This window comes from Afifella aestuarii (genome assembly GCF_004023665.1).
GTDB classification, from domain to species: Bacteria; Pseudomonadota; Alphaproteobacteria; order Rhizobiales; family Afifellaceae; genus Afifella; species Afifella aestuarii.
This window is the reverse complement of record NZ_SAUF01000002.1, coordinates 960,496-1,071,577: the sequence shown is the minus strand read 5'-3', so window position 1 is coordinate 1,071,577 and position 111,082 is coordinate 960,496. Positions and strand designations below refer to the sequence as shown.

General features: G+C 63.4%; 114 protein-coding genes and 1 tRNA gene (2 of these 115 running past the window's edge). 44 read left to right on the top strand and 71 right to left on the bottom strand.

Going from position 1 to position 111,082, the window contains the following annotated elements; translation table 11 throughout:
- Nucleotides 1-142 carry the beginning of a glutamate--tRNA ligase gene (locus EO094_RS13490; RefSeq protein WP_128292926.1) on the bottom strand. Its footprint begins 1,250 nt before the window's first position, so the window shows 142 of its 1,392 coding nt (coding positions 1-142); the start codon lies at nt 140-142; the stop codon falls past the left edge of the window.
- A gap of 78 nt (nt 143-220) precedes the next feature.
- The gene (locus tag EO094_RS13485; RefSeq protein WP_128292923.1) at nt 221-400 is read right to left on the bottom strand and encodes a hypothetical protein; all 180 of its coding nucleotides are present in this window, start codon (nt 398-400) and stop codon (nt 221-223) included.
- A gap of 271 nt (nt 401-671) precedes the next feature.
- On the opposite strand from EO094_RS13485, the gene EO094_RS13480 reads away from it, so the two are divergent.
- Nucleotides 672-1,121, top strand: coding sequence for a hypothetical protein (locus tag EO094_RS13480; RefSeq protein ID WP_128292921.1), 450 nt, complete (start codon nt 672-674; stop codon nt 1,119-1,121).
- A gap of 106 nt (nt 1,122-1,227) precedes the next feature.
- Here the strand turns inward: EO094_RS13480 and EO094_RS13475 are convergent, their stop codons facing one another.
- The 5 genes from EO094_RS13475 to EO094_RS13455 all read right to left on the bottom strand — a co-directional run bounded on the left by EO094_RS13475 (nt 1,228) and on the right by EO094_RS13455 (nt 5,940).
- The gene (locus tag EO094_RS13475; RefSeq protein ID WP_128292918.1) at nt 1,228-1,881 is read right to left on the bottom strand and encodes an AbiU2 domain-containing protein; all 654 of its coding nucleotides are present in this window, start codon (nt 1,879-1,881) and stop codon (nt 1,228-1,230) included.
- A gap of 13 nt (nt 1,882-1,894) precedes the next feature.
- A complete protein-coding gene (locus EO094_RS13470; RefSeq protein ID WP_128292916.1) occupies nt 1,895-3,559 on the bottom strand; it encodes an NAD+ synthase in 1,665 nt (554 codons plus the stop codon).
- A 133-nt stretch (nt 3,560-3,692) separates the two neighbouring features.
- On the bottom strand, nt 3,693-4,130 hold the full coding sequence (locus tag EO094_RS13465) for a diacylglycerol kinase (RefSeq protein WP_164879659.1): 438 nt from the start codon (nt 4,128-4,130) through the stop codon (nt 3,693-3,695).
- 34 nt (nt 4,131-4,164) lie between these two features.
- Nucleotides 4,165-4,557 (bottom strand): GFA family protein, encoded by a 393-nt coding sequence (locus tag EO094_RS13460; RefSeq protein ID WP_128292911.1) that lies wholly within the window; start codon nt 4,555-4,557, stop codon nt 4,165-4,167.
- Entirely contained in the window at nt 4,558-5,940 is a 1,383-nt protein-coding gene (locus EO094_RS13455) for a class II 3-deoxy-7-phosphoheptulonate synthase (RefSeq protein WP_128292908.1), read from the bottom strand. It abuts the gene before it with no gap.
- 192 nt (nt 5,941-6,132) lie between these two features.
- On the opposite strand from EO094_RS13455, the gene EO094_RS13450 reads away from it, so the two are divergent.
- Entirely contained in the window at nt 6,133-7,329 is a 1,197-nt protein-coding gene (locus EO094_RS13450) for a carboxylate-amine ligase (RefSeq protein ID WP_128292905.1), read from the top strand.
- Between the two features lie 141 nt (nt 7,330-7,470).
- On the opposite strand, the gene EO094_RS13445 is transcribed toward EO094_RS13450, so the two are convergent.
- Nucleotides 7,471-7,818: a DUF4440 domain-containing protein gene (locus EO094_RS13445; RefSeq protein WP_092809789.1), complete on the bottom strand. Its 348-nt coding sequence runs from the start codon at nt 7,816-7,818 to the stop codon at nt 7,471-7,473.
- Between the two features lie 104 nt (nt 7,819-7,922).
- On the bottom strand, nt 7,923-8,507 hold the full coding sequence (locus EO094_RS13440) for a gamma-glutamylcyclotransferase family protein (protein WP_128292902.1): 585 nt from the start codon (nt 8,505-8,507) through the stop codon (nt 7,923-7,925).
- A gap of 191 nt (nt 8,508-8,698) precedes the next feature.
- On the opposite strand from EO094_RS13440, the gene EO094_RS13435 reads away from it, so the two are divergent.
- From EO094_RS13435 to EO094_RS13425, 3 genes are all read left to right on the top strand, one after another.
- Entirely contained in the window at nt 8,699-8,959 is a 261-nt protein-coding gene (locus tag EO094_RS13435) for a type II toxin-antitoxin system HicA family toxin (RefSeq protein ID WP_128292899.1), read from the top strand.
- The gene (locus tag EO094_RS13430) at nt 8,956-9,288 is read left to right on the top strand and encodes a type II toxin-antitoxin system HicB family antitoxin (protein WP_128292897.1); all 333 of its coding nucleotides are present in this window, start codon (nt 8,956-8,958) and stop codon (nt 9,286-9,288) included. The genes EO094_RS13435 and EO094_RS13430 overlap by 4 nt, the downstream gene beginning before the upstream one ends.
- Before the next feature lie 108 nt (nt 9,289-9,396).
- The gene (locus tag EO094_RS13425) at nt 9,397-10,611 is read left to right on the top strand and encodes an MFS transporter (protein ID WP_128292894.1); all 1,215 of its coding nucleotides are present in this window, start codon (nt 9,397-9,399) and stop codon (nt 10,609-10,611) included.
- 17 nt (nt 10,612-10,628) lie between these two features.
- Here the strand turns inward: EO094_RS13425 and EO094_RS13420 are convergent, their stop codons facing one another.
- The 4 genes from EO094_RS13420 to rpiA all read right to left on the bottom strand — a co-directional run bounded on the left by EO094_RS13420 (nt 10,629) and on the right by rpiA (nt 14,214).
- A complete protein-coding gene (locus EO094_RS13420; protein WP_246008506.1) occupies nt 10,629-11,222 on the bottom strand; it encodes a tyrosine-protein phosphatase in 594 nt (197 codons plus the stop codon).
- 163 nt (nt 11,223-11,385) lie between these two features.
- Entirely contained in the window at nt 11,386-12,789 is a 1,404-nt protein-coding gene (gene gor, locus EO094_RS13415; RefSeq protein ID WP_128292888.1) for a glutathione-disulfide reductase, read from the bottom strand.
- A 95-nt stretch (nt 12,790-12,884) separates the two neighbouring features.
- Nucleotides 12,885-13,448, bottom strand: coding sequence for a DUF2059 domain-containing protein (locus EO094_RS13410; protein WP_128292885.1), 564 nt, complete (start codon nt 13,446-13,448; stop codon nt 12,885-12,887).
- Between the two features lie 73 nt (nt 13,449-13,521).
- On the bottom strand, nt 13,522-14,214 hold the full coding sequence (rpiA, locus tag EO094_RS13405) for a ribose-5-phosphate isomerase RpiA (RefSeq protein WP_128292883.1): 693 nt from the start codon (nt 14,212-14,214) through the stop codon (nt 13,522-13,524).
- Between the two features lie 201 nt (nt 14,215-14,415).
- Between rpiA and EO094_RS13400 the strand changes: the two genes are divergently transcribed.
- Together EO094_RS13400 and hemB are read left to right on the top strand one after the other, a co-directional pair.
- Nucleotides 14,416-15,204 carry an AraC family transcriptional regulator gene (locus EO094_RS13400; RefSeq protein WP_128292880.1) on the top strand — a complete coding sequence of 263 codons (789 nt, stop codon included), beginning with the start codon at nt 14,416-14,418 and terminating at the stop codon, nt 15,202-15,204.
- A 229-nt stretch (nt 15,205-15,433) separates the two neighbouring features.
- Nucleotides 15,434-16,417, top strand: a complete 984-nt coding sequence (gene hemB / locus EO094_RS13395; RefSeq protein WP_128292878.1) for a porphobilinogen synthase — start codon at nt 15,434-15,436, stop codon at nt 16,415-16,417.
- A 158-nt stretch (nt 16,418-16,575) separates the two neighbouring features.
- Here the strand turns inward: hemB and cowN are convergent, their stop codons facing one another.
- Both cowN and EO094_RS13385 read right to left on the bottom strand, forming a co-directional pair.
- Nucleotides 16,576-16,863 (bottom strand): N(2)-fixation sustaining protein CowN, encoded by a 288-nt coding sequence (cowN, locus tag EO094_RS13390; RefSeq protein ID WP_128292876.1) that lies wholly within the window; start codon nt 16,861-16,863, stop codon nt 16,576-16,578.
- Nucleotides 16,864-16,956: 93 nt separating this feature from the next.
- Nucleotides 16,957-17,580, bottom strand: a complete 624-nt coding sequence (locus EO094_RS13385) for a Crp/Fnr family transcriptional regulator (RefSeq protein ID WP_128292874.1) — start codon at nt 17,578-17,580, stop codon at nt 16,957-16,959.
- Between the two features lie 196 nt (nt 17,581-17,776).
- On the opposite strand from EO094_RS13385, the gene gph (EO094_RS13380) reads away from it, so the two are divergent.
- From gph (EO094_RS13380) to EO094_RS13370, 3 genes are all read left to right on the top strand, one after another.
- On the top strand, nt 17,777-18,469 hold the full coding sequence (gene gph, locus EO094_RS13380; RefSeq protein WP_128292871.1) for a phosphoglycolate phosphatase: 693 nt from the start codon (nt 17,777-17,779) through the stop codon (nt 18,467-18,469).
- A 52-nt stretch (nt 18,470-18,521) separates the two neighbouring features.
- Nucleotides 18,522-18,596, top strand: a tRNA-Val gene (locus EO094_RS13375).
- A gap of 141 nt (nt 18,597-18,737) precedes the next feature.
- Nucleotides 18,738-19,358, top strand: coding sequence for a hypothetical protein (locus EO094_RS13370; RefSeq protein ID WP_128292869.1), 621 nt, complete (start codon nt 18,738-18,740; stop codon nt 19,356-19,358).
- On the opposite strand, the gene purU is transcribed toward EO094_RS13370, so the two are convergent.
- Entirely contained in the window at nt 19,355-20,212 is an 858-nt protein-coding gene (purU, locus tag EO094_RS13365; protein WP_128292866.1) for a formyltetrahydrofolate deformylase, read from the bottom strand. The genes EO094_RS13370 and purU overlap by 4 nt on opposite strands.
- Before the next feature lie 247 nt (nt 20,213-20,459).
- Between purU and EO094_RS13360 the strand changes: the two genes are divergently transcribed.
- On the top strand, nt 20,460-21,062 hold the full coding sequence (locus EO094_RS13360; protein WP_128292863.1) for a L,D-transpeptidase: 603 nt from the start codon (nt 20,460-20,462) through the stop codon (nt 21,060-21,062).
- Nucleotides 21,063-21,191: 129 nt separating this feature from the next.
- Here the strand turns inward: EO094_RS13360 and EO094_RS13355 are convergent, their stop codons facing one another.
- Nucleotides 21,192-21,548: a gamma-butyrobetaine hydroxylase family protein gene (locus EO094_RS13355; RefSeq protein ID WP_128292861.1), complete on the bottom strand. Its 357-nt coding sequence runs from the start codon at nt 21,546-21,548 to the stop codon at nt 21,192-21,194.
- A 156-nt stretch (nt 21,549-21,704) separates the two neighbouring features.
- Here EO094_RS13355 and moaA point away from each other — a divergent pair, with 156 nt between their 5' ends.
- The 3 genes from moaA to EO094_RS13340 all read left to right on the top strand — a co-directional run bounded on the left by moaA (nt 21,705) and on the right by EO094_RS13340 (nt 25,048).
- Entirely contained in the window at nt 21,705-22,766 is a 1,062-nt protein-coding gene (gene moaA / locus EO094_RS13350) for a GTP 3',8-cyclase MoaA (RefSeq protein ID WP_128292858.1), read from the top strand.
- A 69-nt stretch (nt 22,767-22,835) separates the two neighbouring features.
- Nucleotides 22,836-23,756 (top strand): DMT family transporter, encoded by a 921-nt coding sequence (locus EO094_RS13345; RefSeq protein WP_128292856.1) that lies wholly within the window; start codon nt 22,836-22,838, stop codon nt 23,754-23,756.
- 74 nt (nt 23,757-23,830) lie between these two features.
- Complete coding sequence (locus EO094_RS13340) at nt 23,831-25,048, top strand: multidrug effflux MFS transporter (RefSeq protein ID WP_128292854.1); 1,218 nt, start codon at nt 23,831-23,833, stop codon at nt 25,046-25,048.
- Nucleotides 25,049-25,051: 3 nt separating this feature from the next.
- Here the strand turns inward: EO094_RS13340 and apbC are convergent, their stop codons facing one another.
- Nucleotides 25,052-26,260: an iron-sulfur cluster carrier protein ApbC gene (gene apbC, locus EO094_RS13335; protein WP_128292852.1), complete on the bottom strand. Its 1,209-nt coding sequence runs from the start codon at nt 26,258-26,260 to the stop codon at nt 25,052-25,054.
- 282 nt (nt 26,261-26,542) lie between these two features.
- Between apbC and mobA the strand changes: the two genes are divergently transcribed.
- From mobA to EO094_RS13310, 5 genes are all read left to right on the top strand, one after another.
- Nucleotides 26,543-27,220, top strand: coding sequence for a molybdenum cofactor guanylyltransferase MobA (gene mobA, locus EO094_RS13330; RefSeq protein ID WP_128292850.1), 678 nt, complete (start codon nt 26,543-26,545; stop codon nt 27,218-27,220).
- A gap of 11 nt (nt 27,221-27,231) precedes the next feature.
- Nucleotides 27,232-27,747, top strand: a complete 516-nt coding sequence (gene mobB, locus EO094_RS13325; protein WP_128292848.1) for a molybdopterin-guanine dinucleotide biosynthesis protein B — start codon at nt 27,232-27,234, stop codon at nt 27,745-27,747.
- A 196-nt stretch (nt 27,748-27,943) separates the two neighbouring features.
- Nucleotides 27,944-28,717, top strand: coding sequence for an ABC transporter substrate-binding protein (locus EO094_RS13320; protein WP_128292845.1), 774 nt, complete (start codon nt 27,944-27,946; stop codon nt 28,715-28,717).
- Between the two features lie 68 nt (nt 28,718-28,785).
- The gene (locus EO094_RS13315; protein WP_409976979.1) at nt 28,786-29,496 is read left to right on the top strand and encodes an ABC transporter permease; all 711 of its coding nucleotides are present in this window, start codon (nt 28,786-28,788) and stop codon (nt 29,494-29,496) included.
- Between the two features lie 11 nt (nt 29,497-29,507).
- Nucleotides 29,508-30,410, top strand: coding sequence for an ABC transporter permease (locus tag EO094_RS13310; protein ID WP_128293406.1), 903 nt, complete (start codon nt 29,508-29,510; stop codon nt 30,408-30,410).
- A gap of 12 nt (nt 30,411-30,422) precedes the next feature.
- Here EO094_RS13310 and ade read toward each other — a convergent pair whose 3' ends face one another.
- Entirely contained in the window at nt 30,423-32,219 is a 1,797-nt protein-coding gene (gene ade / locus EO094_RS13305; RefSeq protein ID WP_128292842.1) for an adenine deaminase, read from the bottom strand.
- A 149-nt stretch (nt 32,220-32,368) separates the two neighbouring features.
- Here ade and EO094_RS13300 point away from each other — a divergent pair, with 149 nt between their 5' ends.
- On the top strand, nt 32,369-33,271 hold the full coding sequence (locus tag EO094_RS13300; RefSeq protein WP_281275259.1) for an NAD(P)-dependent oxidoreductase: 903 nt from the start codon (nt 32,369-32,371) through the stop codon (nt 33,269-33,271).
- A gap of 71 nt (nt 33,272-33,342) precedes the next feature.
- Here EO094_RS13300 and EO094_RS13295 read toward each other — a convergent pair whose 3' ends face one another.
- The 5 genes from EO094_RS13295 to EO094_RS13275 all read right to left on the bottom strand — a co-directional run bounded on the left by EO094_RS13295 (nt 33,343) and on the right by EO094_RS13275 (nt 36,231).
- On the bottom strand, nt 33,343-33,774 hold the full coding sequence (locus EO094_RS13295; RefSeq protein ID WP_128292836.1) for a hypothetical protein: 432 nt from the start codon (nt 33,772-33,774) through the stop codon (nt 33,343-33,345).
- 9 nt (nt 33,775-33,783) lie between these two features.
- The gene (locus EO094_RS13290; protein WP_128292834.1) at nt 33,784-34,113 is read right to left on the bottom strand and encodes a hypothetical protein; all 330 of its coding nucleotides are present in this window, start codon (nt 34,111-34,113) and stop codon (nt 33,784-33,786) included.
- A 284-nt stretch (nt 34,114-34,397) separates the two neighbouring features.
- Nucleotides 34,398-34,886 carry an Lrp/AsnC family transcriptional regulator gene (locus EO094_RS13285; RefSeq protein WP_128292832.1) on the bottom strand — a complete coding sequence of 163 codons (489 nt, stop codon included), beginning with the start codon at nt 34,884-34,886 and terminating at the stop codon, nt 34,398-34,400.
- A 63-nt stretch (nt 34,887-34,949) separates the two neighbouring features.
- Nucleotides 34,950-35,618 carry a uracil-DNA glycosylase family protein gene (locus EO094_RS13280; RefSeq protein ID WP_246008505.1) on the bottom strand — a complete coding sequence of 223 codons (669 nt, stop codon included), beginning with the start codon at nt 35,616-35,618 and terminating at the stop codon, nt 34,950-34,952.
- Nucleotides 35,619-35,622: 4 nt separating this feature from the next.
- On the bottom strand, nt 35,623-36,231 hold the full coding sequence (locus EO094_RS13275) for a glutathione S-transferase family protein (RefSeq protein WP_128292828.1): 609 nt from the start codon (nt 36,229-36,231) through the stop codon (nt 35,623-35,625).
- Between the two features lie 123 nt (nt 36,232-36,354).
- Here EO094_RS13275 and EO094_RS13270 point away from each other — a divergent pair, with 123 nt between their 5' ends.
- A complete protein-coding gene (locus EO094_RS13270) occupies nt 36,355-37,914 on the top strand; it encodes a sensor histidine kinase (RefSeq protein WP_128292825.1) in 1,560 nt (519 codons plus the stop codon).
- A 69-nt stretch (nt 37,915-37,983) separates the two neighbouring features.
- On the opposite strand, the gene cobT is transcribed toward EO094_RS13270, so the two are convergent.
- Complete coding sequence (gene cobT, locus EO094_RS13265) at nt 37,984-39,030, bottom strand: nicotinate-nucleotide--dimethylbenzimidazole phosphoribosyltransferase (protein ID WP_425455896.1); 1,047 nt, start codon at nt 39,028-39,030, stop codon at nt 37,984-37,986.
- Between the two features lie 165 nt (nt 39,031-39,195).
- Here cobT and cobS point away from each other — a divergent pair, with 165 nt between their 5' ends.
- Both cobS and EO094_RS13255 read left to right on the top strand, forming a co-directional pair.
- Nucleotides 39,196-39,981 carry an adenosylcobinamide-GDP ribazoletransferase gene (gene cobS, locus EO094_RS13260; protein WP_128292821.1) on the top strand — a complete coding sequence of 262 codons (786 nt, stop codon included), beginning with the start codon at nt 39,196-39,198 and terminating at the stop codon, nt 39,979-39,981.
- A 19-nt stretch (nt 39,982-40,000) separates the two neighbouring features.
- On the top strand, nt 40,001-40,651 hold the full coding sequence (locus tag EO094_RS13255) for a retropepsin-like aspartic protease family protein (protein ID WP_128292819.1): 651 nt from the start codon (nt 40,001-40,003) through the stop codon (nt 40,649-40,651).
- Nucleotides 40,652-40,693: 42 nt separating this feature from the next.
- Here EO094_RS13255 and dusA read toward each other — a convergent pair whose 3' ends face one another.
- The 5 genes from dusA to EO094_RS13230 all read right to left on the bottom strand — a co-directional run bounded on the left by dusA (nt 40,694) and on the right by EO094_RS13230 (nt 46,675).
- The gene (gene dusA, locus EO094_RS13250) at nt 40,694-41,656 is read right to left on the bottom strand and encodes a tRNA dihydrouridine(20/20a) synthase DusA (RefSeq protein WP_246008532.1); all 963 of its coding nucleotides are present in this window, start codon (nt 41,654-41,656) and stop codon (nt 40,694-40,696) included.
- A 361-nt stretch (nt 41,657-42,017) separates the two neighbouring features.
- Entirely contained in the window at nt 42,018-43,481 is a 1,464-nt protein-coding gene (locus EO094_RS13245; protein ID WP_128292814.1) for an aldehyde dehydrogenase family protein, read from the bottom strand.
- Between the two features lie 124 nt (nt 43,482-43,605).
- Complete coding sequence (locus EO094_RS13240; protein WP_128292811.1) at nt 43,606-44,457, bottom strand: GNAT family N-acetyltransferase; 852 nt, start codon at nt 44,455-44,457, stop codon at nt 43,606-43,608.
- Between the two features lie 284 nt (nt 44,458-44,741).
- Nucleotides 44,742-46,046 carry an NAD(P)/FAD-dependent oxidoreductase gene (locus EO094_RS13235; protein WP_128292809.1) on the bottom strand — a complete coding sequence of 435 codons (1,305 nt, stop codon included), beginning with the start codon at nt 46,044-46,046 and terminating at the stop codon, nt 44,742-44,744.
- A gap of 23 nt (nt 46,047-46,069) precedes the next feature.
- Nucleotides 46,070-46,675, bottom strand: a complete 606-nt coding sequence (locus EO094_RS13230) for a helix-turn-helix domain-containing protein (RefSeq protein WP_128292807.1) — start codon at nt 46,673-46,675, stop codon at nt 46,070-46,072.
- A 377-nt stretch (nt 46,676-47,052) separates the two neighbouring features.
- On the opposite strand from EO094_RS13230, the gene EO094_RS13225 reads away from it, so the two are divergent.
- The 4 genes from EO094_RS13225 to EO094_RS13210 all read left to right on the top strand — a co-directional run bounded on the left by EO094_RS13225 (nt 47,053) and on the right by EO094_RS13210 (nt 52,241).
- Nucleotides 47,053-48,612, top strand: a complete 1,560-nt coding sequence (locus tag EO094_RS13225; protein ID WP_246008531.1) for an ABC transporter ATP-binding protein — start codon at nt 47,053-47,055, stop codon at nt 48,610-48,612.
- Nucleotides 48,613-48,656: 44 nt separating this feature from the next.
- Nucleotides 48,657-50,315, top strand: coding sequence for a peptide ABC transporter substrate-binding protein (locus tag EO094_RS13220; protein WP_128292802.1), 1,659 nt, complete (start codon nt 48,657-48,659; stop codon nt 50,313-50,315).
- 71 nt (nt 50,316-50,386) lie between these two features.
- Nucleotides 50,387-51,337, top strand: a complete 951-nt coding sequence (locus EO094_RS13215) for an ABC transporter permease (RefSeq protein ID WP_128292789.1) — start codon at nt 50,387-50,389, stop codon at nt 51,335-51,337.
- Nucleotides 51,338-51,353: 16 nt separating this feature from the next.
- The gene (locus EO094_RS13210; RefSeq protein WP_128292786.1) at nt 51,354-52,241 is read left to right on the top strand and encodes an ABC transporter permease; all 888 of its coding nucleotides are present in this window, start codon (nt 51,354-51,356) and stop codon (nt 52,239-52,241) included.
- 101 nt (nt 52,242-52,342) lie between these two features.
- Here the strand turns inward: EO094_RS13210 and EO094_RS13205 are convergent, their stop codons facing one another.
- Nucleotides 52,343-54,487, bottom strand: a complete 2,145-nt coding sequence (locus EO094_RS13205; protein ID WP_164879658.1) for an alpha/beta hydrolase family protein — start codon at nt 54,485-54,487, stop codon at nt 52,343-52,345.
- Nucleotides 54,488-54,690: 203 nt separating this feature from the next.
- Between EO094_RS13205 and EO094_RS13200 the strand changes: the two genes are divergently transcribed.
- The gene (locus EO094_RS13200; protein WP_128292781.1) at nt 54,691-56,067 is read left to right on the top strand and encodes a class I adenylate-forming enzyme family protein; all 1,377 of its coding nucleotides are present in this window, start codon (nt 54,691-54,693) and stop codon (nt 56,065-56,067) included.
- On the opposite strand, the gene EO094_RS13195 is transcribed toward EO094_RS13200, so the two are convergent.
- The 16 genes from EO094_RS13195 to EO094_RS13120 form a co-directional block, all read right to left on the bottom strand.
- Nucleotides 55,996-57,087, bottom strand: coding sequence for a mandelate racemase/muconate lactonizing enzyme family protein (locus tag EO094_RS13195; protein ID WP_128292779.1), 1,092 nt, complete (start codon nt 57,085-57,087; stop codon nt 55,996-55,998). The two genes, EO094_RS13200 and EO094_RS13195, sit on opposite strands and share 72 nt — an antisense overlap.
- A gap of 45 nt (nt 57,088-57,132) precedes the next feature.
- Nucleotides 57,133-57,969, bottom strand: coding sequence for a 1,4-dihydroxy-2-naphthoyl-CoA synthase (gene menB / locus EO094_RS13190; RefSeq protein ID WP_128292776.1), 837 nt, complete (start codon nt 57,967-57,969; stop codon nt 57,133-57,135).
- Nucleotides 57,970-57,980: 11 nt separating this feature from the next.
- Nucleotides 57,981-59,660 carry a 2-succinyl-5-enolpyruvyl-6-hydroxy-3-cyclohexene-1-carboxylic-acid synthase gene (menD, locus tag EO094_RS13185; protein ID WP_164879657.1) on the bottom strand — a complete coding sequence of 560 codons (1,680 nt, stop codon included), beginning with the start codon at nt 59,658-59,660 and terminating at the stop codon, nt 57,981-57,983.
- Nucleotides 59,657-60,982, bottom strand: a complete 1,326-nt coding sequence (locus EO094_RS13180) for an isochorismate synthase (protein ID WP_128292769.1) — start codon at nt 60,980-60,982, stop codon at nt 59,657-59,659. The genes menD and EO094_RS13180 overlap by 4 nt, the downstream gene beginning before the upstream one ends.
- A 129-nt stretch (nt 60,983-61,111) precedes the next feature.
- Nucleotides 61,112-61,849, bottom strand: a complete 738-nt coding sequence (locus EO094_RS13175) for an aspartate/glutamate racemase family protein (RefSeq protein WP_128292766.1) — start codon at nt 61,847-61,849, stop codon at nt 61,112-61,114.
- 71 nt (nt 61,850-61,920) lie between these two features.
- Nucleotides 61,921-62,232 (bottom strand): heme-degrading protein HmuQ, encoded by a 312-nt coding sequence (hmuQ, locus tag EO094_RS13170; RefSeq protein ID WP_128292764.1) that lies wholly within the window; start codon nt 62,230-62,232, stop codon nt 61,921-61,923.
- A gap of 173 nt (nt 62,233-62,405) precedes the next feature.
- Nucleotides 62,406-63,089: a phosphoglycolate phosphatase gene (gene gph, locus EO094_RS13165; protein WP_128292762.1), complete on the bottom strand. Its 684-nt coding sequence runs from the start codon at nt 63,087-63,089 to the stop codon at nt 62,406-62,408.
- Nucleotides 63,089-63,640, bottom strand: a complete 552-nt coding sequence (locus EO094_RS13160) for a thioredoxin family protein (RefSeq protein WP_128292759.1) — start codon at nt 63,638-63,640, stop codon at nt 63,089-63,091. The genes gph (EO094_RS13165) and EO094_RS13160 overlap by 1 nt, the downstream gene beginning before the upstream one ends.
- A gap of 20 nt (nt 63,641-63,660) precedes the next feature.
- On the bottom strand, nt 63,661-64,344 hold the full coding sequence (gene rpe / locus EO094_RS13155; protein WP_128292757.1) for a ribulose-phosphate 3-epimerase: 684 nt from the start codon (nt 64,342-64,344) through the stop codon (nt 63,661-63,663).
- 35 nt (nt 64,345-64,379) lie between these two features.
- Complete coding sequence (gene cbbX / locus EO094_RS13150; protein WP_128292755.1) at nt 64,380-65,339, bottom strand: CbbX protein; 960 nt, start codon at nt 65,337-65,339, stop codon at nt 64,380-64,382.
- Nucleotides 65,340-65,412: 73 nt separating this feature from the next.
- The gene (locus EO094_RS13145; RefSeq protein WP_128292752.1) at nt 65,413-65,829 is read right to left on the bottom strand and encodes a ribulose bisphosphate carboxylase small subunit; all 417 of its coding nucleotides are present in this window, start codon (nt 65,827-65,829) and stop codon (nt 65,413-65,415) included.
- A 33-nt stretch (nt 65,830-65,862) separates the two neighbouring features.
- Nucleotides 65,863-67,320 (bottom strand): form I ribulose bisphosphate carboxylase large subunit, encoded by a 1,458-nt coding sequence (locus tag EO094_RS13140; protein ID WP_128292749.1) that lies wholly within the window; start codon nt 67,318-67,320, stop codon nt 65,863-65,865.
- Between the two features lie 35 nt (nt 67,321-67,355).
- Nucleotides 67,356-68,438, bottom strand: coding sequence for a class II fructose-bisphosphate aldolase (fba, locus tag EO094_RS13135; RefSeq protein WP_128292747.1), 1,083 nt, complete (start codon nt 68,436-68,438; stop codon nt 67,356-67,358).
- The gene (tkt, locus tag EO094_RS13130; protein ID WP_128292745.1) at nt 68,438-70,480 is read right to left on the bottom strand and encodes a transketolase; all 2,043 of its coding nucleotides are present in this window, start codon (nt 70,478-70,480) and stop codon (nt 68,438-68,440) included. Before tkt ends, fba begins: the two co-directional genes overlap by 1 nt.
- A 15-nt stretch (nt 70,481-70,495) precedes the next feature.
- Complete coding sequence (locus EO094_RS13125; protein WP_128292742.1) at nt 70,496-71,371, bottom strand: phosphoribulokinase; 876 nt, start codon at nt 71,369-71,371, stop codon at nt 70,496-70,498.
- A 9-nt stretch (nt 71,372-71,380) separates the two neighbouring features.
- On the bottom strand, nt 71,381-72,433 hold the full coding sequence (locus tag EO094_RS13120) for a class 1 fructose-bisphosphatase (protein ID WP_128292739.1): 1,053 nt from the start codon (nt 72,431-72,433) through the stop codon (nt 71,381-71,383).
- Nucleotides 72,434-72,547: 114 nt separating this feature from the next.
- Between EO094_RS13120 and EO094_RS13115 the strand changes: the two genes are divergently transcribed.
- Nucleotides 72,548-73,498: a LysR substrate-binding domain-containing protein gene (locus tag EO094_RS13115; protein ID WP_246008504.1), complete on the top strand. Its 951-nt coding sequence runs from the start codon at nt 72,548-72,550 to the stop codon at nt 73,496-73,498.
- Nucleotides 73,499-73,505: 7 nt separating this feature from the next.
- Here EO094_RS13115 and ureG read toward each other — a convergent pair whose 3' ends face one another.
- The 9 genes from ureG to EO094_RS13070 all read right to left on the bottom strand — a co-directional run bounded on the left by ureG (nt 73,506) and on the right by EO094_RS13070 (nt 79,338).
- Nucleotides 73,506-74,156, bottom strand: coding sequence for an urease accessory protein UreG (gene ureG / locus EO094_RS13110; RefSeq protein WP_128292736.1), 651 nt, complete (start codon nt 74,154-74,156; stop codon nt 73,506-73,508).
- On the bottom strand, nt 74,153-74,827 hold the full coding sequence (locus EO094_RS13105; protein ID WP_128292732.1) for an urease accessory protein UreF: 675 nt from the start codon (nt 74,825-74,827) through the stop codon (nt 74,153-74,155). Before EO094_RS13105 ends, ureG begins: the two co-directional genes overlap by 4 nt.
- On the bottom strand, nt 74,820-75,101 hold the full coding sequence (locus EO094_RS13100; protein ID WP_128292729.1) for a YrhK family protein: 282 nt from the start codon (nt 75,099-75,101) through the stop codon (nt 74,820-74,822). Before EO094_RS13100 ends, EO094_RS13105 begins: the two co-directional genes overlap by 8 nt.
- 22 nt (nt 75,102-75,123) lie before the next feature.
- On the bottom strand, nt 75,124-75,648 hold the full coding sequence (locus EO094_RS13095) for an urease accessory protein UreE (protein WP_246008503.1): 525 nt from the start codon (nt 75,646-75,648) through the stop codon (nt 75,124-75,126).
- Nucleotides 75,645-76,253, bottom strand: a complete 609-nt coding sequence (locus EO094_RS13090; protein ID WP_128292727.1) for a LysE family translocator — start codon at nt 76,251-76,253, stop codon at nt 75,645-75,647. The genes EO094_RS13095 and EO094_RS13090 overlap by 4 nt, the downstream gene beginning before the upstream one ends.
- A gap of 63 nt (nt 76,254-76,316) precedes the next feature.
- Nucleotides 76,317-76,841 carry a GNAT family N-acetyltransferase gene (locus tag EO094_RS13085; RefSeq protein WP_128292724.1) on the bottom strand — a complete coding sequence of 175 codons (525 nt, stop codon included), beginning with the start codon at nt 76,839-76,841 and terminating at the stop codon, nt 76,317-76,319.
- 22 nt (nt 76,842-76,863) lie between these two features.
- On the bottom strand, nt 76,864-78,576 hold the full coding sequence (gene ureC / locus EO094_RS13080) for an urease subunit alpha (protein WP_128292722.1): 1,713 nt from the start codon (nt 78,574-78,576) through the stop codon (nt 76,864-76,866).
- Nucleotides 78,577-78,578: 2 nt separating this feature from the next.
- Nucleotides 78,579-78,842, bottom strand: a complete 264-nt coding sequence (locus EO094_RS13075; protein ID WP_128292720.1) for an AbrB/MazE/SpoVT family DNA-binding domain-containing protein — start codon at nt 78,840-78,842, stop codon at nt 78,579-78,581.
- A gap of 94 nt (nt 78,843-78,936) precedes the next feature.
- Nucleotides 78,937-79,338 carry a lysozyme inhibitor LprI family protein gene (locus EO094_RS13070; protein ID WP_246008502.1) on the bottom strand — a complete coding sequence of 134 codons (402 nt, stop codon included), beginning with the start codon at nt 79,336-79,338 and terminating at the stop codon, nt 78,937-78,939.
- 193 nt (nt 79,339-79,531) lie between these two features.
- Here EO094_RS13070 and EO094_RS13065 point away from each other — a divergent pair, with 193 nt between their 5' ends.
- A complete protein-coding gene (locus EO094_RS13065) occupies nt 79,532-79,990 on the top strand; it encodes a hypothetical protein (RefSeq protein WP_128292718.1) in 459 nt (152 codons plus the stop codon).
- Between the two features lie 111 nt (nt 79,991-80,101).
- Here EO094_RS13065 and EO094_RS13060 read toward each other — a convergent pair whose 3' ends face one another.
- From EO094_RS13060 to EO094_RS13050, 3 genes are read right to left on the bottom strand one after another with little or no spacing between them, the layout of a single operon-like run.
- Nucleotides 80,102-80,407: an urease subunit beta gene (locus EO094_RS13060; RefSeq protein ID WP_128292716.1), complete on the bottom strand. Its 306-nt coding sequence runs from the start codon at nt 80,405-80,407 to the stop codon at nt 80,102-80,104.
- Nucleotides 80,408-80,454: 47 nt separating this feature from the next.
- On the bottom strand, nt 80,455-80,757 hold the full coding sequence (locus EO094_RS13055; protein ID WP_128292714.1) for an urease subunit gamma: 303 nt from the start codon (nt 80,755-80,757) through the stop codon (nt 80,455-80,457).
- Between the two features lie 9 nt (nt 80,758-80,766).
- On the bottom strand, nt 80,767-81,612 hold the full coding sequence (locus tag EO094_RS13050; RefSeq protein ID WP_128292711.1) for an urease accessory protein UreD: 846 nt from the start codon (nt 81,610-81,612) through the stop codon (nt 80,767-80,769).
- A 107-nt stretch (nt 81,613-81,719) separates the two neighbouring features.
- On the opposite strand from EO094_RS13050, the gene EO094_RS18755 reads away from it, so the two are divergent.
- Both EO094_RS18755 and EO094_RS13040 read left to right on the top strand, forming a co-directional pair.
- Entirely contained in the window at nt 81,720-81,992 is a 273-nt protein-coding gene (locus tag EO094_RS18755; protein ID WP_128292708.1) for a BrnT family toxin, read from the top strand.
- Nucleotides 81,961-82,239 (top strand): helix-turn-helix domain-containing protein, encoded by a 279-nt coding sequence (locus EO094_RS13040; protein ID WP_128292706.1) that lies wholly within the window; start codon nt 81,961-81,963, stop codon nt 82,237-82,239. The genes EO094_RS18755 and EO094_RS13040 overlap by 32 nt, the downstream gene beginning before the upstream one ends.
- Before the next feature lies 1 nt (nt 82,240).
- On the opposite strand, the gene EO094_RS13035 is transcribed toward EO094_RS13040, so the two are convergent.
- From EO094_RS13035 to EO094_RS13010, 6 genes are all read right to left on the bottom strand, one after another.
- Complete coding sequence (locus EO094_RS13035) at nt 82,241-84,100, bottom strand: acetyl-CoA hydrolase/transferase C-terminal domain-containing protein (RefSeq protein ID WP_246008501.1); 1,860 nt, start codon at nt 84,098-84,100, stop codon at nt 82,241-82,243.
- On the bottom strand, nt 84,087-86,204 hold the full coding sequence (locus tag EO094_RS13030; RefSeq protein ID WP_246008500.1) for a 3-hydroxyacyl-CoA dehydrogenase NAD-binding domain-containing protein: 2,118 nt from the start codon (nt 86,202-86,204) through the stop codon (nt 84,087-84,089). Before EO094_RS13030 ends, EO094_RS13035 begins: the two co-directional genes overlap by 14 nt.
- Before the next feature lie 11 nt (nt 86,205-86,215).
- Complete coding sequence (locus EO094_RS13025; protein ID WP_128292700.1) at nt 86,216-87,502, bottom strand: acetyl-CoA C-acetyltransferase; 1,287 nt, start codon at nt 87,500-87,502, stop codon at nt 86,216-86,218.
- Entirely contained in the window at nt 87,502-89,790 is a 2,289-nt protein-coding gene (locus EO094_RS13020) for an acyl-CoA dehydrogenase (protein WP_128292697.1), read from the bottom strand. Before EO094_RS13020 ends, EO094_RS13025 begins: the two co-directional genes overlap by 1 nt.
- Before the next feature lie 117 nt (nt 89,791-89,907).
- The gene (locus tag EO094_RS13015) at nt 89,908-91,230 is read right to left on the bottom strand and encodes a TRAP transporter large permease (protein ID WP_128292695.1); all 1,323 of its coding nucleotides are present in this window, start codon (nt 91,228-91,230) and stop codon (nt 89,908-89,910) included.
- Nucleotides 91,227-91,796, bottom strand: coding sequence for a TRAP transporter small permease (locus EO094_RS13010; RefSeq protein ID WP_246008499.1), 570 nt, complete (start codon nt 91,794-91,796; stop codon nt 91,227-91,229). Before EO094_RS13010 ends, EO094_RS13015 begins: the two co-directional genes overlap by 4 nt.
- 222 nt (nt 91,797-92,018) lie before the next feature.
- Here EO094_RS13010 and EO094_RS13005 point away from each other — a divergent pair, with 222 nt between their 5' ends.
- The 5 genes from EO094_RS13005 (at nt 92,019) to EO094_RS12985 (ending at nt 98,092) form a co-directional block, all read left to right on the top strand.
- Nucleotides 92,019-92,729, top strand: a complete 711-nt coding sequence (locus tag EO094_RS13005; RefSeq protein WP_128292692.1) for a tetratricopeptide repeat protein — start codon at nt 92,019-92,021, stop codon at nt 92,727-92,729.
- Between the two features lie 199 nt (nt 92,730-92,928).
- Nucleotides 92,929-94,188, top strand: a complete 1,260-nt coding sequence (locus EO094_RS13000; RefSeq protein WP_128292690.1) for a sarcosine oxidase subunit beta family protein — start codon at nt 92,929-92,931, stop codon at nt 94,186-94,188.
- A gap of 37 nt (nt 94,189-94,225) precedes the next feature.
- Complete coding sequence (locus tag EO094_RS12995; protein ID WP_128292687.1) at nt 94,226-94,495, top strand: sarcosine oxidase subunit delta; 270 nt, start codon at nt 94,226-94,228, stop codon at nt 94,493-94,495.
- Complete coding sequence (locus EO094_RS12990) at nt 94,495-97,494, top strand: sarcosine oxidase subunit alpha family protein (RefSeq protein ID WP_128292684.1); 3,000 nt, start codon at nt 94,495-94,497, stop codon at nt 97,492-97,494. Before EO094_RS12995 ends, EO094_RS12990 begins: the two co-directional genes overlap by 1 nt.
- Complete coding sequence (locus EO094_RS12985) at nt 97,487-98,092, top strand: aminomethyltransferase family protein (protein WP_128292682.1); 606 nt, start codon at nt 97,487-97,489, stop codon at nt 98,090-98,092. The genes EO094_RS12990 and EO094_RS12985 overlap by 8 nt, the downstream gene beginning before the upstream one ends.
- A gap of 9 nt (nt 98,093-98,101) precedes the next feature.
- On the opposite strand, the gene EO094_RS12980 is transcribed toward EO094_RS12985, so the two are convergent.
- The 3 genes from EO094_RS12980 to EO094_RS12970 form a co-directional block, all read right to left on the bottom strand.
- Nucleotides 98,102-98,767 (bottom strand): DUF4760 domain-containing protein, encoded by a 666-nt coding sequence (locus EO094_RS12980; RefSeq protein WP_128292679.1) that lies wholly within the window; start codon nt 98,765-98,767, stop codon nt 98,102-98,104.
- A gap of 229 nt (nt 98,768-98,996) precedes the next feature.
- Nucleotides 98,997-100,175, bottom strand: a complete 1,179-nt coding sequence (locus EO094_RS12975; protein ID WP_164879656.1) for an iron-containing alcohol dehydrogenase — start codon at nt 100,173-100,175, stop codon at nt 98,997-98,999.
- Nucleotides 100,176-100,470: 295 nt separating this feature from the next.
- Complete coding sequence (locus tag EO094_RS12970) at nt 100,471-102,213, bottom strand: ABC transporter substrate-binding protein (RefSeq protein ID WP_205649911.1); 1,743 nt, start codon at nt 102,211-102,213, stop codon at nt 100,471-100,473.
- Between the two features lie 370 nt (nt 102,214-102,583).
- On the opposite strand from EO094_RS12970, the gene EO094_RS12965 reads away from it, so the two are divergent.
- Complete coding sequence (locus EO094_RS12965; RefSeq protein WP_128292675.1) at nt 102,584-103,198, top strand: YitT family protein; 615 nt, start codon at nt 102,584-102,586, stop codon at nt 103,196-103,198.
- Here the strand turns inward: EO094_RS12965 and EO094_RS12960 are convergent, their stop codons facing one another.
- Together EO094_RS12960 and EO094_RS12955 are read right to left on the bottom strand one after the other, a co-directional pair.
- A complete protein-coding gene (locus EO094_RS12960) occupies nt 103,199-104,299 on the bottom strand; it encodes a ribonuclease T2 family protein (protein ID WP_128292674.1) in 1,101 nt (366 codons plus the stop codon).
- A gap of 155 nt (nt 104,300-104,454) precedes the next feature.
- Nucleotides 104,455-104,934, bottom strand: a complete 480-nt coding sequence (locus EO094_RS12955; protein ID WP_128292672.1) for a DUF992 domain-containing protein — start codon at nt 104,932-104,934, stop codon at nt 104,455-104,457.
- Between the two features lie 183 nt (nt 104,935-105,117).
- Here EO094_RS12955 and bmt point away from each other — a divergent pair, with 183 nt between their 5' ends.
- Complete coding sequence (bmt, locus tag EO094_RS12950) at nt 105,118-106,122, top strand: betaine--homocysteine S-methyltransferase (RefSeq protein WP_128292670.1); 1,005 nt, start codon at nt 105,118-105,120, stop codon at nt 106,120-106,122.
- Nucleotides 106,123-106,231: 109 nt separating this feature from the next.
- Here the strand turns inward: bmt and EO094_RS12945 are convergent, their stop codons facing one another.
- The gene (locus EO094_RS12945; RefSeq protein ID WP_128292669.1) at nt 106,232-106,735 is read right to left on the bottom strand and encodes an invasion associated locus B family protein; all 504 of its coding nucleotides are present in this window, start codon (nt 106,733-106,735) and stop codon (nt 106,232-106,234) included.
- Nucleotides 106,736-107,041: 306 nt separating this feature from the next.
- Here EO094_RS12945 and coxB point away from each other — a divergent pair, with 306 nt between their 5' ends.
- The 5 genes from coxB to EO094_RS12925 form a co-directional block, all read left to right on the top strand.
- On the top strand, nt 107,042-107,965 hold the full coding sequence (coxB, locus tag EO094_RS12940) for a cytochrome c oxidase subunit II (RefSeq protein ID WP_128292668.1): 924 nt from the start codon (nt 107,042-107,044) through the stop codon (nt 107,963-107,965).
- Between the two features lie 36 nt (nt 107,966-108,001).
- Nucleotides 108,002-109,651, top strand: coding sequence for a cytochrome c oxidase subunit I (ctaD, locus tag EO094_RS12935; protein WP_092809604.1), 1,650 nt, complete (start codon nt 108,002-108,004; stop codon nt 109,649-109,651).
- 160 nt (nt 109,652-109,811) lie between these two features.
- Entirely contained in the window at nt 109,812-110,735 is a 924-nt protein-coding gene (locus EO094_RS12930; protein WP_128293390.1) for a heme o synthase, read from the top strand.
- 11 nt (nt 110,736-110,746) lie between these two features.
- A complete protein-coding gene (locus EO094_RS18485; protein ID WP_164879595.1) occupies nt 110,747-110,899 on the top strand; it encodes a hypothetical protein in 153 nt (50 codons plus the stop codon).
- Nucleotides 110,899-111,082: the start of a cytochrome c oxidase assembly protein gene (locus EO094_RS12925; RefSeq protein ID WP_128292667.1), read on the top strand. The gene runs 401 nt beyond the window's last position; only the first 184 of its 585 coding nucleotides appear in the window; the start codon lies at nt 110,899-110,901; the stop codon falls past the right edge of the window. The genes EO094_RS18485 and EO094_RS12925 overlap by 1 nt, the downstream gene beginning before the upstream one ends.

The following is a 111,082-nucleotide window of genomic DNA, read 5'->3' as shown; positions in this document are numbered from 1 at the left end:
CCTCGTCGGTGTCGTCGAAGCGCAGGATGAACTTTCCGCCCTCTTTCTGGGCGAAGAACCAATTGTAGAGCGCAGTGCGGGCGTTGCCGGCATGAATGCGGCCGGTCGGCGACGGCGCGAAACGAACGATCGGAGAAGCCATGGCGAGGGGACTTAGCTTTTCGCCCGCCAAGGCGCAATCGCGACGACAGCTGTTCTGACCTGCAGAGGGCGTGGAAGACTATTCCGCATCCTCGTAGGAACGCTTCGGCCCTTCGATCGCGAGGCGGTCTTCATCCGTCTCGTCGTCATGCTTCGAGCGGCGGCGCGCCTCTTTCATACGTTCGCGGATTTCCAGCATCGCACGGATCCGCTCGACCCGGTCGATCCTGGAGGCCGTCACCTTCATGTCGCCCGACATTTCCGTCTCCTGGTCACGCCGCCCCGACCCTCGAGCTTGGGGCGGAAGGGCGATGACGAAGCAAACGATGCAGGCAAAAGATAGATCTGATCCTGCCGTTGCACTCTAATCGGGGAAGCTTGCGCGAGGCTTGCAGCAACCTCTGAGGAACCACAGCGATCTTGCTTTATCCACGCCCCATTTTGATTTTGAACAATTCAAGATAGCGCGAGTTGTATTCCTTGCGCGAGCATTATCGCGACGACATTTGAGAGCGAGAAGAGATCAGACGATGTGGAGCCGTAGCCTATATCTTGCCGCAGGCCTCCTCGCCGCCACCGCTTCGGCCGCTTTCGCCGATGCGTGCACCGACCCGAGCGCCCCCTGTCCGGTCGACGAGCGTCTCGATATGGCCGGCATCGACAATCCCGCCGAGGCGCGCGACTTCCTGAGCCATTTGCAGGAGGCGACGCGCTCAGACGATCATGACGCGCTCGCCGCCATGATGCGCTACCCGCTGAATGTCTACGGGCCGGACGGTGCCCAGACCTATGCCGATCGCGACGGGTTTCTCGCCGCCTTCGATGACATCTTAACGCCCGACGTGCGTTCGGCGATCGAAGATGCGAGCTACGGCGCGCTCTTCATCCGCGATCAGGGCGCGATGATCGGCAATGGCGAAGTCTGGTTCGACAAGAGCGACGGAAAAATTCTCGTCAAGACGATCAACCCTCCGGACTGACCCGAGGCGAGCCCTCACACCGCGTCGCGCCAGCCATTGACGATCGGATAGCGCCGGTCGCGGCCGAAGCACCAGAGCGAAGAACAAACTCACCAAAAAAAAATAATTAACTCACTTCAATTCCTTCACCTTCAAACCCTTTTGCAAGCACTCGATAATATTCTCGCGCCAATTCACGTTCACGATTCATTTTATCACAAAACTCTGTGTTTCTCCCCTCAACAGCCAAAGACGCACAAGACACCAATAATATCGAATCTTTTAATAAAATTTCAATATCCCCGAACGTAGGAATTATATCATCATTAGAATTATTATTTAAACGATGTGCGATATAACTATTACGGAATTTTCGAATCTTATTGATACGACAATACTCCTCCGACTTTTCTTTTTTGTATGACTCCAAATTATTTAAGTATTTTTCTAATTTATCTCTGCACACAACTGCTTTTTTGATTTCTTCTTCTTTAAATAATTTCTCTAACGTAAAAATTGATGACTTACTATTATCATTATTTTTGCGCTTATCGTTGTCTCGATCATATATACGAGCAATGTCCATTGATATTTTTAATATCATAGAAAATTTTATAGTATTATATACGGATATGGATTTGTGCCTTACATTTCGCGTTAACTTAGGAAATACCTCATTCCCTCCCTCCATGACGGCGTATGAAGAAATTGCTCTGGAAACTTCTTCTCTGAGGTCTTCAGTGATCTGCTCAACGAGCCTCAATTTCGCTTCACTATCCATCCCAAGGTTCCCATCACACCGCGTCGCGCCAGCCGTTGACGATCGGATAGCGCCGGTCGCGGCCGAAGTTCTTGGACGAGATTTTCACGCCGGGCGCTGCCTGCCGCCGTTTGTATTCGGCGATATAAAGAAGCTTCTGCACCCGCTTCACCGTATCGGCCTCGTAGCCCTTCTCGATGAGTTCGGCGGCGCTTTCCTCGCGCTCCACCAGGCCCTGCAGAATGCCGTCGAGGATCTCGTAAGGGGGAAGCGAATCCTGATCCTTCTGCCCCTCGCGCAACTCCGCCGTCGGGGCCTTGTCGATGATGTTCTCCGGAACGACGACGCCCTCAGGCCCGAGAAGCCCCTCGGGGCGGTTGTCATTGCGCCAGCGCGACAGGCGGTAGACCTCGGTCTTGTAGAGATCCTTGATCGGGTTGAAGCCACCGTTCATGTCGCCATAGAGGGTCGCATAGCCGACGGACATTTCCGACTTGTTGCCGGTGGTCACGACCATGGAGCCGAACTTGTTGGAGATCGCCATCAACAGCGTCCCGCGGACGCGTGACTGGATATTCTCTTCCGTCACGTCCGAGGGATGGCCGGCGAAAAGCTTTTCCAGCATCCGGTCGAAGCCCTCGACCGCCTCGGCGATCGGCACGATGTCATAGCGCACGCCGAGCGCCTCGGCGCAGTCCTTGGCGTCCTTGAGGCTCTCCGACGACGTGTAGCGGTAGGGCATCATCACGCAATGCACGCGCTCCGGCCCCAGCGCATCGACGGCAATCGCGGCACAGATCGCAGAATCGATGCCGCCGGAAAGCCCCAGCACCACGCCCGGAAAGCGGTTCTTGGTGACGTAATCCTTGAGGCCCAGAACGGAGGCGCGCCAATCGGCCGTCATCTGGTCCGACAGCCGCGTCATCGGGCCTTCACGGCATGTCCAGCCCGCGTCGCTGCGCTCCCAGACGGTGAGCGCCACTGATTCCTCGAACTGCGGCATCTGGAAAGCGAGCCGACGATCACGCTCGAAGCCGAACGAACCACCATCGAAGACGAGTTCGTCCTGACCGCCGATCTGGTTGAGATAGATCATCGGCAGGCCGGTTTCGACGACGCGCTCCAGCGCCACCTGCATGCGCACGTCCGGCTTGATGCGCTCGTAGGGCGACCCGTTCGGCACGATCAGAAGCTCAGCCCCCGTTTCGGCCAGACATTCCGTCACCTCGTCGGTCCAGATGTCCTCGCAGATCGGCACGCCAAGGCGCACGCCGCGAAAGCCGATGGGGCCGGGCAGCGGTCCCGCATCGAAGACCCGCTTTTCGTCGAAGACAGCATAATTGGGCAGGTCGACCTTATGGCGCAGACCGATCAATTCGCCGCCATCGGCAAGCGCCACAGAATTATGAAGGTTGCCGTTGTCGCGATAGGGAAGCCCGATGAGAATTCCGGGGCCGCCGGCCGCCGTGGCCGCCACGAGTTCATCGAGTGCCTCCAGGCAGGCATCCTGGAAGGCCCGGCGAAGCACCAGGTCCTCCGGTGGATAGCCGGAGAGGAAGAGCTCGCTGTAGACGATGAGATCGGCGCCCGCTTTCGCGGCCTCGCCGTGCGCCTTCAGCGCCTTCTTCAGGTTGCCGGAAACGTCACCCACGATCGGATTGAGCTGCGCAAGGGCGATGCGCAGAGTGTCGGTGGTCATGAAGCCCCTCTCCGTCTGACCCGTGTCAGTTAATCCCGCGGCGCTTCAGCAGCAATGGCTGAAACGGTCGGACGGCCAGGAGCCCGCGAGACGCCGCAGGGGCCGGTCGGAAGCATGACCGAAGTCGGCAGGATCAGTGCAGCCAGCCAAAGCGCTCGATGACGGCAACCGCCCAGATCAGCCCGCCAAGGGAGAGTGCAAAAAATACGGCAGCGGATGCGATGTCCTTGGTCACACGGATCGCCTCGTGATGCTCGGGCGTCACGTGGTTGCACAGGCGCTCGATCGCCGTGTTGAGGAGTTCGACCGTCAGGATGAAGAAGAGCGAGCCGACCATGGCAAGCCAGATCCACGGATTGCTGGCGATGAAGAAGGAGAGCGGCACGCCGATCGCGAGCACGGCCATCTCCTGCTGCACGGCTGCTTCGGTTCCAATCGCATTCTTCAAGCCGCGCATGGAATTCGAGGACGCCGACATGATCCGCTTCAGCCCGCCCTGTCCGGGAAGGGCGGTTTGGCGTTTTCGGTTTCCAGCGACGGAATCGCGGGCCTGTCTCGGCGTCTCGTTCACGGGCATCTCATCTCGGCTATGTCGACTACTCGGCTTAATCGCGACCGTCGAACTGCGGTTCCCCGGGAGCTATCTGGTAATAGTCGCCCTTCTCTGCCACGAAAACATGCGCTTCGGTCTTAAGACCCGTCTCGCCGTCGAGTGCTCCGGCAGAAAAAGCCACGTCTTCACGGCCCGTTCCTTCAAAGAAGAGAAGCGAGCCGCACAATTCGCAGAAGCCACGGCGGGCCTCCGCCGTCGCCTGATACCAGCGCACATATTCCGTACCGACGATTTCCATGTCGGCCTTTCTGGCCGCACTCGTCGCCCAGAAATGCCCCGATTGCTTGCGGCACTGGGTACAGTGACAGGAGACGACCTGGCGCACTTCTCCGGAGACGGAGAAGCGCACCGCGCCGCAGAGGCAGCTGCCGGAAAGTTCGGTCATTCAGGCCGAAGCACGCTGGCGCGCTTCCCGGCTCACCCGATCCTTACGCAACAATTCGGCGATCAGGAAAGCAAGCTCCAGCGCCTGATCGGCGTTGAGACGCGGATCGCAATGCGTGTGGTAGCGGTCGGAGAGATGCTCCACCTCCACCGGACGCGCGCCACCCAGGCATTCGGTCACGTTCTTGCCGGTCATCTCGATATGCACGCCGCCGGCATGGCTTCCTTCCGCCGCGTGAATGGCGAAGAAGCTCTCCACCTCGCCGAGGATCGAGCTGAAGGGGCGCGTCTTGTAGCCATTCGCCGCCTTCACCGTGTTGCCGTGCATCGGGTCGCACGACCACACGACTTTGCGGCCCTCGCGCTCCACCTTGCGGATGAGCTTCGGCAGATACTTGCCGATCTCTTCCGAACCGAAGCGGGTGATGAGGGTGAGCCGGCCCGCCTCATTCGTCGGGTTCAGGATATCGATGAGCCGCAACAGCTCGTCGGCATCGAGCGAGGGACCGCATTTCAAACCGATAGGGTTCTTCACGCCCCGGCAGAATTCGATATGCGCATGATCCGGCCGGCGCGTGCGATCGCCGATCCACAGCATATGGCCCGACGTCGCGTACCAGTCGCCGGAGGTGGAATCGACACGCGTCAGCGCTTGCTCGTAACCCAAGAGCAGCGCCTCGTGGCTGGTGAAGAAATCCGTCTGGCGCAGCGAAGGCGTCGATTCCGCGTCGAGCCCGATCGCGTGCATGAAGCCGAGCGTCTCGCTGATCTGATCGGCGAGCGCCTGGTAGCGGGAGGCCTGCGGGCTGTCCTGAATGAAGCCCAGCATCCATTGGTGCACATGCTCCAGGTTGGCGAAGCCGCCCTGGGCGAAGGCGCGCAGAAGATTGAGCGTCGCGGCCGACTGCCGGTACGCCATTTCAAGGCGCATCGGGTCCGGCTGGCGCACGGAATCCTCAAATTCGATGCCGTTGATGATGTCGCCGCGATAGGTCGGCAGCTCGAGATCGCCCTGCTTTTCCGTCGGTGCGGAGCGCGGCTTGGCGAACTGACCGGCGATGCGGCCGACCTTCACCACCGGCGAGCGCCCGGCGAAGGTCAGAACCACGGCCATCTGCAGGAAGACGCGGAAGAAATCGCGAATGTTGTCGGCGCCGTGTTCGGCAAAGCTCTCGGCGCAATCGCCCCCCTGCAAGAGAAAAGCGCGCCCCTCGGCCACTTCGCCGAGATGCCGCTTCAGCTTGCGGGCTTCGCCTGCAAAAACGAGCGGCGGATAGGCGGCAAGGCGGCCCTCGACACTGGCGAGAAGCTCAGGATCTGGATAATCCGGCACCTGCTCGATCGGCCGGGATCTCCAGCTCGACGGCGTCCACTTCGTTTCCATCGCACCAACTTTCAAAAAGACGGCCCATACGGCCGGAACCCCGGCCCTCGTGACCGGCGGCAGTTCGCCGCAACGCTATCGCCCCTTAGGCCTTGAGCGTCAACCCAAGCGATCGCGACCCGCGACGCCGATACGCGGCATAACGGTTTGGTTGTGCTTGCGCTAAGGCCACCGAGCCCGCACAATCCAAGGATGGATCGCGACGAGCCACGCTTCACCATCGGTATCGAGGAGGAATACCTCCTCGTCGACAAGACAAGTCGCGATTTGTGCGTCGACCCGCCGGCCGAACTTCTTGCCGCCTGCCAGGAAACTCACGGCAATTCGGTGGCGCCGGAATTTCTGCGCTGCCAGATCGAAGTCGGCACGCCCGTCTGCGCCGATCTTCCGGCAGCACGAGCCGCCCTCGCCGAGCTTCGTGGCACGATCGCCGAAGAGGCCGACAAATACGGCCTCGCTCCGATGGCGGCCTCTACGCATCCCTTCGCCAAATGGCGGGACCAGCGCGCCACCGACAAGCCGCGCTATCGCGAAATCGCCGAAAGCCTGCAGGTGGTCGGCCGGCGGCTCATCATCTGCGGCATGCATGTGCATGTGGGCGTCGAGGACGACGAGCTGCGGATGGACCTGCACAATCAGCTCGCCTATTTCCTGCCGCATCTTCTGTGTCTCTCCACCTCCTCGCCGTTCTGGCAGGGGCGCAAGGCGGGGCTCAAATCCTTCCGTCTCACCGTTTTTGATGCTTTGCCGCGTTCCGGCCCGCCGGAGCGTTTCTCATCCTTCGGCGAGTTCGAGCGCTTCGTCTCCGTTCTGACGGGCGCAGGCGTCATCGAGGATGCGACCAAGATCTGGTGGGATCTGCGCCCGTCGGTGCGCTTTCCGACGATCGAGATGCGGATCACCGATGTGTGCACCCGTCTCGACGATGCGATCGCTATCGCCGCCACTTTCCGCTGTCTCGCCCGCATGCTCTGGCGCCTCAGACGCAAGAACCAGCGCTGGCGGCATTATCCGATGGCGCTCGTTGCGGAAAACCGCTGGATCGCGCAGCGCCACGGCGCGGCCGGGGACCTCATCGATTTCGGCCGCGGCGCCGTCGTTCCATTCGTCGACCTCGTCGGCGAACTGATCGATCTCATCGCGGAAGATGCCGACCATTTCGGCTGCACTTCGGAGGTGGAGCGTATCCGCGCCATCGCCTCGGGCGGCACCAGCGCCGACAAGCAGATCGCCACCTATGAAAAGGCGCTGAAAGACGGCGCCAGCGAGGACGAGGCCTTGAAGGCCGTCGTCGACCATCTCGTGGCCGAAACACTCATCGGCTGCCGCCCGGCCCGTCCCGACGACAAGAAACCCGAAATGTCGGTCATGCCGCGACCGCAGCTCTGACCGGCCCCGCACAGTCGGTTTCCAACCGTCTCTGGCCGATTTTCTTGCCTTCCGTGCTTCTTATCAGACCGCCTCCGATGTCCCCTCCTCAAGAGGGTTCGCATCGGAAGCGATCTCTCCTTCAAAACGCGTGTCAGCCCATCACCGCAAAGGCGTCTGCTGGTGCTGCACGAGCTTCCACCTGTGATCGTGGCAGCGATAGGTGGAGCTGCAATAGGCCCGGTACGGCGTGTCACCGTCGCGGTGGCCCTCCGCCTTGTAGGCGAGCACTAACGTATCGGCGTCGGGGCGGGCGATCTTGCAATCAGCGAAGTCGACCGAAGACCAGCGCGGCGCGTGGCGCAGCGCATCGCGTGTTTCCATCGCCGGCATCACGCCCATACCCGGAAACACCATCAGGCATTCGTCGTCCATAAGAGCGTCGAAGGCCTCCGACCCTTCCAGCCAGAAACGTTTCTCGCCGGACCAGACTTTTCCATCGTCCATCATTGGCTATGCCTCCCAGGTTTCGGCCGGCTCTTATGGCCAGCTCTCCGCATCACCTTCTATACAGAAGATCTTCCAAACATAGAAGTTCTTCTATGTGTATAACACTAAAGCGAGATCTTCGTTGCACCGGCGGCGGCAATGGCTTCGTCAACGAGCGCATGTTCGTGCTCGCCCAAAGCAAGTGCACGTGGATAGCGCGGGGCAGCGCGGTCATCGAGGATCGGCACATGCCAATCCGCCGTCGTCTCCAGAAAATGCGCGATCCCCGCCTCGCCGTAGACAGCGTGAAAGCCCGACAGCACCACGTCGAGATAAGACAGCATGATCGGATTGTCGGCGTCGCCCGGCCGTCCGTACTCTTCGTGACCGACATAAAGATGCGGGTCGGGCCAGCCTTCCGGACGCCCTGCAAGCCAGGTCACGGCCTCTTCGGAGGGCGCCACCACGTCATATTGCGCCTCGCGCTGGTCGAGCGCCGGGCGTTCCTGGTGCGGCAAGGCCACGATCGCACCCCAGATCTCGCAGCCCGCATCCGGCACCACCGTCAGCGTACAGCGGCCGCCATAGCTCGAGGTGCCGGAATGGCGCCAGGCCCTTCGCCAGCCGCGGAGCTTGCCGGGCACGGCGACGACATCCGGCGTCAGCGTGGCGGCATTGACGAGCGAGCCGTAGCCGAAACAGGTGAACACAGCGCGGCCTCCTTCTACGAACCAGTCGTTTCCCCGGAGCATATAGGCGCAGGCCCGATCTCGTCTGCCGTCTGGATTTTCCCGCGACAACACTCAACCTTTGAGCGTAATTTCTTCGATCCTCAACCATCGAACCAAAAGGGGGCGATGCCTGCCGAAAGACCTTGAATGATACTGAAAGATGATATCATATGAAGCTTAGTCGAAAACACCAGGGGACGATTGAGGCAATCTTTGCAGAGCCTGTTCAGGCCGGCCTCGCGTGGCGCGACATCGAAGCAGCCCTGCGTGCACTCGGAGCGGAGATCACCGAGGGTCAAGGCTCGCGCGTGCGGGTCGCACTCAACGGCGTTCGTGCGGTCTTTCACAGACCACATCCGCAGAAGGAGACTGACAAGGGAGCCTTGCGTTCGGTTCGGCGTTTTTTGAGCGAGGCAGGAGTCAGGCCATGAACATGATGCATTACAAAGGCTACGAAGCCGTCGTGAACTTCGACGAGGAGGCCGAGACCTTTCATGGCGAGGTCATCAATCTGCGCGACGTTATCACATTCCAGGGCAATTCCGTCGATGAACTCAAGACGGCGCTCGAAGAGTCTGTGGAGGATTACCTCGCCTTCTGTCGGGAGCGCGGAGAAGAGCCTGAACGGCCCTATTCCGGGCAGTTCGTCGTCCGCGCCGAGCCGCGCCTGCATCGCGAGCTCGCTTCGGCGGCAAGGCGTGCTGGTGTCAGCCTCAACAAGCTCGTCACCAGCGTGCTTGAACGCGCCGTCACGGAGTGAACCGGCGCGGCTTTCACCTTGACCTCCCCTGTCGCCCTTGACGCCACCACCTCCCACGGTCTTTGAGCGATAGCTCGCCTGCGCCGCTCGGGCGCTGAAGGACACCTCATGGCCCAATCCGTCGGACGGTGGACGATCCTCGTCTGCCTGTCGCGCGTCTTCCTCTATGCGAGCTTCATGACCGGCGCCGCCTCGATCCCTGTGCTGCAGAGCGCATGGGGAATCTCTGCGACCCGCGCCGGTGCCGTCGTCTCCGCTTTCACGCTCTCCTATTCCGTCTCGCTCTTCCTCTTCGCCTGGGCGTCCGATTATTTCGGCGCCAAACGCATGGTGCAGGTCTCAGCGGTGGCGACAGGCATCACCTCGCTCGCCTTCGGCCTCTTTGCCCGCGACTGGTCGAGCGCGATCGTCCTCTACGGTCTCACCGGGCTCGCCCAGGGCGGCATCTACACGCCGCTCGTCATGGTGTTTTCGGAGATGGCGACGGACCGCCGCCGCGGCACCGCGATGGGCTGGCTCATCGGGTCGACATCCGTCGGTTATGCCTTCTCGCTCGCTCTGACGGGGGCCGCGCTCTCGCTCGGTGGCTGGCAGGTCGCCTTCGTCGTCTGCGGCGCGACGCCGGCCATCGGCGCCGTCCTCATTCTCCTGCTTCTCAGAGAAACGCCGAACACCATCCACCGGCGGACGAAGGGCGAAGGCCTCTTCGACGCCATCTGGCGGGCGCGCGACACCAGGCTCTTGACCGCCGGCTACGTCTTCCATTGCTGGGAACTGCTCGGCGGCTGGGCGTGGATGCCGGCGCTTCTCGCCGCCGCCTTCGCACTCTCCGGCCACGGCATCGGGCTCGCCAGCGGACAGAGCGCCATCCTGATCGCGGCGATGCATCTCCTCGCCTCCGGCGCCACCTTTTCCATGGGCGGGCTGTCGGACCGTCTCGGCCGCAAGAGCGTGCTCGTCGGCATCGCGGCCCTGTCGACCGCGCTCTCCTTTTCCATCGGCTGGCTCGTCGCCGCGCCGCTCGCAATCCTGATCACGCTCGCGATGATGCAGGCGGTGACGTCCATCGCCGATTCCCCGGTGCTGACCGTCGCGCTGACGGAGACGACGACGCCCGGCGTCCTCGGAAAGGTGCTGGCCGTTCGCTCGCTCTTGGGCTTCGGCGCGGGCGCCGTTGCGCCGATGGCCGCCGGCAGCGTGCTCGATCTGGCGCGCGGCCAGGCGCTCTCCCTGCCGACCTCCTGGGGCCTCACCTTCTCGCTTCTCGGCCTAGGCGGCCTCCTGGCCACCTGGAGCGCGGCGCGGCTCAGGCTGCGCGGATAATAGGGCGCGGCCGCCTGTTACGAATCGAGATAGCCGAAGCCCGGCTCCGCCGCCTCGAAGGAAATATCCATGGCGTAGAAGGGCGAAAGCCAGAGCGGCACATGGCCGTACCAGAGCGACAACTGGCTTTCCGCCGCCTCTTCGCCCGCCTTGGCGACGCTTGCGAGATAATAGGCGGAGGCGATGCCGCTGCGGTCGGCGCCGCTCATGCAATGGACGAGCGTCGGTCCGTCCAACCCGGCGAGAAGCGACACGAGTTCGCTCGTCTCTTCACCCGACAGGACGCGTTTTGCCGAGATCCTGTAATCGATGAGGCGAAGCCCGAGGCGGGCCGCTGCCGCCTTTTCCGCCTCGTACCACGGGGCGCCGGGATTGGCGCCGCGCAGGTTCACAATGGTCGTCAGCCCGTAGCGCTGCTTCCATTCCGCCAAAAGCTCCGGCGTTGGCTGCGCCGAGCGATAAAGGCTCCCGGCCTTCACCACATGAAAATTGTCGTTGAGATAGGTGTAGCCGGCGTAACTGCCTGCGCCTCCCAAAAGGAGGACCGAAAGCCCAAGGCAGAAAACCCCCAGGCGCCGCCCCAAGGCGGGCCTCAGGCGAAGTTTCGGCAATCGCGTCATCCCGCCTTCGTCCCCCTGGCAACCGCAATGCAAGCAGTTCGGTTCGCAATCTTCCGCTTCATGCTGCCGTCCATCGATGCCGACGGCGGTCTTATGTCACTTGCCTGAAGCAGAGCTTACGGCGAACGAGGCGGTAGGACGTATCGGCCTGCCCTCACGCCGCCTCGACCACTTCGCCTTTGCGCACCGTGTAGGAGGGCTTGTACATCGTCACGAGTTCTTCCGCCGCGGTCGGATGCACGGCCATGGTGCGGTCGAAATCGGATTTCGTCACGCCCATTTTGACGGAAACACCCAGAAGCTGCGCCATCTCGCCGGCATCCGGGCCGAGCACATGCGCACCCAGGACCTTGTCGGTGTCGGCATCGACGACGAGCTTCATCAGCATGCGTTCGGAGCGGCCCGACAGCGTGTTCTTCAGGGGCCTGAAGACCGACTTGTAAATCGCCAGATTGTCGATATCGCAGCGGGCCTGGTCTTCCGTCATGCCGACGGTGCCGAGCTCCGGCTGCGAGAAGACGGCCGTCGCCACGCTGCCGTAATCGGGTTTGGTCGGGCGCCCGCAGAAGACCGTATCGACGAAGCACATCGCCTCGTGGATGGCGACCGGCGTCAATTGCATGCGGTCGGTCACATCACCGATCGCCCAGACATGATCGACATTGGTCTTCGAATATTCGTCGACGCAGATCGAGCCGCGCTTGTCCTGGCGGATGCCGAGCTTTTCAAGCCCGAGCCCTTCGGTGTTGGGCAGGCGGCCGACGGCGAGCATGATCTGCTCGGCGTCATAACAATCGCCCCCCAGAAAAGTCCCTCGCAGCCAGCCATCGCTCTTTCGCTCGATACGGCCGAGCACGTCCTGGCAGCGGATATGGATCCCTTTGTTCTCGTATTCGGCGTGCAGGAGGCGCCGGAGATCCATGTCGAAGCGTTGCAGGATCTCCTTGCCGCGATAGAGGATCGTCGTCTCCACACCCATGGCGGCAAATATCCCGGCAAATTCCACCGCGATGTAGCCGCCGCCGGCGATCACCACTTTCTCCGGCAGCTTTTCGAGCTCAAAGGCCTCGTCGGAGGTGATGCAGAGCTCATGCCCATGCAGCGCGCGGTGCGGATTGGGCCTGCCGCCCGTTGCGATCAAGATCCGTTCAGCCGAGACAGTGGTGCCGGTGCGTTTCAGCTCGATCTCATGACCGCCGGCGAGAACGGCGCGGTCACTGATCAGTTCGACGCCCGATTTTTCCAGATTGCTGCGATAGACGCCTTCGAGACGAGCGATCTCGCGGTCCTTGTTGGCAAGCAGCGTCGGCCAGTCGAAGCGCGCATTCTCGTAAGACCAGCCGTAACCGACGGCGTCTTCGAAGGCCTCGCCGAATTGCGAGGCGTAGACCAGGAACTTTTTCGGGATGCAGCCGCGGATGACACAGGTGCCGCCGACACGGCTTTCCTCGGCAACAGCGACCCGGGCGCCGGCTTCGGACGCCCGGCGGGCCGCACGGACCCCGCCTGAGCCGGCCCCGATCACGAAAAGGTCGTAGTCGTAGCGCCGCTCAGTCATCGCAGATCCCGTTGTCTTCCTAATGGCGCGGCGAGCGCCCTCGCCGCATCCGCTCACGCGTGCCAGCGCACGCGTGTCGGTTCATGCGTCTCCGCTCACTGCGGATTCGTCTCGCCCTGCAGGCTCTTCGCTTCGTTCTTGGAGATTTCCTGCAGTTTCTGCGTCGAACGGCGCAGCATCTCGTCGCCGATCTCCTTCGCCCAGGCCTGGCTCACCGAAACCTGCGCGCTCAAAAGGCCGACGAGCGTGCCGGTGAATTTCTCGCCCGTATCCGTCTCAAAGAAGGTGAGAAGATCGTTGAGCTCGCCTTCGCTGAAATTGATCGCCCAGATCCGCGCCAGCCGCTTTTCAAGCTCCGCGCGGCGGTCGACCATGTCGAGGGCCACCTGGTCGACGATCTCGATGATGCCGAGCTGCATCTGCGGATTGGAGCGGATGAGCGTCATCTTCGCCTGGTCTGCGACTTCCGGAAGGATCTCATCGAAGCTGCGCGACAGATTGGAGGCCGACAGGACCTTGCGGGCGAGCTCCATCTGCGCATCCGAAGGTTCAGCCGGCGCGCCGGTCGCCGGGGCCGGGTTCGCGTCCTGGGCTGCAGCGGGATAAACCGGGACCACCGCCCCGAGCAGCAGCAGGCAAAGCGCGGAAAGCCGAAACATGAAGAACTCCTGATGTGTGACGGCGCGTTGGATGCCGTCGATAACGGAAAAGCCGGGCGACGTCACGCCCGCATCAAGCGCGGGTGAGCCTCTTCACACCCTCGGGCGTGGCAATCAGCGCCGTCTCGGCCAGGTTGAGAAAGAGCCCGTGCTCCACGACGCCGGGGATCTCCGACAGGCCGCGCGCGAGCGCCTCTGGATCAGGAATGAGGCCAAAAGATGCATCGATGATGACATGGCCTTCGTCGGTTGCAAAAAGCTCTCCACCGCGTGTGCGCCAGGCGAGTTCCGCACTGAGGCCAAGCCTCGAAATCAGCTTTTTAATGGCCCGTTCGCTCGCCTTCTTGCCGAAGCGCACGACCTCGATCGGCAGAGGAAAAGCCCCGAGATGTTCGACATGCTTGCCGGCATCGGCGATGACGAGCATGCGCGCAGAAGCGGAAGCCACGATCTTCTCGCGCAACAGCGCCCCGCCGCCGCCCTTGATCAGGGCAAGCTCCGGGCCGATCTCGTCGGCGCCGTCGACGGTGAGATCGAGACGGTCGATCTCGTCGAGAGAGGTGAGCGCGATCCCCTCGTCCTGCGCCAGTTTGGCCGTCGCCTCCGATGTCGGGACGCCGACGACATTCATGCCGGCGCGAACCTTCTCGCCCAGAAGCTTCACGAACCAGCTCGCCGTCGACCCGGTGCCGAGGCCGAGCTTCATGCCGTCCTCGACAAACTCCAGAGCCGCCTCGGCCGCCTGGCGTTTTAGATCATCTGTCATCGTTGCCCCCGCCTGCCGCTTATCTTCAAAGCGCGTTCAGTCCGCCGCGCCTTCAGTGGATCCTGTTGAGCGACCCGTTTGCGCCAGAGCCTATCGAATGACAACCCACGGCCTCAAGCGGGCTCCCATGACGGGCCTCGTTGAGGACTCCTCGCAGGAGATCGCGCCGAGTTATGGCATCCATGGTAGAAAGCCAGCGACATGACGACCAAGAGCGCAGATCCAATCGAAGATCCGGTTCCCCACCGGGGCATCGTGGGACTGCCGAAAGAGTATCCGGCGGGCTTTCATCTTCCACCCCATATGCATGAGCGCGCCCAATTGATCTACGCGATCGGCGGGGTGATGGAGGTGGCAACCGCCGACGGCCTGTGGCTCCTGCCACCGCAGCGCGCGGTGTGGATGCCGGCTGGCATCACCCATGAGATGCGCGCCCGCGGCAATGTTTCTCTCAGAACCCTCTATGTCGTCGGGGAAGTCTGTCCATTTCCCTTGCCGACGAAGCCGCGGACGATTCGCGTGTCACCCTTGTTGCGCGAGCTGATCCTGCGCGTCGTGCAAATGCCCGAAGACGAGATACCGGACGCACATGCCAGGCGGGTTCTCGATCTCATCCTCTACGAAATCACCTGGGAGGCGGACGGGGTTCTCTATCTGCCGATGCCCCGGGATAAGCGGCTTGCCGCGATCTGCCGCGCACTCATCGACGATCCGGGTGACGTGCGCTCCCTGGAAGAATGGGCCGAGTTCTCCGGCGCCTCTTCCAGAACTCTCGCCCGCCTTTTCAAACGCGAATTCGGAAGCAATTTTCTTTTGTGGCGCAACCAGGTCCGCGCCCTATCCGCCCTCCCGCGCCTTGCGGCAGGGGAAGCCGTCGGGATCGTGGCCGCCGATCTGGGATATGACACGCCGGGCGCATTCGCGAGCATGTTTCGTCAAATCATGGGCGAAAAGCCCAGCCGCTACTTCCACAAGAACGCGGAGATATAGCCAGCCTCTTCCCATGCGTGTCTGACAAGACGTAGCTTTTGTCCAAATCCGCGACGCACGACATCACGCTGCGGCGTAGATGTCGGCCAAGGCGCAACCCACCCGCGCCGCATCTTCGTGGGGCTCCTGCGCTCGGCTGTCCTGCCGGCATCCTACGCAAGACGGCCTCTTCAAGACACACGGCATTGCCACGCGTTCACATCGCTTTCGAGGCAATCTGGAGAGAATTATGACCGCTCTTTTCCCGGCACGGCGACCCCGCAGACTTCGTCATTCTTCGACGTTGAGATCTCTTGTTCGCGAAACCAGCGTCTCGGCCCAAGACCTCATCTACCCGATCCTGGTCGAGGAAGAGATCGAGGAACCGGTCATGATTCCGACCATGCCGGGGATCTCCCGTGTGCCGGAGCGATCTTTCGCGAGGGAAATCAATCGGATCGCAAAGGACGGCGTGAAAGCCGTCATCCTCTTCGGCATCTCCCACCACAAGGATGCCGACGGAAGCGACACCTGGAACCCGCAAGGCCTGATGGCGCGGATGGTGGCCGTTGCCAAACGTGAGGTGCCAGAGCTTGTTGTCATAACGGACAATTGCTTTTGCGAGTACACAGATCACGGACATTGCGGCGTCCATCGTGCCGGCAGTGTCGACAACGATGCGACGCTTGAAAATCTCGGCCGGCAGGCTTTGGTCGCTGTGGAGGCCGGTGCCGATATGGTCGCCCCTTCAGCCATGATGGATGGTCAGGTCGCGGCCATCCGGCGCGCGCTCGACGCAGGCGGGCACACGAACGCGCCCATCATGGCGTATTCTTCGAAATTCGCCTCGGCGTTCTACGGTCCGTTCCGCGCCGCCGCAGGATGCAATCTGAACGGCGACCGCCTCTCCTATCAGATGGACCCCGCCAACGGACGCGAAGCCTTGCTGGAATCTCTGCTCGATGAAGCCGAGGCCGCGGACATGCTTATGGTCAAACCGGGTCTCGCCTATCTCGATGTGCTGACGCGTCTGCGCGAGCGCACGCTTCTGCCTCTCGCCTGCTATCAGGTCGGCGGCGAATACGCGATGATCCGGTTCGCGGCAGATGCCGGCGCCCTCAACGAGGCCGCGAGTGTGCATGAAAGCCTGCTGGCCATGAAACGCGCCGGCGCCGATCTGATCATCAGCTATTACGCCCATCAGGCTGTGAGGGAGGGATGGGTCGGCGCCTGATCGGCGACTCCTTCGCAGGGCGGGAGCAGCGCAAAGCCTTTGAGCGACCGGCGGCTGTATGCCAGCGTTCGGGCACTCGGGGATGATCGCGGCGTCCCGCCTTCGCGTCCTAAGGCACTACAGAGAGACGCTGCGCCCAGACACTTGCCATCGCCCCTTCAGCAGCATTTGTCTTCCAGCTCTGCGAGGAGCGACAGCGCCGCCTCGTCGCCCTCCTCCTCGAAGAAGGCGGAGAGCGCGTTGACCTGGCTGCCGACGAAGTAAAGGCTGTCACGGCCCATCTTCTGGTTCTCGGCGAGCTTTTGCTCAAAGTAGCCGACCCATTGCGAGCTGCTCGTGCGCATCGCCCCCGACAGCATTCCCATCATGGCTTCGGCCTTGGCATCGCAATCGAGCCCCAGAAAACTCACGTAACGGTCGCCGCGATCGGCGGCTTGACTGGCCATCGTCTGCTGATCCTCTCCCCTGGTCTTTCGCGCGAAAGACCGTCCCCATAAGCCGGAGCGACAGATTATGAGGCACGCGCGTCTGCCGCGCTGTCAGCCGGGCGACAGCGCACTCAGTTCTTCAAGCCGTGCCGGCGCGAGGATCAAAAGGTGCTCGCGGCCCTCACGGCTGACGACACCGTCGCGGATGAGCTTGTTGACGAGCGTCGACAGCGTCTGGCGCGAGGTGCCGAGCGCACTTGCCAGAGCTTCGGTGTGGTCGATAAGGCGGATGCGGACATTCTTCTGCCGCGCGCTCTCCAGAAGCAGAAAGCGGGCAAGCCGCGATTCCACCGGACGGAAGGCGAGATCTTCGATCAGATCAAGCGCGCCCGAAAGCACCTGGCCGATATCGCGCAGAGCTTCCACAGCGAGCTCCGGATGGCGGGAGACAAGCGTCAGCATCTCGCGCACCGGCCAGCTCACGATCTCGCAATCTTCCAGCGCCTCCACCCAGGCGCGCGTATGCGTCACATAGATGCCGCCGGGGCGCAGATAGGAGAGCGTCAGCGCCTTGGTCGCGCCGTTGAGGCAGATGCGAGCCATCCCCGTCTTGAGCACAAACAGCCGGTCCGTCTCTGCATCGGGATGAGCAATCGTCTCCCCGGCGCCGTAACGACGCCTGTGACCGTTTTCGAGCCGATCAAGCCAATGCGCGGAAGATGGATGATCGGACACGGACACCTCTTTCTGGCGGTCTTCGCATCACCTCGGCCGGCGGGATACCCATCGGCCGGCCGCGGCTGCTTTCTCAATTCACACCAGCCTCTTCTGGCAGGCAAGCGGCCCGCCTTATCTTGATACCGGCGCGCGCGATGGGACGACCGCCCTTCGCTCGCTTGCACCCGCCTCGCGCCTCGGCTAGCCCAACGCCATGTCCCTCATCGTCTTCGATCTCGACGGCACGCTCGTCGACACCGCCCCCGATCTCCTGGCGACGCTCGACCATATTCTTGGCGGGCACGGCCTGCCCCCTGCCCCGCGCGAGCGGATCATGCCATGCATCTCGCGCGGTGCGCGCGCCATGATCGAAGAGGGTCTGAAGCTCTCCGGGCGCAAGGTGGCGCCGAAAGAACTCGACCGATTGCTGGAGGTCTTCCTCGCCCATTACGAGGAACATATCTGCGTCGAAAGCAGGCCCTTTCCGGGACTTGTGAGCGCGCTCGATACGCTCGAAGCGGAAGGCTGGAGCTTCGCCGTGTGCACCAACAAGCGCGTCGGCATGTCGAAGCTGCTTCTCGATCAGCTCGGGCTTCTGAATAGATTCCAGGCCGTGCTCGGCGCCGATTCGGTGGCCAAGCGCAAACCCGATCCGGCACATCTTCTGGAAACCATCGAAGCTGCGGGCGGCAAGCCCGACGCCGCTTTGATGGTCGGCGATTCGGCAGCCGATATCGCGGCGGCGCGTGCGGCTTTCGTTCCGGTCATCGGTGTGCCTTTCGGCTACACGACGAAACCGATGGCCGAGCTTCGTCCCGACGTCATCATCGACAGCTATTCGCAGCTCACACCCGCACTCGCCGCAAGGCTTCTTGAAACGCGCGGGGGATCGGCAGCCGTGGAATGAGCGCGCCGGCTTGACCGCGGCGCGGCTCCGTGCCAAATCGCTGCTGCGAGTCGGGCGCGTAGCTCAGCGGGAGAGCACTGCCTTCACACGGCAGGGGTCACAGGTTCAATCCCTGTCGCGCCCACCATTTTTCCGGCTCATGACTTTTTCCCAGGCTCTTCGCGAATGATCTCGCAGAGTTCCCATGCTCGCGGAAATTATGGCGCCTAAACGAAGAACCGACATCTCTCTCTAGACGCGTCGCAAGTGCCGCCTAGTTTCGGCGCGCATGTGGTCTTGGATCCAGCAATATTCCGGCGCTTTCTCAGCCATTACGAGCCTGCTCATGCTGCTCGTCTGGTTCGTTTACCTGCAGCTCCTGCTCGTCGCCTACAGGCGCCGCTGGCGCTCGACCGTCCTCATCAATCGCGGCGGAGGCCTCGGCACGGAAGCTCGCTGCCTGATCAGCAATATGAGCGCGGAGGCGATCTACCTGACGAGCCTCATCGCCTTCGTCACCACCGACGACAAGACCTATAGGCAGGAGCTGACGGATCTCCGCGATCTCGGCGACGCGCTCGACGCTGATCCCCGCTCGCGCATGAAGCAGGGGCCGCTGAAAGCCGGCGAATATCTCGACATCGGCACGTTCCACGACCTGATCTTGACGATCGGCGACAATGAGGGACAGGGATCGAACGAGGAGTGGCTCGCCTCGGTCCGATCTCTCGAGCTGACCGCCGTGATCGTCTACGGTGCCGACGATCTCCTCGCAGGGGCACGCCGGACCTTCGAGATCCGGCATACGGACGACGATATCCAGATCTGCCCGACGACCAGCGATTCTCAGCAAATTCGCTCGCGCCGGGAGCGGCGCAAAATCGAGAAGCTGCTGCAGGATTCCCTTTAATCGTAGAAGACCACCGTCTTTCGCCCAGAGATGATGACGCGATCGTCGAGCACGTAGTGCAATGCGCGCGCAAGCACCCGGCGTTCGATGTCACGGCCTTTGGCGATGAGATCGGCGGGCGTGTGGCGATGCGAGATGCGCTCCACGTCCTGCTCGATGATCGGCCCCTCGTCGAGGTCGGGCGTGACGAAATGCGCCGTCGCCCCGATCAGCTTCACGCCGCGCTCATGCGCCTGATGGTACGGTCTGGCGCCCTTGAAGCCCGGCAGGAACGAATGATGGATGTTGATGCAGCGCCCGGCGAGCTTGGTCGACAGCTCGTCTGACAGAACCTGCATATAGCGGGCGAGAACGACGAACTCCGTCTCCGTCTCTTCGATCAGATCCCAGAGTTTCGCCTCCTGTTCGGGCTTCGTCGCGGCCGTCACCGGCAGATGATGAAACGGCACCTCATCGAGCTCCGGCAGCTGCAAGGCCTCGCGCGGATGGTTGGAGACGATGGCGGTGATCTGCATCGGCAATTCGCCGATCCGCCAGCGGTAGAGAAGGTCGGCCAGGCAATGATCGAATTTCGAGACGAGGAGCATGACCTTCGGCTTCACGCTGCGGTCGCGCAGCGTCAGCTCCATTTCGAAGCGCTCGCCGATCTCCGCGAGCTTTTCGCGGAACTCTTCGATGTCGGCCCCTTCCAGCACGGGATTGAAGAGAACCCGCATGAAGAAGTGGCCGGTTTCGGCATCATCGAATTGCTGCGCCTCCAGGATGTTGTAGCCACTGGAGACGAGTGAGGTCGCGACGGCTGCGACGATGCCCGGACGATTGGGGCAGGAGAAGGTGAGAATGAAATCGGCCATGACCTGTCCGTTGGCTCAGCTGAGGTTGCTTTAGCAATCAAATGCGGCAGCGCAAGACGCGCTGTCGGCGGCGCGGTGGGGAAGACTTGCCGACGACGCCCGGGGCCGAGCGTGGCAGGCGAGCCACATACGGTTGCAAAAGCGTCAAGGCGCCGCACCGCGGGCCGCCCGGTGCTTGCCTTTTGAGAGCGATTCGACACAGAGGTTAAAGTGACACATCAACTCGCCAGCCTTTCCGGGGACGGTAATGAGAAAGTTTGGATTACTTGCGACTGCGGTCGCTGTGGCGCTTGTTAGCGCCGTTTCTTTTGCTCCCAACGCCTCGGCGCAGCCGACGGCAAGATTTTTTGATCCCGTTTCCAAGCAATGGCTGAGCTTCGGCCCGGGCTCCCGCCTCCATGGCAAGTCTCCGGTGCAGCGTGAGGTGGTGGATTACACTGGCCCTTACGGCCCGAACACGATCATCGTGGATACCGGCGAGCGCCGCCTCTACTACGTGATGGAAGACGGCAAGGCGCTGAAATACGGCGTCGGCGTCGGCCGCGAGGGTTTCCAGTGGGCCGGCACGCACCGCGTGACGCGCAAGGCGGAGTGGCCGGGCTGGACGCCGCCGCCGGCGATGCGCAAGCGTCAGCCGGGCCTGCCGGCGCATATGGAGGGTGGCCCCAACAATCCGCTCGGTGCCCGCGCGCTCTACATCGGCAACACCTACTATCGCATCCACGGTTCGAACGAGCCCTGGACGATCGGCACGGCGGTCTCCTCGGGCTGCATTCGCATGACCAACGACGACGTCACAGACCTCTACGAACGGGTTAATGTCGGCACGAAGGTGGTCGTGCGCCGCTAGGGCGATTCGACGACACGATTTAGCGACGGCCGGCGCTTGCGCCGGCCGTTTTCGTTTCAAGCTCCATGGGGCGGCGCCTGCGCCGACCGTTTTCGTTCTGAGCTCTGAGAGAAGTCCCACCTGCCCCGTTCAGCGGCGGGAGAGACCGTTTTCGGCCAGCTCTTCCAGATAGCCCGCCCACAGGGAGCCGAAGTCCTGTCCGAGCCGGTAGAGATAGGACCAGGTGAAGATCCCGCTGTTGTGCAGATCGTCGAAATGCAGACGGACGGCGTAATTGCCGATCGGTTCGACTTCGATCACCATCACATCGGCCTTTCCCGAGACGAGCTTGCGCTCGGACGGCGAATGCCCCTGCACCTCGGCGGAGGGTGAAAAGACCCGCAGATACTCCGCCGGCAGCTCGAACGTCTCGCCGCTCTCAAAACTGACGGCCAGCATGTGCCGGTCCTTCTTCAGACGGATTTCGGTCGGCCAGGGTTCCGCCATCATGTCTCCTTCAAGGGGCTCCGGCGCCGCGCTGCCATTTGACGCGGACGGCGGGGCCATTACATTCTTCTCCTATAAGGGCGGGAAACGACTTGCCAGCACCATTTGCCGATCGCAGGCGAAGGGAAGGCAGGCAAACGGAACAATGAGGCGTCAGTGAATTCCATCGTGCAGACATCCGACATCGCGACCGTCACGCCGGTCGACACGGCGTCGGAGACAGCGCCGATGATCGACCCGTTCGGGCGGTCGATCTCCTATCTGCGCGTCTCAGTGACCGACCGCTGCGATTTCCGCTGCGTCTATTGCATGGCCGAGGACATGACCTTCCTGCCCAAGCGGGATCTTCTGTCGCTTGAGGAATTGGAGCGCCTGTGCACCGCCTTTATCGACAAAGGCGTGCGCAAGCTGCGCCTGACCGGCGGGGAGCCTCTCGTGCGCCGCAACATCATGTGGCTGATCGAGGCGCTCGGGCGCCATCTCACCACCGGGCGGATGGAGGAGCTGACCCTGACGACGAACGGTTCACAGCTCGAACGTTACGCGCACGATCTCGCAGCACTCGGCGTGCGCCGGATCAACGTCTCCCTCGACACGCTCGATCACGACAAGTTCAAGGCCATCACACGCTGGGGCGATCTCGGCCGCGTGATGGCGGGCCTCAAGGCGGCGCAGGACGCAGGACTTCAGGTGAAGCTCAACGTCGTCGCGTTGAAAGACGTGAACGAACACGAAATCCCGGAGATGATCCGCTTTGCCCATGGTCAGGGCATGGATCTGACGCTGATCGAGACGATGCCGCTCGGCGAGATCGAAGGCGACCGCACCGACCAATATTTGCCGCTCTCCACCGTCCGTGCGCGACTTTCAGAGCGCTTCACCATGACGGACATCCCCTACAAGACCGGCGGGCCGGCGCGGTACGTCGAGGTCGAGGAGACAGGCGGCAGGCTCGGCTTCATCACCCCGCTCACGCATAATTTCTGCGAGAGCTGCAATCGCGTGCGGGTGACGTGCACGGGCACGCTCTTCATGTGTCTCGGCCAGGAAGATGCGGCCGATCTGCGGGCCCCATTGCGCGCCTCTGAAGGCAATGCGATCCTCGCGCAGGCCATCGACGAAGCGATCACCCGTAAGCCGAAGGGGCACGATTTCGTCATCGATCGCCATCACCGACGTCCGGCGGTTGCACGGCATATGAGCATGACGGGCGGCTGAGCTCTGGTCGCGGCCCAAGAAGCCGCCTAAGCATAAGCTTCGATCAACCCGCCAGAAGCCCGTTTCCCCATGCCGCCTGTGCCTGCCCTGCCGAGCGAAAACCAGCGCGGCATTCTCCTGATGCTCGCAGCGATGGTGACGTTCATCGTCAACGACACGCTGGTGAAGGTTGCGAGCGCCGATCTGCCGACCGGCGAGATCATCTTTCTGCGCGGTCTGATCGTGTCGCCGATCGTCATCGTACTCGCGGTGCGCCGCGGCGCCTTCGCCAATCGCAGTCTGCTTTTCCATAAGACGCTCATCTGGCGCACCCTGGGCGAGGTGGCGGCAGCGGGGCTTTACCTCTCCGCCCTGTTCCGCCTGCCGCTCGCCAACGCTTCGGCGATCCTGCAGGTGGTGCCGCTCGCCACCACGGCGGGAGCTGCGCTCTTTCTCGGCGAAACCGTCGGCCGAAGGCGCTGGACTGCGATCGCGGTCGGCTTCAGCGGGGCGCTCCTCGTCATTCAGCCAGGTCTCGACGGCTTCAACATCTGGTCGCTCGTCGCGCTCCTCAGCGTCTTCGCGGTCGTTCTGCGCGATCTCGCTTCCAAGCAATTGCCGAAAGGCCTGCCCACGCTCGCCGTCACGACGGCCGCCGCAATCTCCGTCGGTCTCTTCGGCGGCTTTCTCATGCTCTTCGAAGAGCCCGTGATGCCCGATGCGGCCGTGCTCGCCACCATCTTCGTCTCCGGACTGTGCACGGTCGCGGGCTACACCCTGATCATCGCCGCGATGCGCACGGGAGACATCTCCGTCGTCGCGCCATTTCGCTATTCGTTCATGATCTGGGCTGTGCTTGCGCAGGTGCTCGTCTTCGGCGCGTGGCCGGGGCCGCTCCTCTTCATCGGCACCGGCATCTTGATTGCGACCGGCATCTACACCTTCTATCGGGAGCGTCAGGTCGGGGCTTCGGAGGCCCGCAAAGCGCTGACGGCACCGCCGGCACGCTGATCGCGCCCCTTCTGCCGGGCGCGGTTGGATGCTATCGGGTCATCCACCCCTCCCCTCGCCTCCGCCGAGATCTTATGCCGTCTTCAATATCCGACGCCCCCGCCCTGTCACCTGAGGGGCGGCGGCCAAGCCTCTTGAGCCTCGTCGTCATTTCGACGCTCAGCCCGTTCGCGATCAACGTCATCGTGCCGTCCATGCCGGCACTGGAGAAGGACTTCCACGCGAGCTTTGCCACCGTGCAGCTCGTTTTGTCCCTGTTTCTCGCCTCCGTTGCGATTTCGCAGATCGTGATCGGGCCGCTGTCGGACCGTTTCGGGCGCCGGCCCGTCCTTCTCTGCGGGCTCAGCATCTTCACCGGCACCAGCGCACTGGCGAGTTTGGCGACCGACATTGAAAGCCTGCTCGCACTGCGCGTCCTGCAGGCGGCCGGCGGCTGCACCGGCATCGTTCTGGCCCGCGCCATCGTGCGCGACCTCTACGATCGGCGCAAAGCCGCAAGCGTCATCGGCTATGTCACGATGGGGCTCGCCATGGCCCCGATGGTGGCACCGCTCTTCGGTGGTCTTCTGCAACAGAGTTTCGGCTGGCGGGCGCAGTTCGTCATGCTGACGGTGTTCGGAGCCTTGGTCCTCGCCCTTGCCTGGCGCGACGTCAGCGAGACGCACCATGCGCGGACCGAGCGGATCGCCTTTGCCACCTTGTTTCGGGATTTCGGCTACCTTCTCAAGGAACCCGCCTTCCTCGTCTACACCGCCGTATCGAGCCTTGCGACGTCGGTCTTCTTCGCCTTTCTGGGCGGCGGCGCCTATGTGGCCGGCACGATCCTCGGGTTGTCTCCGATCGCCTATGGCAGTTGGTTTGCGGTCCTGTCGATTGGCTATGCTTTTGGCAATTTTCTCTCCGGCCGCTTTGCCGAAAAGGTCGGCGTCCGGCGGATGACGCTCGCCGGGTCCAGCCTTCTCCTCATCGCCCAGCTCGTGCTTCTCGCTCTCATCGCAAGCGGCCATCTGAGCGCGCCGGCCCTCTTCCTGCCGATGTGCGTGGGTGGCATTTCCAACGGCCTCGTTCTGCCGAGCACGATCGCCGGCGCCATCAGCGTGCGCCCGGAAATCGCCGGCACGGCAGCCGGGCTTCAGGGCGCGACGCAGATCGGCTCAGGCGCGATCTCTTCGGCGATCGCAGGAGCCGTGCTCGCCGGCGGCATGTCGGCCCTGCCCCTCTCAGCCGTCATGCTGACAGGGGCCGTCGCGGCTTTCACTTTCTCCGTGATCCTGTTTCGGATCGTCCGCTAGCCTCTATTCCACCACCACCCTCGGCGCCTGGCGGACGCCCGCGGCTTTTTCCACGTTGAGACGCTTCACGACGGCATCGGCAATGTGGCGATAGATGCGCGCATGCTCCGATTGCGGTTCGGAGGCAACAATCGGCCGGCCTGAATCGGAGGTTTCGCGGATATCCATGTGCAGCGGCACAGCGCCGAGGAAGGGAACGCCGATGCGTTCCGCCTCGTGTTCGGCTCCGCCATGCCCGAAAATATCGGAGCGCTCGCCGCAATGCGGGCACAGGAAATAGCTCATGTTCTCCACGATACCGAGGACCGGCACGTTCACTTTGTTGAACATGTTGAGGCCCTTGCGGGCATCGATGAGGGCGAGATCCTGCGGCGTCGAGACGATGACGGCACCGGCGAGCGGCACCTGCTGAGCCATGGTGAGCTGCGCGTCGCCGGTTCCGGGAGGCATATCGACGACGAGCACGTCGAGCTCGCCCCAGGCGACCTCGCGCAACATCTGGGTCAAGGCGGACATGACCATCGGCCCGCGCCAGATCATCGGCGTCTCTTCCTCCACGAGGAAGCCCATCGACATGACCTTGAGCCCGTAGCCTTCCATCGGCTTCAGGATGCGCTCCGACACCGATTCCGGCCGTCCCTTGATGCCCATCAAGCGCGGCAATGACGGCCCGTAGATGTCGGCATCGAGAATGCCGACTTCGAGGCCGTTCGCCTTAAGCCCGAGGGCGAGATTGACGGCGGTCGTGGACTTGCCGACGCCACCTTTACCGGACGCGACAGCGATGATCGCCTTGACGCCAGGAACCCCCGCTTTCTGAGGCTGCTGCGGCGCCTGGGCCGGCGCGCGCTGCGGGGCGGATGGTTGGGGGGCGGGTTGCGGCCGTGGCGGAGCGCTGCGGGGGGCCGTATTCTGCGGCATCGCATTCTGGGACATGCCCTGCCCAGGCCGTCTCTCGGCAGTCAGGGCCACCATGGCACGCTCCACCCCCGGCAGATCCGAGAGCACCTTTTCGGCCGCCTGCCGCAGAGGTTCCAGATGCGATGCGGCCTCCGCCGGCACCGTGATCGACACGATCACCTTGCCGTTCGAGATGACGGGATCGGAAACGAGTTTCTGAGTGACGATATCACTTTCGAGGTCGGGGCCTTTGACACGGCGGAGCGCATCGAAGACGACATCTTTCGTAATCGTGGGAGTGGTCTCGGGCATTGCCATCCTTCAACCGCGTCAGCGGTGGTGCTTTTGAGCCGGCGGTTTCGTCCGGCGGGCATGCCGTTGACATATTGCCCCCTCGCCCGAAGTTCAAATGCCACACGCTGCGATCGGCTGAGGAAGACGCCGGATGGCGGCTTCACCTGCCGGGCCACGACAGGTATATAGGTTGAGAGGAAACGAACCGATGGCCGAAAGCCCGTTGCCGAGACGACGCTCCTTCATCACCGGGATACCGGCGCGGAAAAGTCCGCAGCCGAAGCGTTTCTGCGGGGTTTCGTGAGCGAGACGACCGACCAGGATCGTCCTGCCCCGCGCCCGATCACGGGGGTTATTCTTGCTGGTGGCCTGTCCCGCCGGATGGGCAACGACAAGCCGCTCGTGGAGATTGCCGGCCGACCGCTGCTTTCTTACGTGGTGAATGGTCTGCGCCCGCAGGTCGACGAACTCGTCATCAACGCCAATGGCGACGCGTCGCGCTTCAGTGAATTTCTTCTCCCTGTCGTTCCCGACGGCATCGACGGCAATCCGGGGCCTCTCGCCGGTATTCTCGCCGGGATGCGCTGGAGCCAGGTCTTCTGTCCGCAGGCGCGTTTCATGGCGAGCGCAGCGGTCGACACGCCCTTCTTCCCCGGTGATCTCGTCACGCGGCTTTCCGAAGGCTGCGGCCACGACGAAACGACGATCGCCGTTGCGGCCTCGTTCAACGGCGTGCATCCCGTCTTCGGATTGTGGCCGATCGCGCTTGCCGACGATCTCGAGGAATGGCTGAAGAAGGCGAAATCGAGCAAGGTTCTCGACTTCGCCGACAATTACGTGCGTCTCAACGTGCCCTTCGACCATCTGGAAGCCGACGGCCGTCAGATCGACCCCTTCTTCAACGTCAACACGCCGGAGGACGCGGCCGAGGCACATGCGATGCTCGAGGCGCTCAATCGAACTCAGGCCGCCGAATAGCCCGCCCGCGGATGGCGCCCCCGGTCTTCGGCATCACCGGCTGGAAGAATTCCGGCAAGACGACGCTCGTCGCCCGCCTCGTCAGCGCGTTTTCAGAGCGCGGCCTCATCGTCTCCACGGTCAAGCACGCCCACCACGCCTTCGACATCGATCATCCCGGAACCGATTCGTTCCGGCATCGCGAGGCGGGGGCACGCGAGGTTCTCCTCGTGTCCGATCACCGTTGGGCGCTGATGCATGAGCTCGGCGAAGAGGCGGAGCCCCCCGTCGAGGAGATGCTGTCGCGTCTGTCGCCCTGCGACCTCATCCTCATCGAAGGCTACAAGAAGGCACCTCACCCGAAGCTCGAAGTGCGCCGCCGGGACGGACGGCCCGGGCAGGCGCTCAGCGACAGCGATCCGTCGATCCTCGCAATCGCATCAGATTATCCGGTGGCGAACGCGAAGCTTCCGGTCTTCCATCTCGACGAAGTTGCAAAAATTGCCGATTTCATCGCCGGGCACCTGTCGCTCGATGCCGCCAAATGAGGCAGTCTGCGCCTTTCGCGCCCTCTGCCGGCTATGCCAGGAGGCGCAGAATCGGCCAAACCTGCATTGCCTGTGATCAAGTCTCCTTGCCGCAGGCACGGCGCTTGCTAAAGAGTTGCACAGGCTCAAAGTTTGGGCCGATTATAGGTCCAGCGGCCGTCCCAGGCCGCATCCAACAAGAAATTCGGGAGACAGCATGAGCTTGTTCAAAAAACTGGCGGCTGCAACGGTCCTCGCGGTCTTCGCCACGGGCGCAGCGCAGGCCCAGGAAACGTTGCGCATCGGCACGGAGGGCGCCTACCCCCCGTTCAGCGAAATCACGGCTGACGGTAAGCTCGTCGGCTTCGATATCGACATCGCCAATGCGCTCTGCGACGAGATGAAGGTGAAGTGCGAGTTCATCTCGCAGGATTGGGACGGCATCATTCCCGCCCTTCTCGCCGGCAAGTACGACGCCATCGTCGCCTCCATGTCGATCACGGAGGAGCGCAAGGAGAAGGTCGACTTCACCGACAAATATTACGACACGCCGCAGGCGATCGTCGTGCCGAAGGATTCCGACATCACGGAAGCGACCGCCGAATCGATGGCGGACAGAAGCGTCGGTGCCCAGAGCTCCACGACGCACTCGCAATATGCGGAACAGATCTTCCCGGATTCTGACATCCGCCTCTATCCCTCGGCCGACGAATACAAGCTCGATCTGGCGAGCGGACGTCTCGATGCAGCCCTCGACGACGTGATCGTTCTGTCGGAATGGGTCGACAGCGAAGACGGCTCCTGCTGCAAGATCCTGACGACTCTGCCGGGCGATCCGAAAATCTACGGGCCGGGCATCGGCATCGCAGTGCGCAAGGGTGACGACGAGTTGCGCGAGAAGCTCAACGCCGCCATCAAGGCGATCCGCGAGAACGGCACCTACAAGAAAATCAACGACAAGTACTTCGACTTCGACGTCTATGGCGGATAAGTCGGGGTGTATGATGCATCGGATGGGGCTTTTGAGCCCCATCCTTCTGCCGCGCCAGGGATGACGGGCTGATGGAGTTTTTGGACCTCCTGTCGTTTGGAGGCGGCGGCTGGGGCGATGATCTTGCGGCCGGGCTTGCGGTCACGGTCGCGTTGGCGCTGACGACGCTGCCGATCGGGCTCGTGCTCGGATTTCTGCTTGCGCTCGCCAAGGACAGCGACGATCCCGGCCTCATCCGGGCGGCGACGATCTTCACGACGATCTTCCGCGGGCTGCCGGAGCTTCTGACGCTGTTCATCATCTATTACGGCGGACAGATCGCACTGCAGAAGCTCTTCCGGCTTCTCTTCGACACCTATGTCGAGTTTTCGTCTTTCACGGCGGGCGTGATCGCGCTGTCGCTCGTCTTCGCATCCTTCGCGAGCGAGGTCTTTCTGTCCGCCTTTCGCGGCATTCAGAAGGGCCAGTATGAGGGGGCGTATGCACTCGGCCTGAGGCCGACGACGACGATGCGTCTCGTCATCCTGCCACAGCTCATCCGGCTCGCTTTGCCGGGGCTTTCGAACCTCTGGCTGATCTTGTTGAAGGATACGAGCCTCGTCTCCGTCATCGCCCTCAACGATCTTCTGCGCAACACCAACGTCGCCGTTGGCGTGACCAAACAACCGTTCTTCTTCTATTTCGTCGCCTGCATGATCTATCTGGTGCTGTCCATCATTTCGTCCTTCGGCATCAACGGCATCGACCGCTGGTCGAGGCGCGGCGAGGCGACGAAATGACGATGCGCGAGATGAGCGCCAATCAGGCCGCCAACCCGGCATATGTGTCCGACCGGATTCTTCCGGCGGAGCCTCCGCCCGCATCCGTCCGGCATTGGAGCAAGGCGCGCATCGCCGGCATCGTCTTGATGACGCTGTGGGCCGCGATCGCCCTCGCGCTGGTCGTCTTCTTCATCAGCGCCTGGAATCCGGAACTTCTGACGCGCTACGGGCCAAAGCTCCTCGACGGCCTCCTCGTCACGGTGGAGCTCGTCGTCTTGTCGGTCGCGATCGGCGCGGTTCTGGCCGGCATCGTCGCGGCAGGTCGGCTTTCGAAGAACCGGTGGACGCGCGGGCTGGCTTTTGCCTTTGTGTATTTCTTTCGGGGAACACCGCTGCTTGCCCAGACCTTCCTCGTCTATTATGGCGCCGGGCAGTTTCGCGAGGTGTTCGAAGCGGCAGGGCTGTGGTGGTTCTTCCGCGACGCCTTCAATTGCGCCGCCCTCACCTTCACGCTCAACACCGCCGCCTATCAGGCCGAGATTTATGCCGGGGCCATCCGCGGCATCTCCGTCGGGCAGTGGGAAGGAGCCCGCGCACTCGGGCTCTCGCCTGTCGTCATCTTCTTCAAGGTGGTCGCCCCGCAGGCGCTGATCACGGCTTTACGGCCGCTCGGCAACGAGATCATCTTCATGATCAAGGGCTCTGCGATCGCTTCCGTCATCACCGTCTATGATCTCCTGGGCGAGACGCGGCTTGCCTTTTCCCGCTCCTTCGATTTCCAGGTCTATCTCTGGGCCGCCGGGCTCTATCTCGTCGTCGTGGAAGCGCTCCGGCGCGTCTGGGATGCGGCCGAACGGCGGCTGACGCGGCATCTCAAGCCGGCGCAGGACAGCTCCGGCCAGCAGGTGGTGGCGGAACAGATCGGCGCGTAAGCCGCTAAAGCCTCAGACGAAAAGCTCGGTCTGTTCGAACTTGGTCACGTCGATCAGGCCCTTGTCGGAGATCCTGAGCTCCGGGATGACGACGAGCGCGAGCAGCGAATGCTGCATGAAGGCGTTGTTGAGACGGCAGCCGCAGCTTTGCATGGCAGCGCCCATCCGTGCGGCCTTGGCGGCGACAGCTTCCGCGCGCTCCTCCGAAAGGAGGCCCGCGATCTTGAGCTCGACCAGCGCCAGTTCCTCGCCTTCGGAGATCACCACGACGCCGCCGCCGACTTCGCCCAGGCGGTTCGCCGCCATCGCCATATCGGCCCGATCGGTGCCGACGACGATCATCTGGTGGCTGTCATGGGCGACGGTGGAGGCGATGGCGCAGCGTCGGTTGTAGCCAAATCCGGAGACAAACGCGTTCTGAACGGCCCCTGTGCCGCGATGGCGCTCCACAAGGGCAAGATGGGCGACATCGTTGGTCATATCGGCTTCAACCAACCCATCGACGACGCTCAGCTCACGCTGAAGAGCCTTCGTCGGCGCCTGGTTCTCGATGACACCGACGACGTGAACGCCGACACGGTCCTTTCCCTTGGGCGCGGGCACGGCGAAATCGTCCGCCGTCAGCTTGCGGCCCAGGCGGACTGTGTTCTTCGCCTCTTCCGGATAGCCGTAGAGCGGGATATCGGCGACGAGCGCACCCTTCTCGGCGAGCAGGCGGCCGCGGCCATAGACGGCATCGATTTTGAGTGATGGCAGGTCCGACACCAGAAGGAGATCGGCGCGGCGCCCCGGCGCGATGGAGCCGAGCTCGCGTTCCAGGCCGAAATGCTCTGCCGTGTTGAGCGTCGCCATCTGGATCGCCGTCACCGGCTTCAGCCCCTGGGCGATGGCGTGCCGCACGACGCGGTTCATATGCCCGTCATGCACGAGCGTGCCGGAATGACAATCGTCCGTGCACAGAACGAAGAAGCGCGGGTCGAGCCCCTTTTCGGTGACGGCCTTGATCTGAGCGGCGACATCGTACCAGGCGGAGCCGAGGCGCAGCATTGCGCGCATGCCCTGGCGCACGCGCGCAATCGCATCCTCCATGCGGGTGCCTTCATGATCGTCGGCCGGACCGCCCGCCGCATAGGCATGAAAATCCACTCCGAGATCGGGAGAGGCGTAATGGCCGCCGACGGTCTTGCCGGCCGACACCGACGCAATGATCTCGCCCAGCATCCGCTCGTTGCCCGCGGCGACGCCCGGAAAGTTCATCACCTCGCCAAGACCAATGATGCCCGGCCAGGACATCGCCTCGGCGACCTCCTCCGGCCCGAGCTCGGCGCCTGCCGTCTCGAGCCCCGGCGCGGAAGGCACGCAGCTCGGCACTTCGACGAAAACGTTGACCGGCGCCGTCAGCGCTTCGTCATGCATGAGACGAACCCCGTCGAGACCGAGCACGTTGGCGATCTCATGAGGATCGACGAACATCGACGTCGTGCCGTGGGGAACGACAGCACGCACAAATTCCGTCACCGTCACCATGCCGCTTTCGACATGCATATGGGCGTCGCACAGGCCCGGCACGAGATAGCGACCCCTGGCCTCCACCACCTCGGTCTTCTCGCCGATCGTGTGGGAGGCATCCGGCCCGCAATAGGCGAAGCGCCCCGCGGTGATGGCGAGATCGGTGTTTTCGACAATCTCGCCGGAATGGACGTTCACCCAGCGGCCACCGCGGATGACGAGATCGGCCGGCGTGCGCCCTGCGGCCACATCGACGAGGCGCGGCGCCACCTTTTGCCAGGACGGGAAAGGATCAGTCATTGTCACCTCCAAACGGCCGCGCGGCGCCGACAGCCGGCAAAAGCCTGACCAAGCAGCTGGTCAAAGACTTGGGATACGTCGCTTACCAGGGCATGTTGGAAGAGCTCTGCCCCTGACAAGGCCTTTTTGATTGTCTAGAACCATGAGCAATCGCCGCGCAAAGCAAAAGGGAACGGAACATGGCGAAAGTTGCATTCATCGGCCTCGGCGTGATGGGATACCCGATGGCCGGGCATCTCGCCCATCGAGGCCATAAGGTTACCGTCTACAACCGCACGCAGGACAAAGCGGAGAAGTGGGTCGCCGAACACGGTGGCCGACATGCCCCGACGCCCGAGCATGCCGCTGAGGGCGCGGAATTCGTTTTCTGCTGTGTCGGCAACGACGAGGATCTCAGATCCGTTACGCTCGGCCGCGGCGGCGCTTTCAAGGGAATTGCGCCCGGGGCGATCTTCATCGACAACACGACGGCGAGTGCGGAAATCGCCCGAGAGCTGGCGCATGAAGCGCATGCACACCGCTTCTGCTTCCTGGATGCGCCTGTTTCCGGCGGCCAGGCCGGCGCCGAAAAGGGACAGCTGACAGTGATGGTCGGCGGTGAGCCCAAGGTCTTCGAGAAGGCTCGCCCGGTCATCGAATGCTACGCCAAGATGGTCGGATTGATGGGGCCGGTCGGCTCCGGCCAGCTCACCAAAATGGTCAACCAGATCTGCATCGCCGGCCTCGTCCAGGGGCTCTCCGAAGGCATCAACTTCGCACAGAAGGCGGGCCTCGACGTGGAGAAGGTGGTCGACGTCATCTCCAAGGGCGCGGCGCAGAGCTGGCAGATGGAGAACCGCTGGAAGACGATGACCGAGGATCATTACGATCACGGTTTCGCGGTCGATTGGATGCGCAAAGACCTCGCCATCTGCCTCGACGAGGCGAAAACCAACGGCGCACTTCTGCCGGTGACGGCGCTCGTCGACCAGTTCTACGGCGAGGTACAGGCGATGGGCGGCAAGCGCTGGGACACGTCGAGCCTGATGAAAAGGCTGCAGCGCTTCAAGTGAGGCCGTCATCCTGGCCGCATGAATCTTGAAAGGGCGATGGCCTCGGCCGTCGCCCATTTCAAAGGCTCTTCTCAGGCCAGTTCCGGCTCCGCAAGCTCCGCGATCGTCCCCTGCCGCTCAGGCATATACGTCGCGATCTGCGGGCAGCGCCGACACGCCGCCTCACCTTCCTGCGCAAACCATCGGCAGGCACGGCGTATCACGCAGGCTGGCAGCGCATCGACGACCGGGGAGAGCCCTCCGACGATGCGCCTGGCCAGACGGCAGTCGCTGCCGTCAAAATGGCGACACCTCGCTTCCTCGCAACGTGCGGCAAACCGCAGAACCTGCGTCGGCGGGAGCGGTGCCGTCTGCTCCAGCAGGTCCTTCGTCACGGGAAGATGCGCATTCAAATAGGCCGTGCGTGCCACGCCCTCTTGGGAGAGCTGCACGCCGATGACTTCGGCCTCCGGCATCTGCGGCTGAGCGCTTGGACAAAGCGCGGGACGCCCGTTCTTTTCCATCACAGATACTCACATCTCGAGGGTGATGACTTCCGGCCCAGGCCAGAAGCCGACCGTGATGCCGCCATCGCCGATGACCATCGCGGCGTGCGCCTTACCGAAGGCTCCCTCAAACCGGCTGCCGACCGTCGAAGCGATCTTGCCGATCTCCGCGAACTCGCGCCCCTTCAAGATATCGTCTCGCAGAATAAAGCCGATGATCCCCGGCCCCGGCACGAGAGCGACCTTGAAATCTGCTTCCGCGAGATTGCGGCTCTCTTTGAGAGCTTCGGCGACGGCTTCGTTCAGCTTGCCTGAGAGATCGCGGACAGAGATCGATTTTGCACGTTTGACGGCCATGTCTCATCCTCCCTGGGGATGCACGCGCCTGCGCGTTCCTGCAGAATTCGCAGAACACGTAAATTTCTATTTTGTTTTTTTGGACTGCACGGATGCCGGGCTCGGCCGCAGAATGTAATCTGCGGCCAGCACAAATTCTCCGCGCCACCCAATACTTATAGCACGCGCAATTTACACGTGCAATTGAGAAGAGATAGGTGCGTTCTCAAGTCTCAATAAGAGATAATGCTGCTCTGCACAATAAATCTCTTTGCCATCTCCAGCGCAGGCCAAGCAGGTGCGTGCTATCCCTTCGTCTTCTGCGGCGGGTCGAGCTGCATGAAGTTGAGCGGCAGGGCCGTCGTGTCCTTGATCCTCTCCATGGCAAAGGCGGAGGAGACGTCGGTGATGTCGATCTTGGAGACGAGGCGCTTGTAGAAGGCGTCATAGGCGGCGATGTCCGGTACGACAACCTTGATGAGGTAATCGACCTGCCCGCTCATGCGGTAAAATTCCACCACTTCTGGCATGTCCGAGATGATCTTGGCAAAGCGGAGAAGCCAGTCTTCGTTGTGCTGATTGGTTGTCACGAAGACGAAGACGGTGACATGCGCATTGACCGATTTCGGGTCGAGGACCGCCACCCGCTTCTTGATGACGCCGTCTTCTTCCATCTTCTGGATGCGCCGCCAGGCCGGCGTCGTCGACAGGCCGACACGCCGAGCGATCTCGGCGACGGGAAGCGTCACATCCTCCTGCAGGACAGTCAGGATCATGCGGTCAATGCGGTCCATTCAGGCCTCGGGCGAATTTTGCGTCGTTAGACCATTGTTGGCGCGCACGAGGCAAGCGCTGCGTCACTTGCCGTCTTTCTCTCCACTCTGCGGCTCGATAAGCTCGCGCACGCGCCCCCGCAAAAACGGCAGAACCTCTTCGCGAAAGAACGGATGACGCTTCAGCCAGGCGTTGTTGCGCCAGGAAGGGTGCGGGAGCGGCAGGACGGGCGGCGGACCCGACTGCGCGACAACATCCCGCCAGTCAGTGACGGTCTCCGTCAGCGTGCGACGGCGGAGCGGGCCGAGATGCCAGGCGATGGCGTACTGGCCGATCGCCAGAACGAGTTCCAGCTGCGGCATCGAAGCGAAGACTTCTTCGCGCCAGGAGGGCGCACATTCGCGCCGGGGCGGCAGGTCGCCGCCCTTTTCGTCCTGACCCGGGAAACAGAAACCCATCGGCACGATGGCGATCTTCGAGACGTCGTAGAATTCTTCTCGCGTGACGCCCAGCCAGTCGCGCAGGCGCTCGCCGGAGGGATCGTTGAACGGCGTCGTCGTGGCATGCGCGAGCGTGCCCGCCGCCTGGCTCGCAATGCACAAGCGCGCCGTGGAGGAAATCCTCAAAATCGGATTCGGCTCGTGCGGCAACGGCGCCGCGAACGGCCGCTCCACGCAGATACGGCAAAAGCGGATGCGTGCGGCGAGCGCCTCCGCCGTTTCAGGCGTCTCGTTGGAAGGCGTTTCAGCCACGCGATCAGGCAGACGCGCTCGGGCGGGCCTTGAGACGCGCATGCCAATCGCGCAGAGAGGCAAAATCTTCTGGAATGTCCACCTTCGCAGGCTTCATGAAGTCGAAAGTGACAAGCGCAGTGATATCGGCAACGGAAAAGCCGTCACCGGCGATGAACTCGCGCGTCTGCATCTCGCGGTCGAGGAAGGTGAAAAGCTCCGGCAGCCGCTCGCGGCAGGCCGCCGCCCATTCCGGCACCTGGTTTTCGAGTTCCGCCATCGCGGGGTGTGAGTGGCGGAAGATCGCGGCCACGAGCGCATAGAGATCGAGCTCGATGCGGCGGTTCCACATTTCCACCTGCGCCTGCTGCAAAGCGGTCTTTCCGAAAAGCGCCGGGTCAGGATGCAGCGCCTCGAAATAGCGGCAGATCGCCATCGTTTCCGAAAGCGCGGTGCCATCATCAAGGACAAGAACCGGCAATCGGCGCATCGGGTTGAGGCGAAGAAAATCGAGCGAATAATGCTCCTTCTTGCCAATATCGACGGGCTCGAGAGGTATTTCGAGGCCCTTCTCGGCCAGGAAAATCCGCACCCGGCGTGGGTTCGGCGCGCGTCCGCCATCGAGTAACTTCACTCTCACCTCCGCTCCGGCCGGTTTACCCGGACCACGGCCTTACGGCCTCTTAACCATCTTCACTCGCCCGATCTTAACCGCGCTCCACTACGAAAAAGCGGGAAAAGAGTTGGGGAAGAACCCATGGTGGATGTGGCACAGGCGACGATTTTGCAGGCTTCGCCCGACGAGTCCCGTGCCGCACGCCGCAATATGATCACCCGCGCGCTGGTGCGCAACGTCACGACGGAGAGCGGGCCGAGCGAAGCGCTTTTCCACTTCGAGCAGGAGATGGCGGATCAATACGCCAGGAACCGCATCTCCTTCGCGCCGATCGTGCTTGGCCTCATCCTCGTCCTGACCGTGATGATGGGCTTCATCGGCAATCCGCTATGGGCCGCCTCGTGGGGCGCGGGGGTGCTCGTCCTGCATCTTGCGGCGACCGTCGTCTGCCGCCGCTATGCGGCACTTGCCCCCAATCAGCGCTCGCTGGTCGACTGGAAGAACCGCTTCGTGGTGGTGGAAGCGCTCTATGGTCTCGGCTGGGCCGTGTTTCCTTTCCTGTTTCCGATGGCGGGTGCTGCCGACACGCTGATCGGCATCGACGTGGTGCGCTTTGCGACCGTCATCGTCTTTATGTCGTTGAGTGCCCTCGTCGCAGCCCCCTTGCCGGCGGCGTCCGTCGCCAGCACGCTGCCGATCGCCATCGGCCTCGGTGCGGCGCATATGGTGTCGCCGAGCCTCATCGACATGATGGTGGCCTTCTGCGCGCTCGGTGCGGAGGCGATGCTTCTCTACCTGACAGGCCAGCTCAACGAGCAGTACGCGCAGAGCCTGGTGCTGCGCGCGGAAAAGGACGCCGTTCTCGCCGAGCTCGAACAGGGCAAGGCCGTCTCCGACGAGGCCAGGCGCCGGGCCGAAGCAGCCAATATGGCAAAATCGCAGTTTCTGGCGACGATGAGCCATGAGCTCAGAACGCCGCTCAACGCCATCCTCGGCTTCTCCGAAGTGATGCGCAACGAGATGCTCGGCCCGATCGAGAACGATGCCTACAAGGACTATCTCAACGACATCTACAATTCCGGCCAGCATCTCCTGAAGCTGATCAACGAGATCCTAGACCTCTCCCGCATCGAGGCGGGCAAGCGGGAATTGCGCGAGGAGCTCCTTTCTCTCGTCAGCATCGCGCAGGATGCCAAAGGGCTGCTCGACCTCAAGGCGCGGCAGAAGAACATAAAGGTGTCGGAAGCGTTCGAGGAGCACATGCCGAAGATCGTCGTCGACGAGCAGGCAATCCGGCAGGTGACACTCAACCTTCTTGCCAATGCGCTCAAATTCACCCCGGCCGGGGGTGAGGTGGCCCTCAAGGTCGGCCGTACCGAGGGCGGCGGCCAGTATATCTCCGTGCGCGACAACGGCCCGGGCATTCCCGCCGACGAACTGCCGATCGTCCTCTCAGCTTTCGGCCAGAGCTCGATCTCGATCAAGAATGCCGAACAGGGGACCGGCCTCGGAATTCCCATCGTCCAGGCGCTGATCCACCTTCACGGGGGCCACTTCATCCTGCGCAGCAAGGTCGGCGTCGGTACCGAGGCCATCGCCATCCTGCCAGCGAAGCGTGTCGTTTCGTCATTCACCGACGACAACCGCACCTGGGCCTTGATGCGGGCACGCAAACCCGCGCAGCTGCGCAAGGCGAGCTGAACGGAAACGGCATAAGAGCATCGCCATCAGAGACGGCGATGCTCTCTCTTAAATCTCAGATGACGAAGCTCAGCCGCCGGCGCGATCGACGTTGACGCCCTCACCCGACACGCCAGCCTCGCCGAAAGTCGCCATGTTGGAGTGGGTGTAGGCGGCAGCGCGGACGATGGCCGCGGCAATCGCCGCACCCGTGCCTTCGCCGAGCCGCATGCCGAGATCGAGAAGCGGCGCGCCGCCCATCGCTTCGACGGCCTGACGGTGCGCCTTCTCTGCCGAGCGATGCGCGAAGATGCAGTGATCGGTGGCGCCCGGCGCCATCTTGTGGACCACGGCAACCGCCGCGCTCGTGACGAAGCCGTCGACCACCACCGGGATGCGCTGCATGCGCGCTGCCAGAACGGCGCCCACCATGGCGGCGAGTTCGCGGCCGCCGACGCGCTTCAGAATGACGAGCGGATCGGTTTCACCCTTCACTCTCTCGCAGGCGAGCCTGACCGCCTCGATCTTCGCTTCCAGGACCGCGCCCGTCGAACCGGAGCCGTAGCCCACCCATTCCTCCGGCTCGCCGCCGAAAAGCGCGCAGAAGAGCGCCGAAGCAACCGTGGTATTGCCGACGCCCATCTCTCCGAGGCAGAGAAGATCGATGCCCTCGATCGCCTCCATGCCGTAGGCGATGGTGGCCGCGCAGTCGCGCTCGCTCAGCGCATCCTTCTCCGCGATATCGCCCGTCGGCAGTTCAAGCGCGAGCTCAAAGACCTTAAGGCCGACATTGAAGGAGGTGCAGAGCTGGTTGATCGAGGCACCGCCAGCGCGGAAATTCGCCACCATCTGCTGCGTGACATCGGCCGGATAGGGCGCGACACCGCGAGCCGCAACCCCGTGATTGCCGGCGAAAACGGCAACCATCGGGCGCTCAATGACGGGCTTTTCCTGTCCCTGCCAGCCGGCCAGCCAGATGGCAATCTGCTCCAGGCGGCCAAGGCTTCCGGGAGGCTTCGTCAAACGCCCCTGGCGGGCGCGGGCCGCGGCAAGAGCCTCGGCATCGGGAGCCGGAAGGCTCTTCACGAGGTCACGAAAATCGTCGAACGGCGCAGCGCGTGTGCCGGCATCACGGATGGACAATGGGATTCTCACTTCTTTTGGGAGCCATTGGGGAGGAAAGGTCCACTTTACAGCCGCTTAAAGCGACGATCAAAGGAGCGCAATGCGTCAGCCCGCCCTGTTTCAACGCCCCCCTCGCCGGCCTAATGGTAGCCAGGTTTTATCCTGCCGGAGGCTCGCATGAGCTCGCTCGCCCAACACTTCACCCGCCTGCCGCAGGACCTTCGCGCCTGCCTCGCCTTCCTGTCCCGCCTGCCGATCCGGGCCAAGCCCGAGCCGAGCGAAGAACGCCCGCTTTCGGTCTCCTCCGCCTGCCTGCCGCTCGCGGGGATGCTGATCGCGCTCACCCCTGCGGTCATCTTATCGCTCATAATCTCCTTCGGCGGCTCGACGGTGCTCGCAGCCGCCGTGGCGCTCGGCGCGATGGCGCTGATCACCGGCGGGCTGCACGAAGACGGCCTCGGCGATACGGCCGACGGATTCGGCGGCGGCAAGACGCGCGAACAGCGGCTTGAGATCATGCATGACAGCCGCATCGGCACATACGCGCTCCTCGCTCTCCTCTTCACCGTGATCATCAAGGTGGTCGCGCTTGGCGAGATCTCGCAGAGCGTGGGCGTCGGCGCCTTTTCCATCATCTGCGTCGCGGCCCTTTCGCGCGCCCTCGCCTACACGCATTGGACGAGCCTCCCGCCGGCCCGCACGGACGGTGTCGCGAGCTGGGCCGGATGGCCGAAGACCGCCGATCTCGGCTTCGCAGTTCTCCTGAGCGTACCCGCGATCCTCATACTCATCGTCATGTTCCCGTTCACCGGCATCCTCGCCATCATTCTGGCGACGCTCGGCGTCTTCGCCTTCAGCGCCATGGCGCGGCGGCTGATCGGCGGGCATACCGGCGACACGATCGGCGCCTCGGAACAGATTGCAGCCACAATCCTGTTCGCAACTCTGGCACTCGGGGCCTGAAATCCCCATTTGGGGGCTCATGCTCGACCAATCGTTCATCATCCTCGGTTCCGGCGACGCGGAATGGCCCCGCGTCGTCTACCTTATTGGCGTCCTGATCCTCGTCGTCGGTGGTCTCGCCGCCTATCGCGGGCGCCTCGGCACGGCCGCGAAGCACGCTCTCATCTGGGTCGCCCTCGTCGTCGGCCTGGTCGTGGTCTATGCCTATCGCGAGCCTTTGACGCGCTTTGCCGGACCGGTGATCGATGTTTTGGCACCCGGGCGCATGACGGTGAGCGTCGACGACAGCGGGCGACAGGTGCTCAATGTCGGCCGCAGCTCCAACGGGCATTTCAAGCTCACCGCGGATGTCGACGGCCATGAGCTCGACTTCCTGGTCGATACAGGCGCTTCGAGCCTCGTTCTGACCTATGAGGACGCCGCACGGGCCGGCATCGACGTGACGGCCCTGCGTTTCGACCGGATGGTGGAGACGGCGAACGGCATCACGCTGCAGGCGCGCGCCGAAATCCACACGCTCAAGATCGGCCCCCTCACCTTGAACAACGTCCCGGCCGGCGTGGCGCAGGAAGGCCAGCTCTTCTCCAACCTTCTCGGCATGAACGTGCTCAACCGCTTCGCCTCATGGCGGGTGGAGAACGGCGAACTCATCATCACGCCGCAAAGCTGAATCACACCACAGAGCTGATCAAGCTCCGCTCGCGCTCGTTACTCAGGCGGCGAGACTTTCAAGCCCGCCAGCTTCCGCGAGACCTGCGAGCGCCTTTTCGATGACCTCCGGCCCGGCACCGGCCTTCACGCCTTCGACGGTCAGAATGCGCCGCCAGATGCGCGCGCCCGGCCGCCCGTGAAAGAGGCCGATCATTGGCTTCGTCACCGCCGCCATACGCCCGCCCGCAGCGCAATGCGCCTCCGCATAGGCGCACATCCGCCGCGCTGCGGCGATGAGATCGGGCGCTGGCGCCTCCTCCCCATAAATCTCGCGGTCGACGCCGCCAAGAAGACCCGGATCCTGATAGGCCGCGCGGCCGAGCATGACACCGTCGACCGTCTCAAGATGCGCCTTTGCCGCCGCAAGGTCCGTGATGCCGCCGTTGATGCCGATGAAACGATCCGGCCAGCGCGTCTTCAACCGATAGACGCGGTCGTAATCGAGCGGTGGCACGTCGCGATTTTCCTTCGGCGACAGCCCCTGAAGCCAGGCCTTGCGCGCATGCACCCAGAGCGCGTCGGCTCCCGCCGCAAAGGCCAGATCGGCGAGCGCATCGAGCGCCGTCTCGATATCCTGATCGTCGACGCCCAGACGGCATTTCACGGTGACCGGAAGATCAACGGCCGCCTTCATTGCGGCAACGCCACGCCCGACGATTTCCGGCTCGCGCATCAGACAGGCGCCGAACGTGCCCGATTGCACGCGGTCGGAGGGACAGCCGACATTGAGATTGATTTCGTCATAGCCGAAATCGGCACCGATGCGCGCCGCCTCGGCGAGCTTCGCCGCATCGCTGCCGCCGAGCTGCAGGGCGACGGGATGCTCCTCGGCATCGAAACCGAGCAGCCGGTCGCGATCGCCATGAATGAGGGCATCGGCGGTCAGCATCTCCGTATAGAGAAGCCCCCGCCGCGTCAGCCCGCGATGGAAATAGCGGCAGTGCCGATCGGTCCAGTCGATCATCGGCGCAACGGCGAATTTATGCAGATATTCAGTCACTTCATTTCCAACTGAGAGTCCCGCCGCGATTGGACGGACAGGCGCTGAACGCCGCCATCCAAGGATTTGGGAGACCATCACCTCGCCTGGGTGATCGCGCATCCGCAGAGCACAATGAAACGATTTTGTGGCTCTCTTCAATGCCGTGCCTTGATTCAGCAAGGGAGGCGGCCGCCGATCTGACCGCGTCGCGGCAAAGGTCCTTCGCAGCGCATCGATCGAATGGACGCCGTCGCGGCCGTTGAATCAGCATCTCCACGCGAACGGGCATCCCCGCGGCGAAACGGGGACGCTCAAGGATGCGCGCGGATCTCAGAGGCGGATCTCAGAGATCGATCAGGACCGATTTCGTGCGCCGGTTGGCGAGGAATGCCTCGCGTCCCAGGTCTTTGCCGAGGCCGGAGGCCTTCCACCCGCCCGTCGGCAGGATGTGATCGCGGGAGCGGCCATAGCGGTTGACCCAGACCGTGCCGGCTTCGAGACGCCGGGTCATCCGCAGGGCCCGCGACAGATCGCGGGTGAAAAGCCCGGAACTCAGACCATAGGTCGGGTGACGCGCCATCGTTGCCGCTTCGTCTTCGCTGCCGAAAGACTGCAGCGACAAGACCGGCCCGAACACCTCCTCGCGCATCACGGGGGAGTCTTCTGGTGCATCCGTCACCAGGGTCGGCTGAAAGAAGCTGCCCGCGCGATCGAACCGCGCCCCGCCGCAGACGATCTCCGCGCCGGCTTTGCGAGAGGTGTCCAGAATCCCGCTGATCCTCGAGAGCTGACCTTCGGAGATGATCGGCGGGAAGGTCGTCGTCTCGTCCCATGTCGGGCCGGGGCGAACGGCACTCATCAGTGAGACGATGCGCTCGCCAAGTTCCTGAGCCACCGAGGCCTCTGCGAGAACGCGCGAGCCGGCGACACAGCCCTGCCCGGCATTGCTCAGGATTGTGCGGGTGATGCACCGTGCCGCGAGCTCGATGTCGGCATCGGCGAAGACGACCTGGGGCGATTTCCCGCCGAGCTCCAACGTCACCGGCTTGATGCCGTTGCGGGCCGCATTTTCCATCACGGCGACGCCTGCCCGTGTCGATCCCGTAAACGAGACCTTGGCGATGTCCGGATGCGCCACCAGCGCCTCGCCGGTGGTTGCGCCATCGCCGAGCACCACATTGAAGAGCCCGGCCGGAAGCCCGGCCCGAACCGCGAGCTCTGCCAGATAGAGCGTCGAAAACGGCGTCATTTCAGACGGTTTGAGCACCACGGCATTGCCCGCCGCCAATGCCGGCCCGAGCTTCCATCCGGCGAGCGCGATCGGCACATTCCAGGCCGTGATGGCGCCGACGACGCCATAAGGTTCAGATGCGATAAAGCCCATCTGCCCGTCCGATGTCGGCACCAGCGCGTCGCATTCCTTGTCGGCGAATTCGGCGAAGAAGCGGATCTGTTCGGCCGCCACCACCACGTCGCCCGTCGTCGCCTCGGCAATCGGTCGCGATGAGGCGACCGCTTCCAGCCGGGCCAGGGTCGTCGCCTCCGCCTCGATCAAGTCCGCCCAGGCATGCAAAACGCGGACCCGGTCACGCGGTGCGCAGCCCGCCCATCCCGAGCTCTCCAGCGCCGCCTTCGCCGAGGCGACGGCCCGGTCCACGGTCTGCGCGTCCGCGAGCGGGACGGAGGCCAGCTTGCGCCCGTCAGAGGGGGCAAAAACCTCGATCGCGTCCGGGCCCTGAAGATAGGCGCCGTCGATGAAGTGGCCCCGGGGCAGCTCGAGGGTGTCGGGATCGAAGCTGAGTGTCATGAGGTCGTTCCTGTTTCACTGAGAGAAGGTCGGCGGCGTTGATCAGGTGTGCGGCAGCGCAGGGCCGAGAGCCGCGCCGGCACGCCTCCGGCGTCGACTGTGCGCTCGGGCATGCGATCAAGCCTCAGCAGAGCGCCTGACTTGCGAGGGTGTAGACCTTGGCAGGACCGGTCTGCCGGGTCGGGGCGGCTCCCGGCCGCGTCATGGCGAGCCCGGTCGAGACCCGCTCAAGGCCGGCTTCTGCCGCAATCGCAGCCAGGCGGTCTCCCGCGGCAGTCAGGTCGAAACGCAGAAAAGTCCCAGCTGTGCGCGCGATGCCGGCCCGAAGAAGCCCCTCAGCCGTCGCATCGTCGCGCGCCACCAGCGGGCCGATCAGCATGCCGCGCCCAAACTTGCGGAGCGCCACATATCCCTGAAGCACGCTCCCGTCACGCTGCACCCATATATCCCCATCGCGCAGCAACAACGCCAGCAGCGCGCGACGGTTCATTCCGATCGCCTCCAGATCCAAGGCCGCCAGCACGTCCAGATCGTCCGAACCCGCCTTCTCGACCCTGTCGGGCGCCTCCACCCTCACGGCCGTACCGCCGTACTGGGTGATCATGCCGGTCGCGGCGAAGCCCAGCTTTTCATAGAGCGGGCGGCCGGCCTCGGTCGCGGTCAGACGACATTCTCTGTGCCCCGCCGCATCGAGCGCCGCCTGCATCAACCGCCGGCCGAGCCCGATTCCGCGGACCGAAGGATCGACGATGATCATGTTGCAGGTACCAGCCGCCTCCCCGTAGGGAACGAAGTTGGCGGTCCCGACCAATTGCCCGTTCAACACGGCGCCCCGGCCCTTGCCGAGTTCCAGGAGGTGCCCCCAGTCTTCGGGTCGATGCAGCCAGTTTTCCTGCACCGAAAGGCGGTGTGCGTGGGGGATATGTTCGGGCGTCAGGTCGATCAGTTCGACACGGGCCCCAGCCGTGGCATTCATTGGGATCTCCTTGTTGCGGACCACGCCTCACGCGCGACAAGAGCGGCGCGACCGTCGGTCAGTCCGCAGGATGAGAAGCGCGGCTCCTTCACCCTCCGGCGATCTGCGCCGTTGCGAAGTGCGAGCGAATGCCTCTCGACAGCTTCGGCGGTTGTTCGCACGCGATCGGCTGAGATCGTTTCAATTCAGAAAGACTGCCGGCGGCCTCCAGAACGGAGGTGTGTGACGGCAGTCGTTCCGCAATTCGTCACCTCGACGGAGCGAGAGGGAACGCCTGTCCCGTTTCAGCGCGTGGCGCGCGCCAGAGCCAGCCGATCACGCAGGCGATAGCCCTGGATGACAGCGGGAAGGAAATAAGGCTTGCCGTTGTAGAAGGGTATGGCCGCCGGGGGGCGGAACTCGAAGGCGGTGCGGGCCTGATCGTCTCCGAGCAGCTTGTGCGCGGCGCGGGTTCCAAGCCAGGGCGCCCACACGACACCAGAGCCACAGAAACCGGTGGCATAGGTCACGCCCTCGCGCTCGAAAAGGCGCGGAACCATGTCCCAGTTCATGGCGACATGGCCATACCAGCTGTGACTGAGGCCGACATTCTTCAGCTCCGGGAAGATCCGCAGCAAGCCCTGGCAGATATTCTCCGTAGGCCCTGTTTCGTCAGTGCCCGTAGAGGCATCGCGCCCGCCCAGAAGAATGCGCGTACCGTCCGGCGTCGGCCGGAAATAGTGCCCCAGGATCAGCCCTTCGCTGTACATCATCCGGCTCGGCATCAACCGGTCCATCACCTCGATGGGCAGCGGATCTGTCACGATGATCCGGCTGCGAACCGGGATCAGACGACGCCGCAACCACGGATCGGAGCCATCGGTGTAGCCGTTGGTGCAGACGAGAACCTGGCGGGCAGAGACGGTGCCCGCTGAGGTCTCGACGGAGAATTCGGCGCCGTCGCGACGAACGCCCTTCACCTCAGTCCCGGAATGCACGGCGGCACCGGCCTCCAGTGCGAGGCGTAAAATCTCTGCGGCGAGTTTCGCCGGGTGCACCCCGCCGATGTCCATGCGCACATGGCCGCCGCGATAGAAATCACTGCCGATATAGCGGGATTGCTCGGCCTGCGGCACGGCAAAGGCTTCTATTCCAAGCCGCTTGTGCAGCGTCTCTGCAGTGCGCGCACCGGCTTCATATTGCTCCCTTCCGATGGCGCCACCAAACTTGCCCACCGGCTGAAAATCGCAATCGAGCTTTTCGGTGCGAATGAAGTCGTAGAGGAATTCCCGCGCCGTCTTGCCTTCGGCTTCGATGGCAAGCGCGCGGTCTTCACCAAAGCGGCGAGAGAGCTCGTCGAAGCTCGGCCGAATGTTGCCGCTCGTAATGCCCCCGTTGCGCGAAGAGGCGCCCTCGCCCGGCATCATCTTGTCCACGACGACGACAGATCGTCCTGCACGGGCCAGGATCACCGCGGCGGTCAGCCCCGCAAAGCCGGCCCCGACGATCAGAACGTCGGTCTTTTGCGGCAGGGACTGCGCAGGCAGCGGCCGAACGGGAGCGGCAACCCACCAATAAGGGCTGTTCTGAATTTGAGCAGTTTTCGACATTGGCCTATCTCTGAAGGATGGTTTTACAAATGGCGATCGAACTGAACGGCGCCGATGATCCAGAGCACTGCAGCCGGCTCGGAGCTCACATTGCTCAAGCTATGAGGAAGCATCCCGTCGAAGGCGAAACTATCGCCATGTGAAAGAGCGACGTTCTTGCCGTCGACAGTCAGGATAACCTCTCCGTCGAGGACGAGACCGCCCTTTTCGGCAGGATAACTGAGCGCCCACCCACCCGATTCCGCGCCGGCATCGATGTGAATGATCATCAGCTGCAGGTGCGGCTTATCCGTCGGCGTCAGCAATTCCTTCTGCAAATCCCCGAGGTCTATGATCGGGCGATTGTCCGCGCGCCGGACAAAGTCGGGATCTCCCGCATGCTCCGTCTCGGATGCAGGCTTGGCGAAGAGCTCCTGAAACGAGACGTTCAGCGCCCGCCGCAAAGATGTGAGCAAGCGCACCGAGGGATTGGCGAGGCCGCGTTCGACCTGGCTGATCATGCCGACGGAAACGCCTGACGCCTCGGCGAGCGCCTTCAGGGACATTCCCTTCTGCTTGCGCAAAAGGCGCAAAGTGGCCCCAACATGTTCCTCGGCATGCTCGACGCTAAAGTTGGACTTCTGATCCATAGACGGCTCCCTTCCGGCAAGCGTGTGTCAGCAGAAGGCCGGGTTCAGCAATGCCTGACGGCGTCCTTGCAATTTGCACACTGCACGCAAAATTTTGAAACTTCAATCGGAAATGCCTCATTTCCACCGACGCCTGAAAAATAGCCAAAATACGTTTTTACTATATATATCAAATTATTAAGTGGGTCCGATAGAAGCAAATGGCCCCGCCGATCGGTGGCCAATCATCAAAATTCTTGCGGCTAATTTCAATATATGCTCACCTGCGTCAAGCATGGCAGGAGGAGCGTTTCGTGACAATCGAGCCTAACCCGCGCCCGCTCGGCCAGGACGCCGCGCTTTCGGTCAGAAACCTGACATTGAACCTTCCCAAAGGGATGGAGCGCTCCTACGCGGTCTCGCAGATCTCGTTTGATCTCGTGCCAGGCAAAATTCTCTGCATCATCGGGGAGTCGGGGTCAGGAAAATCGATCACCGCGAACGCCATCATGGGGCTCCTTCCCTTCAGCATTCGCATCGGTGAAGGCAGCATCTACGTGGGCACCACGGAGATTCAGTCCATGAATCCTGCGGCGCTTCGCGACATGCGCGGGCGGAAGGTGTCCATGATCTTCCAGGACCCGCTCTCGGCGCTCAATCCTCTGATGACGGTCGGCGATCAGATCGTCGAAGTCATGTCCGCGCACGGGGTCGGCACCAAGGCCGAACGCAAATCCCGCGCTGTCGAGCTTTTGAAAGAAGTCGGACTGCCCGAGCCTGAGACGATGTACCGGCAATACCCGTTCCGGCTGTCCGGCGGTCAGCGGCAACGCGTCATGATCGCCATGGCGCTCGCGCTCGAACCCGGCATCTTGATCGCGGACGAACCGACGACCGCGCTGGATGTCACCACCCAGGCGCAAATCCTGGCGCTTATCAAAGACATCCAGCACCGCAAGAATATGAGTGTCGTGTTCATCACCCACGATTTCGGCGTGGTGGCCGAGATCGCCGACAACGTGGTGGTGATGGAAAAGGGCAAGATCGTCGAGCAGGGCGATGCGGATACGGTCCTCAAGACGCCCTCCCATCCCTATACCAAGCGCCTGATCGCCGCGGTTCCGCACATCATCGGGCAGGACCGCACGCCTCATGTCGCCCGCAGCGACACGCCCATTCTGAAAGTTCGCGACCTCGTCAAGACCTATCGCAGCGGGAGCCGGATGTTCGGCACCGAGCGCGTCGTCAAGGCGGTCCAGGGCGCGAGCTTCGATCTCCTGCCGGGGCGCACGCTTGGCGTTGTCGGAGAAAGCGGTTCGGGCAAGTCCTCGATGGGGCGCCTTCTGGTCAAACTGGCCGAAAGCGACGGCGGCGAGATCTTTTTCGAGGGCACGGATATCGCTCCGATGTCCGAGGCCGAGTTCCGCCCGCTGCGTCCGCGGATCCAGATGATCTTTCAGGATCCCTTCGCCTCCCTCAACCCGCGCTCGACCATCGGCCAGATCCTGACCGTCGGTCCGTGCGCGCATGGCATGTCGTTCTCAGATGCAAAGGCCGAGGCGCTCGCCTTGCTCACCGAGGTCGGTCTCGATCCTGGAGCTTTCGATCGCTACCCGCACGAATTCTCCGGCGGCCAGCGTCAGCGTGTCGGCATCGCCCGGGCGCTGATGTTCAAACCACGCCTCCTCGTCGCCGATGAATCGGTCTCGGCACTGGACGTGTCCATCCAGGCACAGATCCTCGAACTGCTTGACCGGATCCAGCGGGAGACCGGCGTCTCGATGGTGTTCATCACCCACGACCTGCGCGTCGCCTCGCAGATCAGTGACGAAATTGCCGTCATGCAGAAGGGTCGCATCGTCGAGATGGGACCGCCCTCGCAGATCTTTCTCAATCCCCAAAGCGACTACACGCGAGAGCTGGTGGCAGCAATTCCAGGGGAAAAGGCGGCCGCCTGAAGCCGCCGACCCACCAACCCGTTCATTTCGAGAGGGAAGAGTCGATGACCGAGAAGAAAAGCATAACTTTGACCCGGCGCGGTGCGCTCGGACTTATGGGCGCCGCCGGCGCCACGCTGATGGCCCCCAATCTGCTCGGCAAGCCGGCCTTTGCGCAGACCGAGGGCTCCCCGGAGGGCCGGGTGATCGTGGGCCTCGTGCAGGAACCCACCGTCTTCAACCCGTTGATGGTCAAAATCGAAGTCGACGACGGCGTGCACTTCTCGGTCTTCGACGCCTTGTTCCGCTTCACGCCTGAAGGCGAGGTCGTGCCCAATCTCGCAACCGAGGTGCCCACCCAGGCCAACGGCGGCATTTCCGAGGATGGCACCGAATGGCGCATCAAGCTGCGTGACGACGTGAAATGGCACGACGGCAAGCCATTTACGGCCGAAGATGTGAAATTCACGCTCGAGCTGATCGTGAATCCGGATTTCCGCGCCTGGCGCACGGCCGGGCACTCGCTTTTGCGTGACATCACCGTGGTCTCTCCGACGGAGCTGACCTGGCGGATGGAAGAGCCGTTTTCGCCCTACCTGTCCTTCCTGACGGAAACCTTCATCGTTCCCAAGCATGCCTTCGAAGGCGTCGAGGACCCCAACAGCGCCCCCTTCAACCAGAGCCCGATCGGCACCGGCGCATTCAAATGGGACCGTCGTCTCGCCGGCGACCGGGTCGAACTGCTCGCCAATGCCGACTATCACGGCGAAGGACCCTACCTCGAACAGCTGGTTTTCAAGTACATCCCGGACATCACCGTTCACTTCACGCAGTTCCGCAGCGGCGACATCGACCTTTTGGGCCGGATGTACATCACGCCGGACAATTACGAAGAAGCCAAGACCCTCCCCGATCGCACGCTGGTGCTGCAACCGGCTCCGTCGATTGAATCGATCGCGCTCAACCTGGAGCGCCCTCAATTCAAGGAACTCGCGGTGCGCGAGGCCCTTTACGCGGCCATCGACAAGCAAGCGATCATCGACGCGATCTACTACGGCGTGCATGATCCGGTCGAAAGCTATGTGCCGCGCAACTCCTACTACTATTATCCGGACCTGCCGCTGCACGAATACTCGCCCGACAAAGCCAATGCGCTTCTCGACGAAGCCGGCTGGAAACGCGGCGCCGGCGGTATCCGCGAAAAGGATGGCGTGCGGCTTTCCTTCAAGAACTCGACCACCTCCGGCAACCATCTGCGTGAACAGATGCAGCAATTCGTCCAGCAAATGCTGCAACAGGTCGGCGTCGAGATGACGATTGAAAACATGCCGGCTGCCGTCATGTGGGGCGATTTCTGGATGCAATCGCGCTTCGACACGGCGGTCGTCGGCACGACCTACCTGATCGGCTCGGACCCGGACGTCACCAACCGTTTCCATTCGAGCGCGATCACCGCACAGGGCGGCTCCGGCTCAAACAACGTGCAGATCAAGAACGCCCGCATCGACGAGCTTCTGGAAAAAGGCACGCGCATCTTCGACCCGGTCGAGCGCAAGGTCATCTACGACGAGGTGCAAAAGATCGTCCGTCACGAGCTGCCGTTCCTGCCGCTCTTTGCCGAGAACTTCATCCACGGACGCAAGTCCGGGATCGAAGGCTTCGAGCCCAACGGCAACACCCGCACGGAATCCTGGAACGCCGCCAGCTGGTATTGGGTCAGCTGACCTCTCCGGCGCCCGCCGCCGCCTCTGCGGCGGCGGGCCTGACGCCCACGTCGTATTACCGAGACCGCTGAATGCTCCCATTTCTGCTCAATCGCCTGTGGCAAAGCCTTATTCTCCTGATCATCGTGTCGATCATCGGCTTCACGATCCTCAACCTCATCCCGGGGGGACCGCTGTCGCAGTATGCGCTTGATCCGGGCATGACCGCTGCCGATCTGGAGCGTCTCAAAGAGCAGATGGGACTGAACCGGCCGCTTCCGATCCAGTATCTGGACTGGGCCTGGCGGATGCTCCACGGCGATTGGGGCACGTCCTACCGTGACGGCGCACCGGTGACCGAAGTGATCGGGCGCCATATCTTCGCGACCTTCATTCTGATGGGTTCGTCGATGGCCATTTCCATCGCCATCGGCACCTGGATCGGGATCCGCGGGGCGACCCACCGATATTCCCTCTTCGACTATACGGCCACGGTCGGCGCCATGGTGGCGCTGTCGATCCCGACCTTCTGGTTCGGACTGGTCTCGATCTACATTTTCTCCTTGAAGCTCGGCTGGTTTCCCGCCGGGAACATGTACACGATCGGCAACGAGACGGTTCTGGGCTATCTGCATCATCTGGTCCTGCCCAGCCTCGTCCTGTCGCTCGTGCATGTCGCCGTATGGAGCCGCTACATGCGGACGGCGACGCTCGACGTCATCCATCAGGACTTCGTCAAGACCGCCCGCGCCAAGGGCGTCCGCGAAAAACGTGTGCTGATGAAGCATGTCGTCGGCAATGCCCTGCTGCCGATGATCACGCTCGCCGGAATGCAGCTGCCGCAGCTTCTGAGCGGCGCACTGGTGACGGAGACCGTCTTCACCTGGCCCGGGATGGGACGGCTGTTCCTCGATAGCCTGAGCTACAGCGATTATCCGGTCGTGATGGGACTGCTGATGCTTTCGGCCATCCTGACGCTGCTCGGCAATCTGATCGCCGATATCGTCGTGTCGATGGTCGACCCGCGCATCCGTCTTGCCTGACCCAAAGGAGAGCGACATGACCGCACTCTCGGCCACCCCTCATTCCCGACGACGCGAACGCTGGTGGCGAAGCCGAACCGCCAGGCGCTTCATGCAGCACAAGCTGGCGCTGGCGGGTGCGGTGATCATCGTGGCGCTCGCGCTGGCCTGCATCTTTGGGCCTTGGCTGCTGCCGTACGATTCGCTGCAGATCGACATCCGCGCGCGCTTTTCCCCACCCTTCAGCGGCAATCATTATCTCGGAACCGACCCCCTCGGGCGCGATCTTGCGGCGCGTCTGCTGGAGGCCGGGCGAATCTCCCTTCTGGTGGGGCTGTTCGCGATGCTTCTGTCCACCTTCGTCGGCGCTCTCGTCGGTGTGGTCGCCGGCTATCGCGGTGGGTGGATCGGCTCCGTGCTCATGCGTCTGGTCGATGCCTTCCTGGCGTTCCCCTCGATCTTCCTCGTGCTCGCCCTGGCTGCGGTCCTCAAACCCAGCCCCGCCGTGATCACGGTGATCATCGCACTCACCAGCTGGATGGAAGTCTCGCGCATCGTCGAGGCCGAAGTGCGCTCGCTCCGGGAACGCGAGTTCGTCCTGGCGGGCAAGATGCTCGGCCTCAGCGGCAGCCACATGATGTTCCGCGAGGTGCTGCCGAATGCGATGGGGCCGATCATCGTCGCCGCGACCCTGACCGTGGCTCGCGCGATCCTGACGGAGGCTTATGTCAGCTTTCTCGGGTATGGCATCCAGCCGCCACTGCCGAGCTGGGGCAACATGCTGAACGGCGCACAGCAATATCTGGAAACGGCGCCCTGGCTCGCAATCGTTCCCGGCATCGCGATCACACTGGCCGTCACCGGCTTCAACTTCATCGGAGACGGCCTGCGCGACGCCCTGGATGTGCGTGCCGAGGGGGGATGACGGGAAGGCGGCCATGCCGCGGCATGGCTTGCCCGATTCGAGATGCATGGCCGCGCGGGACTGTCGACGCGCGGCCGAACTTTATTGAACAGGGGGAGGCCTCAGGCGTAGAGATCGAGGTCGAACGTCTCCATCGTCTGGCCGACAAAGACGACGCTGCCGCCGCCCGACAAGGCGAGGATGAGATCGCCATCGTCGTTTTCCGAGGCGGTCGCCGTCTGTCCCTCGAGATCGACTGCGTCGCCCTCGTCCTGATCGAAGTCGACGACGATATCGGCGCCGCTACCCTCCCCAAAAACGAAGACGTCGCTGCCCGAGCCTCCATAAAGGATATCGGCACCGGCACCGCCGGTGAGCGTGTCGGCGCCCTCTCCCGCATAAAGCGTGTCGTTGCCGTCACCACCGTCGAGCTGGTCATTGCCCCCGCCCGCACCGATGACATCGTTGCCGGCGCCACCATAGGCCTTGTCCGAGCCCGCGCCCGCCCAGATCTCGTCGTCACCATCGCCGCCATAGACGCTGTCGTCGCCGAGGCCGCCGAAGGCGAGATCCCTGCCCGAACCGCCGCCGATCTCGTCGGCCCCGCTGCCGCCGAAAAGGGTGTCGTCGCCGCTGCCGCTCCACAAGGTGTCGTCCCCGTCGCCGCCACCGAGCTTATCATTGGCGGTTCCGCCATAGACGAGATCGCTGCCGGTGCCGCCGTAGAGTGTGTCGGCGCCCGCGCCACCCGCCATGGTGTCGTCGCCAGCGCCACCGAAGACGAGATCGAGCCCGTCCTCGGCGTTCACATCGTCGTCCGCGTCGCCGCCATAGACCGTATCGTCGCCGGCGCCCGAGGCGATGATATCGCGGCCGGACGATCCCGACACGTCGCCCATGACGACATCGTCACCAGAGCCTGCGTTGAGGCGATCATCACCGGCACCGCCGGTGAGAAAATCGTCACCGCTGCCGGTCGTGATCGTGTCGCTGCCATCAAGTCCCATGATGAAGATATCGTCGGTGGCAGAGGCGTAATTGCCTTCGTCGTCGATCGGCACGTTCCAGCCGTTCACCTGATTGTCGTCGGAGACGTCGTCGAGGCGTTCGTTGGTGCCATTCAATGTGATGTAGCGGTCGTAATCGAGCGTCGGCGCCACGGGGGCCACCAGTGCGAACTCGCCTTCGACGAGCTCATAGAAACTCGCATAATGCTCGGCGAGAAAGTTCGTATCGAAGGATTTCGAGATCGCGTACTGGTCGATCAGGGGCGCATCGAACTGGACGCGGTTGCCCTCGAAGTGGATCTGATCGCCAAGGGTCGCGACGGCCGCTGCGGTGATCGGCGCCTGGGTCGGATCCTGAAACAGATGCTCGCCCGCATCATAGGCGCCCGGATTGCGCACGATATCTTCCGAATGGTCGAGTTGCGAATACCAGTCCGGCGTATTGAACGAGACCGAAACCCCGTCGATATCCACGATCGACGTGTCGTAATCGCCCATCAATGTGAGCGCAATCGGATCGACGCCGGCTGAGGCGAGCGCCACGACTTCAAGCTCCACACCGTCGACGGCGGCAAAGCGCGCCCCGTCATAGATGGTGAAGAGGTCCGCCACGGTGCCGCCGAGGCTGTGGCCTGAGACCACGACCTTGGTCACGTCGTTGGCCGGATCCTCGACATATTCCAGCGCCCGATCGATGAACGCCCGCAGCTGCTCGTAGTAGCGCGCCTGGCCGATGCCGGTGCCGGCCTCTCCATCGGCGAAGATGCCGTCCGCATCGGTGCCGCGGAATGTCAGATAGAGCGTGTTGCCGGCATCGTTTTCCTTGATCGCCGCGAGCGCGACGGCCCCTGCCTGCGTGAAGACGCTTTCATCACCGTCCTCGTCCACGCGGTAATTGTTGCGGTAGAGGTCACCGGCATAGGTGTAGTTCTGATCGTAACCGTCGCTCGTTTCGCTGGCGCCGATGTCACCCGCATTAAAGCCGAGTTCTGAGGAGGACAGCGTCTTGAAGCCGAACTGCGCCAGATAAAGATCATAGCGGTCATAGACATTGAGGTCCGACCGCAAGCCGACGTCATCAGGATCTCGGTTGGCGCTGTAATCGGCGAGATATTCATCGGGAAGCGCGTCGGCTCCTCCGTAGATCGCACGATTGAGCAGAACGACGTCGCCCAGGACATCGACGGCGCCCTTGGACAGGTCTCCTGCCGAAGATGTCAGCGCAGCAGAAACCGAAGTTTCATTTCCCGTCTCCCACACCAGCCCCATCCTCATACCCCACTGACGTCATCGATGAGGTTTGATCTTAGGCGGGGGCAGATGACGAAAGAAAGACGGAAAGATGAGCTGCCTGTGTATCCGCGACCGAGCGAAAGAGGCGGCTTCAGCCGGAACCGCATCGCTGCGTCCATGCGCGCCGGCGATCCCTCTTTCCGATGGCGCGATTGCTGCCATAAGGGGGCATGTCTTTTTTCCTCGCCTCAGAGCTTGCGGCCTTTACGCCGGGCGATGCCCGTCTCTTGAGAGAGGCAGGCACCGAGCCGGGGCGGCCGATCGTGGCGCTGACCGCCTCGGCTGAGATCCTGGCGCGGCTTGCCTTCGCCGCCCCGCATCTGCCGGCGCCGCTCTTTCCGATCGATCCGGCGCTGCCGCAGGCGGTCGTCGCCGATCTCATCGCCCAATCGGGGTCCGGGCTTGTCGTCGGGGAACAGCCGATCGAAGGCACGGCATGTCTTTTGGCTGATGCCTTTCCAGCCGCTTCCGAGATCGCGGCGCCCTCCCCCTCCCGCCGATGGGTAGCGCCTTCCGGCATCGCGCTTCTCGTCGCCACCTCCGGCAGCACGGGCCGGCCGAAGGCCGTGATGCTGTCGGGCGCCAATCTTGAAGCCGCAGCGCGCGCGGGCGCGACCATGGCGCCGCTTCAGAAGGGCGACCTCTGGCTCGCCTGCCTGCCGCTTTTCCATATCGGTGGGTTTTCCATCCTGGTGCGCACCGCACTCGCCGACGCGGAGGCGCTGATTGCGGAAAAATTCGAGGCTGCTGCCATCCTTAATGCTTTGCGCGAAAGACCGGTCACGCATCTCTCATTGGTGCCGGCGATGCTCGCGCGTCTTCTCGATGCCGACGAAGAGAATGCACCGACAAGCCTGCGGCATGTGCTGATCGGCGGGGCGGCACTGTCGCCGGAGCTTGCGGAGCGGGCAGCGTCTCGCGACTGGCCGATCCAGCCCACCTACGGGATGAGCGAAACGGCTTCGCAGCTTGCCACCCTCCCTGCCCTGCCACGGCCCTGGCGGGCTGGCTTCGTCGGGAAACCGCTGGGCGAAACCGAGGTCGCGCTCGATCCTTCGGGACGCTTGAAGCTGCGCGGGCCGAACGTCATGGCGGGCTATGCCAATCCGACGCTTACCCCGGGCGACGGGCTTTCGGGCGACTGGTTCATCACGGCCGATCTGGCCGAGATCGACGAAACGGGTGCAATCACCATCCTTGGGCGCGCCGACGACGTCATCGTCACCGGCGGCAAGAAGGTCATGCCGCAAAGCGTGGAAGTGCTGCTTGCCAAGGCTCCGGGGATTGAGACCGTGGCCGTCACCGGGCGCTCGGATCCGATCTGGGGCGAGATCGTCACCGCGATCTATGCCGGCCCGGGCGACGAAGCGGCGCTGCTTTCCTGGTGCCGCGATCATATCGAAGGCGCGCTCCGCCCGCGCGCGGTCGTGCGGGTTGCGGCACTGCCGCTGCTTGCGAGCGGCAAGCCCGACCGTTCAGCTCTGAAGCGCCTCGCCGCCTGGCAGGTGGTCGAACGGAGTAAGGCCGAGGCCCGGACGCTCCGGTAGCCGGATCACACCCTTCTCGATCGGCGGCGGCGCAGCGACGTCTTCGGCAAGCCAGGCGAGCGTACCGAGGCCGTGCGCGAGCCCCTGCCCCGCCGGCAGAGCGGCGGCGAGATGGGCGGCCGCCATGACGCCGACGGTGGAATCGACGACCGAGGTCAGAACGAGCTCCACGCCGGCCCGTTGCGCGCGACGGGCGAGATCAAGCGTTGAAGCCATGCCGCCGATCCGTGCCGGCTTGACGACGAGACGGCGGACGGCGCGCGCATCAAGCAGCGCATCCACCCCCAGCACCGGGACGGATTCATCGGCGGCAAGCGGAAACGGCAGCTCCGCCTGCAGGGATGCGAGCGCCTCCGGCGTCGGCCCTGCAAGCGGCTCCTCGACACCATCGACGCGCAGGCCGTCCATCGCCGCGAGCGCATTCAGGACCCGGCGCGCATCGGCCTTCTCCCAGGCACGGTTGGCGTCGAAGCGGAAGGACAGAGCCTTGCCGCTCACCTCGACCACCTCTTTCAAGGCGGCAACCTCGCGCTCTACGGGATCGACACCGAGCTTGATCTTGGCGACGGCAAAACCCGCCTCGGCGGCTCTCACCGCGCGGCCGGCGCAGCCTTCGTCGAGGCGACCGAGAGCGGCGTTCACGGGCACGTCAGCCGCCGAAGTCTCGCGCAGAAGCCGGTGCAGCGGCAGGCCGCGCTTCTTTGCGCAGAGATCGAGACAGGCGGTCTCGACGGCCCAGCGCACCTGCGGCTGAGCGATGCGCGCGACGAGATCACCCGCGAGCGGGTCGACATCCTCGCCCGGAAGCGTCCGCAGAACCTCGTCGAGCGCGCGAAAGGTCTCGGCATGGCCTTTCTCGCCCGAACTCGGCAGCGGCGCACAATCACCGAAGCCGACGAAGCCATCCGAGGCGAGCATGACGAGGCGGCCATACCGCGTCGTCATCGTCGCGCTTGCCGCAACCCAGGGCCGGGCGAGCCTCAGCGCATAAGGCCGAGACGAGGCTTCCTCGATGCGCATTCGGACCCGTCCGGCGGGAGGTTCAAGCGTGGCGATCTGGCCGCCTCAGGGGCGCGGCGGAAAGCGCGAAAAGTCCGGGGCGCGCTTTTCGTTGAAGGCGTTGCGTCCCTCCTGGCCTTCATCGGTCATATAGAAGAGCGCGGTCGCATTGCCGGCAAGCTCCTGCACGCCCGACAGCCCGTCGGTGTCGGCGTTGAAGCCGGCCTTCAGGACGCGAAGGGCCGTCGGCGACAGGCGCAGCATCTCGCGGCACCAGGAGACGGTCTCCTCCTCCAGCCGGTCGAGCGGCACGACGGTGTTGACCATGCCCATGTCGAGCGCCTGTTGCGCATCGTATTGGCGGCAGAGGAACCAGATCTCCTTGGCCTTCTTCAGCCCCACCGTGCGTGCCATCAGCCCTGCGCCGAGACCCGCATCGAAGGAGCCGACGCGCGGGCCGGTCTGGCCGAAGCGGGCATTGTCGGCGGCGATCGTCAGGTCGCAGACGAGCTGCAGGACATTGCCGCCGCCGATCGCATAGCCCGCCACCATGGCAACCACGGGCTTCGGCAAGGTGCGGATCATGCGCTGCAGGTCGAGAGCGTTCAGATGGTGGACGCCCGCCTGGTCCTTGTAGCCGCCATCGTCGCCGCGGATTTTCTGGTCGCCGCCGGCGCAGAAGGCGTCCGGCCCGGCGCCGCACAGGATGATGACGCCGACTTCCTGATCGAGACGCGCAAGATGCAGCGCCGTCATGATCTCTTCCAGCGTCTCCGGCCGAAAGGCGTTGCGCACATGCGGACGGTTGATGGTGATCTTGGCGATCCCGTCGGCCTTGTCGAAAAGGATGTCGGTGAAATCCTGCCCCGGCACCGTCTGCCAGGCGATCTTTGCGTCACTCATCGCGTTTGTCCTTAGGTCACGGGCGCCGCAGCGGCGGCGAAGAAAGTCTTGAAACGGGCGAGGCTCTTCTCGCGCACGATGGTGGCGCGGATCACCGTCGTTCCGGGCCGGTCGAGCGCCGCATTGACGGCCGCCATCGCCTCGTCGAGGCCATCGACATCCTGAGCGGCAAGGCCGAAAGCGCGCGCGGCCGCCACATGATCGAGCGATTGCGGCGTCAGCCAGCCGGTCTCGAATTCCGGCAGATCCGCCTGCGCAAGATGGTCGAAGATACCGCCGCCACCATTGTCGAGAAGCAGGATCGCGAGCGGCAGGTCGCGCCCGAGCGCGAGCGCACCGAGATCGTGCAGGAAGGCGAGATCGCCGACGACCGCAACGCAGTTCTCGGAGATGGCGGAAATGCCGAAGGCCGTCGAGAGATTGCCGTCGATGCCGCTGACGCCGCGATTGCCGTAAACCCGCAGCTTCGATGAGCTGCGGCCGGCAAGCCAGTCCGCGGCCCGCACGGCGAGCGAATTGCCGAGGAAGATCGCGGTCGACGGCGGCACAGCGCGCACGAGCCGGCGCATCAGAGCACCTTCAAAGACGCGGTCGCCGTCGCAAACGGCATCCGCCGCGCGCACGGCCTCGCCGTCGAGGGCAACGATTTCAGCGCGCCATTCCGGCGGCCCGGCGGGAGCATCGAGCCCCGCGCAGATGAGCGCCACATCGGCAGTGACGACGTGGCTCGCCGTTCCTGCGGGATCGGCAAACCGCGGCGTCTCGGAGATGACGATCTGGGGTTTCGTGTGCGCTTTCTCCATCCAGGTGGAGACAGCTTTAGAGACGGGCGTGCCGCCGAAACGCAGGATCCAATCAGGCATCGGCGCAGAGCGCGCCACCTGATCGGGATGGGCGAGGATTTCCGGTTCCTGCGTACCGAAGCGCAGACCGGAAAGAACGTCGGCGAAAACCGGCGCGTCGAGCCGCCGCGCCAGGTCGAGGATCGCGCGGCGCGCGGCATCGCTCAGAGCTTCGCTGCCGCAGACGATGGCCCCGCGCCCCTTGCCGATGATGCCGGAGATGCGCTTGAGGGTTTCGCCCGTCGGCTGCAAATGCGCTGGGAGCGTCAGCGGGATCGGTGCTCCGACCGTTTCCTCCAAGCCGATGGAGGCTGACGGGACCAGCGGTTCGCGCAACGGCACATTGATGTGGACCGGCCCTGGGAGCGGGCCACGGCTCGCCGCCACCATCCGCGCAACGAAATTGGCGAGCCAGCCGGTCTCGGCCTCGGCCGGCGGCAGCTGGAAAAACTTGCGCACATGCGTGCTGAAGAGCCCAGCCTGCTCCATCGTCTGATTGGCACCGCAATCCTGCAGTTCCGGCGGGCGATCGGAGGACAGAAGGATGAGCGGCACGCGGGCCATATCGGCCTCGACGACGGCCGGCAGCCAATTGGCGATCGCCGAGCCGGATGTCGCCGCAAGCGCCACCGGCTCTCCGGAGGCCTTGGCGAGACCGAGCGCGAAAAAGGCAGCTGAGCGCTCGTCGACCACCATGCGCACGCCGATTTCGGGATGGCGCAGGGCGGCAAGCGTCAGCGGCGTGGAGCGTGAGCCCGGAGAGGCGACAAGCCGGCGCACGCCGGCCGCTGCAAGTCCGGATGCAAGGGCCGCAGCCCAGTGAAATGTCTGTTCGGCGGGTCCGTTCATTTGTCTGCGAAGAGGTCCAACATGGTGGCAAGCTTCATTTCCGTCTCCATCCATTCCGCCGCCGGGTCCGACTGCGCCATGATGCCGGCACCGGCCCACAGGCTCGCCTCGCGCCCGGCAAAGAAAGCCGTGCGCAAAACGACGGCCGCCTCCCCGTCTCCGTCCGCGTCGACCCAGCCGGCAACGCCTGAATAAAGCCCGTCGCGCTCCTCGCCCAGCTCCTTCAGCCAAGCAATGGCCGTTTCGCGAGGAAATCCCGAAACGGCCGGGGTCGGGTGAAGCCGTTCCGCCACGTCGAGAAGTCCGACACCCGGCTTCAGCCGCCCGGACAAGGGCGTCCACAGATGCGTGACGCGCGACAGATGCATAAAGCCCGGAGCCGACGGTCGCTCAAGCGTCTCGCAGAAATCCTCAAGGTCGGCTGCAATCGCATCGACGACGATGGCGTGCTCCCTGCGCTCCTTGGCGGAAGCAAAAAGCGCCGCCTCGGCGGCATCATCGGCCGGTGCCTCTCCGGCATGGCGGGCCGTGCCGGCGAGCCCGTCGCTCAAGATGTCCCGGCCCTTCTTCACAGCCAGGCGTTCCGGGCTTGCGGCAACGACATGGCCGCCGCCATGCGGCAGCGAGAAGACGTTCGATCCCGCATTCGCGGCCGCGAGGCGGTCGACCAGCCGATTGGGATCGACCGGTTCGGCAAGCCTCAGCGCCAGACGGCGGGCAAGAACCGCCTTGTCGAAGCGGCCGTCGCGGATCGCAGCACTCGTTTCGGCGACACGTGTCTTCCAGGTCGCCTCGTCCGGCGAGGCCTGTGAGCGTTCGATGCGGGCCTCGCCGACCGGCTCGGCCTGAGAAAGGATGGCGGCCGCGAGCCCGAGCCAGTCGCTGGCGATCTCCTGCAACGCGCGTCCGTCATGGGCAGCGGACAAGACCACGTTCCAGGCCGTTCCCTCACGACGAAACAAAACCCGCGGCACGAAGAAGGACAGATCCTGCGTGGCCGTCGCTGGCGGCAGCGTGAAGAAAGCGAGTGGCGATGCGGAGCCATCGCCGATGCGGCGCCAGACACCTTCTTCCGACAACAGGCGGTCGAGTTCGTCACGCGAACCCTCGACCGCTTTTCCGGCGGCATAGAAGGCCCGGCCCGTCGGCGGAGACACCCAGCGACAATCACCCGAAAGCCCCTGACAGCGTGCCTCGGCGCTTTCCGGCAAGGCGATCGCAAGACTGACGAGTTCGCCCGGCGCAAGCGTCGCCAACGTCTCGCCGGAGGCCGCGATCGCCCGTTCCAGGAAACCGGATATGCCGTGGAGATTAGCGTTCATGAGAGATGATTGCGCAGGCGCTGTCGGGCTCTTGTGCTGAAGAGGCAAAGAAAGACGCACCGCCTTGCCGGAACCTTGCCGACCCGGCCGATCGACCTGCAGCCGTCCCCCTTGTTCAGCCTCTCCCGTTCACACCGCCTCTAGCGCGTTTGTGAGCGCATAGTCCACGGCCGCCTCGCAATGCAGCCGCGTCGTATTGAACATCGGAAAGTCCGGGCGATCCTTCTGATCGATCAAAAGAAAGATCTCCGTGCAGCCGAGGATCAGGCCTTCTGCCCCTTCTTCGCGCGCGAGCCTTTCGGCAATCTCCAGATAACGGGCCTTCGATTGCGGGCGGAGCACGTCCTTGACGAGTTCGTCGAAGATGATGCGATCGATCTCGGCGCGCTCGTCCGCATTCGGGACGACGATCTCCAGCCCGAATTTTTCCTCGTAGCGACGGCGGGCGTAATCCATCTCCATGATCGGCCTGGTGCCGAAAAGGGCAACGCGCTTCAGCCCGGCCTTGCGGGTCGCCTCGCCCGTCGGATCGACGATGTGGATGTAATCGATGTCGCGGGAGGCGAGGATCGCCTCCATCGGCTTATGCAAAGTGTTGGAGACGCCGACGATGACGTCAGCGCCCGCGGCAATCAGCGCATCCACCTTCTTCGCCATATAGGCCTCCAGCGAGGCCCAATCGTCGGCATGCAGAAAGGCTTCGATATTGCCGAAATTCATGCCGACGATCACCGTCTCGGCGATGTCCCAACCGCCGAGACGCGCATTCACGATCTCGTTGAGAAAGCGATAGTAATGGCCGGTGGCGATGTTGCTGGAACCGCCCAGAACACCGATCGTTTTTTGAGCGAGCGGTCGTGTCGTCACGCTACTTCCTCTCTTGCCTGTCCCGTTGGGCCATAGCAGAGGCCGTGCGGCTCGCCCACCCGATGCGGCAATCAGCGAACGTCTTCGAGGACCTCGAAACCTTCGAACTGCGGATGCTCGATGTAGAGGGGCTTGCGCTCGCCGGCGCCCGCATGGGCATTGCGGAAATGCTCAGACTTCGTCCAGTTCTCGAAATCCTCGTAAGAGCGCCAGACCGTGTGCGAGGCATAAAGCACGTGATCGTCGCGCTGTGGCCCCTTGAGGAGATGGAATTCGACGAAACCCGGCACCTTCGACAGCTGCGAATCTCGGCTGCGCCAGACCTCGGCAAAATCCTCGGCCGCTTCCGGCTTCACCTTGAAGCGGTTCATGGCGATGTACATTTTTCGCTGCTCCTATGGGATTGGTCCGGCCGATCGGGCTCGACCGAAAAGATGAGAACGATTTTCATCTTATAGCGGAAAGCCGTTGTGGCGCCAGGGGCGGCGCCGATCACAAGGCGGTTTTCGTCCCCATTCTCTCTCCGTCGGCGAGCCTTGCCGAGACACCTTTGCGCTCAGGCGGCGGTGCGCATCATGCGAATGGCTTCGACGATCTCGGAGAGGGAATCGATCACCTGATCGGCCCCGAGCTCTTCCGGCGGCAGCTTGGTGTAACCGTAGCTCATGACGAGGACCGGCAGGCCCGCCGCCCGCGCAGCCCCCACATCGGCGGGGCTGTCGCCGACCATCAGCGCGTCGTCGGCGCTGATCCCAAGCTGCTGCAGCGCCGCCAGGAGAACGGCCGGCTCCGGCTTTTTCGGCAGGCCGCTGTCGCCGCCGATGACGGCGCCGAAACGTTCGGCAACGCCGAGGCCTTCCAGAATGAGACGCGTCGCCGCGCCGGGCTTGTTGGTGACGACGGCGAGCGCGATGCCGCTTTCCTCAAGGCCCGCCAATGTTTCCACGGCGGTCGGGAAAAGCACGGTCTTCTCGGTCGCCCGCGGCTCGTAAAGCGCCAGGAAGCGGGCAACCAGGCCCTCGAGCTCGACCTTGTCGAGCGTGCGCCCCCGCGCCTCAAAACCACGCTCGACGAGCTTTTCGACGCCGTCGCCCACCATCTTGCGGACATTGTCCTCGTTGACGGCGGGAAGCCCCTCTTCGACGAGGAGATCGTTCAAGGCATCGGTGAGGTCGGGAACGGAATCGACGAGTGTGCCGTCGAGATCGAAAATGATGGCCTTCGGCCAGGAGGAGGCCATCAAGCGGCCTTCCATTTGATCGAGCAGCCCATCGAGGGGATCTGTTCCCTCGGCCCTTCGCCGGTCTGAGCCACCTTTTTCATCGCCTCGAAAAGCTCGCGCGGCGCATCCGGTGCAGCCTCTTTCCGGGACGCGTCGAGCCGACCGCGAAACTGCAGCTCCAGGTTCTTGTTGAAGCCGAAGAAATCCGGCGTGCAGACGGCATCCCAGGCGCGCGCCACCGACTGGTCTTCGTCATGCAGATAGGGAAAGAAAAAGCCGTGCTCTTCGGCGAATGCCTGCATGTTATCGAAGGAATCGTCGGGATAGGCCTCTGCATCGTTGGAGCAGATGGCGACCGTCTTGATGCCGTAGGCCTCAAGCTCCCTGGCGTCGCGCACGAAACGATCGATCACGGCCTTCACATAGGGGCAGTGATTGCAGATGAAGGCGACGAGCGTACCGTTCTCGCCCGCGCAATCGGCGAGCGAATGGGTCTTGCCGTCGGTCCCCTTGAGGGTGAAATCCTTCGCCTTCCAGCCGAAATCGCAGATCGCGGCGGTTGCAGCCATGAAGCTCTCCTTGTCTCGTCTCAGGCGGCCGCCTTCAGCGCCCCTTCCGCTGCCGTACGGATGGCAGCGATATTCTGACGATATGTTTCTTCGCTGCCGCCTTTAAAGACCGCGGAGCCCGCAACAAGCACATCAGCACCGGCTGCGGCAAGCGCAGGCGCGGTCTCCGGCGACACGCCGCCGTCGATCTCGATGCGGATGTCGCGGTCGCCGATCATCTCCTTGACGCGGCGGGTCTTCTCGATGATCGCCGGGATGAAGGCCTGGCCGCCGAAGCCCGGATTGACGCTCATCAAAAGAATGAGGTCGAGCCGGTCGAGGACGTATTCGAGCGTCGTTTCCGGCGTCGAAGGGTTGAGCGAGACACCGGCCTTCTTGCCGAGCCCGCGGATCGCCTGCAGCGAGCGGTCGAGATGCGGCCCGGCCTCCTGATGCACGGTGATGTAATCGCAGCCCGCCTGGGCGAAGGCTTCGAGGAAGGGATCCGCCGGCTCGATCATCAAATGGCAGTCGAAGACTTTCTGCGATGAGCCGCGCAGCGCCTTGATGATCGGCGGGCCGAATGTGATGTTGGGCACGAAATGGCCGTCCATCACGTCGAGATGGATCCAATCGGCACCGGCGCGGTCGACTGCGGCAACTTCCTCGCCGAGCCTGGCGAAATCGGCGGAAAGGATCGACGGCGCGATCAGGATGTCGTTCATGGCGGCTCTCCCTGTCCCGTGCGGGGTTATCTCGCTCACGCCCTTTCTTCGGCGCGTTCGGCATCGGTTGGAATGGAAAACACCCGGCTGACATTGATGTCTTCGGGCGAAATCAGCTTCAGGTCTTCCGCCGTCACCGGGCCGTTGGCGGCCTCGAAGAGACGGTTCGCCTGGCGCAGGCGAGCGCGGTCGAGCGCGTTTCGAACCGAGCGGGCATTGGCGAAATGCGGCTGCTGACGGCGCCGGTCGATGTAGCGGATGAGCGTTTCGCGCGCATCGGGCGACAATTCGTAGTTCTGCTCGTTCAGCATCATCTCGGCGATCCTGAGGAGCTCCTCGTTGTTGTAATCGGGAAAATCGATGTGATGGGCGATGCGCGAGCGGAAGCCCGGATTGCTCTCGAAGAACTTGTCCATCTTGTCGGCGTAGCCGGCCAGAATGACGACCAGATCCTCGCGCTGGTTCTCCATCACCTGGAGGAGGATCTCGATCGATTCCTGACCGTAATCGCGCTCGTTTTCCGGGCGGTAGAGGTAATAGGCCTCGTCGATGAAGAGGACGCCACCCATCGCCTTCTTCAGCACTTCCTTCGTCTTCGGCGCGGTGTGGCCGATGTATTGGCCGACGAGATCGTCGCGCGTGACGGAGACGAGATGGCCCTTGCGGATATAGCCGAGCCGGTGAAGGAGGCTCGCCATTTTGAGCGCCACCGTCGTCTTGCCGGTGCCGGGATTGCCCGTGAAGCTCATATGCAGGGTCGGTGCCTCATAAGCGAGGCCGAGCTGCTTGCGGGCGCGCTCCACCAGGAGAAGCGCCGCCGTTTCGCGAATGCGCTTCTTGACAGGCGCGAGGCCCACGAGGGTCTCATCGAGCTCACGCAGGACGTCGCCGACGCCCGATTCCTCGAATTCGCGCTGCAGATCCACCGAGGTGACCGGCGCGGCGGTCTCCGCCTCAGCGGGATTGGCATTCTCGGGTTTCACCTGATCGTTCATCGCAGCATCCGCTCTCAAACCGCTGTTGGCGCCGCGCCCGAGGCGCGACGCCGATTTCTCGATATGCGATCGCTTAGTAGCGCGCGCCTTCCGGCTTGTCGGACGCGTAGGCCTTGGTCGTGTAGCGCGTCATACGGCCTGCATCTTCCTGCCGCTCCAGGCGGAAGCCCGGCTCTTCGGCAGGCCGGTTGACGATGAAGGAGATCTTCACCGATTCCCAACCGTGCGAAGCGTCGAAGCCCGACAGACGGATGTAACGGTCGCCGTAGACCTTACGGCAGTCATTGAGCTCCATCATCACGGCCGCGGCATCCTCGATGTCGAACATCGGGTGGCCCCACATGTCCCAATAGGTGTTGCGGGGATGCGGGTCGTCGGTGAACTCGATGTTCACCGCCCAGCCATTGTCGATGCAGTACTGCACCTGCTTGGTGATCTGCTCGTCGGTCAAATCGGGCAGAAACGAAAAGGTGCCCTGGGTAATGCGCATGGATGCGTTCTCCAATTAGTCTCGGTTCGGGCTTTAGGCGGCAGTCGCCGTCGGCACGAAGTCCGGCGTGTCGGTGGAGGCGTAGTTGAAGGTGACATCCTTCCAGGTCTCGAGCGCCTGCTGCAGCGGCTGGCAGGTCTTGGCCGCAGTCTGCAGGATTTCCGGACCTTCGTTGACGATGTCACGGCCTTCGTTGCGGGCGAGAACCATGGCTTCGAGCGCCACGCGGTTCGCCGTCGCGCCGGCTGCGATACCCATCGGATGGCCGATCGTGCCGCCGCCGAACTGCATCACGCAATCCTCGCCGAGAAGGTCGAGAAGCTGGTGCATCTGGCCGGCATGAATGCCGCCGGAAGCGACCGGCATCAGCTTGTTGAGCGAGGCCCAATCCTGGTCGAAGAAGATGCCGTTCTGCAGCGCCTGCGGATTAAACTCCTCGCGGCAGATGTCGTAATAGCCCTTCGTCGTCGCCGGATCGCCCTCGAGCTTGCCGACGACCGTGCCGGCATGGATGTGGTCGACGCCGGCAAGGCGCATCCACTTGGCGATGACGCGGAAGGAGACGCCGTGCGTCTTCTGGCGCGTATAGGTCGAATGGCCGGCACGATGGAGGTGCAAGATCATGTCGTTCTTGCGCGCCCATTTGGCCATGGACTGGATCGCCGTATAGCCGATGACGAGGTCGATCATGACGATGCAGGAGCCGAGATCCTTGGCGAACTCGGCACGCTCGTACATGTCTTCCATGGTGGCGGCGGTGATGTTGAGGTACGTCCCCTTCACTTCGCCGGTCGCCGCCTGCGCCTTGTTGACCGCTTCCATGCAATAGAGGAAGCGCTCACGCCAATGCATGAAGGGCTGCGAGTTGATGTTCTCGTCGTCCTTGGTGAAGTCGAGACCGCCTTTCAGCGCCTCGTAGACGACGCGGCCGTAATTGCGGCCGGAGAGGCCGAGCTTCGGCTTCACGGTGGCACCGAGCAGCGGACGGCCGAACTTGTCGAGACGTTCACGCTCCACGACGATGCCCGTCGCCGGACCCTGGAAGGTCTTCACATAGGCGACCGGCAGCCGCATGTCTTCCAGACGCAGGCCCTTCAAGGGCTTGAAACCGAAGACGTTGCCGATGATCGACGCCGTCAGGTTGGCGATCGAGCCACCCTCGAAGAGGTCGAGATCATAGGCGATGTAGGCGAAATACTGGCCTTCGGCGCCCGGCACCGGATCGACGCGATAGCATTTGGCGCGGTATTTCTCCGCCGCCGTCAGACGGTCGGTCCACACCACGGTCCAGGTCGCAGTCGAGCTCTCACCGGCAACGGCTGCGGAAGCTTCGATCGGATCGACACCGTCCTGCGGGATCACCCGGAAGACACAGATGATGTCGGTGTCCTTCGGCTCGTAATCGGGCTCCCAATAGCCCATCTTCTTGTATTCCATGACGCCGGACTTGTAGCGGTCCTTGCCGGTGACGGTCTTGGCTTCCGTATCCATCCCACTCCTCGCTTTCTCTCGTTGAAGCTGGCCGATTACTCGGCAGCCAGGGCCATGTCGGTCTTCGGATCAAGCGCGCCGCTCTGGTAGCGCTTGGCCATCTCCTCGAGCGGGATGACCTTGATCTTGGAGGCGTTTCCGGCAGTGCCGAACCGTTCGAAACGATCGCGGCAGAGCTCGCGCATGGCCTCCATTGCCGGCTTGTTGAATTTGCGCGGATCGAATTCCGCCGGGTTTTCCTGCGCGATCTTGCGGTACTGCCCGGTCATCGCCATGCGGCAGTCCGTGTCGATGTTGACCTTGCGGACGCCGTGGCGGATGCCGCGCTCGATCTCTTCCACCGGCACACCGTAGGTCTGCGGCATCGCCCCGCCATAGGCGTTGATGATGTCCTGCAATTCCTGCGGCACGGACGACGAGCCGTGCATGACGAGATGCGTGTTCGGCAGGCGGCGATTGATCTCCTCGATCACATGCATCGCCAGAATCTCGCCGTCCGGCTTGCGGGTGAATTTGTAGGCGCCGTGGCTCGTGCCCATGGCGATCGCCAGCGCGTCCACCTTCGTCGCCTTGACGAATTCCACCGCCTGATCCGGATTGGTCAGAAGCTGCTCCTGGGAGAGCTTGCCTTCCGCGCCATGACCGTCCTCGGCCTCGCCTTCGCCCGTTTCGAGCGATCCGAGCACGCCGAGTTCGCCTTCCACCGAGGCGCCGACCCAATGCGCCATCTGCGCCACGCGGCTCGTGATGGCGACATTGTACTCATAGGAGGCCGGCGTCTTGGCATCGGCCTCGAGGGAGCCGTCCATCATCACGGAGGTAAAGCCGTGCTGGATGGCCGTCAGGCAGGTGCCCTCGTTGTTGCCGTGGTCCTGATGGATGCAGATCGGGATGTTCGGATAGATCTCGACCAGGGCTTCCATCATCTTCGCGAGCATGATGTCGTTGGCATAGGCGCGGGCACCGCGGCTCGCCTGGATGATGACCGGCGCGTCGACGGACGAGGCCGCCTCCAGGATCGCCAGAGCCTGTTCCATGTTGTTGATGTTGAATGCGGGAACGCCGTAGCCGTTCTCGGCAGCGTGATCCAAAAGCTGACGCAGCGTGATGCGGGCCATTATTCGCTTTCCTTGCCAAGGTTGATGAAGGTCCGGGCCGCATCGACGATGGCGTCCGGGGTGATGCCGAAATGCTCGTAGAGCTCTTGATAGGGGCCGCTCGCGCCAAAGCCCTGCATGCCGATGAAGATACCGTCCGGGCCGAGCCAGCGGTCCCAGCCATCGCGCACTGCAGCTTCGACGCCGATCCGCGGCGCCGTGCCCAGAACCTTGGTCTGATAGGCCCGGTCCTGGGTCTTGAAGATATCGAAGCAGGGCGCTGAGACGACGGCGGCGGCGATGCCGTCGGCCGCAAGCTTCTCCGCCGCTTCGACCGCGATCGGCACTTCAGAGCCGGTGGCGATCAGGGTCACGTCGCGGTCGCCCTCCGGTTCACGGAGCACGTAGGCGCCCTTCGCCGAAAGGTTCTCCGAGACGTGCTCGGTGCGCAGCGTCGGCAGGCCCTGACGTGTCAGGCACAAAACCGAAGGGCCCGAGGCGTTTTCGATGGCGCACTGCCAGGCTTCCGCCGCTTCCACGGCATCGGCCGGACGGAAAACGTTGAGGTTCGGCATGGCGCGCAGAGATTCCAGATGCTCGACCGGCTGGTGCGTCGGGCCATCCTCGCCGAGGCCAATGGAATCGTGGGTCATCACGTGGATGACGCGCACGCCCATCAGCGCCGCAAGACGGATCGCCGGGCGCGAATAATCGGCGAAAACCAGGAACGTCCCGCCGAAGGGAATGAAACCGCCGTGCAGCGACATGCCGTTCATCGCGGCCGCCATGCCGTGCTCGCGCACCCCGTAATGCATGTAGTTGCCGCTGAAATCGTCAGCCGTGACCGGCTGCTGCGCCGCAACGCGCGTGCCGTTGGAACCGGTGAGATCGGCCGAACCTCCGATCAGTGACGGCAACAGCGGCACCAGCTCTTCCAAAACCTTCTGCGAAGATTGCCGCGTGGCAAGCTTCGGCTTCTCGGAAGAAAAGCGCTCCTTGATCGTCTCGATCGCGTCGCGCAACTCGTTGCCCGTGAAGTCGAGCTCGAGCGCGGCATGGAAGGCGTCGCGACGCTCTTTCGGAGCCTCCGCCAGGCGCTTCTTCCAATCATCATGCAGCGCGGTTCCGCGCTTTCCGGTCTCGCGCCAATCCTTCAGAACCTCTTCAGGGATGACGAAAGGCTCGTGCGTCCAGCCAAGCGCCTCGCGCACCGCCGCAACCTCTTCGGTGCCGAGCGGCGAACCGTGCACACCATGGGTGCCCTGCTTGTTGGGGGCACCCCAGCCGATGATCGTGCGGCAGGCGATCAGCGAAGGACGATCGGTCTGGCGCTCGGCCTCGATGGCGGCCTCGACCGCCGCCATGTCGTGGCCGTCGACGCGGCGCACCGACCAGCCGGCCGCCTCAAAGCGCTTCAGCTGGTCGACGGAGGTCGCGAGCGATGTCGGCCCGTCGATGGAGATCTGGTTGTCGTCGAAGAGGACGATCAGCTTCCGCAGTTTCAGATGACCGGCGAGATCGATCGCCTCGTGGCTGACGCCTTCCATGAGGCAGCCATCACCGGCGATTGCATAGGTGTAATGGTCGACGATCTCGTCACCGAAACGCGCCGCCATCAGCCGTTCGGCGATCGCCATGCCGACCGAGGCCCCAAGGCCCTGGCCAAGCGGACCGGTCGTCACCTCGACACCCGCCAGATGGCCGTATTCCGGGTGACCCGCGGTGCGTGCGCCGAGCTGGCGGAAATTCCGCAACTGGTCGATCGTCGCTTCCGGATATCCGGTCAGGTAAAGCAGCGAGTAGAGCAGCATCGAGCCATGGCCGGTCGACAGCACGAAGCGGTCGCGGTCGGGCCAGGCGGCGTCCTGCGGGTCGAAGCGCATGAACTTGCTGAAGAGGACGGTCGCCACATCGGCCATGCCCATGGGCATGCCCGGATGTCCCGACTTCGCCTTCTCCACCGCGTCCATAGAGAGCGCGCGGATGGCATTTGCCATCGGCTTGAGATCAGCGGCCTCAGCGTTCGTCGAAGCGGCCAGTACGGTCGTCTGCAAAGGGGCCATCAAGAAACCTTTCGTTTAAGAGACGCGGCGCTTTCGCTCGATGAGCTGCAAAATCAGCGGCGTCAAAATCAGCTGCATGGCGATGTCGAGCTTGCCTCCAGGGACCACGATCGAGTTCGCCCGCGACATGAAGCTATCGTGGATCATCGACAGCAAATACGAAAAATCGATGCCGCGTGGATCCGCGAAGCGGATCACCACCATGGATTCGTCTGCTGTCGGAATCCACCGTGCCACGAAGGGGTTAGAGGTGTCGACGATCGGCACGCGCTGAAAATTGATGGTCGTCTCGGTAAACTGCGGGCAGATGTAATGCACGTAGTCGGGCATCCGGCGCAGGATCGTGTCGGTGACCGCTTCCGTCGTGTAGCCGCGCGTGGAACGATCGCGGTGGATCTTCTGAATCCACTCCAGATTGATGACCGGCACGACACCGATCTTCAGGTCCGGATACTGGGCGATGTTGCAATCGTCCGTGACGACGGCCCCGTGCAGCCCCTCATAGAAGAGAAGATCGGATTCGGCCGGGAACGGCTCCCAGTCGGTAAACTCGCCCGGCGGGCAGCCGTAGCATTTGGCCTCGTCGTCATCGTGCACGTAATGACGGGTCTTGCCGGTGCCTTTGCGGCCGTATTCCTCGAACATCTCCTCCAGCTCGCAGAGGAGGTTCGCTTCCGGGCTGAAATGGCTGAAGGAGTAATCACCATCCGCCTTGTGACGCTCGGTCTCTTCGCGCATCTCCACGCGGTTGTAGCGGTGATAGGCGTCGCCTTCGATGAAGACGGCGTTGACCCCTTCACGACGGAAAATCTGCTCGAAGGTCCGGCGCACGGATGTGGTGCCCGCGCCGGACGAACCTGTGACTGAAATGATTGGGTGCTTTGCTGACATGTCCTGGCCTCAAACGCGAAACAGGCCGCGGTGGGTAAACAAAGGCGCGCGTTCGCCGATCAGGCTCGGCGCCTCGTGGTAACGAAGGATGCGCTCCACTTCCTTCTTCGAACCGAAGATCAAAGGCGTGCGCTGGTGCAGGCCCGTGGGGACCTGATCGAGAATCGGAAAGCCGCCATCGGTGGCAAGGCCGCCGGCCTGCTCGATCAGCATGGCGATCGGATTGGCCTCGTAGACGAGCCTCAGCCTGCCGTCGCCGTAGCCACGGCGATTGTCGCGCGGGTAAAGAAACACGCCGCCACGCGCGATGATCCGGTAGGTATCGGCCACGAGCGACGCGATCCAGCGCATGTTGAAATCGCGAGCGCGCGGACCCGCAGAGCCCTGCAGGCAGTCATCGATATAGATGCGCACGGCTTCGTCCCAATGCCGGTAGTTCGACATGTTGATGGCGAACTCATTGGTGTTGGGAGAAATCAGCACCCCATCGAGGATCTGCTGATAGCCGCCGATGCGGTGCGAATAGACGAAGACATGGGTGCCCTCGCCCACCGTCAGCACCATGGCGAGCTGCGGGCCATAAATGAAGAAACCCGCGGCCAGCTGATTGCGCCCCGGCTGGGCGAAATCCGTGCCGACACCATCGGCCGCATTCGGCGCATGCGGCAGGATCGAAAAGATCGTGCCGATGGAGACGTTCGTGTCGATGTTGGATGAACCGTCGAGCGGATCGGTCGCGACGGCGAGAACGCCTTCGGGGTTGAGAAGGATCGGCGAGCCGATCTCTTCCGACGCATAGGCGGCGACGGGGGCTTCCCGCATCTCGGCAAGCACGATCTCATCAGCGCGCACATCCAGAAAGCGCTGCCGATCGCCATCGGCATTGGTGGAACCGCGCGCGGCGCCAATGTCGCCTCCGAGCTGACCCTGAGATACGACATCACGAATCTGTCGCGAAGCGCGGGCGAGAGCCCGGACCGTTTCCACCACCGCAAGACGCTGCGGATCTTCTGTGCTGCTATATGCTCTGAGAAAAGCCTCGAGCGTGCTCAGGCCGGCCATATGCTGCCCTCCCCCCTGACCGAGGTTTCCCTGTCGGTCTTGATTGGGTGTGAGATACACCCTGGGGTTACTAAGTAAATTTAATTCTTGTAAGGCGCACAGTTAGGAATTCTAATGAGTGACATGGACTGGCTCACCCTTCGGCAGCTGCGCGCCGTCACAGAAATTGCACGACACGGAACAATTGCGAGTGCCGCCAAGGCCTTGGGACTGACGGGTCCAGCTGTCACTCTGACGCTGAAACAGATCGAATCCGCGCTGGGTCTGCCGCTTTTCGACCGCACCGCTCATGGCATGCGACTGACTGACGCTGGCGAGGCGGTGCGTAACACTGCGGCCGAAGTGGAACGCTCGATCTTCCGGCTCGCCGACACCATCAACGAGGTCAAGGGACTCGGCACCGGCGCGGTGCATGTGGGCGTCGTCTCGACGGCCAAATACTATGCCCCGGCCCTCGTCGTCGGCTTCAAGCGCGAACATCCGATGATCGACGTGCGGCTGACCGTCGGCAACCGGCAAGAGGTGGTGCAGGCACTCACCGATTTCGATGTCGATTGCGCCATCATGGGCCGTCCGCCCAAGACCGTGCCGGTGGAGGCGGCGGTGTTCGGCGACCATCCCCTCATCATGATCGCCTCGCCCGCCCACCGGCTGGCAGGCCAGATCGATCTCAGCCGCAACGAGCTCTCCGGCGAGACCCTGCTCGTGCGCGAGCCAGGCTCCGGCACGCGCACATCGATGGAAATCTATCTCGGGGATCTTCTTGCCGATCCGTCCATCCATTTCGTGGAGTTCGGCAGCAACGAGACGATCAAACAGGCCGTCATTGCGGGGCTCGGGATCGCCTTTTTGTCGGCGCACACCGTCGCCGTGGAGATCGCCGCCGGCCGCCTGATGGCACTCGATATGGATGGTCTGCCGATCCGCCGACAATGGTTCGTCGTGCGCCGCGGCGACAAATCCGTCTCCCCGGGGGCCCGCGCCTTCCTGCAATTCGTCGTGCATTCCGGCACGCAATTCCTGCCGCATTTTCCGAAGCTCTACGAAGAGGCAAGCGGCGACTAACAAGGCGTTAGCCCGGCAGCCCGCCCGTCCTTGCCAGGAAGTCGACGATCTGATCGACGCCTTCGTTGCGGGAAAGATCGGTGAAGACGAAAGGTCTTCCCTCGCGCACCCGCTCCGCATCGCGGGCCATCACATCGAGGTCCGCACCGACATAGGGGGCGAGATCGGTCTTGTTGATGATCAGAAGGTCGGACCGCGTGATGGCGGGCCCGCCCTTGCGCGGGATCTTTTCACCTTCCGCGACGCTGATCACGTAAAGCGTCAAATCGGCGAGATCGGGCGAGAAGGTCGCCGCCAGATTGTCGCCGCCAGATTCGATGAAGACGAGATCGAGATCCGGATGGCGGGCGTTGAGATCGGCGATGGCAGCAAGGTTGATCGATGCATCCTCGCGGATCGCCGTATGCGGGCAACCGCCCGTCTCCACCCCGACGATGCGATCTTCCGGCAGAGCCTGCAGCCGGTTTAGGATGAGCGCGTCTTCCTTCGTATAGATGTCGTTGGTGACAACGGCGAGCGAATGGCGCTCCCGCATCGCCTTGCAGAGCTTTTCGGCAAGCGTCGTCTTGCCGGAGCCCACCGGCCCGCCGATGCCGACGCGAAGGGGGCCGTGCGGAGAACGCTGCCTTGCGGGAGCAGGCTCGGCGGTGATCGTCATGAGCGGAACAACCTCGTCTCCTGCACCTCGTGCTGCATCGACGCGATATCGGAGAAAAACGTCGCGCTGCCAAGCTCGGCGAGATCTGCGGCAGCCGCCCAGGCGGCAGTTTCCAGAACGTCCTCGCGCAGCGCAGTGACAACCGCCAACGCATCCTTCTGACCGATCGGAACGCTCCTTTGCGCTGCTGAACAGAGATTGACGATGGCAGCCTGCAGGAAGCTCGCAACGGCGGTCACAAGTCCAATATCGAGATCAGCGGCGGCCGCCCCGATCGCAACCGGCCAGGGCCTAGCCGGGCCGCCCGTCGCCTCGGCGAAGGCACGCCCCTGCGCCATCGTTTCGAGATGCCTCTCCTGCGAAGGCGCCAGAGCCTCGGCAAGCTCGGCTATCTCGGCGAGCTCCTGTTCATCTCCGACCGAACGCACGCGAACGGCTGCTGCGAAGAGCAGAGCATCAGCACGAAACGAGCCGCAGAGCAGAAGAGCGTCGAGCCATGCCTTCAGGCTTTCGCGGTCATGCACCCAGCCGGCGGCGACAGCACGCTCGAGCCCATGCGAATAGGCGAACGCCCCGACCGGGAATGCAGGAGACAGCCAATACTGGAGCGTCACCAGAGCAGCGGCCGCATTTTCGCTGCCGCTTTCGACCTCGCTCGCGCCCTCAGCCATGCGCCGCCTTGTCGAGATCGTCAAAGTCTCCGAGCGCGAGATAATGCAGCTCCCGCACGATGCGGATCGTCGGCTTCATGGCAAAACAGATGGACCCGATGAGAAAGCACCAGATCGCCGGCGTTTCCAATTCCGGGTAGAAGAAAAGCCAGGAGCCGACGATGAAAAGCAGGGCTGCGCTCACATCCACAGTCGTGAAGGCGATTTCGTAGAGCGCGTAGAGAGTGCGGTGACGCTCGCTCTTCGTATTGTTCTTAGGGTCGAAGAAAGCCATTCTGCCTCGGAGTCCGTGCTGTTCATCCTGGCCCATGAGAATGGGGCAGCTCCGTGCCATGACCATGCCCGGGATGGTGCGTATTGCCATAAGCGCCACCTTCCGGATCGAAAGCCTCCTCCACTTCGAAAATTTCTCCGCCGAGCCTGCGGATCATCTCGGCGAGCACGTGATCGCGGCGGATGAGAAGACGCCCTTCCTGAAGGGCGGCGGGCGTATGGCGGTTGCCGAGATGCCAGGCGAGCCGCAAAAGCGTGGTTCGGTCGGGCGCGCGCACCTCCAGCAGCGGCTCAGGCTTTGCCCGCACGGCGATACGACGTCCGTCTTCCAGAACCAGGCGGTCGCCCTCCCGCAGCAGCCGCGCTTCGGGAAGGTCGAGCAGAAAGGTCAGCCCGGTTTCCGTCGTCATCACCAGACGGCGGCGGTGGCGCTCATCCGAGGTGAGACACACGGTTTCGGTCATCCCTTCCGAGGGCGAACCTGCCTCTTCGACGGCGGTGGCGCGCGGCCAGGTCTGCGGGCTGCCGGACATCTGTTCGCTGGTCATCGGCTCGACACCGCCATCGAACCACCCGAGACGATCAGCGCCGAGCCGACGAAACGATTGAGCCAGACGAAGATGCGCTCCGAGCGCAGCAGACCTTTGAGGAGCGCGCCGGCGGCGACATAGAGCGCGACCGCCACGACCTCCATGACGAGAAAGGCGCCGCCGAGCCGCGCAAGCTGCGACCACGCCGGAAAAGCCGGATCGATGAACTGCGGGAAGAAAGCAGTAAAAACCGCGATCGCCTTCGGATTGGTGATGGCGATGGTGAAGTCGCGGCGCATCAGCGTCTTCAGGCTGACCGAGGACGGGTCAACCCGCGCCAGATGCCGCGCATGGCGCAGAATCCTGACGCCGACATAGATGAGATAGGCGGCGCCCAGGAGCTTGATGACGACGAACGCCTCAGCGGAAGCGGACAGGATCGCGCCAAGCCCCGCAACGGTGACACCAATCAAAATAGCGAAAGCCGGCATGCGGCCGAGGCCCCCCAGAAGAGCGTAGAGCGGCCCGACCTTCGCGGCATTGGCAAAGGCCAGCATGTTGTTGGGCCCGGGCGCGCAATTCACGGCAAAGCAGGCGGGAATGAAAAGGCTCCAGGCGATCATCGCAAAGCTCTCAGGGCGTTTCAGATGAAACCCTAGAGAAAAATGCGGCGCTGCGGAAGGAAGTCAGGCTTGTTCGGGAACGGCAGCCGAGAAGGCGCGATCTGGCCGTGGAGGGTCGACCGGCTTCGTCATGGTGATGCTGGTCGGACGGTCATAGCCGTCATGGGCCGTTTCACCCACCTTCACGAAGCCGAGGCGGGCGAAGGTGGCGTGGTTCTCGGAGAGCTCGACGCGCGTCTGCAACTTGAGGACCAATCGACCGTTCGCCCGCGCCCGCTCTTCAGCGAGAGCAAAAAGCCGTCGCGCCAGCCCCGCCCCGCGAAAGGCCGGATCGACGGCGACCTTGCCGATATAAAGGCAGTCCGGCTCGAGCCTGAGAAAGGCGCAGCCGACGATGCGCCCATCCTCTTCGGCCAGAAGCAGCGTCTCACTTCCGGCCTTTTCAGCAAGCTCCGCCGGCCCCATGCGCAGAAGCGACGACGGCGGATCGATGCGCGCCGCCATATAGGCGAAGCAATCCATCAAGAGACGATGAAGTTCGTCCCAGCGGTCGAAGGCCGGATCGGCTTGGCGGAAGCTCACGACCATAGCGACTCGCCTCCAAAAGCGATCAAAACAGAAAATACCGCTGCGCCATCGGCAGAACATCGGCCGGTTCGCAAGTGAGGAGGTCGCCGTTGGCGCGCACCTCGTAGGTTTCCGGATCGACCGCGATCTCCGGCGTCGCGTCGTTCAAGAGCATCGAGGCCTTGGAGATGCCGCCGCGGGTGTTTTTGACCGGAACGAGTTCCTTCGCCACGCCGAGCCGCGCCGCAAGGCCATCGTCGATCGCCGCCTTGGAGACGAAGGTGACGGAGGAATTGGTCAGCGCCTTGCCATAGGCGCCGAACATCGGGCGGTAATGCACCGGCTGCGGCGTCGGGATGGAGGCGTTCGGATCGCCCATCGGCGCGGCCGCGATCGAGCCGCCGATCAGCACCATGAAGGGCTTCACGCCGAAAAACGCCGGATCCCACAAAACGAGATCGGCGCGCTTGCCCGCTTCCACCGAGCCGATTTCGTCGGCCATTCCGTGCGCAATCGCGGGATTGATCGTCACTTTCGCGATGTAGCGGCGCACACGGAAATTGTCGTTGTCGCCCCTCTCCTCGGGAAGGCGGCCGCGCTGCACCTTCATCTTGTGCGCCGTCTGCCAGGTACGGATCAGGACCTCGCCGACGCGTCCCATCGCCTGGCTGTCGGAGGCGATGATGGAGAAGGCACCCATGTCATGCAGGATGTCTTCCGCGGCGATCGTCTCCTTGCGGATGCGGCTTTCGGCGAAGGCCACGTCTTCGGGAATGTTGGAATCGAGGTGATGGCAGACCATGAGCATGTCGAGATGCTCGTCGATCGTGTTCCGCGTATAGGGTCTGGTGGGATTGGTGGAGGACGGCAGGACGTTCGCCAGGCCGCAGACCTTGATGATGTCCGGCGCATGGCCACCACCCGCCCCTTCGGTGTGGAAGGCATGGATGGTGCGATCCTTGAAGGCGGCGATCGTGTTCTCCACGAAACCGGATTCATTCAGCGTGTCGGTGTGGATCATCACCTGCACATCGTAATCGTCAGCGACAGACAGACAGCAATCGATGGCGCCCGGCGTCGTCCCCCAATCCTCGTGCAGCTTCAGCGCGCAGGCGCCGCCCTTCACCATCTCCTCGAGCGCAGCCGGCAGCGAGGCATTGCCCTTGCCGGCAAAACCGATGTTCATGGGAAAGGCGTCTGCCGCCTCGATCATCCGCGCCATGTGCCAGGGGCCCGGCGTGCAGGTGGTCGCGAGCGTTCCATGCGCCGGGCCGGTGCCGCCACCGAGCATCGTCGTGACGCCCGACATCAGCGCCTCTTCGATCTGCTGCGGGCAGATGAAATGGATATGGCTGTCGAAGCCGCCGGCGGTCACGATCTTGCCTTCGCCCGCGATCGCCTCGGTTCCCGGGCCGATGATGATGTCGACGCCTGGCTGCGTATCGGGATTGCCGGCCTTGCCGATCGCCGCGATGCGCCCGTCTTTCAACCCGATATCGGCCTTGTAGATACCGGTGTGGTCGACGATCAGTGCATTGGTGATGACCGTGTCGACGGCGCCATCCGCCCGCGCATGCTGGCTCTGGCCCATGCCGTCGCGAATGACTTTGCCGCCTCCGAATTTCACCTCCTCGCCATAGATGGTGAAATCCTTCTCCACCTCGATGACGAGATCGGTATCGGCAAGGCGAACCTTGTCTCCGGTGGTGGGGCCGAACATGTCGGCATAGGCGGCACGGGAAATTGTGGCGGGCATGGTCAGCTTTCCACTTTGGCAAATCGAGACGCGCCGACAGCCAAGTTCACCGCTTTTCGGACCTCCTCGGAAGTCTTTGGAGCATTTGGCCAATGCAGCATGGCGCGGCCCGCGCCACGACGCAGCTTGCGCACCCTTACGCGCATACGGCCATCGAGACCTTCGTAGAAAACGAGCTCGTCACCCTTCTCGATGCCCATCTCCTCCCGGATCGAGTTCGGGATGGTGATCTGGCCCTTGCCGGAAACCTTTGCTGCGGCACCCATGAACAGCTCCGAAACAGCGCACTGCCTTACATATAGCCGACCAGCTTACATTTCGCATATCTGCCGACCGCGTCCACTTTCGCCGACTTGCCGCCTATTTGTCTCCCAACAGTGCCAGAAGCTGATCGGTCCGCTCGCGCGTCAGGTCGGCCTTGCAGGACGTGACAAGAAGCGGCTCCATGGTGCCGCCACGCGCAGCGAAGCCGACAGAGGCACAATGCGCATCACGGAAGACGATCCAGGTGCGCTGTGCTTCAAGGAGCGCCTCTTCCGCGCCCTTCAGATCATCCGAAAGCTCGGCGTCCAGCGCACGGTAATACTCCAGAACCTTCGGCCACGCTTCGTTGAGAGCGGCGTCCGCCTCTTCGAATGTCTGCGCTGCGCAGGCATTCATCTCTGCCTGCGTCTGCGGATCGGCGCATTCGGCCGCCCACGCCACACTCGGCAGGGTCAGAAGGACGACAAGGGCGGCCATGAACATATCGGATCGCGCCATCAAACAATTTCTCCACTTGCCGCACTTCCACGGCTTCGAAACATCATGAAAGAGAAGATGGCACAGCCGCAGGCACCGCGAAATGGTCCCTGAATGATCACATTTTCGGCCCCTCGAAACGCAGACTGGCGGAGCTTCCGACGCGCCCGCCGCATGGCGGGCCTGTCCCAACTCTGATGAAGAGGAAAGACCGATGCGAAAGATCGTTTCAACAGCAGCCGCGGCCGCTTTCGCCCTCCCGCTTCTGGCACCCGCCGCCTTCGCGCAAGATGCAGGCACGCCCGCGGCCAAACCGGACCAGACGCAGGCCGCCCAGCCGGCAGCGCCGGGAGAACAGGGCCGCACGCCGATTACCGTCGACAGCGTCGTCGCTTCGGTCGCCGATTCCGGCAACGCCGCCGATGCCATCTCGGACACCGACATCAAGCAGGTCGGCGTCGTGACCATCGATGAACGTGCCGGCGCGGATGCGGCTGCACGCGTCGATCAGGCCGTGGCCGACAACCAGGACAAGGTGACGGAGTTGCGCGACACCCTCTCGCACCATCAGCAGCTCGGACCGCGGCTTCGCGAGGGTGGGCTCGATGTGACGAAAGTGGTCGCCGCGCAGATGATGCCCTCGGGCGACCTTCTGCTGTTTGTACGCAGCTGACGGGAGCATAAAAGGGCGCGGCCGCCTGAGCGACCGTGCCCTCTTCCATGCAATTCGCTCCGGCGGTGATTATCGACTGCGGTACGTCAGCAGCCCAATATCCGGTCGCGCTTACAGCGCACCCATGACCTTCTGATTGAAGCCGTACACTTTGCGGGCGCCAGGAAGCGGCACGAGCGTCACCTCGCGCCTCTGGCCCGGCTCGAAACGCACGGCCGTGCCCGCCGCAATATCGAGGCGCATGCCGCGGGCTTTCTCGCGGTCGAAAGCCAGGGCTTCGTTCGTTTCATAGAAGTGGTAGTGCGAGCCCACCTGAACGGGGCGGTCGCCCGTATTGGCGACCTCCAGGCCGACGGTCTCGCAACCTTCATTGAGAACGATGTCGCCCGCCGCCGGAATGACCTCTCCAGGGATCATGGCACCAATACCTCTCTTCTCGCGGAAATCCTTCTCCCGCCCCGTGTTCAACGCACCGGCTGGTGGACCGTGACGAGCTTGGTCCCATCCGGAAACGTCGCCTCCACCTGAACGTCGTGGATCATCTCCGCCACGCCGTCCATCACCTGATCGCGGGTGACGACATGGGCGCCTGCCTCCATGAGATCGGCAACGGCGCGTCCGTCGCGCGCACCTTCGACCACGAAATCCGTGATCAGGGCGATCGCCTCGGGATGGTTGAGCTTGACGCCCCGCTGAAGCCGCTTTCGGGCGACTTCAGCCGCCATGGCAACAAGCAGTTTGTCCTTTTCGCGCGGGGTGAGCTGCATGATCCTATCTCAAAGCGTCCAGATTTTGGGCAGCGGACAATCCGCTAATAGAATTCTGAGTGCGGGCACAAGGTGGCGCCGCAGCGCAAGACCGTCTTCTGCCACCAGCCTAGCAAGTATTTTGCCATTGAAGGCGCTCGCCCCGCCTCCGGGTCCGAGTGCTGCGCGCAAATGATCGACGAGAGGCTCGCAATCCTCCGCCACGAGGACAAGGCTCGCAAAAGCACTACCGCCGGCCAGTGTCGCCCGCGCGCTGTCAAGCTCCGCGAGATCGCCGCGGAGGGCGAGTTCGTCGGCATGGATGAGACGTCCCGACCGGCGCACGCGCCAGCTTTCCCGCAGATCGGCCCGCGTCACGCGTTCGCCCATGGCGCGGCGCCCAAGAAGTGTCGATTCCAGCGCGAGAAGCCGGGCACCATCGCCGAACTCGGCCGTGATGCGGCGATGACAGGCCGCGCCCTCAAACGCGATCGTCTCCTGCGGCAGCCAGTAGAGGGTCGCGCCTGCCGCGAGATCGAGATGCACGTCGATTTCGGCAACCCCGCCCGCCGCGCGGTAAAGCCGCTCGCAGGCGGGTGTCATCACAACCGCCGTCGTCGCCTCGCCCATCTCGACGGTGACGGAAAACCGGTCACCACCGGTCAGACCGCCCGCGGTATTGATGACGACAGCTTCGGGCGGCATGCCCGCCGGCACGTGCGGCAGGCGCCACTTCACAGACCCCTGGTGGAACAGCCGGTCGAGACGGGTCACCCCGCCGTCGCGCTTGAAAGCAATCCGCGCCTCCGCCTCGACGCGCTGGAGGCGCGCAGGCGCGGTGGCTCTGTCACTCGTATCGACGCTCGTTCGAAGCATCCCGCCCTCTTCCGCATCCGACCATCGACGAGAATGATGAGCGAGTCGAGAGCGCCCGCCACGCTTCAAATCTGTATTTCTACTGAATTTCGGTATATGCTCTTTTCATGACCGACAGGTTCGATCCCGCCAAGGATGTTTGCAACCGGGAGCGCCACGGTCTGCCGCTGATCTTCGGCGACATGATCATGGAGGATGAGGACCTTCTTATCCTTCCATCGATACGCCCAAAGGATGGCGAGGAACGCTTCAAGGCCATCGGCTGCGTCGGCGAAAAGATTTACACGGCCATATTCGTCTGGCGGGACGGGCAGCCGCGTTTCATCTCCGTCAGAAGGAGCAACAAAGGTGAAGAAAGATCGTATCGTTCTGCCCTCTGACTCGAACGATCCCGAGGACTTCGATGTCTCGGCCGAAGCCCTGGAGCGCGGGCAGAAAGCGCGTATCGTGCGCAAGGCACGCACCCAGCTCGGCCTCACCCAGGCCGAGTTCGCCAAGCGGTTTCATGTTCCGCTCGGGACTCTTCGGGACTGGGAGCAGGCGCGAGTCACACCGCCGGACTTTGCGATCGCCTATGTTCGCGTGATCATGCGCAATCCGGAGCTGGTTGCCACCGCCGTGGCGTAAATCAGCTGCGCCTGAGTGCGCCCAGAACGAGGGCGGCGAGCGCCGTCTCTTTGAGGCTCTTCGGTTTGGCGAGCCCCATGCGATCGAGAGCCGCCTTTTCGGCGGGGCTCGTCTCGCCGGCTCCCCAGCCCTCCCGGAACGTGCGGGCGAGCTCGAGCCAGGCCCCCTGCTGCCGTTTCAGGAGGGACAAGGCGGGCAGAAGCGTCTGTTCGGCTTCGGTGAAATCGGTCCCGAGCGGGAAGCGCGGCAAATGTCCCGCATGGCGGAAGGGCGAGAGAGCCGAAACGATGCGCTGCGGCGTGTTCTCCGCCGAGGAAAGCTTGAAATCGCGCTCGATTTTGCCGGCCTTGCGAGCACGCTTCACGAGCCCATCCTGAAAACGGCTGTCGGTGATCGCCAGCATGGCGGCGACGGTGTCGCGGTCGCTGCGCCCTTTCAGCTCGGCGATCCCGTATTCGGTGATGACGACATCCTTCAAATGCCGCGGCACGGTCGTATGGCCGTAAGTCCAGACGATGTTGGAACGCGGCGCCCCCTTGGCCATCCGCGCAGCCCGGAGCGCCATGATGGAGCGCGCGCCTTTGAGCGCAAAAGCCTGGGCAACGAAATTGTACTGGCCGCCGACACCCGAGACGACCCGGCCATCCTCCAGCTGGTCGGAGACGACGGCTCCGAGGAGCGTCGCCATCATGGCGTTGTTGACGAAGCGGGCGTCGCGGCGGTCGCGGCGCTTCTGCTCTTCGTCACCGTAGAGATCGTTGACGAAGGAGATCTCGCGCATGGAGAGCTTCGCCCGCTCCCCCTCCGGCAGCGCCTTCAAGCGGTCGTAAAAACTCTGCGGCCCGAGAAAGAACCCGGCATGCAGGACGGCGCCATCCTCGGCCGGCCGCTTCAAGATGCCGGCCTCGAAGAGATCGAGGAAGCCGTCGACGAACATTTCCGAAGCGGCATAAAGGCCTTCGCGAAACGGTTCGCAATGGCGTTCACGCCCCGCAGGCGTCGGCCCGAGCGCGTCGAGCGCGGCGCGGAAGACCTCCGGGTGGCGATGACGCAGGATGAGCGCATGGGTGAGCGCGTCGCCGATCGAGCCGATGCCGATCTGCAGCGTCCCGCCATCCGGCACCAGGCTCGCCGCATGCAGTCCGATGGCGTAATCCGCGAGCGAAACGGGCGGTTTCGGTGTGACGAAGAGGGGGTAATCTCCGCCTTCGAGAACAAAATCGAACTCTTCCGGCGCCAGTTCGGCCGCGCCCGGCATGAAGGGGAGCTCGTTGTTCACCTCGCCAACAAGGGCGAGCTTTTCACCGGCGGCGCGCCGCGCCCGGATCGTCGACAGGATGTCGAGCGTCACATCGGTATTGCCGGAGATGCTGTAACGCGCGCTCTCCGCCTCACCTTCGCGCGCTACCATCTGGCCGACGACATTGACGCCGCGCTCCAGAAGATAGCCGACGGCGTGGGTGTAATTGGCGGAGATGTAAGTCTGCTGCGCGTGCGGGCTCGACAGGTACTTGCCCGCGAGGAAAAAGAACTCATTGACCTCGATATTCGGCGGCAGCGTGCCCGCCCGCATTGGCCGCGCATAGGCAAGGCGCGGCACGCCTGTATAGAGCCGCTCGGCGAGCGGTCCCATGAACCGCTTCTCGATCTCCGACGAGCCGGAGGGCGGCTGCAGCGTCAGCGCGGTGAAAATCGTCAGGCGGATCGAGCGATCGGCTTCGGCCCGCCTGTAAAGCGCATTGGCAAAAAGGTTCGCCTTGCCGAGGCCGAGCGGCAGGCCGAGAACGATGTCCCGGCCTACATGCTCAATAACCCTTTCGGCGAGAGCGTCTGCGTCCGAGGAAACCTCAGGCGGCCGCACGCTGTTCCTGTCGGAGTTTTGTCCAGCCGTCGTCCGGCTTGAAGCGATCGCCATATTTTTCGGCCAGCTTGTCGAGCGCCGCCACAACATCGTCCACGCCACGAGCGCGGGCGTAATGGAGCGGTCCGCCCCTGAAAGGAGCAAAGCCCGTACCGAAAATCATGGCGCCGTCAAGGACATCCTCGTCCTCCACGACGTTCTCACGCAGACATGCCGCACATGTGTTGAGGATCGGCAGGACCAGACGATCCTGGAGATCCGCCGGCGGGATGGCCTCGTGCTTCTTGCCGCGCTGCGGCTTTCCGTCCTTGTCGTAGGAATAGAGCCCCTTGCCGGTCTTGCGGCCAAGCTCGCCCTTTTCGACCTTGTCCTTCAGCCATTGGGGCGCCTCGGGAATCGGCACCGGCAGGCGGTTGCGCAACTCGTCGGCGACGGCGAGGCCGACATCGAGGCCGATATTGTCCATGAGCTCCACCGGGCCCATCGGCATGCCGAAATCCTTCGCGGCCTCATCGATCACCTCCTTGTCGACGCCTTCGTCGAGCAGGAGCATGGCTTCCAGGAGATACGGGGTCAGAGCCCGATTGACGAGGAAGCCCGGCGAGGACTTCACCGGCGCCGGCAGGCGGTCGATCGAGGTGACGTAGGACATCGCGGCCGAAAGCGTCTCGTCCGACAGGCGGTCGTGTTTCACCACCTCGACGAGCTGCATCTTCGACACCGGGTTGAAGAAGTGGATGCCGACGAACCGGGAGGGATCTTTCAGGTCCGCCCGCAAATCCTCGAGCGGGATCGACGAGGTGTTGGTGGCGATGATCGCACCGGGCTTCATGCCCTCTTCGAGACCCGCGTAGATCTTCTTCTTCAGGTCGAGCTTTTCCGGCACCGCTTCGATGACGAGATCCGCGCCCTTGAGCCCGTAGCCGTTCGGGTCAGGAATGAGTCGGTCCCAGGCGTCGCGCGCCTTGACGCTGTCTTTGAGCGTCTTTTCCATCATCTTCCAGGCGGGCTTCATCGCCTTGGCGATCGGCTTGATGGCGAGGTCAGCGAGCGTCGCCCGCATGCCGCTGCGGGCCGACCAGGCGGCGATCTCGCCGCCCATCGTGCCGGCGCCGACCACGTGCACATGGCTGATATCGCTCTTCTTCGGCGCGAGACCCTTCATCTTCTCACGCAGGAAGAAGACGCGGATGAGGCTTTGCGCCGTATCCGTGACGAGAAGATCCGCAAAGGATTTGATCTCGCCTTCGCGCATATTGTCGGCGTCGCCGCCGGACGTCTCCCACAGATCGATGAGCGCGTAGGGCGCCGGATAATGCTCCTTGCGCAGCCGTTCCTCGACCTTCGACCGCATGCGGTTGGAGGCAAAACGACGCCCCGGGCCGCTGCTCAATGCCTTATCCTTCAGCCCCTCATGGGCGGCAGAATGAAGCTCGCCCTTGGCGACCGCCGCAACGGCCGCCGCCACATGGCGTTCTTCCGTCGCAAGATCGACGAGCCCCAGACGCTTTGCCGAACGGGCCGATTTGTTGCGGCCCGTCAGCATCATGGTCATCGCCTCGGTCGGATCGATGAGCTCGGTGGAGCGGAAGGTGCCGCCAAGGCCCGGATGCAGGCCGAGCATCACCTCCGGAAAGCCGAGCTTCGCCTCGCCGACCGCAACGCGGCGCTTGCAGGCAAGCGCGATTTCGAGCCCGCCGCCGAGGCAATTGCCGTGAATGACGGCGACCGTCGGATACGATACCTCTGCGAGCCGATCGACGACCTTGTGGGCGCGCCTCAGCGCCGCCTCCACCTCTTCCGCCTTCGTCAGATTGCGGAACATGTTGATGTCGGCGCCGACGATGAAGCCGGATTTCTTCGCCGAGCGGATGACGAGCGCCTTTGGCGGATCGGCCTCGAGCTCCGTCAGAATGGTGTCGAGTTCCGTCAGCATCGCCTCGTCGACGACATTGACGGAGCGGCCGGGCATGTCGAGGAGAAGCCATTCGACATTGTCGGCGTCACGGCCGCGCTTCCACATTTTGTCGGCGGGCGCCATCTTCAGATCGACGGGCCCGGTTTCCATAAGGCGCGGCGACAGCGCGCTTAGCATGCGTCCCATGTCTTCCGTCCTCACATTACGCGTTCGATGAGCATGGCGCCGCCCTGGCCGCCGCCGATGCATTCGGTTGCAATTCCGCGGCTCTTGCCGGTGCGCTTCAAGGCGTTGGCGAGATGCAGCACGATGCGGTTGCCGCTGGTGCCGACCGGATGGCCGAGACTGATGGCACCGCCGTCGATGTTGAGCTTGTCGCGTTCGATACGCCCGAGCGGATGGTCGAGGCCGAGAACGTCGCGGCAGACGGTTTCGTCTTCCCAGGCGGCGAGACAGGCGAGAACCTGCGCCGCGAAAGCTTCGTTCAGCTCCCACAGATCGACATTGTCGAGACCCATGTCATGGCGCTGCATGAGCCTCGTCGACGACACGACGGGCCCGAGCCCCATGATGGCGGGATCGAGCGCCCCCCACTCGGAATCGACGATTTTCGCAATCGGCTTCAGACCCCATTTCTCCACCGCCCGTTCGGAGGCGAGAATGACCCAGCAGGCACCATCGGTGATCTGCGAGGCATTGCCGGGCGTCACCTTGCCGAAAGGCCGCTCGAAGGCAGGCTTCAGTTTGGCGAGTTTTTCCACCGAGCTGTCAGGGCGCACACCGTCGTCGTGATCATAGGCGATGCCGTCGCGATCGAAGGCCGGTGTCACCTCGTCGGCGAGCCAGCCTTCATTCTGTGCCCGGGCGAGCCGGTGATGGCTCTCCGTCGCGTATTCGTCGGCCTGTTCGCGGCTGATGTCGAAGATCTGCGCCAGGATCTCCGCGGTCTGACCCATATTGAGTTCCGTGATCGGATCGGTCAGGCCGCGCTCCAAGCCGATCTGCGGCTTGAAATCGCCCGGGCGGAACGAGGTCGTCTTGCCGAGCCGGTCCCAGATCGACTTCGAGGAATTGAACTCGCCGAGCCATTCCACCGCATCGCGTTTCAGGATCATCGGCGAATGGCTGAGCGCCTCCGTGCCGCCGGCCAGGATCATGTCGCGGGTGCCGTCCTGGATATAGCGGAAGGCCGTGTCGATCGACTGCATGCCGGAGCCGCAATTGATCTGCACGGTGAAGGCCGGCATCTCGTCGCCCATATCGAGACGAAGGGCTGCGACACGCGCCGGGTTCATCTCGTCGGCAATGACGTTGACGCAGCCCAGGATGACCTCGTCGAATTCCTTCGGCGAGAAAGGCTGGCGCATGAGCAATGGCCGCCCCGCCTGCACGGCGAGGTCGACGGGCGTGAACGGCCCGGGCTTTCCCCGGGCTTTGATGAACGGGGTTCGGGCGCCGTCCACCAGATAAACTGGCTGGGTCATTAAGCGGTCCGTTTCAGGTCGTGAACGTTGCTGGCAGCGGCGGACGGCGCGTTGTCACGCTCGTCCGGCAATGCACTGCCGTGGGTGAAGGCTTCGCCGGGGAAGGCATCGACGGCGATCACCAGATCGGCCGCGGCCTCGGCTTCCTTGAGGCGGCTCGCCTCTGCCTCGGAGATGAGGCCCTTCTTCGCGGCTTCGTCGGGGTTCCTCACCTTGGCTTCGCGCAGCTTGCGACGCAGCGGCTCCACCTCGACAACGAGCTTGAAGGCCCGCTCCAGATGCGAGATCGCCGCGTCCGGCTGTCCCTCGCCGAGATAGAGCCCGGAGGTCAGGCGCTCACGCGTCTCCGACGGCTCGAGCAGAATTTCCGCACAGGTCTGGGCGAGCTTGTCGGACGGGCCGGAGCGGCGGGCACCGAACGGGAAGAGCATGAATTTTGCGAGCCACGCCGCCGGTCGCGACGGCAGATTGTCGAGAAGCTCGGCAAAGGCCGTGCCAATCGCTTTGGTGCCGCGCGCGAAGGTGTAATCGACGAGCGGCCGGTCGGCTGCGGGTTTTCCGTCGACCTCGAAGCGCTTCAACGTCGCCGACAGGAGATAGAGCTCCGACAGGATATCGCCGAGGCGGGCGGACAGGCGCTCCTTGCGTTTCAGCGAACCGCCAAGGGTGAGAAGCGCCAGATCGCTGACGACCGCAAAGGCGGCCGAGTAGCGCGACAGCTGACGATAATGGACGGCGAGATCGCCCGCCTCCTCCGGCGCCGGCGCGAAGCGGCCAAACGTCCAGCCGCGGCCCATCGCACGGAAGGCGTTCTTGATGGCATGACCGACATGGCCCCAGAAGGCCTCGTCGAATTCGCGAATGCCCTTGTCGCGGTCGGTTTCCGACAGCGCCATCATCTCCTTCAAGATGAAGGGATGGGCGCGGATCGCTCCCTGACCGTAGATCATCAGATTGCGGGTGAGGATGTTCGCACCCTCCACCGTGATGCCGACCGGCACGGCGCGATAGAGATTGCCGAGATAGTTCTTCGGCCCATCGATCACCGCCTTGCCGGAATGGATGTCATAGGCGTCGTTGACGGATTCGCGCATGCGATAGGTCGCATGCGCCTTCATGATCGCGGCGATGACGCCCGATTTGTAGCCCTGGTCGAGCGAGGCGCAGGTCATGCGGCGCGCCGCGTCGAGCTGATAGGCGGTGCCGGCGAGCTGGGCGAGATGCTCCTGCACGCCCTCGAACTTGCCGACCGGCAGATTGAACTGGTGGCGGATCCTGGAATAGGCGCCGGTGGTGCGCGCGGCAAACGATGCCGCGGCCGACGAGAGCGAGGGAAGCGAGATGCCGCGGCCGGCGGCCAGCGCCGACATCAGCATCTTCCAGCCTTTGCCGATCTGTTCCTCGCCGCCGATGATCGCAGACAAAGGAACGAAGACGTCCTCGCCGTGGACCGGACCGTTCTGGAAGAAAGTCATCGCCGGAATATGCCGCTCGCCGCGCGTCACGCCCGGCGTCTCGGCCGGAATGAGGGCGACGGTGATGCCAAGATCCTCCTTCTTGCCGAGGAGATGGTCGGGGTCCTTCATCTTGAAGGCGAGGCCGATCACCGTCGCGATCGGCGACAGCGTGATGTAGCGCTTGGAAAAGTTGAGGCGGATGCCGAGCACCTCTTCGCCGTTGTGCATGCCCCGTGTGACGACGCCGGTATCGGTCATGGCGGCAGCATCGGACCCGGCATCCGGGCTCGTCAGGCCGAAGCAGGGAATTTCTTCGCCACGGGCCAGGCGCGGGAGCCAGTAATCGCGCTGCTCCTTGGTGCCGAACTGCATCAAAAGCTCGCCCGGTCCGAGCGAATTCGGGACCATGATGGAAACGGCCCCCGTCACGCTCGCGGTCGAGACTTTGCGGATCACCTCCGAATGGGCGAAGGCGGAGAAGCCGAGCCCCCCATATTCCTTCGGAATGATCATGCCGAAGAAACGCTTCTCGCGGATGAAGTCCCAGACCTCCTGCGGCAGGTCATGGAGCTTCCAGTTGATGTGCCAGTCGTCGAGCTTCTCGCAGAGCTCGGCCACTGGCCCATCGAGGAAGGCCTGTTCCTCCTCCGTCAGCGTCGCCGGTGGCGTGGCGAGCAATCTTTCCCAGTCCGGCGTTCCGGTGAAGAGTTCGGCGTCCCACCAGACATTTCCGGCCTCGATGGCTTCGCGCTCCGTCTCCGACATGGGCGGCAGGATGTTGCGCGCCCAGCCGAAGAGCGGGCGAGTGATGAAACGGGCGCGAAAAGACATGTCTTGCTCCTCAATGCATGCGGTGCAAACGCGGCCGGACCGACCGGGTTGCAAGCCCCGCGAATTCGGGCATCGCGCGGCGGCGCCCCCTCCCACATATGGTTGTCGTTTTTCGTCTCAATAGAGAATTCGAAGCATAACGAGGGTGATCGAAGGGAAGGCAACTAAAATTATTATGCGCAAAATGTCGCTGGCGACAAAGGGGATGACGCCACGGAAAGTGGCGCTCATCGGAACATCTTGTGACAACGAGTTGATCACGAAGAGGTTCATCCCAACCGGCGGCGTAATCAGCCCGACCTCTACGACGATCAAGACTAAGATACCGAACCAGATAGCGAATTCCTCTGGCCCGAGACCGAAATCGAGACCACTCACGAGCGGAAAGAAGATCGGGATGGTGAGGAGGATCATCGACAGCGAATCCATCACGCATCCGAAAGCGAGATAGCAAAGCAGGATCGCGGCAAGCACCGTCCACGGATCGAGGCCTGCCTCCATCACGCTTTGCGCGAGTTCCTGCGGCAGCTGCGAGAAGGCGAGGAAGGTGTTGAAGACGGCCGCGCCGAAAACGATGAAGAAGATCATGGCGGTGGCGACCGCCGTCTCTAGCAGCGCGTCGATCAGGGCGCGAGGCCCGAGGGCACCGTTCGCGAGCGCAATGAGGCCGGTGCCCAGAGCGCCGACAGCCGCCCCTTCCGTCGGCGTGAAAATGCCGAGATAGATGCCGCCGATGACGGCAATGAAAACGACAAGGACCGGCCAGACGGCGATGAGAGCGGCGATCCTCTCCTCCCGATCGGCCTTGTCGCGACGCCCGGCCGCGTTCGGCCGCAGGCGCACATAGACTGCGATCGCCAGCATATAGCCGAGTGCCGCCAAGAGCCCCGGCAGGACGGCGGCGAGAAAGAGCTTGGCGATGTTCTGCTCCGTCAGGATGGCATAGATCACCAGGATGACAGAGGGCGGAATGAGGATGCCGAGCGTGCCGCCCGCGGCGAGGCAGCCGGTCGAAAGCGCCCCCGAATAGCCGAAGCGGCGCATCTCCGGGATCGCCACCTTGGCCATGGTGGCGGCCGTCGCAAGGGACGAGCCGCAGATCGCCCCGAAACCGGCACAGGCGCCGACGGCGGCCATGGCGACGCCGCCCTTGCGGTGGCCGAGCAGCGCGGCCGCCGCATCGAAGAGCTGCCGCGACATGCCTCCGCGCGTCGCGAACTGCCCCATCAGGAGAAAGAGCGGCACGATCGACAGCGAATAGCTCGAAAAGCTCTCATAGGTGAGCGATTTGAGCTGCGCCAGAAGCGGCGTCCAGGAGCCGTTGACGAGAACGTTGCCGACGAGACCGACGACGAGCATCGCAAGGCCGATCGGCATGCGCAGGAAAATGAAAAGCAGGAGGACGGCGAAAGACCAGCCGCCAAGCGCCACATCGCTCACTCGCCGGACTCCGTGCCGCGCGGGCGCAGACCCGCCTGTTCGCCTGTCGTCAGCGTCTCGTTCAAGGCGCGCCAGACGGTGTAGGCCGAGGCGACGGCGAACATCCAGGCGCCGGCGAGAGAGGCCGCATAGGGCCACCAGATCGGGAATTGCAGGATGAAGGTCGTCTCCGGGTAGAGCCTCTTGTCCTGCATGCCGAGACCAAGGCGCCAGGCGAGAAGACAGGCGATCGCCGTCATGACGAGATTGGACGCAAGCGCACAAGCCGCCATGCCGCGCGGACCGAATCGCTCCGCCAGAAGGTCGACGGTGACGTGGCCACGGCGAAACTGGCACCAGGGAAGGAAGGAAAAGACGGCGAAGGCCACGCCCGCTTCCACGAGCTCGAAATCGCCCGGGACCGGACCGAGCCCCAAAGGCACCAGCGCGCGGCCGGCGATGGAGAGAACGGTCATCACCGTCAAAACGACGAGGACGAGACCGCCGAGAATGGCAAGAGCAGCACAGACCCCACCGACGAGGCGGCCGACGCGCGCTTCGGCTTCGGGAAAAATCCCTCCGCTCACGATGTCGTCATGCCTTTCCTCTCCCCGGCGGCGCTTTGTGGTCGCTTGCGCGCGACCATGCCATCCTGGCTCGCAAGCCGGAAGAGGCGGAGGACGGTTTTCAAGCCTTGTTGAGCGTATGGTTTGCGCGGATTGCGGCGAGGCGCTGGTCAGCCCCGGCATCAGGCCTAACTATTCCACCAACGAGGCCAATCCGTGCGCCTTGGCGCGCAGAAGGACACGATGCCGATTGCCTTGCCGGCGATAACCGTCTCCGCAGCTCCGGCTCCGCTCGCTTGCGACAGGCGCCGGGGTATGGCGCGCGCCGGCAACCTCCTCTTCTCCTTGGCACTTACCCTTCTCGCGCTTCTCTTCCTTTCGAACCCGAGCCGCGCCGCCGGCATGGACGACGACACCAGCCGGCATCTTTCCGCCTCCGAGCGGAGGACGGAACTCTCCCGTCTCTACGATGAGCTCAAAGGCGCCCGGAGCGAAACGGAAGGCCGGCGCATCGAGAACCTGATCTGGCAGGCCTGGATGGTCGGCCCGACCGCAGAGATTTCGCAGATGATGCAGGAGGCGCTCACCGCCCGCCGCGTCGCCGATTACGACAAGGCAACGGCGATCCTCGATGACGTGATCGCCCGGGCGCCCGATTACGCCGAGGCCTGGAATCAGCGCGCCACCTTGCGCTTTCTCGAAGGTGATCTCGACGGCTCGCTCGAGGACATCGACCGCGTCATGGAGCTCGAGCCCAAGCACTTCGCGGCACTCTCCGGACGCGGCCTCATCCTCCTGCACCAGGGGCGCACGCGGCTTGCCCACAAAGCGTTGCGCGAAGCCGTCGCCATCAATCCCTGGCTCAAAGAGCGGGCGCTGCTTCCCGCGACGCCCGATGGCGACGCGCCCGCAGACGAGGAGGAGGAAGACGCCGCGGGCGGCCGCGACATCTGAGTTTTCCCCCATCGCCCACAACTTCCGCAAGTTCCTCAACGCCCGACGAAAACCCGGGTCGGCGCTGGCCGGGCGGCAATCTGTCGGTGGAGAAAACCGCTCCCGGCGCTTTCGAAACGCGGCCGATTGAGTCAAAGCTTTAACCTTGTTGGAGGGGGCTCTCTCCGAAAGCGTGCGGCAACAGCCCGGATCAATGGCGATGGCGGAATATTCGGCCCTGCGGGTCCTGACCCAGGGCATTACGGGAAATCGCGGCTGGCGTCCGGCGTGGAGCAAGGCGGAGCCGAAGCCACGCTACGACGCCATCATCGTCGGTGGCGGTGGCCATGGTCTTGCCACGGCCTTCTATCTCGCCAAGAACCACAAGCTCACCAATATCGCCGTCGTCGAGCGGGGCTGGATCGGCCAGGGCAATGTCGGGCGCAACCAGACCATCGTGCGCTCCAATTACCTCCTGCCGGAAAACCATCGCTTCTACGAATGGAGCCTGAAATTGTGGGAGGGCCTGTCGCAGGAGCTCAACTACAATGTCATGTTCTCGCAGCGCGGCGTCCTCAATCTCGCGCATTCGCCCGAACAGTTCGACCGTCTTGCAGAGCGCGGCAATGCGCTCAAACTCGCCGGCATCGATGCAGAGCTCGTTTCCCGCGAAGGCGTCTCGCGGCTCTGCCCCGGCCTCGACATTTCGCCGGGCGCCCGCTTTCCGGTTATCGGCGGGCTTCTGCAAAAGCGCGGCGGCACCGCTCGCCACGACGCCGTCGCCTGGGGCTATGCCCGCGCCGCCGACCGGCTCGGCGTCGATATCATCGAGAACACGCCCGTCACCGGCTTCATCAAGGAGGCGGGCAAGGTCGTCGGCGTGGAGACACCGCGCGGGCAGATCAAGGCCACCAAGGTCGGCGTCTCCGTCGCCGGCATGACATCCGACGTGATGCGGCTTGCCGGCGTCGACAATCTGCCGATCGAAAGCCATCTTCTTCAGGCCTTCGTCACCGAGCCGGTGAAGCCGCTCATCCACACGGTCGTCGCCTATGGCTGCGGGAACATGTATGTCACGCAATCCGACAAGGGCGGCCTCGTCTTCGGCGGCGGTCTCGATCTCTACAATTCCTACGCCCAGCGCGGCAATCTGCCGGCCGTCCACGAGATGACGGAGCAGCTTCTGGCGCTCTTCCCGAATGTCTCGCGCCTCAAGCTCCTGCGTTCCTGGGGCGGCATCATGGACATGTCGATGGACGGCAGCCCGATCATCGACAAGGGGCCCCTGCCCGGCCTCTACCTCGATTGCGGCTGGTGCTACGGCGGTTTCAAGGCGACACCCGCAGCCGGCTGGTGTTTTGCCCATACGATCGCCAATGACGAGCCGCACCCGCTCAACGCCGCCTATCGCCTCGACCGCTTCAAGGACGGCCGGGTGCTGGACGAGGCCGGCGTCGGCCCAACCCCGAGATTGCATTGATGCGCCGCCCTCTCTCAACGCGGCGCGGGAGCGTGCCATGCTGATCCCATGTCCCGTCTGCGGGCTGCGCGATGTCGGCGAATTCACCTATTGGGGCGATGCGGGCGTGAAGCGCCCGTCGCACCGGGAAAAAGAAGCCGGACCGTGGATTCCCTACGTCTATGAGCGCAAGAATTTGCGCGGCGAGCACAAGGAAATCTGGCAGCACGAACATGGCTGCCGGCAGTTCCTGATCGCCACGCGCAACACCGAGACGCATGAAGTGCTGGACACCAAACTCGCCGGCCCGTTCGGGGGAGACGAGTGATGGCGGGCTTTCGCACAGACACATTCGGCACGCGCATCGACCGCGACCAGCCGCTTCGCTTCACCTTCGACGGCAAGCCGGTGGAGGCGTTTTCCGGCGACACGATCGCGTCCGCACTTCTCGCCTCCGGCCGCACAATCGTGGCGCGCTCGTTCAAATATCATCGCCCGCGCGGCGTCTTCGCTGCTGGCAGTGAAGAGCCGAACGCGCTGGTGACGACTGGCACGGGCGGCGAGACGGAGCCCAATGTGCAGGCGACGACCCGGCTCGTCTCCGATGGGCTCGTCGTTACTGGGCAGAACGCCTACCCTTCAGTCGATCGCGATGTCGGCGCCATCAACCAGGTCCTCGCCCCCTTCTTCGGCGCCGGCTTCTACTACAAGACCTTCATGGGGCCGATGAAGCGCTCCTGGATGTGGTACGAGCCGTCGATCCGCGCCGCCGCGGGCATGGGACGCGCGAGCCTGTCACCCGACCCGGCGCGCTACGAACGTGCCAATGCCTTTGCCGATCTCCTCGTCGTCGGTGGCGGTCCGGCCGGGCTTGCCGCGGCGCTGACGGCGGGACGGGTCGGCGCCCGGGTCCTCATCGCCGATGAAGGGCATGTGCTCGGCGGCGCAATCGATCTCGACGACGCACGCATCAACGGCACGGCGGCGATCGACTGGGCGAAGGAAGCGGCCGACGAGCTCGACGCCATGCCCAATGTGCGCGTTCTGCGGCAGACCGCTGTCTGGGGCTATTACGACGCCAACGTTCTCGCAGCCTTTGAGGACTGCAGCGCCAGCGGGCTCACGCGGGCGCGCCACTGGCGGCTGCAGGCCCGGCAGGTGGTGCTCGCCACGGGCTCTTACGAACGTCCGATCGTCTTTGCCGGCAACGACCGGCCGGGCGTGATGCTCGTCTCCGCCGCGCTCGCCTATGCACGCCGCTTCGGCGTCATGGTCGGCCGACAGGCGGTTCTCTTCTGCAACAACGATCAGGCGTGGCTCAATGCGGCCGCCCTTGCCGAAGAGGGGCTGCAGATCACAGCCATCGTCGATCCGCGCGAGGACTTGCCGGCTGAACTGACAGAGCCGCTCGAACAGGCGGGCGCGCGCCTCCTCACCGGCCGTGTCGTCATCGCGGCTCAGGGCAAGAAGGCCGTCGAGAAGGCGGTCGTGATGGCGGCCGACGGCAGCGGCGAGACGACTACGCTCGAATGCGACACGCTGCTTGTCTCCGGCGGCAGCAACCCCGTCATCAATCTCGCAAGCCAGGCCGGCGGCGCCCCCACCTGGAACGCAGACATCGCCGCCTTCGTACCCGGCACACAGCGCGAAGCCTGGGTGCCCGCCGGCGCGATGATCGGCGCGGCGCGGCTCGGCGAAGTTCTGAAACAGGGCGCGGTCGCGGGCCAGGCCTCCTGCGAACTCCTCGGCCTGCGCTGCCCGCTCCCCTCCTTCAAGGTGGACAGCCGCGGCGGCAATCTGCGGGCCTCGGTGGAAGATGGCGGGCTCAAATCCCTGTTTGAGGTGAAAGCCCCGGCAGGTCGCCGGTTCGGCAAATTCGACAAGGCCTTCGTCGACCTCCAGCACGATGTCACCGCAGAGGATATCCGGCTTGCCGCGCGCGAGGGTTTTGAGAGCCCGGAACATGTGAAGCGCTACACCACGCTCGGCATGGCGAACGATCAGGGCAAGACATCGAACGTCACCGGCCTCGCCATTCTGGCGGAGGCCCGCGAGGTGCCGATGTCCGAGGCCGGCACGACGCGCTTCCGCCCGCCTTTCGTCCCCGTGCCGCTCGGCACGCTCGCCGGACGCGCCCGCGGCGCACAGATGCGCCCGGTGCGCCGTTCACCGCTGCATGCCACGCATGTCACGGCCGGAGCGCCGATGGCAGCCTCGGGCTTGTGGATGGAACCCCGCGCCTATCCGAGGCCCGGCGAAGCCGCGGAGAAGGCCGCATTGCGCGAGGCCGCGCATGTGCGCGAAGCCGTCGGCATCGCCGATATCTCCTCCACGGGCAAAATCGATGTCGCGGGCCCCGATGCGGCGGCCTTCCTCGACCGCCTCTACACCAACCTCTTCTCCAATCTGACGACCGGGCAGACGCGTTATGGCGTCATGCTGCGCGAGGATGGGCTGATCTTCGCCGACGGCACCGCCTTGCGTCTCTCCAAGGACCATTTCCTGCTCACCACTCAGGCCGCGAAGGCGGAGATGGTGGTGACGCATCTGGAATATCTTCTCGCCATCGCCTGGCCGGATCTGCGCGTCACCGTGACGTCCGTCACCGAGCAATATGCCGGCATCGCCGTCTCCGGCCCGAAATCGCGCACGCTCGTCAGCCGCATCGTCGAAGGCCGGGATATGGACAATCGGGCCTTCCCGTACCGGGACGTGCATCGTGCCACCGTCACCGGCCTTCCCGTCGTCGTGGCGCGGCTCTCCTCATCCGGGGAAGACGGCTACGAGATCTATATCGGCGGAGATCACGGCGTCTTCCTGTGGAAGCGTCTTCTGGAGACGGGAAAGGATCTCGGCGTCCTGCCCTATGGCATTGAAGCGACAGATATTCTGCGCATCGAGAAGGGCTATCCCGGCGCGGCGGAATTCGACGGGCGGCGCAGCCTTGAAGATTTCGGTATGGAAAAAATCCTGTCGAAGAAGAAGAACTGCGTCGGCCGGCCGCTCGCCTTGCGCGAGGCCCTGACCTCGCAAGACCGCCTTCAGCTCGTCGGCCTCCTGGCGCTCGACGGCGCGACCGTTCAGGCCGGCGCGCATCTCGTCAAAGGCGAAAGTGCGGAAAAGCCCGGCGAGTCCGAAGGCCACGTCACTTCGGCGACCTACAGCCCGGCCATGAAGAGCCATATCGCGCTGGCGCTTCTGCGCGGCGGACGGGAGCGGCACGAAGAGGTTCTCTACGCCGCCGATCCCCTGCGCGGGACACATAACCGGGTGCGGGTCGTGGACCCGCAATTCTACGATCCCGACGGGAGCCGCCCCAATGGCTGAGGAAACGAACACCGCCAAAAAGCCCGCGTCGATCGAAAGACAATCGGCGCTTCACGCCTTGGCACGCGGCAAGCCGGCGACGTCTGCGGCCCTCACGCTCACCGAATTTCGCCCGGCGGTCATCGTGCAGATGCAGGCCTGGCTTTCCAGCGCGATCGACTTCGCCAACGCGTTGTCGGAGGTGACGGAGCTGCCGATGCCCGACAACGGCATGTTCGTCGACAATGCCCATGGCATGCTGGTCTCACTGGGCGTCGGCCGGCTGATGCTGTTGAGCGATACCGACGGCATCGCCGATCAGCTCAAGAAGGCGATCGGCCGATCCGGCACGCTGACCGATCTCAGCCACGGCTTCAGCATCGTGCGTCTGGCAGGAGCGCCTGCGGCAAGCCTCCTCGCCCACGGCATCGCGCTCGATTTCGACACCCTGCCGCCGGGCGGTGCCGCCCAGACCAAGATGGCCGCGTTCGACGTCCTCGTGCTGCGCCAGGCGGACGATTGCTTCGACATCGCGGTGGCGCGCAGCTACGGCGAGGCGATGGTCGAATGGCTCGTCGATGCCGGCAAGGCCTGGGAGCTCACACTCAGCGGGAAGTGACCGCGAATTTCATTCCCGACCCGAGACCGGGTGAGGCGAAACAGGGAGCGGCCACCGCCCAAGAAGCTGGTCAACTCCAATCAATGCGCGGGGCCGTTCAACATTTTCATAGGGGGAATTCGGCTTCGGCGGGGAATTCCGAAAGACAGAGATTATAGGCGCTGCAATTGCATGAAAGCGATGCAATGGCTCGCGGTAATAGTCGCGAACTATGCCCTCGTTGACCGCACCGTTGCGCGTCGCGATCTCCATGACTTCGAAGAAGTTACCCGCCCTCAGTATAGCGAGTAAGAGACCCTCGTCGATCATCCCTTTCGCCTCGCTCCCCGCAAGAGCGTTCGGCGAGGCCTTGGTCTCTATCATCTGCCTTACGAGGCGTATGGCCTCCGCCTCCGTCACGTTCACGTGCATGCGACCAAACTCGCCGACACGCGCGAGGGCAGCATGCAGCTTATCGTTCTCACTATGCTCCTTGAGAAAATCAAACGCGCGGTCGCGCGCTTCAGAATGGAGCTTCACTGCTGAATTGAAAAGAAAGCCGGCCACAGCCGAAAACAGTGAGACTGGCACACCCACATCGACCAACGAAAGTTCGGAGGTGCTGGCCAGAAAGAGTGCAGCAAGGGCCATTAAAACAAAAACCCCGCACGCCACCAAGAGCGCATGCGGGGTCATGACGTTAGGTCCAAACAAGTTAGCGTCGGGCGCGCCCAATTGGACACGCCGCGCAACCCGTATCAAAGACCGTGAAAACCGTCGCGTGACATCACTGCACCTTTGCAAAAACGATCGCGAATGCATCTTCGCAACGCCCTTTATTAGGGATCTCCGTACCTCAATTCAAGATATTATCTGGCCGGAGCGCCTTCCGATCAGTGTCTTCCGCATGCGATGGTAGCGCACATTAAGCAGCGTTTCTGGCCTCTTTTTGCAGCACCCGCGCCGCGAGCTGCGGCAGGTCGCGATCACCGATGAAGCGGGTGTTCGCCTCCAACATCGGGGCATTTTCCTCCGCACCCATGCGCGCAACAAGCGCTTCGACGGAAATGCCGGACAAAGCCGGCGGGTCGAGCGACAAGCCGATCTCGGCGCAAAGGGCACGAAAGGCCGGCGCAAAGGCCTCAGGCTTTCGTTCGCTCCCCATGGCCTCCGCCACCGCCGCAAAACCCTCCGGGTTTCCTTCCACCGCCCAATCCGCAGTCGCCGCCATGCCGATGGCGACCGCAAGGCCATGCGGGATCGGCGCAAGGGTGCCCAGCGCATAGCCGATATTGTGGGCTAGCCCGGTTCCCGTCTTCTCGATCGCGATCCCAGCTAGGGCCGCTCCCTGCATCATGCCGGCGCGGGCCGCGAGATTGTCGGGCTCGCTCATCACGACGGGCAGGTTCTCGCAAAGGAGCCAGATGGCAGAGAGCGCAGCCGCCTGGCTTTCGCGGCTCGCCCTCCGGCCGGTCGCCGCTTCCACCGCATGCACCAGGGCATCGATGCCGGTGGTGGCCGTCGGAAGCCCCGGAAGCGTGCAGACAAGTTCGGGATCGAGAAGCACGAGCGCGGGCATCAGCTCCGGCGCGCGGTACCAGTAATTGGTGCCGTCATCGGCCAGAAGATCGGCCGTCGCGGTGAACTCGGCACCACTGCCGGAGGTGGTCGGCATGGCAATCATAGGAATGGCCTTGGCGGCAAACGGCATCTCCGCCATGCGGTAGCGCGTTACCTCGCCCGGATTGGCGAGCATCGCCGCGGTGATCTTGCCGAGATCGATCGCCGAGCCGCCGCCAAGCGCGATAACGAGCTTCGTCCAATCGCCGGACCCGGCGGCAACGGCCTCGGCCACCTGAGCTTCCATCGGCTCGCCGGAGACGTCGTCGTAAATCGCCAGCTGATGACCGGCGCCCAAGAGCGCCTCTTCGAGGCAGAGAATATGGCCGTGCGGACGCAGGCCGGAATCGGCGACCAGCAGGACGTTCGCAGCCTCGCCGACGAGCGCCGACACGTCCTGCGCGATCCGCGTCGCACGTCCCGGGCCGAAGACGACCGGAATGTCAGCAAAATCGGCGACCTGATTCATCGTGGTTCCCAGCATTGGTGCCCCTCCCATCGTCGTCTGATGCGACATTCTGGCAGGATAGCATTGCAATCCTCATTTCGGGAGCATCGATGCGGCCCTCACGCCGCGCTGCTGCAGGTTCACGGCGGGAACGGCGTCCGGCTGCCCGTTCAAACCCTTCGAAGGCGGCCGCATAGCGCAGATTGCCACCGCAGGCACCGCGGCATTCGATGCCGAGATACGCCGTCAGCGCATGGCAGATCTCACCAAGCCTGAGAGAGGGAGACGCGACCCGAGGCGAGCGGGGCCCGCAGGCCGCCGCCTCAGGGCCTCAATGCTCGATCCAGACCTTGTTGAACTGATGGTACTGGCTCGGATGCGCGGGGTAGCCGTGCACTTTCTTGGAGGAGATCGTGTAGACCGGGCGGAAGATCGGCTGGACCATCACTGCATCGTCCTGAAGGATCTTCTCCACCTTCTCCATGGCGGCCTTGCGCTTCTGCGCATCCAAAATCGTTTCCGCCTCGTCGAGCGCGGCATCGAATTCCGGATTGGAATAATGCGTCTCGTTCCAGGGCACACCGGTTCGGTAGCCGAGCGACAGAGCCATGGTGCCGAGCGGACGGTGCGTCCATTGCGTCGCGCCGAAGGGCGTATCCTTCCAGATCTCCCAGTATTTCGCCGTCGCCATGATGTTGATGTTCAAGGTGATGCCGGCTTCCTTCACCTGATCGCGAACGATCTCGCAGACCGTCTGCTGCCAGGGGCCGTCGGTCTTGCCGCAAGCCACCGTGACTTCGAGGTTCTCCTGCCCCGCCTCGGCGAGGAGAGCTTTCGCAGCCTCGACGTCGCGCTCGAGCTTCGGCAGCGGGAAGTATTCCGGATGGATCGGTGAGACATGGTGGTTCCAGCCGACATCGCCGCTCTCGGGAAAAACCTGAGGAAGCATCGCGGCATTGTCACAGGCTTTGACGAACGCCTGCCGCACCCTTTTGTCGGTCCACGGCTCCTGATCGATCTGGAAGCGCAGGCAGAGCGTTTGCGCTGTGCGGGTCGAAAGAATATTCCCGTCGAGCGCCTGGGCGAGCTCCATCTGCTCGACGCCGAATTCAAAGATCGCGTCGATGTCGCCGGATGCAAACGACGTGAGCTGGGTGTCTTCCGGAACGTCATAATAGTGGATCTCGTCGAGAAACACCGCTCCACCCCAGTACTGGAACGGCTCCTCGTCGATCTCGCGCACGCGCTTCAGGATGCAGCGCTGGCCGACGACAAGCTCGGCCAGAGCAAACGGACCGGTGCCGATCGGATTGTCCGAAAAGGGTGCCTTAAAGCTCGGATGCACGATGGCCGTCGGATAATTGTACATATCCTCCGGGAAGGAGAGCACGGGCCGGGACAGCCTGAAACGGATGGTGTGGTCGTCGACCACCTCGACGGCATCCTCGCGCAGCCTCTTCACAAGCTTTGGCGCTGCATCCTCGTCCTCATCCGTGTCATCGTCGGATTCCACCTCCTCGAGCATCGCTGCGATCGAGGCGAGGCCGAGATTGGAGGAGCCGAGCGCCGGATCACACCAGCGCTCGACGTTGAAGCGGATGTGGTCGGCGACGAGCTCCTCGCCGTTGTGCCAGCGAACCCCGCGACGGATGTAAAACGTCCATTCGGTCAGATCGTCGGAGGCTTCCCAGCTTTCCGCCAGCATCGGGTGGGTGACGTTGTCCGGCGTCGTGTAGGTCAGATATTCGAGAATATGCCGGGTCTGGTTGGATGCCTCCGTCCAGGCATAGGTGGCCGGATCGTCCATTTTCTGGACCTGCATGCCGACCTTGATGATGCCGCCTTCCTGCGGGTCGTCGTCCGGATTCTGAAAAGGCACGTTGCCGATCGTCTGCGCATAGACCGGGGTGGGCAGGCCCGCCATGGCGTAAGCGGCGGCGGCCGACATTCCCGTCAAGGCGGCGATGCGGATGAAGGAGCGACGGCTCAGGCGCCCGCGCGCCATCAGCTCCTGCGCTTCCAAAGCCTTGGGGTGGGGCCGCATCTCGGTCTCACGCGTCATGACAATGCTCACTCTCTCTCCGCCGTAGCGGCACATATCCTTCGGGCGACGACGCCCGGCAAAGGCTCGCGGGCGGCAACCGGCCGGCCCAACGCTCAGAAGTCTTCCTGGACAGCAAATTTAGCATGGCTGTGACGGGAATCACCTAGCTCGTCATGAGAGCCGGCAAGTTACGAGCAAGGCACGGCCGCAATGGGGCGTTTCGACACGAAAGGTTCTTGCCCCCTTCACGCATCACGTCTAGCGCAAAAACCTGCATCCTTGCCCCGCGGCGGACGGGCAACTCGTACCGGAAAAGGCAGCAGCGGGTCGGCACGTCACTTGCTTGACCGAGAGGACCCGACCACCCTCCTCCGTCTCGAAACACGGCTTAGCACCTCACATGACCGATCAGCCTCCCGCCCATAAGCACCGGCTCTACGAAGATGTTCTGGCACTTCTCATCGGCACGCTGCTCGTGGCGCTCGGCCTTTCGATCTATTCGACGGCAACGCTTCTGACGGGATCCACCGCAGGCATCTCGCTCCTCATCCAGTATGCGACGGGGATTCCGTTCCCGATCGCCTTCTTCGTGGTCAACCTGCCGTTTTATGCGCTCTCCATCGGGCGCATGGGCTGGCGCTTCACCATCGCCACCTTCATCGCAGTCGGCCTCGTCTCCTTGTTTGCGCGCCTGACACCGCAATGGATCGGGCTTGGCGAGATCAACTCGTTTTACGCCGCCATCATGGGGGGCATTCTCATCGGCATGGGGCTTCTGGCGCTCTTCCGCCACCGCGCAGGGCTCGGCGGCGTCAACATCCTATCGGTCTATCTGCAGGACAATTACGGGCTGCGGGCGGGCTATGTGCAGCTCGCCATCGACGCGACGATCATGGTCATCGCGCTCTTCGTCGTCGATGCCGATCGCGTGCTTCTCTCGCTCCTCGGCGCCGCCGTGCTCAACTTCATACTCGCCATCAACCACCGGCCCGGGCGGTATGTCGGCGTGAGCTGATCATTCAACTTTGACGACCAGGCCGCTCGCACAGCTTTCTTCCCGGTTCGAGTTCGCTGCCGGCGGAGCCGCGTCGATCAGCTTTGCGAGATCCGGCCTCTCATCAATGTGACCCTTGAGGGAGATCCACAATTCGGTGATGTCGCCGGTCGCCTCATCGCAGCGCACGATGACGCGCTGGCCTGCCCCCTCGCCGAACGAGCTGTCGAAGGCGTCTTCGATCTGCTCGCGGGAGAGCCTTTTGCCGGCATTTCGGGCAAACAGCTCCCAGACCCGCGAATTGTTGAGCTGCGCCATCAGCAAGAGGGATTCGCCATAATATTCGTTGGGGTCGGAATCCCAGTCGTCGCCCGTCACGTCGTCCTCGTAACAGGTGCCATGCTTGCTCCATTCATGGCGATGCAGCCCCGATTGAACGCCCGGCATGATCACGGCCAGGGCCGCCAGGAGATCTGGATCGAGCTCGATCGTCTCCGCCGGAGGTCGGTTCTGCGTGCAGGCGACGGCAGGACCCGGATCGCAATAGCAGGGATAGATCGCCTTGTCGGAGAGATCGTCGGGCCACAGGCCGTGCAGAGAGAAATGCAGGGCATCGAAGCGCCCAGGCCGCAGAAGCAGGCATTCCGGCTTGTCGTGCCCTGCCTCGGTCTTGCAAAAGCCAGGCTGCCAGGAGGCGGCCAACACGTATCCAAGACTGTCGGGAGCAAAGCCGCTTTGCGCCTGCTCGGCCGTCTCGTTTCCCGCGGTCGTGTCCTTTGCGGTCTCGGTCCCGTCTTGAGAAGGTCGAGGCTCGCCGACAAGAGCCGTCTCGGGCGCGAAAACTCCGCAATCCATTGGCACCCAGCGCGCCTCGCTCTCCGGCGCCCCCGGCACCTCGACGCGGTAATGCGTCCCCGGCGTATCGTTGCGCGCGAGCATTTTGTAGGCGCGCATGATCTCGAGCCGGACCCCGCCCGGATTGTCGCTCGTCTTTTTCTGCGTTGCCTCGCAGGCGTTCAGGGCGATGAAATATCCCTCAAGATCGACCTGCTGGGCGAGTGCCGGCCGGCCCATACCCAGGCCAAGGCCCAGGAGCGCAAAAAGCATGACGATTTTCCGCATGGTCCGTCCTCGGCGCGTCTCATCTCGGCCACCGCCACAGCATAGGACGTGGGAGATGTCAGCCCCGTGAAGCGTCGCAGCAGACATGACGAGGCCGCCGGGGAGCGACCCCAGCGGCCTCGAAAAAGCAGTGCGCAGAAACAATGCGCGGAAGATTACTGAATGAGCGGCCGCAACGTGAACGACTGGAACCCGACTGCGAGGTTCAGGCCCTTCTGTGCCTGGACGCTGACGGGCTGCAGGGTGATGCTCTTCTCAGAGCCGCCGACCAGAACATTGGCGCCAACGCCGCCGCCGACCGTCGCCTCGGCGCCGACACCCGCATAATCACCGGCGAGCGCGCCTTGCGTGTAGTTGTAGCCCGTCGGGGCGAAAACGAGCCATTTGATGAAGCTCTCCTGGGTGACGCCAACGTCGAGCCCAAACTTCTTCACCGTGCCGGCATAGGTCTCCTTCTGGCTGCCATCCGTCGGCGTATAGGCGCAGGTGAGATTCTTGGTCGAGCCGATGATGAAACCACCGCCGCCTTCAACGACGCAATCGAGCGAACCGATTTCCACGCCATCCTGCGCGAGAGCGGCCGTCGGCATGGCGAGACCAGCAGCGATCGCCAGCGTTGTCAGAATCTTCTTCATTGGTGAAATCTCCTTGAGATACGGCACCGCCGGAGGGCGCCCGTCGCTGCGCCAACGCAGCCCAGCGCGCACCGTTCCAGAGCGATTTGAGACCCAACGCGGGATCAAATATGGCGGAGCGCCCCTTGCCGGCGGCGGGCGGAGGTGTTTCATGCGGTCCGCAAAGCAAGCGTGAGATCGAAGATGGCGAAACTGCAAGAGCTTCTTGCCCGCAAAGACGTCCTCATGGCGGACGGCGCGACCGGCACAAACCTCTTTCAGATGGGGCTGACGGCCGGCGATCCGCCGGAATTGTGGAACGCGGACCATCCCGACCGGATCCGCAAGCTGCATGACGGCTTCCTCGGCGCGGGCTCCGACATCATCCTCACCAATACTTTCGGCGCCAATCGCTTCCGGATGAAGCTGCACAACGCCCAGGACCGCGTCTTCGAGCTCAACAAGCTGGCGGCCGAGATCGCGCGCGAAGCCGCCGACGCGACGGGCCGCGAGATCGTCGTCGCGGGCTCGATGGGGCCGACCGGCGAGCTCTTCACCCCGCTCGGCGAGCTGACGATGGAAGCGGCGATCGAAGCCTTCACCGAGCAGGCGAAGGGGCTGAAGGCCGGCGGCGCCGATATCTGCTGGATCGAGACGATGTCATCCGTGGAAGAAATCCGCGCTGCGGCCGAGGGCGCCATCAACGCCGGCATGCCCTACACGGCGACGGCAAGCTTCGACACGGCTGGTCGCACCATGATGGGGCTGAAGCCCGAAGATCTCGCGAAAGTCTTCGACGGCCTGTCACAGGCGCCGGAGGCTTTCGGAGCCAATTGCGGCGTCGGAGCCTCTGACCTTCTCGTCTCCGTTCTCGCCATGGAGGCCCAGAAGAACGGCTTCACGGTGATTGCCAAGGCGAATTGCGGCATCCCGCAGGTGAAGGGCGACCATGTGCATTATTCCGGCACGCCGGAGTTGATGGCGAGCTACACCCATCTCGCCATGGATGCCGGCGCGCGCATTGTCGGCGGCTGCTGCGGCACCACGCCGGAGCATCTCATCGCGATCCGCACGGCCATCGACAGCCACAATCGCGGCGAGCGGCCGGACCGCGCCCATATCGAAGAGTTGATCGGTCCGCTGGTTGCTCCGCCGCGCGAGGAAGGCGGCGAAGGCCGGAAACGCACGGGTCGGCGCGAACGCGCCTGACATCGCTCCGCACTCGGGTCAAATAAAAAGAGGCGTCGTTTGCAGCGACGCCTCAATCTCCGTTTGAGCCCCCCGCACCTGTCGGCAGCCTCCGGAAAACCCAAGATCTTCAGGGAAGTTCGGCGTAGCCGTCCTTGAAGCCAGCAAGCGCGATCGGAATGCCGATCCCCTCCTCCGGCGTCTGAAAGATGATGAACGTCGCGTTCTTGCCGTTCTCCATCTTTTTCAACAGATCATCGTCCATGATGACCTCGGCCACGCAGCCATTGGGCAGGCAGCGCACGAAACCGGCAGAGCCCAGATCATCGTCATCGATCCTGAGGCCGAGACCTCGCGGCAGCAGAACGCCGAGCGGCGCCAGAACGCGCAGGATGCGCGCCTGCTTGTCGGCGGTCTTCAAGACGATCACCGTGAGGCCGACATTCGGCCGGTCTTCGGCGGTGACGAACTGCATCACGACGCATTGCTCGTTCTGCGCGCCGGGAGGGGTGTCGCAACGCACCTCCCAGTCACCATGCTTGGATTTGACGGTGCCCTGGGCTTCGGCCGCGGCCGGAAGCAAGACGGCAGCGCCAAGAATAAGGGCGGACAGCAGGAAAGCGGGAAAGCGCAACTGAGATCAACCTTCTCAAGGTGGCGGGCCCCGACCGCCGGTTCCGAATCGGGATTGAGCGGTACCAGACCGCCGATGGCCATTCAAGAAATGGCTGCGCGCAGCATCGCCCCTTGAGTGGCAAGCCAAAATGCCGCACATGATGGCGAAAATGCCGCAGATGCGCGGAAGTTGGCCTCTTCTGCATTGATGGAGTTTAGGTCTGCTCCAAACAAACCTTGCAGCAAAGGCCGTTTCTTGCACTGGCTGGTGAACGGACCCCGCCTAGATGGTCTTTCTGTGGCGGAGAAAGATGAAGAGGTGTTCATGAGAGCTCTGGCTCGAACTTTCGGCGCGTTGTCGGGGCTTTTCGCCCTCGGTTCCCAAGCGCTGGCGCAGCCGGTCGACAGCGGACCATTCAATTGGCAGGTCAATCTTCAGGAAGCCGCGAGTGAAGTCGCACAATATGTCGACTGGTTCGCCTGGTATACGCTCGCCATCATGCTGGCGGTCTGCGTCTTCGTCTTCGGGCTGATGGCCTGGTGCGCCGTCCGCTTCAACGCCAAGCGCAATCCCGAGCCCGCCCGCTTCGCGCATAACACCACGGTCGAAGTTTTATGGACCGTCCTGCCGGTCCTCATCCTCGTTTTGATCGCCGTGCCGTCCTTCCGACTGCTCTACGGCCAGTTCGACCCTTCCAAGATCTACTCCGAATACAATCCTGAGACGGACAAGTTTCTCACCGTCAAAGTCACCGGCCACCAATGGTATTGGGGCTACGAATACGGCATCGACGACGACAGCAAGTCGAACGGCATCACCGACGAGATCAGCTTTCAGGCCTTCATGATCCCCGATGAGGATCTGCCGGAGAACGGTGTGCGCAACCTCTCCGTCGACAATCCCGTGGTGGTGCCTGTCGACACTTTTGTGCGCGTGCAGGTCACCTCGGCCGACGTCATCCATTCCTTCGCCATGCCGCCCTTCGGCATCAAGATCGATGCGGTGCCGGGACGCCTCAACGAGACCTACTTCAAGGCCAACCGCGAAGGCCTCTTCTACGGCCAGTGCTCGGAACTCTGCGGCAAGGATCACGCCTTCATGCCGATCGCCATGCGCGTCGTCTCGAAGGATCAATTCCAGCAATGGGCGAGTCAGGCTGTGGATGACATCGAGGGGGCCAACCAGTCTCTCGCCCAGGCGATCCAGCAGGAAAAGCAGAACAACGACGACAAGGTGGCGCTGCGCTGAGGCGCGCCCGCGAACCAATTAGAGGACACGACCCCTATGGCGAACGCTGCTGCGGTACATGAGGCGCACGACCATCCAACCGGATGGAAACGCTACGTCTATTCCACCAATCACAAAGACATCGGCACGATGTATCTGATCTTCGCCATCATGGCGGGGATCATCGGCGGCGGCCTCTCCGTCGTCATGCGCATGGAGCTGCAGGAGCCGGGCATCCAGATCTTCCACGGTCTCGCCCAGATGGTCTACGGCTACGATGCGGGCGCCGCCCTCGACGGCGGCAAGCAGATGTACAACGTCTTCACCACCGCTCACGGCCTGATCATGATCTTCTTCATGGTCATGCCGGCGATGATCGGCGGCTACGGCAACTGGTTCGTGCCGATCATGATCGGGGCGCCGGACATGGCCTTCCCGCGGATGAACAACATCTCCTTCTGGCTTCTGCCGCCGGCCTTCATCCTCTTGCTCATCTCCATGTTCGTGCCGGGAAATCCGGGCGGCTACGGCGCCGGTCAGGGCTGGACCATCTACCCGCCCTTCTCCACCTACGGCTCGCCGGGACCGGCCATGGACTTCGCCATTCTGGCGCTCCACATCGCCGGCATTTCGTCGATCCTCGGCGCCATCAACTTCATCACCACCATCTTCAACATGCGCGCTCCGGGCATGACGCTGCACAAGATGCCGCTGTTTGCCTGGTCGGTGCTGGTGACCGCCTTCCTTCTGCTTCTGTCGCTGCCGGTGCTTGCGGGCGCCATCACCATGCTTCTGACGGACCGCAATTTCGGCACCACCTTCTTCGACCCGTCGGGCGGCGGTGATCCGATCCTCTACCAGCATCTCTTCTGGTTCTTCGGTCACCCGGAGGTCTACATCCTCATCCTGCCGGGCTTCGGCATCGTCTCGCACATCGTCTCCACCTTCTCGCGCAAGCCGATCTTCGGCTATCTCGGCATGGCCTATGCCATGGTGGCGATCGGCGCGGTCGGCTTCATCGTGTGGGCGCACCACATGTACACGGTCGGTCTCGACGTCGACACGCAGGCCTATTTCACCTTCGCCACGATGGTGATCGCGGTGCCGACGGGCGTGAAGATCTTCTCCTGGATCGCGACGATGTGGGGCGGCTCGATCTCGTTCCGCACGCCGATGCTGTGGGCGGTCGGGTTCATCTTCCTCTTCACCATCGGTGGCGTGACGGGCGTGCAGCTCGCCAATGCGGGCCTCGATCGCTCGCTGCACGACACCTATTTCGTCGTCGCGCACTTCCACTACGTGCTGTCGCTCGGCGCGGTCTTCGCTATCTTCGGGGGCTGGTATTACTGGTTCCCGAAAATGTTCGGCTACATGTACAATTCGGTGATCGCCAAAACCCATTTCTGGGTGACGTTCATCGGCGTCAACATGGTGTTCATGCCGCACCATTTCCTCGGTCTTGCGGGCATGCCGCGCCGCTACATCGATTATCCGGATGCGTTCGCCGGCTGGAACTACGTGTCGTCGATCGGTTCCTACCTTTCGGGCATCGCCGTCCTAATCTTCCTCTACGGGATCTTCGAAGCCTTCTCCAAGAAGCGGGTCGCTGGACCCAATCCGTGGGGACCGGGCGCGACGACCCTGGAATGGCAGCTGCCGTCCCCGCCGCCCTTCCACCAGTGGGAAGAACTGCCGCGGATCAAATGACGGCATGAGCGTCCGGCCCGCCCCCTCGCGGGGCTGAGGGGCCGGACCTCCGGCAAGCGGGCGAACCGCCTCTGCCTTGCGAATGGACCGGCCCGGCAACACCGCGGGGCAGGCACCAGCAAGAAACGACGAGGAATGCGTGGCCAGAGCAGCGAACGAGATGAGCCCGGCGGTCGATCCCGCCCTTGTGATGACGGCAGAGCCCGGCGATTACTTCGCCCTGATGAAGCCTCGGGTGATGTCGCTCGTGATCTTCACCGCGCTCACCGGCATGGTGGTCGCGCCGGGGCATCTGCATCCGGTCCTCGCCGCGATCGGTGTCGTCGCCATCGCGGTCGGCGCCGGCGCCTCCGGTGTCCTCAACATGGCCTATGAGGTCGATATCGACGGGCTGATGAAGCGCACGCGCTCACGGCCGATCCCGATGGGCCGCGTCAGCACGGCGGAAGCCTATACGTTCGGCCTCACGCTCTCGATCTTCTCCGTGATGACGCTGGGGCTCGCCGTCAACTGGCTCGCGGCGGCGCTCCTCGCCTTCACCATTTTCTTCTATGGCGTCATCTACACGATGTTCCTGAAGCGGTTTACCGCACAGAACATCGTCATCGGCGGTGCGGCGGGCGCTCTTCCCCCGATGATCGGTTGGGCGGCCGTGACGGGCGACGTCACGCTTTACCCCGTCCTTCTCTTCCTCATCATCCTGCTGTGGACGCCGCCGCATTTCTGGGCGCTCGCCCTCTTCGTGCAGGAGGATTACGGACGGGCCGGCGTGCCGATGCTGCCCAACACGCATGGCGAGCGCGCCACGCGGCGGCAGATTTTCGCCTATACCCTCATTCTCGCACCGCTCGGCGTCGCCCCCTTCGCGCTCGGCTTTGCGAGCCCCTTCTACGGCGGGGCGGCGATCGTGCTCGGCGCCCTCTTCATCTTCCACGCCTTCAAGGTGCTGCGCGAAAAGGAAGCCGAGCATGGAGCGGCGAAGAAGGCCTTCGGCTATTCGATCGTCTATCTCTTCGTTCTCTTCGCCATGCTGATGCTCGACGCGGCGCTCGCCCCGGCACTCGAGAGGCTCGTAAGCGCATGAGCAACATGTCCATGTCTGAAGACCGCATCCAGCTCACTGAAGAACAGAAGCGCAGCCGGCGCCGCCGTTCGGTCGCCATCGGCCTCATTCTGGCGGCTCTCGTGGTCGTCTTCTACGCCATCACCATCATTCGGATCGGACCCAACCTCGCAGGAGGCGGCTGATGGCTGACAAGAAGAAACGCGGCAACCTCTTCGTCGGCGTCGTTCTCGCCGGCGTCGCAGTGGGGATGGTCGGCGCCGCCTATGCGGCCGTACCGCTCTACTACATCTTCTGCTCCGTCACCGGCTATGGCGGCACCACGCAGCGCGCCAGCGCCGGATCACAAGAGATCGTCGACCGGGTCA

Excerpts from the sequence above, each read along its gene's own strand:
- EO094_RS12980 (WP_128292679.1), bottom strand. The coding sequence starts at position 98,767 with ATGACCCCGCATGCGCTCTTGGTGGCGTGCGGGGTTTTTGTTTTAATG.
- purU (WP_128292866.1), bottom strand. The coding sequence starts at position 20,212 with ATGGCCGATTTCATTCTCACCTTCTCCTGCCCCAATCGTCCGGGCATC.
- EO094_RS13025 (WP_128292700.1), bottom strand. The coding sequence starts at position 87,502 with ATGACCCAGCCAGTTTATCTGGTGGACGGCGCCCGAACCCCGTTCATC.
- EO094_RS13020 (WP_128292697.1), bottom strand. The coding sequence starts at position 89,790 with ATGTCTTTTCGCGCCCGTTTCATCACTCGCCCGCTCTTCGGCTGGGCG.
- EO094_RS13310 (WP_128293406.1), top strand. The coding sequence starts at position 29,508 with ATGAGCGCCAATCAGGCCGCCAACCCGGCATATGTGTCCGACCGGATT.
- EO094_RS13295 (WP_128292836.1), bottom strand. The coding sequence starts at position 33,774 with ATGGAAAAGAACGGGCGTCCCGCGCTTTGTCCAAGCGCTCAGCCGCAG.
- EO094_RS13475 (WP_128292918.1), bottom strand. The coding sequence starts at position 1,881 with ATGGATAGTGAAGCGAAATTGAGGCTCGTTGAGCAGATCACTGAAGAC.
- hmuQ (WP_128292764.1), bottom strand. The coding sequence starts at position 62,232 with ATGTACATCGCCATGAACCGCTTCAAGGTGAAGCCGGAAGCGGCCGAG.
- mobB (WP_128292848.1), top strand. The coding sequence starts at position 27,232 with ATGGCGCCCCCGGTCTTCGGCATCACCGGCTGGAAGAATTCCGGCAAG.
- EO094_RS13270 (WP_128292825.1), top strand. The coding sequence starts at position 36,355 with ATGGTGGATGTGGCACAGGCGACGATTTTGCAGGCTTCGCCCGACGAG.
- EO094_RS13195 (WP_128292779.1), bottom strand. The coding sequence starts at position 57,087 with ATGCGCATCGAGGAAGCCTCGTCTCGGCCTTATGCGCTGAGGCTCGCC.
- EO094_RS13355 (WP_128292861.1), bottom strand. The coding sequence starts at position 21,548 with ATGGCGGAACCCTGGCCGACCGAAATCCGTCTGAAGAAGGACCGGCAC.
- EO094_RS13000 (WP_128292690.1), top strand. The coding sequence starts at position 92,929 with ATGGCGGAATATTCGGCCCTGCGGGTCCTGACCCAGGGCATTACGGGA.
- cowN (WP_128292876.1), bottom strand. The coding sequence starts at position 16,863 with ATGGCCAGTCAAGCCGCCGATCGCGGCGACCGTTACGTGAGTTTTCTG.
- EO094_RS13210 (WP_128292786.1), top strand. The coding sequence starts at position 51,354 with ATGACCGCACTCTCGGCCACCCCTCATTCCCGACGACGCGAACGCTGG.
- EO094_RS13005 (WP_128292692.1), top strand. The coding sequence starts at position 92,019 with ATGCCGATTGCCTTGCCGGCGATAACCGTCTCCGCAGCTCCGGCTCCG.
- EO094_RS13445 (WP_092809789.1), bottom strand. The coding sequence starts at position 7,818 with ATGATGGACGATGGAAAAGTCTGGTCCGGCGAGAAACGTTTCTGGCTG.
- bmt (WP_128292670.1), top strand. The coding sequence starts at position 105,118 with ATGGCGAAACTGCAAGAGCTTCTTGCCCGCAAAGACGTCCTCATGGCG.
- EO094_RS13285 (WP_128292832.1), bottom strand. The coding sequence starts at position 34,886 with ATGGACCGCATTGACCGCATGATCCTGACTGTCCTGCAGGAGGATGTG.
- ctaD (WP_092809604.1), top strand. The coding sequence starts at position 108,002 with ATGGCGAACGCTGCTGCGGTACATGAGGCGCACGACCATCCAACCGGA.
- cbbX (WP_128292755.1), bottom strand. The coding sequence starts at position 65,339 with ATGAACGATCAGGTGAAACCCGAGAATGCCAATCCCGCTGAGGCGGAG.
- EO094_RS13030 (WP_246008500.1), bottom strand. The coding sequence starts at position 86,204 with ATGGGACGCATGCTAAGCGCGCTGTCGCCGCGCCTTATGGAAACCGGG.
- EO094_RS13120 (WP_128292739.1), bottom strand. The coding sequence starts at position 72,433 with ATGGCCGGCCTGAGCACGCTCGAGGCTTTTCTCAGAGCATATAGCAGC.
- EO094_RS13160 (WP_128292759.1), bottom strand. The coding sequence starts at position 63,640 with ATGGCTGCAACCGCCGCGATCTGCGATTTCGGCTGGAAGGCGAAGGAT.
- cobS (WP_128292821.1), top strand. The coding sequence starts at position 39,196 with ATGAGCTCGCTCGCCCAACACTTCACCCGCCTGCCGCAGGACCTTCGC.
- tkt (WP_128292745.1), bottom strand. The coding sequence starts at position 70,480 with ATGGCCCCTTTGCAGACGACCGTACTGGCCGCTTCGACGAACGCTGAG.
- gor (WP_128292888.1), bottom strand. The coding sequence starts at position 12,789 with ATGACTGAGCGGCGCTACGACTACGACCTTTTCGTGATCGGGGCCGGC.
- EO094_RS13360 (WP_128292863.1), top strand. The coding sequence starts at position 20,460 with ATGAGAAAGTTTGGATTACTTGCGACTGCGGTCGCTGTGGCGCTTGTT.
- EO094_RS13085 (WP_128292724.1), bottom strand. The coding sequence starts at position 76,841 with ATGGTCGTGAGCTTCCGCCAAGCCGATCCGGCCTTCGACCGCTGGGAC.
- menD (WP_164879657.1), bottom strand. The coding sequence starts at position 59,660 with ATGAACGGACCCGCCGAACAGACATTTCACTGGGCTGCGGCCCTTGCA.
- EO094_RS13400 (WP_128292880.1), top strand. The coding sequence starts at position 14,416 with ATGACGACCAAGAGCGCAGATCCAATCGAAGATCCGGTTCCCCACCGG.
- EO094_RS13425 (WP_128292894.1), top strand. The coding sequence starts at position 9,397 with ATGGCCCAATCCGTCGGACGGTGGACGATCCTCGTCTGCCTGTCGCGC.
- EO094_RS13470 (WP_128292916.1), bottom strand. The coding sequence starts at position 3,559 with ATGACCACCGACACTCTGCGCATCGCCCTTGCGCAGCTCAATCCGATC.
- EO094_RS13345 (WP_128292856.1), top strand. The coding sequence starts at position 22,836 with ATGCCGCCTGTGCCTGCCCTGCCGAGCGAAAACCAGCGCGGCATTCTC.
- EO094_RS12990 (WP_128292684.1), top strand. The coding sequence starts at position 94,495 with ATGGCGGGCTTTCGCACAGACACATTCGGCACGCGCATCGACCGCGAC.
- EO094_RS13125 (WP_128292742.1), bottom strand. The coding sequence starts at position 71,371 with ATGTCAGCAAAGCACCCAATCATTTCAGTCACAGGTTCGTCCGGCGCG.
- gph (WP_128292762.1), bottom strand. The coding sequence starts at position 63,089 with ATGGCCTCCTCCTGGCCGAAGGCCATCATTTTCGATCTCGACGGCACA.
- EO094_RS13075 (WP_128292720.1), bottom strand. The coding sequence starts at position 78,842 with ATGGGTGCCGCAGCAAAGGTTTCCGGCAAGGGCCAGATCACCATCCCG.
- EO094_RS13215 (WP_128292789.1), top strand. The coding sequence starts at position 50,387 with ATGCTCCCATTTCTGCTCAATCGCCTGTGGCAAAGCCTTATTCTCCTG.
- EO094_RS13290 (WP_128292834.1), bottom strand. The coding sequence starts at position 34,113 with ATGGCCGTCAAACGTGCAAAATCGATCTCTGTCCGCGATCTCTCAGGC.
- EO094_RS13320 (WP_128292845.1), top strand. The coding sequence starts at position 27,944 with ATGAGCTTGTTCAAAAAACTGGCGGCTGCAACGGTCCTCGCGGTCTTC.
- apbC (WP_128292852.1), bottom strand. The coding sequence starts at position 26,260 with ATGCCCGAGACCACTCCCACGATTACGAAAGATGTCGTCTTCGATGCG.
- EO094_RS13200 (WP_128292781.1), top strand. The coding sequence starts at position 54,691 with ATGTCTTTTTTCCTCGCCTCAGAGCTTGCGGCCTTTACGCCGGGCGAT.
- EO094_RS13455 (WP_128292908.1), bottom strand. The coding sequence starts at position 5,940 with ATGGAAACGAAGTGGACGCCGTCGAGCTGGAGATCCCGGCCGATCGAG.
- EO094_RS13240 (WP_128292811.1), bottom strand. The coding sequence starts at position 44,457 with ATGAATGCCACGGCTGGGGCCCGTGTCGAACTGATCGACCTGACGCCC.
- EO094_RS13435 (WP_128292899.1), top strand. The coding sequence starts at position 8,699 with ATGAAGCTTAGTCGAAAACACCAGGGGACGATTGAGGCAATCTTTGCA.
- EO094_RS12975 (WP_164879656.1), bottom strand. The coding sequence starts at position 100,175 with ATGCTGGGAACCACGATGAATCAGGTCGCCGATTTTGCTGACATTCCG.
- dusA (WP_246008532.1), bottom strand. The coding sequence starts at position 41,656 with ATGATCGACTGGACCGATCGGCACTGCCGCTATTTCCATCGCGGGCTG.
- EO094_RS13480 (WP_128292921.1), top strand. The coding sequence starts at position 672 with ATGTGGAGCCGTAGCCTATATCTTGCCGCAGGCCTCCTCGCCGCCACC.
- EO094_RS13055 (WP_128292714.1), bottom strand. The coding sequence starts at position 80,757 with ATGCAGCTCACCCCGCGCGAAAAGGACAAACTGCTTGTTGCCATGGCG.
- EO094_RS13145 (WP_128292752.1), bottom strand. The coding sequence starts at position 65,829 with ATGCGCATTACCCAGGGCACCTTTTCGTTTCTGCCCGATTTGACCGAC.
- EO094_RS12965 (WP_128292675.1), top strand. The coding sequence starts at position 102,584 with ATGACCGATCAGCCTCCCGCCCATAAGCACCGGCTCTACGAAGATGTT.
- EO094_RS12960 (WP_128292674.1), bottom strand. The coding sequence starts at position 104,299 with ATGCGGAAAATCGTCATGCTTTTTGCGCTCCTGGGCCTTGGCCTGGGT.
- EO094_RS13245 (WP_128292814.1), bottom strand. The coding sequence starts at position 43,481 with ATGACACTCAGCTTCGATCCCGACACCCTCGAGCTGCCCCGGGGCCAC.
- EO094_RS13225 (WP_246008531.1), top strand. The coding sequence starts at position 47,053 with ATGGAGCGCTCCTACGCGGTCTCGCAGATCTCGTTTGATCTCGTGCCA.
- ureC (WP_128292722.1), bottom strand. The coding sequence starts at position 78,576 with ATGCCCGCCACAATTTCCCGTGCCGCCTATGCCGACATGTTCGGCCCC.
- ade (WP_128292842.1), bottom strand. The coding sequence starts at position 32,219 with ATGACTGATCCTTTCCCGTCCTGGCAAAAGGTGGCGCCGCGCCTCGTC.
- coxB (WP_128292668.1), top strand. The coding sequence starts at position 107,042 with ATGAGAGCTCTGGCTCGAACTTTCGGCGCGTTGTCGGGGCTTTTCGCC.
- EO094_RS12985 (WP_128292682.1), top strand. The coding sequence starts at position 97,487 with ATGGCTGAGGAAACGAACACCGCCAAAAAGCCCGCGTCGATCGAAAGA.
- EO094_RS13100 (WP_128292729.1), bottom strand. The coding sequence starts at position 75,101 with ATGGCTTTCTTCGACCCTAAGAACAATACGAAGAGCGAGCGTCACCGC.
- gph (WP_128292871.1), top strand. The coding sequence starts at position 17,777 with ATGTCCCTCATCGTCTTCGATCTCGACGGCACGCTCGTCGACACCGCC.
- EO094_RS13220 (WP_128292802.1), top strand. The coding sequence starts at position 48,657 with ATGACCGAGAAGAAAAGCATAACTTTGACCCGGCGCGGTGCGCTCGGA.
- EO094_RS13140 (WP_128292749.1), bottom strand. The coding sequence starts at position 67,320 with ATGGATACGGAAGCCAAGACCGTCACCGGCAAGGACCGCTACAAGTCC.
- menB (WP_128292776.1), bottom strand. The coding sequence starts at position 57,969 with ATGAGTGACGCAAAGATCGCCTGGCAGACGGTGCCGGGGCAGGATTTC.
- EO094_RS13060 (WP_128292716.1), bottom strand. The coding sequence starts at position 80,407 with ATGATCCCTGGAGAGGTCATTCCGGCGGCGGGCGACATCGTTCTCAAT.
- EO094_RS13105 (WP_128292732.1), bottom strand. The coding sequence starts at position 74,827 with ATGGCTGAGGGCGCGAGCGAGGTCGAAAGCGGCAGCGAAAATGCGGCC.
- EO094_RS13410 (WP_128292885.1), bottom strand. The coding sequence starts at position 13,448 with ATGTTTCGGCTTTCCGCGCTTTGCCTGCTGCTGCTCGGGGCGGTGGTC.
- EO094_RS18755 (WP_128292708.1), top strand. The coding sequence starts at position 81,720 with ATGACCGACAGGTTCGATCCCGCCAAGGATGTTTGCAACCGGGAGCGC.
- EO094_RS13370 (WP_128292869.1), top strand. The coding sequence starts at position 18,738 with ATGTGGTCTTGGATCCAGCAATATTCCGGCGCTTTCTCAGCCATTACG.
- rpiA (WP_128292883.1), bottom strand. The coding sequence starts at position 14,214 with ATGACAGATGATCTAAAACGCCAGGCGGCCGAGGCGGCTCTGGAGTTT.
- EO094_RS12995 (WP_128292687.1), top strand. The coding sequence starts at position 94,226 with ATGCTGATCCCATGTCCCGTCTGCGGGCTGCGCGATGTCGGCGAATTC.
- EO094_RS13340 (WP_128292854.1), top strand. The coding sequence starts at position 23,831 with ATGCCGTCTTCAATATCCGACGCCCCCGCCCTGTCACCTGAGGGGCGG.
- EO094_RS13180 (WP_128292769.1), bottom strand. The coding sequence starts at position 60,982 with ATGAACGCTAATCTCCACGGCATATCCGGTTTCCTGGAACGGGCGATC.
- EO094_RS13430 (WP_128292897.1), top strand. The coding sequence starts at position 8,956 with ATGAACATGATGCATTACAAAGGCTACGAAGCCGTCGTGAACTTCGAC.
- EO094_RS13450 (WP_128292905.1), top strand. The coding sequence starts at position 6,133 with ATGGATCGCGACGAGCCACGCTTCACCATCGGTATCGAGGAGGAATAC.
- EO094_RS13065 (WP_128292718.1), top strand. The coding sequence starts at position 79,532 with ATGCGAAAGATCGTTTCAACAGCAGCCGCGGCCGCTTTCGCCCTCCCG.
- EO094_RS13050 (WP_128292711.1), bottom strand. The coding sequence starts at position 81,612 with ATGCTTCGAACGAGCGTCGATACGAGTGACAGAGCCACCGCGCCTGCG.
- EO094_RS13255 (WP_128292819.1), top strand. The coding sequence starts at position 40,001 with ATGCTCGACCAATCGTTCATCATCCTCGGTTCCGGCGACGCGGAATGG.
- EO094_RS12955 (WP_128292672.1), bottom strand. The coding sequence starts at position 104,934 with ATGAAGAAGATTCTGACAACGCTGGCGATCGCTGCTGGTCTCGCCATG.
- ureG (WP_128292736.1), bottom strand. The coding sequence starts at position 74,156 with ATGACGATCACCGCCGAGCCTGCTCCCGCAAGGCAGCGTTCTCCGCAC.
- hemB (WP_128292878.1), top strand. The coding sequence starts at position 15,434 with ATGACCGCTCTTTTCCCGGCACGGCGACCCCGCAGACTTCGTCATTCT.
- EO094_RS13115 (WP_246008504.1), top strand. The coding sequence starts at position 72,548 with ATGAGTGACATGGACTGGCTCACCCTTCGGCAGCTGCGCGCCGTCACA.
- EO094_RS18485 (WP_164879595.1), top strand. The coding sequence starts at position 110,747 with ATGTCTGAAGACCGCATCCAGCTCACTGAAGAACAGAAGCGCAGCCGG.
- EO094_RS13460 (WP_128292911.1), bottom strand. The coding sequence starts at position 4,557 with ATGACCGAACTTTCCGGCAGCTGCCTCTGCGGCGCGGTGCGCTTCTCC.
- EO094_RS13485 (WP_128292923.1), bottom strand. The coding sequence starts at position 400 with ATGTCGGGCGACATGAAGGTGACGGCCTCCAGGATCGACCGGGTCGAG.
- fba (WP_128292747.1), bottom strand. The coding sequence starts at position 68,438 with ATGGCCCGCATCACGCTGCGTCAGCTTTTGGATCACGCTGCCGAGAAC.
- EO094_RS13070 (WP_246008502.1), bottom strand. The coding sequence starts at position 79,338 with ATGGCGCGATCCGATATGTTCATGGCCGCCCTTGTCGTCCTTCTGACC.
- EO094_RS13230 (WP_128292807.1), bottom strand. The coding sequence starts at position 46,675 with ATGGATCAGAAGTCCAACTTTAGCGTCGAGCATGCCGAGGAACATGTT.
- EO094_RS13235 (WP_128292809.1), bottom strand. The coding sequence starts at position 46,046 with ATGTCGAAAACTGCTCAAATTCAGAACAGCCCTTATTGGTGGGTTGCC.
- rpe (WP_128292757.1), bottom strand. The coding sequence starts at position 64,344 with ATGAACGACATCCTGATCGCGCCGTCGATCCTTTCCGCCGATTTCGCC.
- EO094_RS13090 (WP_128292727.1), bottom strand. The coding sequence starts at position 76,253 with ATGATCGCCTGGAGCCTTTTCATTCCCGCCTGCTTTGCCGTGAATTGC.
- EO094_RS13095 (WP_246008503.1), bottom strand. The coding sequence starts at position 75,648 with ATGACCAGCGAACAGATGTCCGGCAGCCCGCAGACCTGGCCGCGCGCC.
- EO094_RS12930 (WP_128293390.1), top strand. The coding sequence starts at position 109,812 with ATGAGCCCGGCGGTCGATCCCGCCCTTGTGATGACGGCAGAGCCCGGC.